This is a genomic window from Chitinophaga sp. RAB17 (assembly GCF_052114225.1).
Taxonomy (GTDB): Bacteria; Bacteroidota; Bacteroidia; order Chitinophagales; family Chitinophagaceae; genus Chitinophaga.
Map to the genome: position 1 here is coordinate 57,672 of NZ_JBFREI010000010.1, position 115,343 is coordinate 173,014.

The following is a 115,343-nucleotide window of genomic DNA, read 5'->3' on the forward strand; positions in this document are numbered from 1 at the left end:
TACGACGGTACCCTATGGGATTCCTGGAGCACCGGCGGAGCACTTACCACCTTGCCCGGTAACATACGTCTGGGAGTTCGGGTAAACGGATCTTCTTTTTATTATAATGGTGAAATGGATGAAGTACGGATATGGAATACTGTACGGACCGCGGCACAGATCAGGGAGAATATGCATCACCCCTTAAAAGGAACGGAAACCGGACTGGTGTATTATGTAAACTTCGATAACCCGGAAACAGAAAGTTATGACGTCGCCGGTAAAACAGCGCTTTCGCAAACCGGGTCATTGCAGAAAGTAAAAGCACGTTATCCATTCGGAACCGGTGCTACATTTGTGGGCACAGAAGCTGCCGGCAGTAATGTTTTCGGTAATGGCGCCGATGTAACGGCTTTCTATAATGCGCAGGATGGTAAACCAGCATCGTTTTCAAAGATTGATCTTACTTCCGCCGTTTTCAATGATTTTTCTGCCTCGGCGTTCCGTGTAGGAAAAGAGTTCTGGATAGGACATCGTTATGCTACCACAGCCGGCCCTGTAAATATGAACCTGATGTTTACAACTACGGCTAATATTACTACAGATGACGTTGCTCATCCCGGCAAAATACTGGTATTTACAAGATTGCCTTATACCGATGGTAAATGGCAATATAGCGGAACCGCCAATGCAGCGGATAGTATAGCCCATACCGTTACGCTTAATAACCAGACGAGCTACCAGCAATACCTGCTGATGAAAGATGAACAACCTTTTATGTATGCTTCAGCAGATTCGCTTACGCTGGCAGATGCAAGGACCGGAGTAACTACCAGGCCGCAACAATTCACTTTGTCGGGTGCTAACCTGCCACCAACAGTGAGTATCACTGCCCCGACAGGTTTTGAAATATCTGTCAACGATACCACTTACGTTAATTCATCCGCTGCGCTTTCTATCGCGACTACAGGAGGAACATTACAGCAGGCAAAAGTATTTGTTCGCTTTGCACCCGTTACGCCTGGCATATACCAGGGTAGCATACTTATCAACGCCGGTGCTGCAACACTGGACAGCATACTATTAAAACAAGAAGCTGTTCCCGTGGAAACTACCGCCGGCAACGCGATGAGCTTTGACGGAAACGGTGACTACCTGGAGATACAAAACCTGAACTGGCAGCCTGCCGAATTTACTATTGAATGGTGGCTGAAACCAAGGTCGTACAAAAATTATAACCAAAGCATAGGCAACGGCTGGGGCTCTTTCCTGGCACATGCCGACAGCGGTGGCGGTCTGAATATAGGCGTGGCTAACAATACCAATTCAAGACTCCTGGTAGCATCCGCATACAGCGATCTGAATACATGGCACCATTATGCCTATACGTTTAAAAATGGCGCAGCCAAAATATACCGCGATGGAAGACTGATAGACAGCAAAGCAGCTTCCTCTTATCCTCCTAACTGGACCACTTTCCGTATCGGCGCAGCATCTGCAGATGCTATTGATGGAGAACTGGATGAATTCAGGATGTGGACCATCGCCAAAACACAGCAACAGATCCGGGAAGGTATGCACCTCACCACCGAGGGCACTGAACCAGGGCTGAAGCTTTGTTTACAGTTCCAGTCCTCACAAAACGGAGTCGTGGATATTTCCCCCAACGGTTATCCCGTGCGGATAGTGAATGCGGTAAGAATCCCTTCTAACGCACCGATTGCCAAAGGGATCAGTGAAACAAAACAGATATTGACGCCAGGCATCACCAGTTTCTCTCAAACAGGTATCAGTATGGACTTTTCTTCCGCCGGCACGCATCCAAACGGAGAAGTGGTAGTCAGTAAACTGAGTGGTATTCCTGCTAATGACCTATTGCCATCTGTACAGGACAGTACCTGGTGGGTAATCAATAATTACGGAAGCAACCCTGTTTTTACCGGATTAACAAAACTCAGCATCACTAGTAATGCAGGCAATACAGATCCGGGTATCTACCGCTTATACCGCCGTGGCTTCAATGCCTTTGGAAACAGCTGGGTATTCAATAACAAAACCGTAGAAACTTCCGGCAGTGACGTTATATTCAATTTCAACGCGACTGATTCACTGACCTCTTTTGGACAACTGGCATTTAATAAAACCAGTGGCATAGAAGTGGCAGATACGCTGCCCGGACAAGCCTATAAATTTGATGGCAGCGATGCAGGCATCACCGTCAATGGTCTTAACTGGAAACCTGAAGTATTTACCATAGAATGGTGGCTCAAGGCCAATACCGCCAGCAGCTGGAACCAGCAGATAGGTAATGGATGGGGAAGCTTCCTGGCGCATGCGAACAATGATAAGAGCATGAGTATAGGAGTCGCTAACAATGCCGCTTCCCGCGTAGAAATACCAGGCGCGTTCAATGAACTGAACACCTGGCACCATTATGCCTTTACTTTCGACAATGGTGTGGTAAAAGTTTACCGGGACGGAGAACTGGCAGGTACTAAAACCGCCTCCTCTTTCCCTGCTCTCTGGTCAGGATTTATTGTAAACAATAGGGGTGGAGATGGCATCAACGGATCGCTGGATGAATTCAGGATCTGGAGCACTGCCCGTACGCAATCGCAGATCCGTGAAAACATGCATCACACCATCGCCGCCGGTACTCCGGGATTAAAAGTATACCTGCAGGGACAAGGACAGCAGCAGGGCGCATTTTTCACAGAAGTATCCGGGAATGCATATATCGTATCGGCCGACAGCAGCCTACAACGCGAAGTGTCTACTGCGCCTGTTGCCAAAGGTGTCAGTCAATCACTGGTGATAGACAGTGCGGGACGGTATTATTTCAACCAGGCAGGATTGACCTTACAATATAAACAGGAGAGTAGTTATCCAAAAGGAGAAGTGGTGGTAAGCAGGCTGAATGCCGTACCATATGCAGCTCCGGCAGGTGATAGTTACCTGGGACAATATTGGATCGTCAGAAATTACGGCGACACAACGGCAACAGCTATCAGCACCATAACGCTGTCCAATGCGGCGGATACTATGCGCAACCTGGAGCTTAACAGTCGTCCATTCAACGCGTCCGGTAGCTGGAAAGGCATTGCAAACGGTGTCACTGCACCAGGTGAAGCAGATGTTACGTTTGGCACTGCTGCCACAGATATCCGTAATAACCAGTTGGTATTTATACAAACCGCCAATACGGCACCAACATTTGCAGCGCCTGCGAATATTACGGTTATCAGAAATGATAGTTGCCATTATAACACAGCGACGACTATTACCGGTGTTCCTTCGGCTGTGCAGGATGATAGGGATTCTCTTCCGGCTATAAGTTATACCGACACAACTGCTGCAGGTTCCTGCATCTCAGAGCTGTTGATTACCCGCACCTGGGTGGCCAGAGACAATGCAGGCAGATCTGTAAGTCACGCCCAATTGATCACCGTAAAAGATACCACTGCACCGCTGATCAGTTGCAAAGCCGATGCATTGCGGCAGGCCAACAGTGGTGGCTGCACTTATACGGCCACCGGAACGGAATTGGATATCACGGCTACTGATAATTGCAGTGCCATCAATTTCAGCTATTCACTCAGCGGCGCCACTACAGTCAGCGGTGTAACTACCCTGGCTGGTGTTGCATTCCATAGCGGTGTAACAAATATTAACTGGACAGCTAAAGATGCCTGCGGCAACTCAAGTACCTGCAGCTTTACATTGACAGTTAACAGTGCGCAGCTGTCTGCAGCCATCCCTGACGCATATGCAGTAAATCCGGGGGGAGAAGCGAACACTATCTACATCGGCTATGGTCCTTCATCGCTTACCCTTGCTACGCAGGTGACTGGCGGCAAAGCACCATATACTTACAGATGGTCAACAGGCAGTACGGCTGCCACTGCACAGGTAAGCCCATCTGTGCCGGGTACATTTACCTATACCGTAACTATTACGGACGCAAATGGCTGCACCACTTATGTAACCAAACAAATTAAGGTGACAGATATCCGTGGTGATCACGGTAGTGTAATGGTATGTCATCAAACCGGCAACGGAGGCTCATTCCAGCTACGCATTAATCCCGCTGCTGTGCCGGCACACCTTGCACACGGCGATAAGCTGGGCACCTGTGCTGCTACCGGAGCTTTCAAATCTACCAGCGAAAACACATTCCAGGTGATGGTAAGCCCTAACCCAAGCAGGCAATACTTTACACTGCAGTTGCCTACCTACGGAGAAGGTATTGCTTATGTAAAGGTGTACGACCTCAATGGTAAACTGGTGGAAGAAACCAGGGGGGCAGATAAAACAATCACCTTCGGAGAGCGGTTGATACCCGGTACTTATATTGTAGAGATAGTACAGGGCAGAAACAGGGAAACAGTACAAGTGATAAAACTATAGGAAAGTATTGAAGAGATAAATGGCCGGAGAAATTTCTCCGGCCATTTTTAACGTTTGGTGGTCATTGCATGTTCTTTGGTAAAAGCCCGATACCTGCCGCCACTAATTTGGCCATGGGTCAACTATTTGATTAATCTCCGGACGTTTCCTGGCATTCTGTTTTATATATGAATTCAATTATTCTTCGGTTTTGTTTAATTGTGCAAACAACGAAAAGTACTCCGTCAGCACCGCTAAGAATTGTTGGGATTGTGTAAGATTTAAAACAACCGACTTCTCGAAATTATCTACGTTCTTAAAATCTTCGGTATAAATTCTCTGGCGTTCTTCCCACTTTCCAGCCGCCTTTAGGTATAAATTTTTTATATAAAAATTTATTGCTTCACCATTATGATCTTCAAGTGAATTATTAGAGGAAATTTTAAATAGAAATGCACGTAGAAGGGAGACGGGTCTTAATTGTGTATCCCATATATGGTTCTTTAAGTGTGACTGAACAAACGCCAATATTTCGGAATGATCAAAGGTTAATCCACGACTATATATGTCTTCCGGAAGATGTAGGTACTTGTGGTCAAATAGCCATTTTGCCAGTAATAAATAGCTTTGCTGTACGGTATTAAACTCATTCTCCGGATTGAAACAGGAATGCGAAAATATCTCTCCTGCCTCAATGATGGCCAGTTCAATGGCTGTTATTTCCATTTTGTCCCGTACAAACCATACCTTTATTTTTGTTATATCATTAAGCGGCTTTTGGAAAAATATTTGATTGGAAATGCTGCTACTTTGATGATCAAAATAGGCAAGGCATTCATCGAGAGAACTTCCCGGATGGACAAAGCCTTCCCAGAATTCCGATGGTTTAGGGTCTGCAGCGGCTTTTTTTCCGTTACCTGATTTAGAGAATACGGATATATTACTAAGATAATTTTCGAATTTATATTGATCGTTCTTAGGGCTTACCGGGGGATAAAATTTATCATTTATGATCTTAAATTTGAAATTATATCGGATGGAATTTTGCTTGTCTTCAAAATCTTTATTTCTCTGATTGGTGGTAATTGTTTTAGGAGGGGTGCCTAAATTATATTGTTCAAACCATTGGGTAATCTTCGGATCGGTACTTTTTATTCCTATTAAGTTTACTACATCCTGTATGATCATTTCTGCAATTTTTTATTAATGCTATATTATTATTTGTAACCGGCCGTTACTAAGACAAGCTTATTTGCATAAGCTTCAAAGTTAAAGAAATAATTAACTGTTTCTTGAATTATGAAGTGATGCGCAACAAGTTTCAACACCAATCAGATCTGCCACAAATTTCCTTATGGTCGGATGCCGTACCGGATGGTCAGCACTTTTCAAAAACCGGGTAGTGTCTGGCGAATACCGGAAAGAATAATAGCGGCAGGTAACTATTTCCCGCATTTTGTCGTTTTTATCCAAACGATAATAACCGCCATTCCATAACTTTACAAAAAGCATAAGATCTATGGCAGACACTCATTCTGATAGCAAGTTAAAACATGGGCAGGTACAGTATATTGAATTCCTGTCAAAGGACCTTAGCCGCGCCAAAAAATTTTATACAAAAAGTTTTGGCTGGAAATTTGTCGACTACGGTCCGGACTATACGGCATTTGAAGGTGATTATGTAGATGGTGGATTCACAATAGGTAAGCCGGTAAAAGGTACTGTCTTAGTTGTCCTCTATTCAAACGATATTGAAGCGACTCAAAAAAAGATCGTTGCGGCAGGAGGGACCATTGTAAAGGATATCTTTGATTTTCCCGGCGGCAGGCGATTTCATTTCGCGGACCCTGATGGTTACGAGCTGGCTGTTTGGTCTTTGTAAACAGAATTCTGGCGTACTGCATAAAACGGAGTACCATTTATTGTGGCCGGTTTCTCCGTTTTATGCGGTAACGGATTGTCCTTTTATAGCAACGGTTGAGATCCACTGTGGCCTACTTCAGGCGCTCATTGATCAGGTCCACCAGCTGCTTAAATTCTTCCGGTGAATAACCAACAGACGAATAAATAACTTTCCCATTCTCATCTATCAGGAAATTTCTGGGAATATTCTGGGCAGCGAACAAGCTGAAAATTTTTCTTCCTTCATCTGGTAAAATAGGAAAATCAAATCCCTTCTTTTCTTTAAATGGTTTTAATTTTTCCCATCCTTCTTCCCTGCCAAAAACAAAAAATGCAAAGCGGGGGTCCTTCTTATGTGGCGCCCATATCTTTTTTTGTACTTCGGGTAGTTCAGCATTACATGGCGGACACCAGGTGGCAAACAGATTCAGTAGTACCAATTTCCCTTTATAGTCCGCGATATTCACCGTTTTACCTTCCGTTAGTTCAAAACTAAATGAAGGGACATTGTCTCCGGTTTTGATATAGGTATCCTTATCTTGTGCATAGCTGCTGTAGGCGCTGAAAAAGGTAAATAAACAAACAAGGAATTGTTTCATGAAGCATATTTTTGAAAGTTAAATTACAATTTTTACGGGAATCCAATTGCCATAAGTGGGTGTCTTGAAAGCTTTATTCATGAAATATAATAGAACAGGCTCAAATTTACCGGTAATGAGGTGTCCAGTATCACAGGGGCACATTTAGAATGTCTCAGCCCTTTTTATTTTTTATGAGCATCAGGTTGGAGAGTAAGTCGAAATCATGCTGGTTGATTTCAAATGAACCCGTCCTGAAAGGATATCCCCAGCTTTTCTTATTTTGAATGAACTCGAGTTGATCTATAAGTGGTAAAATCGAAATATCATGATGAGGGAAGAAGTCCACATCTCTTCTGAATGCTGAAAAATCTGGGGAGAGCTGCACTTCATATATTTCTTTGTCCTTAATTTTTCCGATGGCGGTGAACTCCTGGCATTTATCCAATTCTCCAAAAGTTAGTTTCGCCGAGTAATAAATAATAAAGTCCCCCGGATGCATCCGTTTTAACGGAGATAATTTTCCGTGCCCGGCCTGTGCAATGCCTGCAGCAATCCCGTTTTTTACGTGGTCTTTGGAAGCCACAACAATCCAGTATTTGGGGTGTGAGGTAGTAGTCATAAGATAAAGTAATCATTTTTTTTGATACTTTCAATTGCCGGAAGTGATACATCCGGCGCTATAACATTATTCATAGATGAAATTTGAGACTTACCAGCCATGTGATATTTTAAAGCCTTTTATCAGGTCTTTTGCTATCGCAGAAATCACCCGGGAACATACTTACACCGTGCTGCCAGATACCGGTCTGATTATTTGTTTACAATATAAAGTGCAGTCCTCTTTTCGTGCCAATCATTTGTTCCTTCCTTCCTCCGGACTTACCGGCTTACAGGATAGTTACCGCACTTACAGCGGTGCCGCCAATATGGGGTCGGTGTTAATTCGTTTCAAAGCAGGTGGTGCTGCCGCTTTTTTTAAGCAGCCCATGCATGAAATTTTTGGCGGAAGTATTTTGCTGGATGATTTTATGCGCCAGTCTGAGCTACTCCTGTTAGAAGAGCAATTATGCGAGGTGGCCACTGATATAGAAAAGATCAGCATCATTGAAGCATTTTTAATAGCCAGACTGCAACATGATCCATTAGATGAGCTGGTTACAACTGCCATGAAAATTATTCATAGCAATAGCGGTAATATCAGGATAAAGGAATTGATGCAGCAGTTATATATCAGCCAAAGCGCATTGGAAAAAAGATTTCGCCAGGTGGTAGGCGCATCGCCTAAAAAATATTCAACGATCGTTCGCTTTAAGCATTTCATTGAAAATTACAATCCGCAAGTTCCCTTGTCCGATCAGGGATGGCAAGCAGGATTTTATGACCAGGCTCACTTTATAAAAACATTTAAATCTTTTACAGGCGAAACGCCGGAAACTTTTTTCAGCAAAAGATGAGAAAAACGATTTTTTACAATGGCAGCTCACAGCGATTGCGGACCTTGCAGGACCCAATAAGGGACTTACAAAAGCAGTATATATGAGTACATCCGCCAGTATTTCAATTGAATTCAATCACCTGATTATTTTTGCAAAAGACAAACAGCAGTCTGCTGTTTTTTTAACTACACTATTGGGCCTGCCTGCACCGCAACCGGCAGGATTCTTTCTGGCCGTGGATTTTAAGAACAATGTGACTTTTCAGTACGCTGAACCCGGTGTTGATTTTATCATGCAACACTATGCATTCCTGGTGTCGGAATCCGAATTTGATGAAATATTATCGCGCATTCAGGAAAGAAAACTCGAATATTGGGCAGATCCACGTCAGCAAAGGCCCAATGAATACAACTGTAATCATGGCGGGAGAGGGCTGTATTTTCTGGATCCCTCCGGGCATGGAATGGAGATCATTACACGGCCCTACGGCAGCGGGGAGTAATAAGGAAGATATGATTTCGTTTTTTACAGGTATTCGCAGGTTTTGCTATCTTGTCAGCCATCAAATACTTTATTTTTGGCACCCTTCAGTGATTTAACGGATAAAATGGTCAATCACCGGTATGCACCCATAAAAATTTTATTCCTTCAAATGCCAGGGAGTTTACCCCCGAAATTAATAGGGGAGTGGTATGAATATCATCAGGCAGGGTGTCAGTAAAGGTATAAGTCATCATTCAGAGAAGATGTTGTTAGTTAATAAGCGAAACTTTTATTTATTATAGCGTAAATTAAGCCGTTTAATAATTAATTGTAGCTTCGTTTTTTTTACGGATAATCATGAGATGACCATGTCTGATAGTATTACATATTGTTATCCCGTTCCTTCTGTACTGCATAGTGCCGGGGCCTCGCAGCAGCTGATGCTGGCGGGATACAGTGAAGTGGAGAAAGTGCAGGCCCGCGATTTTTTCCAGGGCACACTGGAACAACCCTATATTACCGCCCGATGCCTGATAACTTTATCGAACGTGGTGAAGTCGAATTTTACCTTAACACCGGCGCAGGCGTCTATGATGAAAGATCCTATTGTAACGGCAGGCGCAGATAAATTACGCTTCGAAGGATTTTCGCACTGTGCGGGTGTATACGCCCGGGTAGATGTATTGCCGGGTGGTCATCAGGGTATATTCCCGGCCAACGGTACGGTAAACGTGGATTTTAATCAGCCCATGATCAATGCGTTGGGTAGTGTTGGCAGAAATGCACACCTGCAGTTATCGGTGGGGGCGCAGGAAATTAACCTGCAAAGCCGGCCGGAGGAAATGATTACAGAGCGTAAAGTGCCCCTGCCCATCAAATGGATCAAAGGATTAACCACGGTGCAGTTATTTCTCGCAGCAGCGGAATGTACCCATCAGTTTAATAAGATGCAGTTGCGACAATTGTTTCAGAGCATCCCCTCTGGCAATGTAAAAGCTGATTATTACCTGGTAAAACAAGGTAATAAACCGGTGTTTACGCCCGCAAAATCGGCGAATGCCATTTGCATAGGAGGTATTCACCGGCTTAAGCTGCTGGAACCTTTGCTGCCATTGGCAGATGAACTAAGAGTGTTTGCCCACCCGGATATGCAGAGTACTACCTGGCAATTGTATTTTGGCAGCGTACGATTCAACTTAACCTTATCACGTGAAGCCTGGAGAGGCTTTTCCGGCGAGGGCGCCGCCCTGGAATCTTTGATCGCAGACGTGCCGGATCACCTGGTGGCGGCCATCGACAAATACGGTTATGTGAACCAGGAGTTTAACGCCACCTTGCTGGCGGTAAAAGAACATATCCCTTTTGAACAGGTGGATCAGCTCACCGGTCGTCTTGCGGCAATGGGCCTGCTGGGCTATGACCTGGATGAAAACAGCTATTTCTACCGCCGCCTGCCTTTTAAACTAAGCAGGATACTGAGCCTGAATCCCCGTATGAAAGATGCTGAACAACTGTTGGCAGATGATAAAGTACTCATCGTTGCTGATGGAGAGGACAGAGTAGAAGCGCGTGTAGCCGGTACCGGTATCACGCATACGGTTATACTGGAAAAAGACAATGCCCGCTGTACCTGCACCTGGTACGCAAAACATCAGGGCCAACGAGGATCCTGTAAACATATCCTGGCAGTAAAAAAGAAAGTATACCAGGACTTTTAATTTCTTAACCCATATATAATCGCTGACGATGACGCATCCGGAAGAGCTGCAACAAATGCTGGAAAAAGAATATGAACAGGAAATAATTCCGTTCCTGCAAAGACTGACACCTGTAGAAAGAAAAGCATTGATACCCACTATAAAACAACAATTCAATTACTATAACGAAATAGTGGAAATCAGGCAAAACGTTTACAGTGCAAGGATGTCGGTACCACAGGGAAATATGCTGGCCATGGCGGCTTTCGTGTGTTATGACCGGGCCGCTGTGCAAAAGACTAACTTTCTGTCCGCTCTGTTCAGAAATAAACTGCTGGAGAAAATTTCCCCCTGGTACATGGCTCCGTGGTTTGATTCGATGATGGCGGAACTGGCAGAGAAAGATGCTTTACCAGGTGACTTTCCCTATGAGACCATCATGGAGCTGGCGGCACAAAAGCTGCTGACACCCACCTGCCCGATGGTCGTGAGCCGGCTTCCATATTCGATTTTTGTCAGTGGAAAGAGAAACCGTTATAATACGGCTATCCTCTTTAAACACAAAGAAACATTGTCTGAACATATCTGGTATCTATTCGAATACCCTTCCAATATTCATTTCAGCGATCGCTGGAATGCCGTGGCGGAAGAAGAACATCCAAACGAAGAACCCAACTGGAGAGGGGTGATAAAAAGATTGACCGGAGATGGCACCATCGACCGGATGCGGGTGATGGAAGAGAGTCTGAAGGCCGCCAGCAGGAACTTTAATAAATTGCTGACAGGATGGTTTATGGATTTGCTGGTAAGCCTGGAGCCGGGAAAAGCGGAGTTGCTGCAATTGCAACCGCTGCTGCTGTTGGCACTTGACTCGCCACAAAGTAAAGTGGTCAGCACTGCCCTGAATTTCCTTAAAACATTATCGGCAGAGGAGACCTTCAGCTACGCCGCATTACTCGATCACCTGCCGCAAATCATTGCCACGGATAAAAAATCAATTCTTTCCACTACTATTCAAATACTGGAAAAAATCTGTAAAAAATATCCGGCAGTACAATCACAGGTATGCTATGAACTATGTCAGGCATTTATTTCAAAAGATGAAGAAGTACAAACGAAAGTAGCTAAGCTACTTCTCCAGTTTGGCGATACCAACGATGGCGCGCTGAAAGAGCAACTGGTACTGTTTAAAGAAAGTATGCTGGTAGGTACCCAAAAGTCGCTGCAATCATTCTTTGAAGGAAACAGTGTAGCCGTTACCGTGTTGGAAGATACACCCGTGCCACGGTTGCCGCTGATAGGGGCACACAATCTCATCCCGGAAATCACAGATCCCGGTGAGCTGGTGTTCCTGGCCAGCCAGGCCTTTGAGAATAACGAGACGTATCATATTGATCAACTGCCGGCCCTGCTGATAACGATGCAGGATCGCATCACTACAGACATCCTGCTGCAAATGGATCCTGCTTTTCAACGGGCCGCCACTATTTTTAAACAGCTGCCATCAAGTGCAGGTCTCCTGGATCAGGCACTCGCCCTGTTCTTCCTAAACTATGGCAAGTGTATGGCGGATGCCCGCCCGGAATATGCCGAACAGCTCAATATTATTAAACATGCAAAACATTGGTGGCGCAATCGCCTGGAGATCCCGGTACTATCCAACTGGAAGGCTTCAAGAGATGAACAGGCGGTTTATATTCCTTACAAAAAGTTGCTGATAACAGCATTGCAGAAGATAACGGATAAGGATACACTGCCTTTATTATTTACGCCTACGCATAGTCCCGCCTGGCTGGATCCCGTGGTGCTGGTACAACGTTTACAGCTATACGAAGCTGCCCGGGAGACACCAGACGAATTCGATCTTCAGGTAGCGATAGCCCGTTGCGCACTGGAGGATACAGATGCGGCTCAAGCGCTGGTGGCCACGATGCCGGAAGGAGAGTATCGGCGTTTACTGTCATTCCTGTTGAATACCTCCGAGGTTCCCCAGGCGCCGTTTACCACCCCATCTGCCTGGATGCAGGCGGGTAACACCAAAGCGCCACTGACAGTATATGAAGCATTCCATGATTTTTCGTATAACCGTTTGCCGGTAGCCTTCAGGAATGGTAACTTCCCATGGAAAGTACATCGCCGGCCATATGAAGCCTATGGTGAATATAACCTGGAAAAGAAAGGATACGACCGCTATTGGTCAGAAGAAACGGTGATGGAAATAACTTTCGAAGAAGCAGGAGATCGCCTGTTAAAGGGCCCTGCACCCTTGCTGCAGGAATATTTGAATGGCGTTGGAAAATATTTGTTTATTGCTATTGCCGATATTAAAAGGCTGCTGTTCCTGACGCCTAACAATCCTTCCGTACTGCTGGCAAGGGTCATGAATACCTGTCAAACTTACTCGAGCTACTACGAAGTACCGGAAACCTCTATGGTAACAGGTGCGCTGCAGGCTATTCAGGAACTGGATATAGTGCCGGATGATATCACCTACCTGTTTATTGCCTGCAGTATGCTGCATGCCGACAAAACCGTCAAGGCTTATGCGGCCGCATATTGGAGCAGCCGGGTACCCGACCGGATCAATAGTGAACGCCTTGGCCAGATGATCAGCCACCTGGAAAGCATACAGTGGGCCCCTTTAAAGCGTTTCTGTGACCTGGTGCATGCCAGTATGATATCAATCAGTCGTCCCCATAATGAGGCCCTGGAAACGATGCTGACAGCCTCCCTGGAGTATTTTGAACCTACACCGGTAAAGGACCTGAAAAAACTGCTGGAGATTTATACGGAGGTATTGGCACTCAACGACAGCCGGATCAGCAGTCCGCACCTGGCGCGACTACTCCCGGAGTGGCAGGCAAACAGCACCCTGAAGAAAGTTGCCGTCAGATTACAGCAACTGTTGACCGTTTCCCAATAATCGTCTCATACATACAGATGCCCGGGCAGTAAATTTTTATTTACCACCCGGGCATCTGCTTTAAAAGAAAAAAATACCCGTTTAACGCAATTCAGTATTAGCCTTGAACAATTCACTATTAGATTTGATCATACATTTTTAATTACTTTTGGTTGAATAACTAACAAGAGCCACTTGTTGATTAACGAACACGATTTCCACTATGAAAAGGGACTGCTGTCACGTATGTCCGCCCACGACCAGTCTGCCTTTCAGGCGCTGTACGAACGCTACCACCATGCTTTGTACCGGCAGGTATTCCAATTACTGCGTTCCGACACAGAAACAAAAGATATTTTACAGGATGTTTTTATCACGCTTTGGGAAAAACGGGTAGAACTTGATGGAGATCGTTCCGTTGGCGGCTGGCTGTTTACAGTAACCTTCAACCGTACTATGAATCACCTGAAGCAAAAACTCCGGGAGAAAAACCGGGTATTGGTTGCCGCGGAAATTCATGGCTCGCCGATTGACCGCAAAGAGATGGAAGCCCAATGGATAGTGCTGGAGAAAGCGGTGGCGCAGCTGTCGCCCCAGAAAAAGAAAGTGTTCCAGCTTTGTAAAATCGAAGGCCGTACCTACGAGGAAACCTCCCGGTTGATGGGTATTTCCCGTTATACCGTAAAAGAATACCTGGGAGAGGTGATGAGTGCTATCCGGAACTATGTACGCCAACATCCTCCATATGACGCATCTATTATTATATGGCTGGTGCTGGAAAATTTTTCCAGATATTTTTTTTAATACCCCCCCTTTTTCTCCTCCCCGTTGTATATATCATTAACAACCAGCAATCACACTTTTGAAAAGCGATGTACAAAAGCTAAAAGAATTACTGGCATCTGATCAACGGTCTGATGAAGAAGAGCAATGGCTGCTGAACTACCTGGAAACAACCGATGCGGCGGAGTTACGTGCGCTGGTAGCAGCACAATATGAAAAAGACCTTTCAACAGGTGTCAGCATTACAGATACTACTTCCCGTCAGCTATGGGATCAGATACGCATGCGGTTAGACGAGAACCCTCATGCGCGGGTGGTCCGCATGAAAAATCGTGGCAGGGTACTTAAGTGGGCTGCGGCAATTATGCTGTTAGTGGCGGGAAGTTTTTATTTATGGTATCCACGTACCCGTAGTTCCATGGCTGCGGTGACAATAACACCGGGCAGCAGCAAAGCAATGCTCACGCTGGCTGATGGAAAAATAGTGACGCTGAACGACACGGGCACACAGGTAATCCGGCAGGGTACTACCAATATCCGCCAGGATAATGGACAACTGCAATACGCAACCACAGGCAATGAGGGAGCAGCTGGTTATAACCTGCTGACAACCCCGCGTGGTGGAGAGTTTCGTGTAACGCTGCCGGACGGCAGTAACGTATGGTTAAACGCCGCCTCTTCTTTAAAATATCCTACCAGCTTTAATGGAAAAAGAATGGTAGAACTAAAAGGACAGGCATACTTTGAAGTAGCAAAAAATGCCCGTCAGCCTTTCATGGTAAAAGTGAACGAGATGGAAGTGCAGGTGCTGGGAACCAGTTTTGATATCATGGCTTATCCGGACGAAGCAGCCGTGAACACTACTTTATTAACCGGCGCCGTGGTCGTAAAACATCAGCACACCGAAAAAAAATTACAACCTGGCCAGCAGACCGTACTAAATACTACTTCCGGCACCATGACCGTACAACCAGCGGACATAGAAAAAGTAATGGGCTGGAAGAATGGATTATTTGATCTGGAAGATACCGACCTGCCCACATTATTGCGTCAGCTCTCCCGCTGGTATGATATTAATATCGTTGACCAGTCAGGAGGCCATGCCACTCAACGTTTTGGAGGGAGAGTAGGGAGAGATATGAGTTTAACCGATGTAGTAAAAATATTGGAACAATATGACGTTCATTGCAGGATAGAAGGAAGAACGCTGACGGTATTGTCAGAAAAGTAGCGCATCACTGCATTTATAACATTCAAAACACATAGTAACATACACCCGGCCCGCCGGAAATTGAACACTATGCCTGTACTGTAAGAAAACCAAATCAGCACCAATTCCGGATTAAAACCACCGGAAGTATATGATGACGAATAAATAAACAAACAATTACTTTTTTATCACCCAATTCCACTAACGTATGAATCTTTATGTTAAAAACAATCCTCCGGAGCTCCCGGAGTCAGACTCCCTTACGCGGTATCGTTGGTGTAAAATCCCTGACAGCATATTTCGTGGTATGAAACTGATGATTTTTCTCCTGCTGGTAGTCTCACTGCAGGTTTCAGCCCAGGGTACCCCCCAAACAATTACGCTCACCACTAAAAATGAGTCCCTTAAATCTGTATTGAAGAAGATTGCAAAACAGGCAGGCATATACGTTGTATACGAAGAAAGTGATGTGCAAAATATTACCCCTGTTAACATCGACGTAAAAGCCGTTAGTTTGAAAGACGCGCTGGATATCTGCTTCAGAAATCAACCGCTGATATATGATATCATGAATAAAACGGTGGTGATAAAAAAGAAAAAAGAAAGCATCGCACTGGTGCGTGAGCGGGATCCCAGGGAACAGAGAGAACCCCGGGAGGTCCGCTCTATCAGGGTGCTGGGCCGGGTACTGGAAGCAAAAGACCCCCCCGCACCATTACTGGGCGCCAATATCACCATCAAAGGTGTGGCGAAGTCAGTGGCCACCGATAAAGACGGCGTTTTCCAGATTTATGTACCCAGGGAAAGCGTACTGGTGATATCGATGGTAGGATATAAAAAGCAGGAATACCTGGTGCGGGAAGAACAGGCCAATCTGATTATCTCCCTGCAGGAAGATTTAAAAATATTGGACCAGGTAGTGGTAACCGGTTTCGGTAGCCAGAAAGTAAAAAATATAGCCAGCTCCGTTAGTACGGTGAACATGGGCAATGTAAAGAATAAACCGGTGGTGCAGCTGTCGCAGGCTTTGCAGGGAGGTGCTACCGGTATACAGGTGTCACAAACCACCGGTCTTGTTGGTAGCGACCAGGCTAATATACGTATCAGGGGAGTAGGCACTTTACTCAATGCAGCTCCTTTGGTGATGGTGGATGGGGTGCCATTTGATATGAATAATTTAGATCCCAATACCATCGAAAGCATCACCGTGTTAAAAGATGCGGCATCTGCTTCTATGTACGGTGCAAGAGGTGGTAACGGGGTGATCATCATCACTACCAAAAGGGGAGTAGCGGGTGTCCCGAACATGGAATATAATGGCTTTTATGGTATACAGCGGCCGCAGTACATGCCCAATTTTGTGGATGCCGCCACGTGGATGCAGTTAAACAATGAGGCGATGCTTAACTCCGGTGGTAACCCTATTTACTCAGATGCCGACATCAAAGCGACAAAGGATGGCAGCGACCCGGTTAAATATCCCAATACCAACTGGCCGGATTTAGTGCTGCGGAAATCTATTCCCATTCAGCAACATTCCCTGCAGGTGTCCGGTGGTAACACCGCTGCACGGTTTGCACTTTCCCTCAACCAAACCAACCAGAAAGGACATGTACGTAATTCAGATTACAGCAGAACCACGCTTCGCGCCAACACAACAGTCGATCTGCTGAAAAACCTGTTCATCTACATGGACATTTTTGCTTCCCGTACCAGCCAGAACCAGCCATACGCGAGTAACCGCCTCACTACAGATATTTACCGGAGAATGTATACCGTTCCACCAAATATTAATTCCAGGTATCCTGATAAAGCAGAGAATCCGGATTATACCTATTACGGCATCTACGGCGAAAGCTGGAACCCGGTAGCCATGCTGGAAAAAGGCGGATCGCTGAATAAAACGAGAGATGAAGCATTGATTAATATCCGTCCGCAATGGAATATTTTACCTGGCTTAAGTTTAAAAGGACAAGCCAGCTACCGCGTAGCTTCCGGTCTCGATAAAGCCGACCAGGAATCCTACATTTTCTTTGACTATTTCACCAACCGAACCGCAGGCGTAAATTATCCTACCGTAAAAACAGCTACGCTGACAGCGAGGGAAAATTATATCTATTTCGGTGGCAACTTCGATTATACCCATGCTTTTGGTAAGCATGATGTAAATGCTATTGCAGGATACACACAGGAGTTGAGAACCTACGAATCCTGGAAAGATGTGGCACTGAGATCTCTCTTCGCCAAAGCTTTCTATACCTATGATAATCGTTACCTGCTGGAAGCTGGTATCAGAAGAGATGGTTCATCCCTCTTTGCCACCGGTAAAAAATGGGGCATCTTTCCCTCTGTAGCTGTTGGCTGGAACATCGACCAGGAAGCCTTTTTCAGGTCCAAAGCTATCAACAGCTGGAAGGTGAGAGGCTCTTATGGCGTGCTGGGAAATAATGCGATTGATCCTTACCTCTATCAAACTACCATTGATGGCGGTAACGGTACAGAAACAGTGATCGGTAATCCAAATGTTACCTGGGAAAAAGTGAATGAGCTGAATATAGGTACAGATATAAGTCTGAGAAACGGATTGAGTATGACGGCTGAATGGTACAACAAAATCACCACCGATATGATCATCACGCCGCAGCCTAACTATACATCCGGTATAGGGATAGGCAGCGGCAATAGCGGTGCACCTGTTAACGTGGGCAGTGCAAGGAACAGGGGTGCAGAAGTAAAACTCACTTATGTAAAAGCTGTTTCAAAAGATTTTGCTTTCAATGTAAGCGTAGGCTATTCCAAAAATAAAAGTGAGGTGTTGAAGCTGGTGGGCAATGACCAACCTATTATTAGCGGGAATACTATTTTGTATGTAGGCGGCGCCCTGAAAGAGTACTATGGTTATGCTACCCAGGGCTTGTTACAGGAGAAAGACATGGCAGATGCAAAAGTAATGAAGATCAGTGGACAGGCAGCAGGAGATATTCATTTCCTGAACAGCAATGGCGATAGTTTGATCAATAACCTGGATAGAGTACCACTGGGAAGTACGGAACCTACGGATGTATTTTTTGGCAACCTCGGTTTCCGTTATAAAGGTTTCGATTTTGAAACACTGTTTTCCGGCGAGTCGGGCGCACCGCTATTCTACACCGGGTTAATGGCTATTCCTTTGAACATTGGCGGCGAAAGTGGTACGCCACAAAAGTCGCAACTGAACTACTGGACGCCGGATAATCCCAATGCAGAACGTCCACGGTTAACGCCAACGCCAGGAACGAACGGCAATTTCTCCGATTTCTTTAAGATGAACGGCAGATTTTTGAGAGTGCGGTATATACAATTAGGTTATGCCTTACCTGCAAACGTTTGCGCCAGGATAAGAGCAAAGAGCCTGCGGTTTTATGTGAATGCACAGAACGTATTCACTTTTTCAAATGTAAAGCTGATAGACCCGGAAAGCGGGGGCGATCAAACAACGGTGCCACTCCTGAAAACCTATACACTGGGTTTAAATCTTAGATTTTAAAACACCTGAAAATGAAAAAAGTAGCTATAAATATCGTCAGCGCATTTTTAATTGCAACAGTCCTGTTCAGCTGTAATAAATCGTTCCTGGAAAGGGATAGTCCTACTGCCACTACAGACGCGAAGTGGTGGCGGCTGGAGTCGGATCTGTATAATTACCTGGAGGTGATTTACAACAACCAGATTTCTCCCGGCGCATTGATCACATCTTCTTCTTACCAGGCAAATTGTCGTATGCATATGTCGGGTACCACAGATGAATCCGTATTCCGCGCAAACTTCGGCAGCTGGAATTCGTTTCCATTGGGTGCCGTCACCGCAACAGATGGTTACCTGGCAGACCTGTATCGTCAGAACTATAAAGATATCAGGAACGCTTCCCGCATCCTGGAGAACTATTCGAAGATTTACATGGAGAACCCGGTGGTAAAAGAACAACGTGCCGCCGAAGCCAGGGCGCTGAGAGCCAGGGCTCACCTGACACTCTTCCAGTTGTTTGGACCAATGCCCATTGTAGATAGCAGTATTTCTCCTGCAGATCCACAAGCCATCCCACGTAATTCGCAGGAAGAAGTGGTGACTTTTATTTCTACAGAACTGGACAAGGCAGCGGAAATTTTACCGGCTACTTATCCCACCAGTGACGCATACAGGATAACGAAAGGCGCCTGCTATGCCATGCAGGTGCAACTTTACCTGACTATCAAAAATTATGAGCAGGTCATTGCCTACGCGCGTAAACTGATTGATCTCAAAGTATATGACCTGCATTATGCCAGTGGGGGAGTAAACAGCTACGCGCAGTTGTTCAGCTATGATGCATTGGAAAACAAGGAAAGGATCCTGTTCAGAAGAACCGGAAACTCAGGCGCCTTCTTCCGGCTGGCGCCTAAAAGCCTATCCGGGCAGGCAGCCAACGGGCCAACAGCTGCCATGGTGAACTCCTATGAAACACTGCAGGGCAAAACGTTACAGGAACTGGGCGATGATAGTTTGCAGCTGTACTGGAAAAACCCACTCTATAAAAATAACCGCGATCCCCGGCTGGCAGCCAGTGTATTATTCCCGGGGCAAACATTTGTAAACAGGTTGTTGGATCCTTTCACCGCCGGATCTGTTGACCAGATTGGCGCGGCGCAGTCAACACAAACAGGTTTCTGGGTGAAAAAGTATCTCGATGCAAGAGACGTTTCCCGGAATAACAGTGGTACCCTGAACTTTATGGTAATCCGCTATGCGGAAATACTGCTGAGTTATGTGGAAGCCCTGGTGGAATCCGGACAATGGCAGCATGCTGACGTACTCATCTACCTGAATAAAATAAGAAACAGGGCAGGGATGCCAAATGTAGATGTCAATGTTTATAATACCCAGGAAAAAATGCGCACTCTTTATAGAAGGGAAAGAAAAGTGGAACTGGCCTTTGAAGGTACCCGGTTATTTGACATCAGGAGATGGAGAATAGGAGACGAGGTGCTGACTGGTCCGGCACAAGGCGCGATTAATCCTACAACAGGTAAGCCGGTGATCGTGGAAACACGGGTGTTCAATGCGGCAAGAGATTACCTGTGGCCCATTCCATTAACGGAGATTAATGGCAATACGGCTATGAAACAGAATCCTAACTGGTAATAATAATACGGCTGTTAATTTAGAATAAGGAAGGCCCTTTCATTCCTGAAAGGGCTGTTATTATTTTAATCATGTGTGGCTACGGTCGTTTTTTCTGCAGACTGACTCTTTTCTTTTTCTTCTTCTTCCACCAGCCATTTGGTGACCTTATATTTTGGCAGTAATTGCTGCAGCTTTTTCGTCAGCCATTTGGAAACGATCTCGAAAACAATAAAACCAATCACAATAGTGATGATCCATTCCAGGTTGCTGTAGGTATGCTTGTCTACTACGGTTTTACGCGCCGTGAGCCCCCATAAATTACGGATGCTGCGGGTGGTGAAGTAATGTGATACCAGGCGGGTAGACATCATGCCTATGACGAATCCTAAAAAGTTGCCCACATAGTTATTGTATACGTATTCCAGGAATTTTCTGATCAGTTTAATTTTCATGTACAGGGATCTTTATATGCTAAGCTAATATCTAAATCGGGAAAATAACAGTGATCACTAAAAATTAACAGCTCCACCTACGGAAAAAAATATTTGGGTGTTATTGTCCAATTCGGAATTACTCAATACTTATTGTAGTGTAAACAGTCATTATTCGTCATAAAACAATGTAACATTATGAATACCCTTGTTTCTTCCGCAGCGGCTTCCCGCACCCGTATTATTGCCTTTTGGTTAACGACTGGCATCATCGCGCTGGAAACCGGCGTAGGGGCCATATGGGACCTCCAGAAAATAGCATTTGTCCGCACGGTGATGGTACAATTGGGTTATCCTGAATATATCCTCCATATCATGGGCATATGGAAGGTATTGGGCGTAGTGGCATTGTTGGCGCCTGGTTTTCCTCGTTTGAAAGAATGGGTATATGCCGGTTTGTTTTTCATTTACACGGGTGCCTTTGCCTCGCACCTGGCAGTGGGCCAGTTTCCGGAGGCAGTAGGGCCTGTAATTTTCGCCGGCATCACATTAGCTTCCTGGGCGCTTCGCCCGACAGAACGCCGGGATTTTGGGCCTTTATTGAAGGATTTCAAAACCTCCTGGCGTACTATTACAGCCTATTGGATAACAACGGCACTGGTGGTGTTTCAACTGGGATCCGGCGGCGTGGCCGACATCCTGCGGCCAGCCTACCTGGTAGAAGGTATGACCAACCTGGGTTACCCGGTTTACTTCTGTATAATATTAGGCATCTGGAAAGTACTGGGAGCCGTGGCCATTATTATTCCCCGCTATCCCCGCTTAAAGGAATGGGCATATGCTGGCGCCTTCTTTGATCTTACAGGTGCGGTTGCTTCTCATTTATGGTCCGGAGAACCAGCTACCAGGGTAATATTTCCGATCCTCTTCACAGGGTTCGCATTGACTTCCTGGGCACTGCGCCCGGTATCCCGCAGGGATCTGGCAGCAATAAAATAATCTATTAGATGTCGGAATATAGAAGGTGATCAGATTATGATTGCCTTCTGTATTTTTTACCCTTATGATTTTTGTAAAGAGGAATAATGAATCGTTTGTAACCGCCCATTTCCAAATACATCAAATACCACCGTCTGCGAATGCTGTCCCTGCAAAGTCAACGTTACTTTGTTGGCCCCTTTCTTTAAAGGAATACGGGTGTAATAGATAGAGTGGGGGAGACTTTGCCAGTTCCTGGTATCCGCTTTTTCTGTTAATATATTCAATAAATTAAGTGCTTCTCCCAGCGATTCATTTTCTTTTTTTACCTGCTGCTCTGCCAATTTTTTGATGGTCAGTCGTGTGAGTGCCAGGCCCATTTCTTTTAAAAATCTTTCCTGCAACGTGCGGAAGGCGAGCTGGTTGATGTCTTCCACTTTTTCCAGGGGTGTAATCAGGCTGCTGTCTCTTTGTATGCTGGCATTGGTGAAATACAGTGGTTGTTCCACATATTTGGGAAAGGCAATGCGGAAGGCGTCAAAATGTCTGCGGAGTTGCTGGCAGGAGTCGCGGGAAAGCAACTGGAAGTCGAAGGGAATAAAGATGGTGTTATCCGGGTCTGTAAATACAAAATTCCCCGGCCCCCGTTCTGTAAGGGTAAAGAAGAAATTGGCTTCCGCTTTAACAGGCGCCAGTCCATTTTCCCAGAATACGAGTACTTCTCCGCCATCACTGCTATTTACAGGTATATAACGACGTCCGAATTGTTGTTCGTAGTATGCCAGCTCCTGGTGAAAACCCAATTGCCACGCGGTGCGCAACAGATCATCCTGTAGTTGTACCGGTAAGGTAATACCATAATAAGTTTTGTCGGGTTTGCCGAGAAACAGATCCGCCGCATTGCGGTAGGAGATAAATGCATTATTGATATCACCACCGCTTTCGTACACTACTCCCTGTATGATCATAGAAAATGCATCGTTGGCGTATTTGTTGGCGTTGTTATTTTTGCGGTCATTGAGCGCATAGCCGCTGAGTGAAATACGTCTTGCTTCTACGGTGGCATCTTCCATCATGTTTAGCTGCAGGTAGTTGATGGACTTGTAATAATGGATCAGGAGTTTTTCAAAATCTTCGCCACGATATACCTGCATGGCAGGATTGGTAACAAGGCCCAGTGTCTGGTCCCAGAACTTATTCCTGCTGCCGCTGTCCAGCAGGGAATCGGCGGCGTTAAAATAGCTGTTGCTTTCCTGGTAATGTCCCTGCAAAAATGTGGTCTTCCCTTTTTCGAGGTAAAACAATAGTTTGTTGCGGCCATATTGCAGGAACCTGTTATCGTCCAGTTGCCGGGAGGCTTCCTCGAATCGCCCTGCTGAAATAGCGCCATAGTAGTGGCCGATGGCATCATTGTAAGTACGGCAGGAGAAAAGGAAGGTCATTACCAATAACAGCGGCAGGAGCCACTTCCATTGATCTGATAGCTTGTTCATTAATAATGATGATGAAGGTAAAAAAGGCGCCGGCCGTATGCAGGACCGGCGCACAGTGGAACTGGTTGTAGGTATTAGTTCTTTACGTATTTCGCGATCTTCTTATTGCCAATCCACACGACCTCATTGCTTTGCAGATCTGTTAGTTCCAGATCAACCTGGTAGTACAATACCATTTGTTTCTTGTGGGAGTCTACAATTGAGTTGATGGACCCCTGCAGAATATAGTCGGCTCCAACTTCCAGTCCCCATTTTTTCATAGTAGATGTGGATGCATTCTTTTGCTGATCCGCCCGTTCACCTCTCAGTTCCTCTCTTTTAGCGCCACCCTGTACCAGCCGTATTTTTTGGGTGGTAACAAAAGAGCGCTCCATATCTTTTACAAAAGTTTCGGCGTCAATATGTTCATGGCTTTTGTTGGCTACCATACCTACTATCACTACGGGTTTCTTGCCCTGGTGCTGCTGCTGGAAATCAGACAACCAATTTTCTCCCAGTACCCGGGTGATCATTTCTTCTGCTGCCAGGCGGGAGTCGGTATTGTTCCAGCGGCCACTGATATCTATCTGTTCTTTTTCGTCTACCCGTGTTACTTTCCGCGGGGCACATCCCTGCAGTAAAATACCAGCCAAAAGAATCCCTGTAAATGCAGTTGCATTAATTTTAAACATCACGTAAATTTTTATAAATTATGTTATCTGAAAAGAATATAGGCGCCTAAAGCGATGGCAGTAACAGCGGCTACATCATTCCATCTGAAGCCGGCGTTATAGGAGTAGTAGGAAGGATAACCATAGCTAAATGGCGTGCTATAACTATACCCGCGTGCATAGTCGTTGTAGGAGTAGTCGCTCCAATAGCCGGTATTACGGGCAATCCGCCGATCCTGTCGCCACTGTCTGCTTTGGTCCTTGCGTTCGCGCTTCGCCTCAAAATATTGGTAAGCTTTATAGGTTTGTTGCACGGTTGTCCCTTCATTCACGGTCAGTGAGTCCTCTTTCAACAGGTAATGTTGCAGACTTTCCCGGTAGCTGGGATTCTGGTCGGGGAGCAGGGTCTGCGCGGATGCGCCAATCGTGATGGTCAGACATAGCATCGTAGCCAGACCCGGTAGCAGTAAGCGTTTGATTAAATCGTTATGCGTCATCATACAATAATTAAGAAGCTCCTTTGAAAGCTGCTTTGTTATATGACGCATGCAATTTACAGATCCCCTATCCGGTGGCAGAATTTTTTTGATCTTATTTATGGAACGATTTAATCATTTCATCCAGATCCTTATCCGGGGTGCTATGCATAATCTTTTCCTGCTGCCTTACTTCTTTTTTAAAGGCGCTGAGCACCGCTTTCAGGGCGTTTTCGCCGTATAGCGATTGTATCATTTCATCAATGCTGCTGTTCTTTTTTGCTATCCGGAGCTGCTCCTGTTTTTGAGTCGTATTTGTTAATATTTTTATAATGCTCTTTTTATCTTCTTCTTTTATATCATGATATAAGAGATAAGAGACTTTATAGAGATAATAACCTATCTGCACCAGCAGGGCTTTGCCCTTATCGGTAAGACTCACCAGTCTTGCACGCTTGTCTGCCGGATCATCCTTTTCAACAATAAGCCCCTTTTTTTTCATACGGTTCAATATGTCGATACCGGTAGACTGTTCCATATTACTCAGGCTGATGGCATCCGTTTTTTTCGCTTCTTTTTTGATACTGATCACATTCAATAAATAAAACCATTCCAGTTCTATGTCCGGAATTTCTTTGATCGCCATCCTGGCATAGGCCGTATGCATACTGCCGGTTTTACCAATCAGTGTAGCTAATACAGCGTCTGCCTGCTGGGTGGGAACGGCATCGGCCGAACTTCCGGCAGGATGTTTTTGGAGATATTTCTCACAGAAATCCGCTACTGTAGGCGATGTGGTCTTCGATGCGTAACTGTCCCATTCGGTGATCAAGGCTACTAATGGCTTCATATTATAAAACGGTTTCGTTCTAATTATTAATCGGGTTCGTTGTTTATTTAACGAAAATATCCTTTCTTTGCAAATATAAACAACGAATCCGTTCAATAAATCATGGATATATGAATCATATCATACTGGAGCAATTATTCAGAGATTGCTGTGTACCAGATCTCACAACGGGATTAACAGCAATAAAACAACTGGAACATCTCATTGAAAAGCACACCACCAGGCGGTTGGACGAAGAAGGGTACAAGCAGGTGTTTGCACAGCGGGAAGCGCTGTTGCCTCTTCAACTGGAGAGCAACGATCTTACGCGCATCACCTATTTCCTCTTTTATTTATTGATGAATTATCCGGACAGGTCGGCCGCTACTGCCAGATGCCTGGTAAAATGCTACGATAAGTCCCTCATGGAAGGGCTCTGCCAGGCCCTGGAAGTATACTGGCAGAAATGTGATGAAACCACCTGTTACCTCACAGACGCAATAACACATAGCTGCTCTTTCGAGGAATTCCCCCCATATGTACTCACCCTGTTTAAACAACTGAAACAAACAGGTTTGCCGGAAACAAAGAAAGTGATGTCTGCCAAGTTCGCCTACTATAAAAAATTTTATGGGTTTATTGAATAACATATGAAACCAGCAATTGCCGTATTAACACTGGGCGTTACCGACCTGGAAAGAGCGGTGCATTTTTATCGTGATGGTTTAGGCTGGCCTACCAATGGTATCACCGGCAGCGAATTCCCATATGCTGCTGTTGCATACTTTGAATTACAGCACGGTTTGAAACTGGCACTGTGGCCAAAGAAAAGTATTTCGTTTGATACTAAAATTCCTGTTAGCGCTTCATCAGCTACAGCGCTGGTGCTGGTGCATTATGTAGATCACCAGGAAGAAATAGGAGTGATACTGGAGAAGGTAAGCGCCGCAGGCGGAACGATTATCAAGCCGGTAACCGATAACTTCTGGAAAGGCTGTGCCGCCTATTTTCAGGATCCGGACGGACATCTTTGGGAAGTGGCCTGGAATCCGGGAACAACATCATAACATCTCAGAAGTAATCGCCTCATTCATGTACAGTGATCATCATCTCTCCGTCGAACCTATGCCTGGAACAGGCTATGTACCTATAGAAGCACTGCAGCAGAGGTGGACTTGATGCGGGGATGACGTTCGGATGTATAACCCCGATGAAATTGCATCAGTAAACGGATAGAGGTCAGGAATGGCCATGGCAGGGCTGCTTCAGTGTCAGGCTGTAGTTGCGGAAAGAGAGGTACTATTGAAAGGAAGCAGGTATAAGGGGTTTATTTATCAAAATATCTCCGGGGGCAAGATGACTTTATTCCAATTGAATGACAGCTGGATATGCGTGTGTATAGGTAAGGTTAGGAAGCAATCTTGTCCGCTTGGGGTAAGTACGTTTTTTAGCATATTGGGGGACTTGTGGCGCTGTTACCGCAATAATATCGGCGGCCATGTATTGTCTGTTGCCCGATGGACCATCTTTGTATAGGGCTTTTACCTGGAAAACCACTACCAGTGAACCCTTCCCGGGTACATCCAATGAAACATTTGTTTCCTGGAAAGTGGTATCGGGCGCTATCATGAGCGTAACCGTTTCGCTACCCACCACCTGACGTGATATAAAATCAATACGCGTTGCGATTACTTTTACTTCCAGTGCAGTAATACCTTTATACCCGGCGATGGTTTGTGCGGGAATATTTAATATCCCGTTTCTAAAAAGCCGGGGAGCCACCGTAAAGAAACGATCTACTCCGGTATGCTGATTGAAGCGGAAGTCTGTTATGGCCTCGTGATGATCGCCGGCAGCAATGAGTAGCTTGTTGAGCCGATTGATGTGGCCGCCGTCACAGTGGATATCCAGGTGGGGGTAAAAAGCATGACGGATAAAAGCACCTTTCCTGCTGGCGATGCCAAAGCGCCGGGATGCGCGACGGGTAGCAGCCGTTTGCTGCACGCTTTGAGGCATGGAGCGCAGGAAGTAGTTGCCATTGCGCTTATACCCAATGAGATTACCGAGTTTTCCCGTAAAGGAAATGATAGACATTTGTTTTGCCATGGGAGATTATTTTGATTACTATAAATATAACATAATTCGGGGAACGTGTTTGCGGGCTAGATGGAAGATTAGCTAAGTGCGTGTAATGGGTATTGTTTAATATTCAACGATAGTTCGGGAGGGATTTGGCAATGGCAAACGTGAGTGTGTATTGGCATTTCGAGAATATTGAAAAAAGATATTCCCCATTTTCAACCTGATTCCAATGTTCCCACTTCTTTTTTCATGGCGCAAAATTAGGCCATAAATTTCAGTCGCAGGAGCTATTTTTGAGGTATAAATGTTAACCCTATGAACAGAATCGACAGATTAATGGGCTTACTCACCGTATTGCAGTCCAGGAAACATGTATCCGCCGAAAAACTGGCCGAAAAATTTGATATCAGCCTGCGTACCGTATACAGGGATATTAAAGCTCTCAATGAGATCGGTGTGCCCGTCACCTTTGAAGTAAACCGTGGTTATTTTATTGCACAGGGATATTTTCTTCCCCCGTTAGTATTCACCGTAGAAGAAGCCAATGCCCTCATTTTATTGCAAACCCTGGCCGGTAGATTTGCCGACAAGTCTGTTTCCAAAAACAGTGTGTCCGCACTCAACAAAATTAAAACTGTTGTGCGCTCACATGACCGGGAAGCGGTGGAAGAAATAGCTGCGCAGACGGACATATTTGTGCCTGCAAATGGACATCCTGAAACCACCTGGCTCACGGCCATCCAGCAGGGCATCGCCAGTAAGTATTGTATTAAAATAGGGTATACCGATAGTAAAGGCAACCATACTGTAAGAGACATAGAACCGGTAGGCCTGATATTCTATACCAATCAATGGCACCTGATCGCCTGGTGCGACCTGCGCCTGGGTTACCGTGATTTTAAAGTACCCATGATCACCTCTCTCTTCAATACTACCATCGCATTTACCAAACAGCATACCTTCAAAATAGAAGATTATATCAAGTTTTTTTAGGTAGCTATAGCAGGGTTGCCATAGGCCACAGGATACTTTGCAAACGGTATCAAAACATATAGAATGAACGTTCCTTTCCCTGGTATGAATAGCCAGGGAAGGGATATGCGTCCGGTGTTTTAATGCAGACTAATCACCCTCGCTATTTTCCAGGTATCACCATCCCGTTGCCATAACGTAACAAATTTACTTGCGTGGGAAGGCGCACCCGGTTCCTGGTTATTATGAAATCGATGATAGCCGATTTCTACTGCGCCGTAATTAGGGATAGGATATACTTCTATACTACCAGGCATCAGCTCCCGCGTAACTTTGCCGCAGATATTTTTCTTGATAGAGGCAATGAGGTCTTTTTTAGAAGTAGTTAAGCCTCCTCTGTCATGATAAAACTCAATAGAGTCGGAGGTCATCGCCGCCATCTTTTCCAAGTTACAGGTATTGTAGGTATCAAAATAAAGACTATCCATCCGAACAATCACATCATACAATGGCTCTCTGGAAGGAACATAAGGTGCAGGCTCATATCTTTTGGAAGGTGGATCAAATTGTGTTTTTACCAGGAAATCCGTTTCCTGCGTCATCTTCCAGTCGCCCGCTGTTTTTTTCCAGGTGCGTGTAAATTTGGATGCTTCTATTAATTGCTCCGGTTGATTTTTCCGTATCATATACAAGCGTTGTACACCTGTTTGTACGGCTTCATCAGCACCCACCGCAAATGCCTGTAAGCTGCCTTTTACAATTTCCCGCCTCATCTTGTTGTCCGGGTTAGCACAAAACTTTTCCAGGTTGGCGGTGAAGCTGGACAGACTTTGATCCACAGTTATGCCATCATATCCATTGTCGTGGAAAAACACGAAATCCTTCGATAAAACAGTGCCGATCGCTTTTACATTACAGGTGTTAAACGCGATATCAAACAGCATACTATCCTTGTAGGCAAGTTGACGAAACAGCGCATCTGCGCCTTTGGCATTTTGTGCAGTTGAAGTCTGTATACCAAACCCGGTAATCAATATTAATATTGTTGTATTTAATAATATGAAACAACTTTTCATGATGGTTGATTTTTAATGTCCTGTGAATAGGATGTTAGTGTTATGCAAAGATATATGTTTTTAATAGTAGTATGCAATGCAATATACTGAAATTTATTTCACTTGATCAAATTGGTCCCGGAAAAAAGTTGGGCCGTCACATTTGTAAAGGGTTGTATCACATTCGGGAGATTTCATCATGGGAGAATGCCATCTTGTTGTAAAACCCGCCCGTATGAAAAAAATTATTTTGATTGGACTCTTATCTCATTTCTTCCTAAGTATCCATGCCCAGCACCTCGTATCCTTCGGACAACGGGATAGCGTTTATTCAACGATATTAAATGAAAACAGACCTTTGTGGATCTATAGTCCGCCGGTAGATACGACCTGGTTTGTAAAACCATCCTATCCGGTGTTGTACGTGCTGGATGGCGACTTCCATTTCGCTACACTGCAAACGATGATACAACAACTGGGGGTGATCAATGGTAATACTGCATTGCCGCAGATGATTATCGTTGGTATTCCCAATACCGGCCGGAATCGTACCAGGGATCTGACACCAACAGCAGATAGCTCCGATGCCAGTGCTGGTGGCGGCGAACAATTCACCGCTTTCCTGGAAAAAGAACTGGTACCCTATATCAATAAAAAGTACCCTGTAGCACCTTATAGCATTATTGTCGGGCATTCCCTCGGGGGGCTGCTGGTCACCAATGCGCTACTGAAACATTCCCATGTATTCAACGCATATGTAGCCATAGAACCCAGCCTCTTCTGGCACAACAGCCAGCTGTTAGGGGAGGCGGACAGTTTGCTGTCACAACATTTTAAAGGCAGAAAATTTTTCCTTGCAGTGTCGCATACCATGAAAGCGGCGCTCGATACACAACAGCTGAAAAATAACCCTGATCGCGGCGCTATCCATACCAGCGCTATCCTGCAGCTGGGAGAGAAACTGAAAAAATATGCCGGGAATGATTTGAAATGGAGTCTGAAATATTATGCAGACGATGACCATATCTCTGTGCCACTCATCGCGGAGTATGATGCGCTGCGTTTCATTTTTAAAGAGAACAGATTTCCTACTTATCTCTACTTTGAAAAAGAGGGTAACACAGATTCCCTGAAACAATTGATCATTCATCATTTTCAGACATTGTCACAGGAAAGAGGTTATCCCGTGCGCCCATCAGAACAGCTATTCAATCAATTCGCATACGGGCATTTGCATGATAAACATTTTGATAAGGCCAAAATGTTTTTTCAGCTGAACATCGATTATTTCCCTGAAAGCTTTAATACTTATGATGGGATGGGAGATTATTGGATGGAACTCCATCATCCAGCACAGGCCATCATCTACTGGAAAAAAGCATTGTCCATCCGGTACACTGCGGAGATAAAAGAAAAGATCGAAAAGGCAGAACAAAAGCCATAAATAAGCTACGTGTAAATACATTTTACAAACAGGCAGGGAGCTCCCTTGCCTGTACTTTTTAGTGTCACGTACAAAAAAAGTTTGCTATTGATAAAAAAAGATAATAGCTTAGTGTGGTATAGGATAGTATAGTACAGAATGCTATTGCTAAAATTCCACGATATGGCAATGCCACGATTACCGGTACAACCAGTTTTTATATCACAACCATTGTACGCACCTGCAGGTGCCATCATTCACTATTTGCTGATTTGTAGCTATGCGGAATATCTATGAACAAATACATGAACTGGAAGGTATTCCCGGTTTATCCAAACATGAACAGTTTGTGCAAGGCATCATCAATTCCATTAATGCCAAAGCACTTAGTCGCGGAGACCAGCTACCATCCGTAAATCAGCTGATCAATAAATTGGGATTTGCCAGGGAAACCATCGCCAAAGGATATAAAGAACTGGTAGCGCGCGGAATTGTACAATCCAAAAACAGGAAAGGCTTTTACGTAAGCAGCGATGACACCGGTCAACAGCTGAAAGTAGCCCTGTTGCTCTACGCCTTCGATACATTCCAGGAGGCTTTCTATAAAACATTCCGGGCCAACCTGGGCATGAACATTCATATCGATGTATTTTTTCACCATAATAATATCGAAATCTTTGAGGCCATCATCGCCAACGTCAAAGGACGGTACGGCATGTATGTAGTAGCGCCTATTCCGCATCCTAAAACATCGGGTATCCTGAACGCGCTCCCTATGGATAAGTTCCTGATGATAGACCGCTATGAGCCGCTATCCGCCAACTGTTCCTGTTCCTATATTGTACAGGAGTTCGGAGAGGCTTCCTACAGCGCTTTTGCAACATTGAGCAAAACTATTGAGACCTTCGATGAAATGATCTTTTATTATCGCCCGGCAACAGATACTCCTATTGAAATATTAAAAGCATTTAAAAAGTTTGTCGGCGACTATAAAATCAAAGGGGTTATTAAAACAGAATATTCCCCCGGTACCATAGAAAAAGGAAAAGTATATTATACGATCAATAATACGGAACTTTGGGCCATCCTGAAAGACTGTGTTGAACAAAAACTGGTGCCAGGCAAGGATGTAGGCATTCTTTCCCATAACGATGATATTGTGAAAGAAATCATTTGCAACGGGATCACCACCTATTCCACTGATTTCAGACTCATGGCAAAAAAAGCAGCTACTTTTGTATTAAACAGGGAAAAGATCCGGGAAGTATTACCAACGGTTTTAATCAGGAGAAAATCATTATAGCAGTTAATGCACGCGTCAACCATTATAAGCTTTGTCATTTTTGTGGTGATTGTAACGGTGTTGTCCTGGTACATCACCAGGAAACACCAGATGAAAACAGCCTCAGATGTATTTCTGGGCAGCCGTAGTTTAAACTGGGTGGTGATAGGAGGGGCGCTGTTCATGACCAATATCAGCGCCAACCAGTTTATTGGTGAAAACGAATCGGTGTTTATGAATAACATGTCGATCATGGCATGGGGCGTCACTTCCGTTTTTGCGATGCTTTTTGTAAGCGAATTTTTCATGCCGGTGTATCTCCGTATAGGCGCCGTTACCACACCTGATTTCCTTGCGGTGCGGTATGATCAGACCACTAAAAAAATTGTATCAGTCGTGTTCCTGGTGAGCTACCTGGTAAACCTGATCCCCGCAGTGTTATACGGTGGCGCCGTTGCTTTTAACGGCATCTTCCACCTGAATGAAATCCTGCACATCAGCTATTGGTCCACCATCTGGATGCTGGCTTGTCTGATTGCTGTGATAGGGTACCTGTACAACGTACTCGGTGGCCTCAAGGTGATCACCATGTCAGACACTGTGCTGGGAGCAGGCATGATTGCCGGTGGTTTACTCTTACCCTACTTCGGATTTAAATACCTGGGCCATGGAGATGTAACAGAAGGACTACGTATTGTACTTGGTACCGATACCAGTCATTTAAATGCTATTGGCGGTAAACACGACTCGGTGCCTTTCTCTACCATTTTCACAGGTATGCTGCTGGTAAATATTTATTACTGGGGTATGGAACAGTTCATTGTACAACAGGCACTCGGGTCGGTAAACCTGGAGCAAAGCCAGAAAGGAATAGCGCTGGCTTGTTTATGTAAACTGTTGTCGCCACTAATGCTGAATATTCCCGGACTAATAGCAGTGCATCTGTATTTTCATCCGGAAAGTACAGCAGAGATTTTCCCAAGACTGGCCGCCGATGTATTGCCTCCGGTGTATACGGGCCTCATTGCCGCCGTAGTTTTTGGAGCGGCACTCAGCACCTTTAATGCAGGGTTAAGCAGCGCCGGTACCCTCTTTACCATGAACCTGTACAAGCCTTATGTGACGGAGAAGAAGGGCGGAGTAACAGATAAAAAACTGCTCAGCACTACCTGGATTTTCCAGGTAATTGTGATACTGATAGGTATTGGTATTGCCCCTTTTATTATGTTGTTCAAAGGAGGGTTTTATAATTATATACAGATGTTATCCGGCTTTTTCAGTATTCCTATCTTCACGATCATGATCGTAGGAATGGCTACCAGGCGTATTCCGGCCATAGCAGCTAAAATCGGCCTCGGATTCTTTTTTGTAGCGAATATATTTTTTCAACTGATCCTGGATACCGGATTACATTATCTGCACCTGCTGGCGATTCTCTTTGTAGTCACTGCCATACTGATGTTGATAATAGGTAAATTTTGGCCGATGGCTGTTCCCTATGCACCTGTCAGAACATCTAACCTGACACTGCAACCATGGAAACATCGTCATTGGTACAGTGCTGTGTTGATTATACTGATGGTGTTGTTGTTCGTACTTTTTTCTCCGTTGGGATTGGCCAGGTAAAAAGAATAGTAAATCATAAATAACGAATTATAATGGTGTTGTCCTTTAAGTATTGCAGATATACCCTGTTTGCCTTGGCCTTGCTTTGTCTTGTAACACGTTTATCCGCGCAACCATCCGCGGATGTAAAGCATATCCCTTTCGGTAAAAATAGCCGGATCAGTTATGATTTGCATTCCGGTAAATACAGCGTATGGGTGAACGGCAAAATAATGATCAAAGATGCTTTCAGCTGGTATGAAGATGCCCAACAGCCGGACACGGCAAAGATCCGCCGTAGCTTGACTATGGCGCCGTTAAAAGATCAGATCGGCACAGGCAAACAATACATGATCACATCTCTCGTAAATGGTATAAAACGACAACAGTTTTTTTACGTATACAATGGAGATAACGGATTTTATACTGCACTCGTATTGCGCGGTACCGGCGCCCGTTCCCGTTCTATGAGCCCTTTGACCACCACAGCTTTGCAGTTCCCGGCAAAAGATACTATACGCGCGGTACAGGTGCCTTTTGATAATGATACCTGGGTGAAATATACCACGGGAGACCTGCCGGCGGCCAGCTTCATCAGCGCCGAAGTAACTGCTGTTTATAATACGGCCAATAATAATGGACTGGTGATAGGCTCTGTGGAGCACAATAACTGGAAAACAGGTATTGCGCTGAAGGGGACTACTGCTCAGCAAACGCAGCTTTCCGTGATCGCCGGCTGGACAGACAGCACCGGTACCCGCGATAACATACGGCATGGTATGGTCACCTCCGGTGATACCTTATGCGCTTCTCCTAAGATCTATATACTACCCGGCAGCGACTGGAGAACAGGCATGGAGCAATATGCGCAGGCCAACCGCAAAGCAGAGCCGCGCTACATTTTTAACTGGACTGCTGCCAAACCTTTTGGCTGGAACAGCTGGGGCAGCATGCAAACGAAATTATCATTCGCCAAAGCAAAAACAGTAGTAGACTTTTTTGCCGATTCCTGCAAAGGATTCCGCAACGCAGATCATACCCTGTACATAGACCTGGACTCTTACTGGGATAACCTCACCACCAATGGTATGACCGGCGATTTCAGTCAGCTGACGGCTTTCAGCGCCTATTGTAAAGCCAGAGGATTTAAACCAGGTATTTACTGGGCGCCATTTGTAGACTGGGGCAAATCCCCCCGTAAAGTAGAAGGCAGCCAATTTAATTATCAGGATACCTGGACAAAAGTAAACGGACAATACCATGAGCTGGATGGCGCCAGGGCCATGGATCCTACCCATCCGGCTACCAGGGAAAGAATCGCTTTCCTCATCAAACGGTTTAAAGATGCCGGCTTCGAAATGATCAAAATAGATTTTATTGGTCATGCTGCCATTGAAGCAGATTCATTTTATGATCCCACTGTTCATACGGGCATGCAGGCGTTCCGGAAAGGAATGGAATACCTGGTAGATCAACTGGATGGGAAGATGCTCGTATATGCAGCTATTTCGCCCAGTATGGCTACTGGCAGATATGTACACACCCGGCGTATTGCCTGCGATGCGTTTAAGAATATAGACGAAACGGCCTACACCATGAATGGTACCAGCTATGGCTGGTGGCAGAACTGGTTGTATGATTTTTCAGATGCTGATCATGTGGTGTTTGAAGGCGCCGCTGATGGTCCCAACAGGGCAAGACTGTTATCAGGCATCGTTACCGGGTCCCTCATTACCGGGGATGATTTTTCAGTGTATGGCCATGCTTCCGAAGCGGCTAAACAATTCCTGCAAAACCAGGGCCTGCTGGAGGTAGCCCGCCAGGGCGGCGTGTTCCGTCCGGTAGATCATCATAGCCGAGATCAGTCTTCCAACATCTTTGTGAAAAGTTCCGGGAGATATACTTATGTAGCAGTGATGAACTATGCACCAACATCCGCCACCTTTTCGCTGAACCTTCAACAGGCAGGCTTATCGACAGAAGCGGCCTATATCACCAAAGAATTATTCTCCGGAAAAATATCAACACAGAATAAAACCATGCAAATAACACTGCCGGCTGCAGATGCAGTGATTTATCAACTCGAACGAAAATAATTAAAAAGCGGGGCTGACCATTGATAATGGAGCAGCCCCGGCCTGTTTTCAGGCTGGATGATAATTCCTGTTTTTCCTTTATCTTTATAAGGATGTTTGATCCCAATAAGCCCTACTATGCCGGGTGATTGTTTTAGTATGGACCGTTGATGTATTTAATCCTTTATAAACCCTGAAGATGAAACGCCACTTTAGTAATTTATCCGCTTTTGTGATTTGTATATTCCTGTTGGCCATGGGTAGTGAAGCCCGTTCCCAGAAAGCATTTTCAAAACTGCCATCTGCTACAGACAGTACTTATGGATATACCAATACGAACCCGATAAGACTCAAAAAAGGGAACGCCGGAAAGAGTATTATGCAGGAAATGAACTACCTGTCGGGGCTTACCACCAGGGATAAGCAACACCTGGTTCTGTTGTATCGCAGCGCTGTAGCCAATCCTGGTTATAAGGAGCCATTGCTCAAAGATTTGTACAACAGTAAAGGAGGGGTGCTGGATAAATATGTCTTTTTAACTGCCAATACAAAAGATACCATTACGCTTTTCATAGATATTTACAGCAAAGGCCCCCTGATGCTGCCGGTGGGACTGATATATGAGTTGCCATAACAGCAGCCCGGGTCCTGATAAAAAAACGGCTGTCTCTTACTTTTAGAGACAGCCGTTGCTTTTATGTGACGTGTTACCTATTCAACAGGCGTCAGATAGGTCGCGGAAGCATATCCTTCTGCGCCGCCATCTGTACGGATCAACCACCACTGATCGCTTTGTTTGCTGATCAGGGAAACAGTTTCGCCATGTGCCGCTTTGCCCACAATAGGCTGGTCGGTACCCGGCCCCTTACGAATGTTGAGGTTGGTAGACTCAGTAGTTACCTTCAGTTTAGCACCTGCTACTGCAGTGGCTACATTGATATTCATTACCACGTCGCCGGTAAGGAAGTTGGGGTCAATCTTTCCGTAAATATCCCATAACTGGTCCTTTACTGCGCCGCTCGGTGCTTCACCATCTATATGCAGTACACCATCTTGTTCATTAACCTGCAGATTGCTGGTGCCCGCAGATTTCGCGGCGTCAATCAGCTCTTTGTATTTATCCTGTAATGCCATGATTGTTGTATTTAGAGGGTCAGCGATTTACTTTACTTTTAAACCGGAAGCATCTACTTTCTTAGGCTTCAGTCCATCCAGTGCAACTTTCAGCTTTTTCCAACGGTCAGCTTTAGACTCACCGGTAATAGTAATCACGCCGTCTTTAACATCAGCAGTGATACCAGGGAAATCTTTAACAATACCATCTACGGCTGTCTTCAGAGCTGCATCGGCAGGTGTAGCAGCAGCTGGTGCAGGAGGAGGTGGTGGTGGCGGCGGTGTTACAGTAATATTGTTGACAACGCTCTTTACACCCTGGCTTACTTTAGCTGCATTTTCTGCCGCATCTTTGTCTGCCTGGCTGGCTACCGCTCCGGTCAGCGTAACTACACCATCTTTAACATCAGCATTAACGCCTGGAGTTGACTGCAATGCAGCAACTACAGTAGCTTGGATGTCTGCATCTTTGGGTTTCCCTTTACAGGAAATCATAAATATTAATCCCATGGAAAGGATTACTGCTGTCAGGTGTTTCAGTTTCATAGTATTACTGAGGTTTTAATGATGAAAAAATACATCTTAAGTTAAGTATCTTTTTTCATCTGGCAATAATGCTTCAGTATGTTGTTTATTTTTTAATAAATACAATCCCACACTTTTTGCTTGGCCACCTGACCTGGTACACCTGTTAATGCAAAGGAGATTCCGGTAACGGGATAGTATGTACGTAACGCCGCTTTTCGTCTCACGAAAAGATTTTTAATTTTTTTTTCAGATCACTTATGGAATTTTTTGCCAGCCTGCATCATGCGGCCGGGGAAGACTTTGTGCAGACAGCTAAAAATAGATATTTTACTTTTAAATAATATGAATACCATTAACATACGAAGTATATATTCACGGTATGATAAAGAGTGGCCGGATTCAGGCTAGCACATATCCGTTATAGTTATACCTTATATTAATAATATAAAAACATATACCTTGAAATATTTCCTGATACTGCTGCTATTCCCTTTTTCTCTTTTAGCACAAAATAATAAGGTAGTAAACCCGGTTTATTCGAATGCGTATCAGCGTTTGATAAATGCTGATACCAATACGGTAACCATACCAAAATCAAATCTGCATCGTACTCTCCATGTAAAAAGTATTTTTACTACGGATACCCGGTTCAGGAAAGTAAGTGGCCATAACAATGAGCTGCTTCTGCGTCCGAGCTATAAGAGAGAGTTATTGATTTCTGGTAGCTACGCTGCCACTTTCGCACTTAAAACAATCAGCCAGCTGCCGTCACTGCAAGCAGATTTTGTACAGGGACGCTCATTGCAGGGAGCCTTGAGCTGGCAGGGAGCAGAAACAAACGAGTTATTTAGTTATGGGCCATCCCGCCACACACTTGAATACGATGGGCTTCCTTATTTGTACGACGGCAATGGTAAACTGGTACCTGCGGGCAGTGGTAACGGACATCACCCGACCGCATATACGAATAATATATTCAGAACAGGAACGCTCTTTTCCCAGTCCTTCAACCTGAAAGCAGTCCTGCTTGAGAATCAGATCAATGCACGGGAGTTCAATATTAACCTGGGGCAAACCAGTGAAAGAACGTTTATTCACTACAACAACAATCATACAAAAAACCTGGATGCCTCCCTGGGCGCCAGAATAAAGTGGCTGCACCTCGTAGGTAAATACAGTTACTCACAGGATCAGTTTTCAAATACCAACAGAAACGGATTCCTGAATAAGGTTTACCAGCAATCGGTGCTGACACCGATAAGCTTCGATAACGGACAAGGATACACGCTGGGGAATGGCCAGCGTAGCTATAGCAAACAGGCAGATAATCCTGATTTTCTCCTCAGAGATAATGATAACAATTTCAACGCCACCAGGCAACAGGTGAGCCTGCTCATGGAACGGAATATATATAAACGGGTGAAATATGTAATCACACAGTCGTTCGATAATAAAAGAGAAAACAGCCATGAAGGCTATAAGCCTGGTACCGCAGACTTCCCGGATGGAAAACCGCTGTACCGGAGTAAGGAGGACAAATTATACCAGTTAAAAGGAGAAGTAACAGGGGATGTTTCCTACAGGAAGCGGTTATGGTCAGGGGCTTTTACCGCCAATTATATTTTCACAGAGGCGCATTCCGGCATCGTGTATCAACCGGCATACGGTAATTATTTATACCAGCGCTCCGCACATGAGATCGGCGTTAATTACCGGAATATATTGAATAGCAGGAGATGGTCTGCCGAATTCATGCTGGGAAATAAGAGCTATGTTTCCAACACAGCAGCGGCGAATAATTACTTCCAGCCCGCGATAGATATTGCCGCAACATATCTTTCCCCAACAGGATGGTCGCTGAAATTCAGATCATCGTATGTGCAGGCAAATACGGAATTGCCGGTCAATAATTCACTTGCTTATGTGAACCTCCTGCGCTATTCCACCACCGAAGCAGGACATTATTTTCCCACGCAGGAAGTAAGCAGCTTTGACCACCTGTCCCCGGTGCGTCACAGAGATTGGAGCAGCAGCATCAGCGGCAGCTATAAATCTCTGCTGAATTTTTCTGCCCGCGCATTCATAAGAAAAATAGAACAGGATCTGTTTCCCGTTTACGAAAATCAGGAGCTGGTATTAAAAAATATCGGCGACTACCGGACCAATGGAATAGACCTGGAGCTGCAATTACTGGATATAGCTAACAGCAACTCAGACATCACCACGATGCATGTCCTGGGATTTTTTGCCTATAAAAACAAAGTCACCGAGGCCTACGGCGGTGCTAACGGTATCCCCCTGGCAGGTTTCAGAGATGTACATACCACGCTCGTAAAAGGGCAGCCACTGGGAGTGATCACCGGCAGTACCTGGGAAAGAGATGTCGCCGGCAACAAAGTGATAGGCCCGGACGGATTTCCGCTGGTAGCAAAAGATCCCACTATCATTGGTAATCCCAACCCCGATTTTGTGATGAAGCTGACGAATATGGTCCGCTGGAAAAGACTCACACTCGAAGCAGCCCTGGAATGGAAGAATGGTGGTGAACGATGGAACGGTACACAAGCCGTACTCGATTACTACGGACGATCACAGACATCTGCCGAAGGCAGAACCATCACAAATTATATTTTCCCCGGCGTACAAATGAATGGCGCCCCGAACAATACACCCGTAGATTTTTACAACCCCAAACTCCCCATAGAAAACAACCGGTGGGTGAGATACGGTTATAGTGGCGTTGCAGCAGACTACATCGAGCGGGCCGACTGGCTACGCCTGAATACCCTGAAACTAAGCTATCAGCAGCCTTTTAGACATATTATTCAAAAGTTGACCCTGAGTGCCTATATCAATAATGTGATGCTGTGGACGCCATATAACGGCGTGGATCCGGAACAGTTGTTATTCGATCAGGCAAATAGTACGGGCCTGGATTTCTTTAATCTTCCCGCTACTAAAACTTATGGCTTTAACGTAACCCTTCAATTCTGATACCCATGAAAAATATTATTGCTCACATATGCATATACCTGTTGATGGCAGCTACCTGTTGGGGACAGTCATTTGATTATAGTAAGTACAAGGAGAAAATCTATATCCACACCAGCCATGTTTTCTTTCAACCCGGACAGGACGCATTCTTTAAAGTATACGTGGTAAACGCGAAGGATCAGAGACCTGCCACATTAAGTAAAGTGGTTTTTGTAGAAGTACTGGACCCTTCCGGGAACATGATCAAAAAATTAAATTATAAAATAACAGATGGATTTGCCGAAGGCTCTTTTACTTTTGAAGACAAAGCTCCCGGTGGTATTTATAAACTCAAAGCTTATACTACGTGGATGCGCAATGAAAGCGACAGCACTTTTTTTGTAAAGGAACTGACGCTGCAAAAAGTAATCGCTCCCCGCATATTAATGAAACTGGATTTCCCCAAAAAAGGCTATGGTCCCGGCGATGAAGTGATCGCTGATTATTCTGTCCGCAATTTGTCTGATCAACCCATTGCCAATTATAAAGTAAATTATAAGGTATCGCTGGGTGGCAACGTAATGAGCACCGGGGTGGCCACCACCAACAGCGATGGTAAAGTACAATTGAAGTTCAAATTACCGGATGACCTGAACACGACGGATGGTCTGCTGAATGTAACGATAGACTATGATGCCTACAAAGAAGCCATTTCCCGGAGCATTCCTATTGTGCTGAATAAAATAGATCTGCAATTGTTACCAGAAGGAGGTTCCCTGGTAGCAGGACTTACTAGCAACATTGCTTTCAGGGCGATCAACGAACACGGTAAACCCGTAGATGTAAAAGGAGAAGTATGGGATGACACCGGGAATAAACAGGCCGACTTTGAAAGTTACTATGCAGGTATGGGACAGTTTCCCTTTACACCACATGCCGGGAAAAAGTACACCGTAAAAATTACTTCACCACTGCATATCACCAAACAATATGCTTTCCCGGCCTTCACAACAGAAGGTGTGGTCATGAATTTTATGAAGAGAGATGGGAAACTTTTCCTGAATCTGTCTGCCACCGGCAACCAGCGGGTTACTTTAACCGGGCAGACAAAAGGCATCACTTATGCTGTCAGTGACCTTATCCTGAAGAAGGGCACAAATACCGTTGAAATAGATCAGTCGGGATTTCCTGCTGGTATTGCCAGGTTTACCCTGACAACCGGAAATGGATTGCCTGTGGCAGAAAGACTGGTATTCCTGAATAAGAACAACACCCTGCAGGTTAAAATCACAACAGACAAATCACAGTACCTGCCAAGGGAAAAAGTGGTGCTGACCCTCCAAACAACAGATGCCAAAGGAACGCCAATGGCTTCCAATCTGTCGCTGGCGGTCATGGACGATAAGCTCTGGTCGTATGCGGATGACAAACAGGATCATATACTATCCTGGTTGCTCATGAGTTCCGAATTGAGTGGAAAGATTGAAGAGCCCTTGTTTTATTTTAAGAGAGAAGAACCTAAATCAGATCCTGCACTCGACCTGGTAATGCTGACACATGGCTACCGGTATTTTAGTTACCTCCCGGAGTTAAACGAGGGGAAATCCCTGAAGTACCTGCCGGATGATGGTTACGTGATGAGTGGCACTGTCTTTAATGCACAGAATAAATCGGTAAAATCCACTGTATTCCTGATCAACATGGCGGAAAAAAGTAAAGCCATCCAAATGAATACAGCTGATGATGGACAGTTTTTCTTTGCCGGGCTGGATGAACGGGCCAATTATTACCTGATAGCCAAGTCAGTTAAAGGGAAAGAAAAAGTGAATATCCGGGTGGAGCAGAACAGCATCGATTATAATGTTATCCGGACTAAAAAATTATTGGAAGAAGGGATCAGCTTTAAGGAGTTTGCAGGCATCCAGCCCGCTGCACAAAAACAGGAATATGCCAATGCGGAAAAAGAAATAAAAAAGGAAGCGGATGCGTGGATAAAGGATCTGGGGGACGACAAGAGACTGAATGAAGTGGTAGTTGTTGGCTACAACGCACAACGAAAGGCGAATTTGACTGGCTCGGTTGTTTCGATTGTTGCCAACGAAATTAATGTTGTGCAGAATGTCGATCAGGCCCTGGAAGGCAGGGTAGCAGGGATACAGGTAGTGCCACAAGCTAATCCGGGAGCGGCCAAAGAAATCAGGATAAGAGGTAATAACTCACTAACCGGCAATAATCAACCGTTGTTTATTATAGACGGGGTAGCGTTTGAAGGGATGCTGCAAGACTTAAATCCCAATGATATCACTGCCATAGAGGTCTATAAAGATGCATTGGCATCAGCGCTTTACGGAAGTCGTGCTGCCAACGGCGTGATCCTGATCACTACCAAAAATGCCGGAAGAGCAGCGATCAGGTTGAGGTTGAATAAAGAGGATTATTACAACACCAAATATGTTCCGGGTACTGGAAATGCTTATACAGTGGCCAGGGTGTTTTATGCGCCCCAATACGCTACTACTGTAACAAAAGAGCGGAGTGATTTCCGGGAAACGATTTACTGGAACCCGGTTGTGCAAACAGATAGTAGCGGCGCTGCTACACTGGAGTTCTACAACTCCGATGCTGCCACTACTTTCCGGGCAATAGCTGAAGGAATTGCCTGGAATGGTCAGCCCGGCAGAACAGAAGCCACCTGGTCTGCACGGAATGCATTGCAGATAGATGCGAAGATCCCTCCCTACCTGACAGTGGGCGATCACGCGCTGGTACCGCTGGTGCTTAAAAACAACAGTGCTGCCAGCGTGGAACTGGATATCACCATTGCATTGCCGGAGAAAATGAAGAAGGGAGAATATGAAGAGAGGATCGTACTGGATGCCAACACTTCCAAACAGGTACTGATTCCACTGGAAGCCACCGCCGCTTGCCGGGGTGATATCAAATTTATGGTGAGTGGTAAAACCGGTACAGAAACATTATCTCTTCCGATAATAGCCGCAGAGAAAGGTTTCCCGGTGTTTAAAACCTTCTCCGGTGATAAATCAGTCAGACTTCCCTTTGAGCTGGGCCAGCCAATAGCTGGTAGTGTCAAATCAGACCTGAGGGTATTCGTTACATTGGAAGGGCAACTGCTTGATGGAATAGCATCGATGTTGAGAGAGCCTTACGGCTGTTTTGAACAAACGTCTTCCAGCACTTATCCTAACATCTTTATCCTCAAATATCTACGGGAATCAGGGAAATCCAATCCTGATGTGGTGGCCAAAGCCATGAACTATATTGAAACAGGGTACAAAAGGTTGATCAGCTTTGAAACCACCGAGAATGGTTTCGAATGGTTTGGCCATGCACCGGCACATGAAGCGTTAACGGCTTACGGCTTACTGGAGTTTACGGATATGCAGACTTTCATTAACGTAGATAAGGATATGCTGGCCCGAACCAAAAAATTCCTGTTGAGTCGCAGAGACGGCAAAGGAGGCTTTAAACTGGCTTCCGGCGGTTATGATAAGTTTGCATCCGTACCCAACAGTGTAGCTAATCTCTATATCGTATATGCGTTAACGCAAGCGGGTATTGGCAAAGAAATACAACCGGAATATGAAGCCGGTGTACAAAAGGCGTTAGCAGCTAATGATGCTTACCAGTTGGGATTAATGGCACTCGCTGCCAGCAATATGAAAAATACCGCCGACTACAACCGGCTGATGCAGGCGTTGAAACAGAGCTTTGAAAAAAATAATTTCACGGCAGCCACCACTGTGGTGAATTCCAGAGATGCTTCCCTGCGCGTAGAGTCGTTATCGTTATACGCACTGGCGCTGGCCAGGGAGCAAGCGCCTGATCTTGCTACCATAGGAGTAGTCATCTCTAAAGTATTGTCAGAAAAATCATACTACGGTTACGGCTCTACGCAGGCAACCGTGATGGCACTGAATGCCATCGTAGAATTCGTAAAGATAAAAGGACGCACGGAAAATGCCGGCACCCTTGATTTTGAACTGAATACGCAGAAAGTGGCGCTGGGCAGCGATTTTAGCAATTTGTTGAAAGCAGGTGCCAATACTTTTGCGGTGCATTACAGCAATGAAAAATCCGGTATTCCTTATCACATGGAGGTTTCCTATTACACAATGCAACCACCTAACAGTCCCAGGGCCGACTTACATATCAATACTACACTGGCGGATACCCGCACTAAAATCGGGGAAACTGTCAGGATGAAAATTGACGTGAAAAATGAAAAAGGCATGCTGCAACCTATGTCTATTGCCAAAATAGGCATACCTGCCGGTCTTTCTCTGCAGCCTTGGCAGCTCAAGGAACTGAAAGAGAAAAAAGAAGTAGCCTATTATGAGATCTTTGATAATTACCTGGTGCTTTATTGGATGGGATTCAGCCCGGATGAAACCAAAACCATCAACCTGGACCTGAAAGCAGATGTTCCTGGCACTTATAAAGCCAAAGCCAGCAACTGTTACCTGTATTACACGCCAGAACACAAACACTGGAACGAAGGCACTGAAATAGAGATCCTGCCATAGTTTCATTATTCCTACACCTATTCCTTCCGCAGCGTTATCCCGAAAGGGAGCGCTGCGGAGTCATGTAATAACCTGCCGGAACCATTGCCWGGTGCGTATTTTCATGGGTTATCCGCCGCTGTCAGCTGAAAATCATCTTTCCTTGTTTGGAATTACATTTTGCCAATTTCCCAACTTCACTTAATTTGGTATTTAGATAGTTGTCTAAATATATTTTATATGAACAACCTGTTCAAAGCACTCAATGATAAAACCCGACGGGACATCCTTGAGCTGCTCAAAAAGGAAGACCTGACCGCTGGTCAGATCGCAGCGCATTTCAGGTTTTCAAAGCCCACCATCTCTCATCATCTCGACCTGCTGAAACAAGCGGAGTTATTAACCAGCGTGAAAAAAGGACAATTCGTCTTTTATTCTCTCAACACAACGGTGATGGATGAACTACTGAAATGGATGCTTCAGTTTACCGCCGATACCTTACCACTTACGAAAAAAACTACGCCGCGGTATGAAGGAAAATAAATGGTGGAAAGAAGTACCATTGATAGTCATTATGACTTGCCCTTTCCTGGTATATTATTACCTGAAACCGTTATTGCCGGAACTGGTGCCCTCTCATTATACAATAGATGGCAGCGGGCAATGGGTGGTAGATGGACGTATGGCTCCGGGAGGGTTCGTGACTACCATGTTCTTTGCCTGTTTGGTGGTCTATCTCGCATTGAGTTTTCCTTTGTTGGCAAAGAAATGGCAGACAGGTCTCCGGCAGCAATCCGTTTTACTGGCGCCCATAATATATTCACTGAAGGCAGGACTGATCCTGTTGTTCAGCGCTATCCCGGTGTATGAAATGCTGGTGGCTGGCGGTAAATTAACCGGTGGAAGTGCTGCTATGTGGAGTTATATTGGTGGCATTGCTTTGCTGGTGTTGCTTAATTTGTTTATTTACAGGTTATATTCGGTGATGTACCGTCATAGCGAAGAAAAGCCGCTGGCACGTAAATCCTACGTAATCATCTGGGCCAGCACACATGTAGTTGTGTCGATTGGTCCGCTATGTGCTTTGCTGGTAGCAGGACGAATAAGTGCCGACAAAATGATTCCGCAGTTTATCCTGGTATTCCTCGCTATTTGCGGCAACCTGCTGTATAATGTACGCCCCAATCCTTACCTGGGCATCCGTACCCCCTGGACGCTGAAAAATGAAACGGTATGGCGTAAAACGCATCGGATGGGAGGGATCATGCTATTTGTATTTGGGGTCGCCGGCTTTTTCGCTACACTCATTGCCAATGAACACCAGTCGCATTATATCCTGTTGTCAGTGCTGTTGATAACAGCCCTGGTGCCTACCGCTTATTCGTATATTATATATAGAAAATTGATTCATCAACCCTGAACATATGAAACGCTTCTTCTTTTTCGTCCTGTCGTTCTGCCTCATTCAACACGCTGCTGCACAACAGCAAAATGTGGTAGTCAAAAGCTTCTTTGAGCAAATGAGCAAAGCTAACTGGACCAACGCAATGCAATACATGGCACCGGCCATGAAAGAAAAACTGAATGCAGACATGCTGAAAGGCGTATGGTCGCAGGTGGAGCAGGCCAATGGAAAGTGGGAGGCGCTGACCTCGCAAAAAACAGTGCGGGAGGGAGAACATTATATCGTTACCGCAGAGAATAACTTTGAACGTGCTACCCTGACATTCCGCGTAGCATTGGATAATGACAACCGGATAGTAGGATTTTTCATCACCGGGTCTAAGCCCAAACAAATGGTGCTGAATGCAAATGAAATAACAGATACTGTCAACACTATTGACGGTGGTGTGTTATACGGCACACTTACACAGCCGGAAGGACGGCAGCATGGCCCGGTAGTACTGATTATCGCTGGTTCGGGCCCTACAGATCGTGATGGAAACAACCTGTTTCTTCCGGCAGCGGAAAGCTTTTCCTATCAGCAGCTGGCCCAGGGACTGGCAGCCAACGGTATCGCTTCTTTGCGGTATGATAAACGCGGTACCGGGCAAAGCACGGCATTCCAAAAACCACTGACGATCCTGACAATAGATGATTATACGGCAGATGCGGAGGCCTGTATAGCCCACCTGCAACGAAGCGGGAAGTTCTCCAGCATATCCGTTATAGGGCATAGTGAAGGCGGCATCATTGGGCTTATACTCGCGCAGCATAGCCACCTGAAATGCCTGATCCCCTTATCTACCCCAGGAGAAACGACTGATAAAGTGCTGCTGGAACAACTGAAACCAAGGTTGTCAGACTCATTGTATCAGCAATCTGTCAGCATTTTAAATGACCTGCGGCAGAATAAAACACCCGCCAAAGTGCCAGCGGACTTACATCTTCTGTTTAATACCGGCAACTTTAACTATTGGAAAAGTACCTTCCGATTTGATCCCTGCGCCTTAATGCCAACGATAACAATGCCCGTATTGATTGTTGGAGGGGCTGCCGATGTACAGGTGTCACCCGCCCAGGTAACCATGCTGCAGGACTGTAAACCCGGTACTAACCTGGTGCTGATAGAAGGCATGACACACGCATTAAAAAACACCAATGGTATTTCTCCGGATAAAAAGACTCCCTTACCTTTGTCGCCTGAATTAATTCCGGCACTGGTATCTTTTATCCGCCAATAATTATTTTTCAGGCACGTAAGGGTTTATGACCACTCAGGTGTATTAGTAGTATATATAACAGCAAAAGTGGCCATTGGAGAACGATAAACACGATGATAAACTGGCTTTACAGGTTGAACAATACTTTCATAACCATTATGAAGGGTTGCATCGTTACGCCTTTACTATCCTGAAAGACAATGATAACGCCAAAGATGCTGTGCAGGCAGTGTTCCTGAAATTATGGGAGAAGAGAGACACATTAGACGAAGAGCAATCTGTAAAATCGTACCTGTATACAGCAGTATATCATTATTGCCTGAACATTAAAAGACATGACAAGGTCAAAGCCAGGTATGAATCGGAAAATGACAGCGCAGTTTACGACACAGGGAATAAACTCATCAGTAAAGAAATTAACCAACAAATCATGGATCATATTGCCGCCCTCTCACCTCAATGCCAGCTTATTTTTACCAAGAGCCGGTTTGATGGAATGAAGTATGCAGACATTGCAGTGGAAATGGGACTGTCCATTAAAACAGTAGAAGCACAAATGGGCAAAGCATTAAAGATCTTGCGTGCAAAATTATTTGATATTATGATCAGCATTATTATATTATTTTTCATATGAAAAATAGAAGTTAGAACTTTAAATGATGAATAATCCCGGTCACATACAAGAAGAGGATGAATTACTGGCAAAATATCTTTCCGGGGAAGCTACTCCGGAAGAAGCCATGGCTGTGGATAATTGGGTAAAAGCTGCCAGTGAAAACCGTGCTTTATTTGTGCAGGCAATGGCAGTATGGGAGCAAACAGCTGCTGGCAATACCTGGCAACTACCGGATAAACTGAAACTATTAGCCGCAATCAGAAGGGACAGAAAACCCGCCAAAACAGCTACCGTGAAAAAGCTCCGCTGGAGCATCGCCGCGGCCATCCTATTGCTGTTAGGTGCTGCAGGTGCCTACTGGTGGCTGCAGCCAGCACATGTCGCCGTCCCAGACTCGTTCGTAATACGACAGGCCGGTAAACAAATGCTAAGAGATACCCTGCCAGATCAATCGGTAGTGGAAATCGCCGCTGGCGCATCTGTAAAATATAAAAAAGACTTTCAGGGTAATTCCCGAAGTATTCACTTAACCGGAAGCGCTGCCTTTGATGTAACATCTGATCCCGTGAAGCCGTTTATCGTAAGCGTGGGGGCTATACAGATAAAAGTATTGGGCACTGTTTTCCACGTAGCAGAAGATGCTGCCCAAATAATGGTAGTGGTGAAATCAGGTGCAGTTAGCATGTACAGAGGAGACAGCGGTATTACATTAAGAGCCGGAGACACCGGTACCTATAATAACACCAGTCGCCATTTTGGTCTGATAGTGGCGGATAGCACTCACCAGCAAACAAGATCTTTTAATTTTACCAACGCCACTCTGAAAGAGATCGCTACTCAAATGGAAAAAGCATACGGCATCAAAGTTATTTTTAAAAATAAGAAGCTGGAAACCTGTACCATGAGTAGCTCTTTCGATAATAAATCTATTGAATTCATTTTTGAGGTTATATCAATCACGTTGAATGTCCAGTATAGGATTGAAAAAGATACCGTGTATATCAGTGGTATTGGATGTAATTAAGTATGTAGCAGCGCTGTTAGTCCCAATTATAGCAGCTTCTGTTTGCAGCGCACAGCAGAACCGGATTAATTTGCAGCAAAAAATAATATTGCCTGCGAAGCAAATCCGTCTGGACTCCCTGCTCAGTATCGTCAGCCGTCAAACCGGCGCAAGGTTTTCACTGAACACCAGTAAGTTCCCTCCTTCACGTATCATTCATGTTCCCAAAGGACCTATGCCGGTAGCGCAATTGCTCACCGCCATCAAAGAAGATACCGGTATCTTTTACACGGTGCTGGGAGGACATATCATTTTTATTGATAACCCGCCCCGCAAGTCTAATCCGCCATCCGTTAAAAAACAATCGGCAAAAAAAGAACCTGTCAGAAAGAGTACCAGTGAAAAGTCACTCGCGAAACAAGCGCTGAGAACGGGGCGCGCATTATGGGATCTGCAGTCAATACCCACCATTTATTTTGTGACTGATACATTGGTCACTTCAGGTAAGGTTATCGAACCAGATTCTGCCTGGCTTCTTGCCGGAGCAGGTAGCCTGCGTGACACCATCAGGAAACAGGATTCCATAAAAGCAGGCCTGGTATATGGCATTCAACGCGACTCCATCAAAGAAGAAGATACGCTGCGTATTGCCTTTGCATCCGGTAACCATTATAACGCTATTAAAACAACAGACTCACAAATAATCCATTATTCTACCCCCGCAGATGATACACACAATCGATTGTTGCGCTTCAGCAGCTGGCAGTTGGATCCATCATTGCATTGGGGCTGGGGTAGCGGCACGGGAGATACACTGCGCAATAAAATAATCACTATCGCCCGGAAAGATTCAACGAATATAGCGGAACAACAGCCAACGAATGATGCAATAAATCAAACTCCAAAAGTCGCGACAGACAATAAAGTAAAGAATGGAGAAATAGTTGCTGCAACTGCATCTCTCCATGATATAACAATAGAGCAGTCAACAAACACCGCCAAAACTTCACTTGTAAAATCGATCCTTCAAAATACATTTTCTAACCGCTATCAAAAGCCCGATGGACAAGGCGTAAGAAGGAGTGGAGAACAGGGGCCGTTTTCTTTTTTACTGAATCTGGGTGTTACCGGAGATGAGAGTTATTACGTTAATCCCACTATACAGATAGGACTTCCTTTTCTTTATGGCATTGCTTCTGCCGGCACCAATTTTAATCTGGTGGGCTTTAGAGTCGGGGCTGGTATTGCTGCGCGTATATCCGAAGACTGGCGAATACACTTGCAGATGACCACCGGTAAACAGCTGCAGGATTTCAGCTACGGCAACCCCGTGGATACCATCGGCGAACATATATCGGGAGCGGTGAACATGCGTTTAATGAAATTTTCCCTGGTAGCCGAAAGAAAGCTGGGTGAACACTTCCGTTTGCAGGCCGGCCTGGTATTCAATAGCCAACGGCTGCAATATAGAGCGGACAGTAACACCGTTTATACACCGCAGATGGTGTATCAGAGGTTAAATATAATTCATGCGCCTTATACCATCAGTGATACTTATAATGGTTATCTCAATACCAAAACATGGATAGGTTTTCAGTTGGGGATCTTTTATAACATAAATTTTAAGAGAAGAAAGTAAGGGTTTTTTATTTACTACGTGTAATAATAATGTACCTGCTGACATTGTTAGAAGATAGCAGTACATAAGAATTTTATTAAAAGGGACCTGCAACTGTTTATACTACGCTGAAAATGCTGCTTCTCAGCGGTATGTATTAGCATACAAAATAATTCCTCTTTAGGCTATTCGACATAAATGGCTCATACTGATAAAAATCAGTATGAGCGGGAGTTTGCCTGTCCTGATTATTTCGTAACAACGATCCAATAATATATCCCTTAGAACACTAACGCCGGCATTAGCATTTTTATAACATAAATTTTAACAATAGGCTATAAGGGTTTTTTATTTACTGCGTGTAGTAGTAATGCATCGGTATAATGGAGATGTCCGTTGTACTTTTTTTTCATTTCAAGATGGTTTTACAAATGATCGCATTATTAAAAACGGCAGAGAGAACGAACAATTCATCTTACATTAATAATTACGTTTTTCAGCGGCATGTATTCGCCTATAAAGCCATTCCTCTGGAAAGTCTGCAGCACAAACGAGTGCTCGAACTGGGCTGTGGGGAAGGATATGGGATGGAAATGCTGGCGCCTCATACGGCACACTACCGCTCTGTAGATAAAAAGAAACCGATCAATAAATTGCCGGGCAACGCTTCGTTTCAGCAATGCAATCTCCCGACCTTAACGGGGATTGCAGATAATAGTTATGATACGGTGATTTGTTTCCAGGTAATTGAACATATCAAAGAGGACAGTGCTTTACTACATGAAATCAGACGTGTGCTGAAACCCGGTGGCCGCCTGTTTTTAACCACGCCTAACCGGCTGACATCTCTCAGCAGAAATCCGTTTCATATAAGAGAATACCTGCCCAGGGAGATGTTTGCTTTAATGAATTCACATTTTCCTACTGCAAAAGTGGAAGGGGTTTATGGCAATGAGGTGGTGATGGCCTATTACGAGGAAAACAAACGTAGTGTAAATAATATTGCACGATTCGATGTTTTTCGGCTGCAATACAGACTGCCGGCCTTTTTACTAAGGATCCCCTACACGCTACTCAATAATATGAATCGCTTACTACTGCTTAAAAAGATGGAAGATGTAACAGCAGGTATCACCTACGATGATTTTTACCAGCATAGCTTACGCGATGACTGTCTCGATTATTTTGTAACAGCTGTCAAATAGCACTTTTAATTATACTGTTTAACTATTCCTATTAACTATATCTATCATTTCGCCATGGATATGCCGTATTGGAATAACCCCTTTCTTCCCAGAAGCCCAATTTGTTGGTAGTAAGGAATTCTATGCGGTGTATCCATTTGGCGCCTTTCCAGGCGTATAACTCAGGGGTAATCATTCTTACCGGACCACCATGCTCCATCGGCAGCGGAGCGCCTTCTATAGTATGTACCAGTAGTACATCGGGCTTCAATGCTTCTTCCAGGGAAACGTTGGTGGTATAGTCATCATATCCATAGCAAAGGATATGCGTGGCGGTATCCGCCGGCTGCACCAATGCTGCCAGATCCAGCAATCGTACGCCTTTCCAGTTCATATTCAGTTTAGACCAGGACGTTACACAATGAAAGTCGGAGGTATCTTCCGTTTGCGGGAGAGCCATGAACTCCTCCCAGGTTAATTCCACGGGATGTGCTACCGCACCATTCACTATCAGCCGCCAGTCTGCTGTTTCCACCTCTGGTTGTATGCCCAGATCCAGCACCGGCCATTTATGTGTAATGGTTTGTCCCACTGGAATTTCCGGCATGCCATGCCGGTTAGGATTTCCCGAACCCTTCGGCTTGCTGTCGGCCATGGAGGGTGTCTGCTGCATCTTCGCCTCAAAGCGGGCTTTTAGCTTCATCCTCGCTTCTACTACGCGTTTCAGTTTATCGGCGTCTTCCATAAAACAGTCTTTATATAAAGATACAGCTTTAGCCGCAGGCGCGAAATGCTTTGAATATTGCGGTTTAATTTGTACTTTGTTTAAACAATATGTTACTTTGTACGAACAAATGAATTTTCGCTCGTTCCACCTATTTAAATAACAGCGTTATGGCCTTCTTTCAGACTTTATTCCACGAACTGATTTCTTTCCTGGGCATTTCACAACTAATAGAAGTGTGTAAAACCGGTAACTATAAAGTCTTACTGACTTTAAACGGTATTTTCTCCGTGATTTCTCCCCTGATCCCTTTCCTGTTACTATTGGAAATTTGCAGGGCTATCTTTTATAAACGCTTTAAGATAGAAGACTACAAAATGCCCTTCTTCATCTTTGTGGTGAACCGTTTTATCTCGCGCTTTATCTCTATTGCGATGGTGGCGTTTTGTATCGGTGTGCTGGAAAAGTATGCACTGTTCAATACTTCGCTGAAATGGTACTGGTTTATTTACGGTTATGTGATCTGGGAGTTTTCGCATTTCGTCTATCATTATTTCGGACACAAAGTACGCCTGTTCTGGTGCTTGCACTCTACACACCATGCTCCGCAAACCATGAACCTTTCTGTGACCTATGCGCATTTCTTTTTGGAAGCACCCTATGCAGATGTGATCCGTACCAGCATCTGTATTTTAATGGGTGTAAATCCGCCGCTGCTGTTCATCATCATGTTTATTGATGGCACCTGGGGTTCGTTTATTCATGTGGGTGAGAACCTGATTAAAGACGGGCGGCTGGGCTTTTTGAATGCCATTATTCTGACACCTTCACATCACCGGGTGCATCACGCAAAGAACCCGTTATACATGGATACCAACTTCTGTAATCTGCTCAATATCTGGGATAAAGTATTTGGTACCTTCCAGCACGAAAAGCGGGAAATGCAGATTGAGTACGGTATTTCGAGGGAGATAAATCCCAATAATTTCCTGGATGTATATTTTGGGGAGTTGTACTGTTTATGGAAAGATCTCCGGAAAGCACCGGGTATAAAGAATAAGCTCCTGTACATCGTTATGCCGCCGGGATGGAGTCATACCGGTGATCATAAAACGGCTAAAGTGGTGAAACAGGCATACCTGCAGCAGGCGTCCGATCAGGTCATCTGATCAAACAGGTAATACAGCGGCGACTCTTCGAGTACCACGCGGCTGGGTCCATTTTCATCTTTTTTCCATTTAATCAGGCGGATAAATCCTTCTGCTATTTCAATGCCGGTGATGTCGCCATCACTAAAACAGCAACAGCCGGTGTTGAAGTAGGAGGGATGGGCCATGGTTTTTACAAATTGTTTGCCAGCATATTCTGCTTGTCTTGCTGATAAAGCTTTTTGTAAGATGCTTACCTGTGTGGCGTCTCCTTTGCTTTGTGCTTTTTCCAGTTGCTTCGTGAGACGGTCTATATGATCCAGCGAAGCAAATACAGGTTTATGCGTATGACCGGAGATGAGGAAGGTATGCTGATATTGCATGCTCCACTCATACATGATAATGTTGTGGCGGTCGGCCAGGTCGAAAGAGTCGGAGAGGGTATCGGTATGAACCTTAAAGAATCGCTGCACCGGTGTCCAGATAGCGGCTACAAACCATTTGCTGAAAACATTGCCATCGCTGCGCATGTCTCCCTGGTGGCCATGTGTCAGGAAAAGGCGAAAGTCATTGTCCTGGTACCGGGTCTGTAAAATAATGCCTTCATATACTTTCAGCTTCTTGCCAAACAGGGGCTTCAGGAATTGCTGCCGGGGTACATTATAATGCCACTGCAGATCATGATTGCCAAATACCCGGAAATAGCGTTTCTGTTGCAGAAAACGGGCTTCTTCGAGCAGGGACGTGCGGTTTTCCGCGATCACCTTTGCAGGCGGGCATTCCCATAGCTCTTCACAGTCGCCCAGGTTAATGAAGGTAAAGCCCTGATCGTAATAGTAGCCAAGGGCGCTGAGGTAGTTCTGCTCTGCGGCCATGAAATCATCAGCTCCATCTTTACCTCCTTTATGCTGATCCGAGAAGATAATAAAACGGGCATTTTCCTGGTCAAAGGGAATCACCAGGCCTTTCTGTCGGTTGCCTTGCAGAATTTCCTGCTGCAACCGCGATAAAGAGGCAAAAACCTGTTGTCTGTCTGGATTGGAAGAGAATCTGTTGGAGAGCCAGATAATAGGGCGTTGGAAGAGTTTTTTCAGCGGATTTGGCACGGCATGTTCTTTTAGGTGTTGTGGGGCATCTCATCCTTACCACGCACAAAAATGAGCGGTTATCCATAACCGCTCAGATTCTATTTATTTCAAAAAGGGCAGACCTACTGCAGACTACTGTTGCTCTTGTTGTTGCTGCGGCGGTGGTGGCGGCGCCTGTTGCGCTTGCACCTGCACTTTAACTTCTTTCTTTACATTTACAGCACTTGGACCTTTCTGTCCACGCTCTACTTCAAAAGTAACCTTGTCTTTTTCCTTAATCAGTTCTGTTAACTGGTTAATGTGTACAAACACGCTGTCCTGCGTTTGCTGATCAATGATGAATCCGTAACCTTTGGATTCATTGAAGAACTTCACCACACCTCTGCGTATCAGCTCTACCGGTTCAGAAGGTTCATGCCTGGTGGCACCTAACTGAATGTCTTCCACATTGATTTCTTTTCTTTTTCTTGGATCGGGTGGAGTAGAGGAGATGTTGCCGTTTTCATCAATGTACGCCATCATGTCTTCCAGACTCTTTCCTTTTCCACTGTTTGCTTTGCGTTCTTCCTTTCTTTCTGCCTTGTCCTGGCGTTGTTTCGCTTTTTTCTTTTCTTTTTCTTTTTTACCAACTGTTTCCTGGGATCTAGCCATATTTTGATTATATATTTTGATATGCTGCAAAGATCGGCTTTTTTTGCGTAAGCAGCCGGAAATATAACCGTCTGCAGGCGTTATGCACAGCCAGTTTCCGCCAGGATGTACTGCAGGAGCTATTCTATCTTTTTTGCACATTCCTGAAATGGACGACCTCACTTGCTATAAATGTGCTAAATACAGTTAACTTGTTACATATAAGATTAACAATATCTTTTATCAGATTTACATAGATTAGCAAATCGATTTTATAAACCGCAACAAAAAATCAGACCACCAAAAGTCTGTTCAAACATCTAAATGCTTATGATGAAAAGAACTGCCCTGATCTTTCTCGCCGCTATGGCAGGGAAACAGGCAATGGCACAGGTAGACGCAGGCCTGTTCCGCTATCCTGACGTGTCCCGGTCACAAATTGCATTTTCCTATGCAAATGATATCTGGATCGTGCCAAAAACAGGTGGTACCGCCATCAAACTGATTTCTCCTCCCGGCGTGGAATCATTCCCTAAATTTTCGCCGGATGGCAGCAAACTCGCCTTCAGCGGTAACTACGACGGCAACACAGATGTATATGTATTACCTGTAGCCGGTGGTGTACCATTGCGATTAACACAATACGGCGGCGCCGATCGCGTGGTAGACTGGACCCCGGATGGGAAACAGGTACTCTTCGCTTCAGGCAGAGAAAGCACCAAAGAACGCTTTAACCAGTTTTACACCATTCCGGAAACAGGTGGCAGTACTACCAAACTACCACTGGCCTACGCAGAATTCGGATCCTACTCACCCGATGCCAGCAAAATAGCCGTCACCACCCGCTCCCAGAGCTTCCGCAACTGGAAACGCTACCGCGGCGGTATGAAAGCAGACATCCACGTATTTGACTTTGCAAAACAACTCTCTGAAAATATTTCCGCGAAAAGCGAAGCCGGTGATGAATTCCCAATGTGGTACAACAACTACATCTACTTCCTCTCTGACCGCGGCGCCGAGAAACGTATGAACCTCTGGCGCTACGATACCAACACCAAAGCATACGATCAAATCACTACGTACAAAGACTATGATGTGCATTTCCCTTCCATGGGTCCAGGCGATATTGTGTACGAAGCCAACGGCAAATTGTATGTGATGTCATTGGAAACACAACAATCTGCGGAAGTGAAAATCACCATCACTACTGATCTCGCCGCGCTAAAACCCAGACTCGTTCGTACGGTAAAGTATATACAATCCACGGCTATCAGTCCCGATGGACAACGGGCATTGATCAGCGCTCGCGGGGATGTGTTTTCTGTACCCGCCATCAATGGATACGTAAAAGACCTTACCCGCACCAGCGGTGTAGCAGAACGTTACCCGGCATGGTCTCCCGATGGCAAAAACATTGCCTGGTGGAGCGATAAATCTGGCGACTATGAATTGTGGATGGCCCCTGCCGGTAAAGAAAACGAAGCCAGGCAAATCACCCACTATGGCCCCGGCTTCCGCTACACCCCCTACTGGTCACCGGATAGTAAGCAGCTGGCCTTTATCGATCAGGCCATGAAAATATGGGTACTCGATGTTACTACCGGAAAAACCACCGCAGTAGATCAGGCCCTCCACTATTCACCAAATGTATTTGAGGGCTTCCGCTTCAGCTGGACACCCGACAGCAGATGGCTGACCTATAGCCGTGACCTGGACAACCTGCACGAAGCTGTATTTTTGTTTGATACAAAAAACAACCAGCGTCATCAGGTCACCAGCGGCTTCTACGACTGCAGCAGACCAGTATTTGATGGGGAAGGCAAGTATCTCTATATACTCACCAATCAATCTTTCAAACCTACCTACAGCAGTATCGACAACACTTTTATCTACGCTAACGCCACTATGATAGGGGTGATTGGCCTGGAGAAAGCAACGCCCTCTTTACTCACAACCCGCAATGATGCAGTAGATGTAAAAGAAGATAAAAAAGAAGCAACACCAGCTGCCAAAGAGAAAGGGAAGAAGGAAAAAGAGAAGAAAGACAAAAAAGAAACACCGGCAGCAGAGAAAAAAGCAACTAACATTGACCTGGACAACATGGAAGCCAGGCTCGTATTACTGCCAATACCCGGTGGTAACTATTCCCGCCTCGGCGCTACCAAAGGGAAGATCCTGTTTCTCAGCAGCACGCCGCCGGATGATGAAGAAAGCAGTGGTGAGTCTACCCTGCAGTACTATGATATAGCTACCCAACAGGTAAAAACGATCATCAAAAATCCGGGCTCTTACGAGATTTCCGCCGACTGCAACAAAATCCTGATTAACAGCGGTCCCTATGGTATCATTGAACCGGCAGAGAATCAGAAAATAGACACGGCCATGCGCGTGGAGGAAATGGAAATGACCGTTGACCCGAAAGAAGAATGGAAACAATTATTTATGGATACCTGGCGCATGGAAAGAGACTTTTTCTATGATCCACATATGCATGGGGTAGACTGGAATGCAGTGAAAGAGAAATACCTGCACCTGCTGGAAGGCGCCCGCACCCGCGATGAAGTGAGCTTCGTGATCAATGAAATGCTGGGTGAAATGAATGCTTCCCATACTTATAACTTTGGCGGTGATGTGGAAGAAAGTAAAACAGAAAGTGTTGGCTATCTCGGTGTAGACTGGCAGGCAGATGGTCAATATTATAAAATCAAACGGATCATCCGTGGCGCTCCCTGGAACGCGGAAGCCCGTAACCCACTGGATGAGCCAGGCGTGAATATTAAAGAAGGTGACTATATTCTTGCAGTGAATGGAGTGCCGCTGACTACCGCACAGGAGCCTTACAGTGCGTTCCAGTCGCTCGCCGGCAAGGTAGTAGAGCTGACTTACAACAGCCGCCCTTCCCTGGAAGGCGCTAAAACTGCGATTGTAAAAACAATAGGGAAAGATTACCGGCTACGTCACCTGGCATGGATAGAGAGCAATCGCAAACGCATTGCAGATGCCACCAATAACCAGATAGGCTATATCTACGTGCCCAGTACTGGTATTGATGGCCAGGATGAATTGATCCGCCAGTTCAATGCACAATGGGATAAAGCCGCGCTTATTATTGATGAACGCTTCAATAACGGCGGACAAATCCCCGATCGCTTCATCGAAATGCTGAACCGCAAGCCGCTGGCGTATTGGGCTACCCGTGATGGTAAGCCTTCACCATGGCCGGGATATGCCAACTTTGGTCCTAAAGTGATGCTCATCAACGGATGGAGTGGCTCCGGCGGAGATGCATTTCCTGACTACTTCCGTAAAGCAGCACTGGGCCCCATCATCGGAACCCGCACCTGGGGCGGGTTAATTGGTATCAGTTCCACACCCGGACTCATCGATGGCGGCGTTATTACCGTGCCCTCATTCCGTATGTTTGAAAGAGATGGTACCTGGTTCCGCGAAGGACATGGCGTAGACCCTGATATCGCAGTAGATGAAAACCTGGGCGATATGGCTAAAGGAATAGATCCGCAGATAGAACGTGCTATTACTGAAATTAAAAACCTGTTGCAGACAAAGTCTTATAAGGCCCCTGCACAGCCACCTTACGAGGTAAGATAAAATGCCGTATCATCGTGATAGCTGGTAATTACTACCGGCTGTCACGATGATCTGCTATTTGTTGCAGTATATGGTTGACCCAGTGAATATCATTTTCAGCAACAATGATGGTGTTGAAATGATGACGATCCCCCTCGATAGCTACGCCTGCTGAATCATCTATATGCACATCAATATTGAACGCCGGCGGATATTTGGAAATAAGCGCGGCCTTTTGCCGTAATGTTTTATCATGCAGGGTTTTATTGATGATCTTCTCCGGGTAAATACCGTAAGAAAAAAACAAGCGCCTGACATAAGCCGGAGACCTGTAAGAAGTCGTATACACAAATATCCTGTGTTCCCTGGCCTTTAGCGCCTTCATCAATTCAATTGTACCTGCTCTGATTTTTTCACGACTGAAAAGTTTTTGCCATATTCCCCTTTGCTCTGTAGGAAATTGTTTTATACCAGGTATAAGGGTGTCGTCCAGGTCAAAGGAGATAATCATGAGATGTTATGCTGACAGTTGTTGTAATACCTGCATCGCCTTTTCGGCGTCTTTGCTGGCTACAAAGATATGATCATGGTAATAGGCGGCGACTACATTGCAACTAATATTTTGCGCCGATAGTGCTGATGAAAATGCTGCCGTTAAACCTACTGCATTGAGAGAGGAATGCACGGTTAGCGTAATCCAGGCAGCTACAAAGGAATAGGGCAGCTGTAACTGGTCGGCCAGTTGTCGTGGAATGATGATGGCAACAGCTTCCTGTTCACGGAAAAAACAAATAATGTCCGCCGGATTGATGCCAGCAATATCTGTTACCGTACAGAAAGCATACTCTCCTGCATTCAATACAGGAGTCATTGTTTTAAGCAGGGTGTTGAGATTTGTAATACCTGTTGTCATAAGTGCTAAGATAGTAAGTAAAGGGAAATATCTGCCCCACACCAGTAAACTGATATAAGGCAGACAAGCTTTTTGTGAATCTGTTAACGTCTTGGCTGAAAATTCCATCTCAGTCCGCCGCTGAAGAAATAGTTGGTGGCAAGACGTGCGTTGGGTTTGTCGCTGAACATTTCAGATAATTTCTTCTCTGTGAAGTTGGTTTGGTTCAGCAGGATAGAACCACCTGTTGCTACAAAATCTATATGCTTGCTCAGGTGCCAGGTGTTCTCCAATCCAATACTCATCTCGGTATGCCCCATCAGTCTTTTTTTGTCGGCACCTCTTTCTACATCATAAGCAGCGCCATTCATACGGAAGGCCAGTCCCAGGTCTGTATATCTATTTAGGCTGGTAGACACACTTATTTTTTCAGGGAAGTTGATATCAATTCTGTATTTATTTTGCGTCTGCCATTTGACCATGAATGCAGGTAATATCATAGGCGTACCGAAACTATTGGTGAGCATAGCCCCCAAACCATATGAAAACCTGGGGTTCACCTGCTTTACAAACAATACCCCGCCATTGATAAAAATATCGTTCTGGTCAATTTTTTCCATATCGGTGAAAAGCCCTACAGATAATATACCTACCATACCCCAACGCTTGTTGATGTTACGGTAATGCTGCAGTGCCAACTGTGCGCCCAGTAATTCTTCCGGGAATATTTTATTATCATAATCTTTATTGGTGAGTTTAGTGTAACTGCCGCCAGCCGCGAGAGACCAGTTTCTAACCTTACCGGTAGCAGTATCTACGCGGTTGCTCAACATAAACATCGCACCAAAATTGTAGCGCACCTGGGTGGTAGTGGATTTTGTTTTCACACTATCTTCTCCTCTGATATAGTGAGATGGAGGTAAATAATCTATACTGAGGCCTATTCCGGGGCCATTCGGTGTAGCGGCGCCTAATTGTGCCCACAGGCGTTGCGCTGGAGTGAGGGCGAATAATACGAGTAACAAACAGGTGTAACCTTTCTTGTGATTCGGATGTTGCAGGTGTGTTGGCTTACAGCTCATAATGTCGTTCTTACTTAAAGTGATTTTTTATTGCTTTAGAGTACGACAGCATGAGTACCTTATACCCCTACGGGGAGAGGAAAATTTTTTTTAGCTTTTAGCCGTTAGCTTTTAGCTTTTAGCAAAAATGCAGCGAAGGGAAACATAGTTATTATGTTCTTCGCTGCATTTTTGCTAAAAGCTAAAAGCTAATTTTCTATATTTTCCGGAAGACAACAATGCCATTATGTCCCCCGAATCCGAATGTATTGCTCATGGCTACGGATACTTTTTTTTCTATCGCAGTAGTCAATATAATCTGTAATCCTGCAGGTATTGCCGGATCGAGTTGCTGCGTATTAATAGTAGGAGGGATGATACCCTGTTCTATACTTTTAACGCTCGCAATAGCTTCTATGGCTCCTGCAGCGCCTAACAGGTGGCCTGTCATCGACTTGGTGGCACTGATGTGCAAATGATCGGGTGTAGCGCCAAATAGCTTACCGATAGCAGCAATTTCACTCAGGTCACCTACAGGAGTAGATGTGGCATGTGCATTCAGATAGTCCACGTCTTCTTTATTCAGTCCAGCATCTTCCAGGGCGAGCTGCATAGCGCGGAAAGCGCCCAGTCCTTCCGGATGTGTGGCGGTCATATGATAAGCATCAGCAGTCATGGCCGCACCGGCTACTTCTGCATAGATATGTGCGCCTCTTGCTTTGGCATGTTCGTATTCTTCGAGGATAAGGGCGCCGGCGCCTTCTCCCATCACAAACCCATCCCGGTCCACATCAAACGGGCGGGATGCCGTGGCAGGATCTTCATTACGGACAGACATGGCTTTCATGGCGCAGAAACCGCCTACGGAAGCCGGCGTAACAGGAGCTTCGGACCCGCCTGTTACCATTACTTTCGCCTTACCTATACGGATATACGTTAACGCATCCATAATAGCAGTGTTGGAAGTGGCGCAGGCAGATACAGTGGTATAGTTAATACCCATCAACCCGTATTTAATGGAGATCATGCCGGAAGCCATATTGGTGATGAGCTTAGGCACAAAATAAGGGCTGAAGCGAGGGTTGAAGTCGCCTGTAACATACTCTGTTACCTGTTCTTCGAAGGTTTGCATGCCACCCTGCCCGGAGCCCCAGATGACGCCTGTATCAAACGGGTCCATGCTGCTAAAGTCCAGCCCGGAATCCCTGATGGCCTGGTCGGCAGCCACCAGTGCATATTGTGTAAATGGGTCCGTTTTGCGTACCTCAGCTTTATCCAGTAATGTGGTGGCATCAAAGCCTTTCAGCTCATGGGCGAAGCGCGTACGGAAACGGCTGGCGTCAAAATGGGCAATAGTGGCAGCGCCGCTTTTCCCGTTTATAAGACTATTCCAGAAATCCGTTACGGTGTTACCGATAGGAGATACCGTCCCCATTCCTGTAATGACAACTCTTTTCATAGTATGTTATTTTTGACACAGATCTTCCAGCAACTGATCCGCAATACTGCGGAAGGCTGCAGGTCCCATTACCCTGGATAATAGCAGGGAAGACTGTAAATTGGACATGATGATAAGGGCCCGCGCCTGGGCAGGTCCTTTAAAATGAATATATTTATTTTTGCGGCCCTGCTCCAGGCAGTTGGTCAGCCAGGATACAATGCCATCGGCCATTTCCTGCACCTTCGCCTGCATAGCAGGTGAAAATGTTTCAAAGTCTGTAGCCAGTGAGCCCATCAGGCAGATATTGCCCTGGTTGTTGTGTTTGCGAAATACATCTACCAGTTTTGCCAGCTGCTCATTTTCAGGTAGTTGTTTCCATTTAACGGTAAAGGCACTAAATTTTTCAATCTCCTGGTCAATCACTTCTACGCCCAGGTCCGATTTAGCCGGGAAGTGATAATGTACCGCTGCATTTTTAATATCCAATGGCGCCGCAATATCCTTATAACTAAAGGCGTTGAAGCCTTTTGTCCGCACCAGGCGGTCAGCCATGGATAATATTTTATCTTTCGTTTCTGACATATATGTGCCTTTAGGCGACACAAATATACTTACTTAGTAGTAAGTAAGCAAATGGCGTAAGGAAAACAACTAGTTGCGGTAACCCAGTTTTTCTTCTATAAGTTGCAGGATCCGTGTGAACTGTTGCCGGTTTTCCAGTAAGAGTGGAAGATAGCATTCCTGCCAGGTAGTGTGGAGCAATATGCTGTCACCAAATAATTTAGACCGTACCAGCTCCACAGATTTTATATCGCTGTAGGCAATAAACCGGTATTTCTTTCTGAAATAGATGTCAATGACAGGGTTGTTGCCACTGCCGCGGCTCCAGCCTGATTTAGCCCATACCATATCCTTAAAAATAAGCCCGTTGCTACCTATTTCCAGTTGTATGATTTTTTGCCTGAAAATGAGGATACACAGAAAGAGTAAGCCTAAACCCAACAACAGGAGGCAAACGGATAGTATAAGGATAAATAGATCCGAATGACCGCAGACCAGGTCAATGATCATATTGATGGATATCCACAGCAGCATACATCCCATGAAAAATAAGGCGCCTGCGAGTAAGTATTGTCTGAAGGGGGAAATATAAATCCGGGTACCATTGCCAGATAAAGTAGGTGCTATCGTTCCCTGGTCTCCGGGTGCTTCCGGGGTACTTTTTGGTGGTGGCTGCTGGCTACCGGTTTTGGTGGTAATCAGAGCAGCCAGCAGTTGTATATCTTTTCCGGAGAAGTTGTCCAGCCGGAGGTGTACGGATGCCCCGGTCTTCATATTCAGATCCAGCCGGTAAAATTTGTACCCGTTGATAACAGCATCTGTCAGGGTACAATGATGGATATCTCTGTAATAATAAAGAGTTTCCCTGTTTACTAAATTCTTCGCTACCAGGCTGTCGGCATAAGTGTCTATATAACTGATGCTATCCGCTTTATAATGGGAGTCATATACATACCAACCCATTGCAGCCAGCAGGAGGGCGATAAAATAGTAAACAGGGATTTCATAGTTTAGATTTGGGACAAGGTACCAGTATAACAGGTAGGTTAAGGCAGCAAAAATGAAGAACAGGAATATCAACTTATAATGGCGGAAGGAGAAACGCTGTTCTTTCATTTAGTCTGCTTTTGAGCTGGCCACGATATATGGCACAATGGAATCCTTGTAAAATTTCTCTGCTTCTTTGGCGGCTCCGGGCAGCGTTTCGAAATAAATCTTATTGTCTGCCTTGTTTTCGAAGCCTACAAAGGTGTACGGACCATAATCCTTGAAATTCAGGTTAAATGAAAAGTGGGCATAGGTTTCATTGGTTTGTATAATATAAAAGCGGCTTTTGCTGAACTTTACTTTTAYCTGGTGTATGCCTTTCGGAATGTTGATGACCCCGGTGGGAAACACGGTTTTAACTTCCAGGCTGTCAATACTGGTAATCTCTATATTATTACCAGTATAAAGTGATACACTGCTGTCGCCATGTACCAGATGTTTCAGTGAACGGATATTACTGCGTCCTTTGATTTCTGTACGTGCAAAGAAAAATACGCCCAGTAGCAGGAGCAGGATATAAATAATATTCTTTAGTATTTTCATTGGTCAACGGTTAAAATCTACGGCTAAACTAATGACTTCGCCTGTTGCTGACCGTTCTTAATGCATATTCGTGGGTACCTATTGTATATTCGTCTTATCTAGTAGGATCTGCGTAATAAAAGCAATGGCCGGCTCATAGTTTCCCATGAATGACCGGCCATTGCCTTTGTATCGTGTTGAATAGATTATTCTGCTTTTAAGCTCTTTACGGGATTCATGAGCGCGGCTCTGATAGACTGGAAGCTGATCGTCAGCAAGGCTATCATCATCGCTGCCAGGCCCGCCAGTGCAAATACCCAGTAATGAATCGTTACCCGGTAAGGGTATTTCTCCAGCCATTGGTCCATGGTATACCAGGCCACCGGGAAGGCAATGAGTGCTGCAATACCCACCAGTTTCAGGAAATCGGCAGACAGTAACCGGGTAATACCGGTAACACTGGCGCCCAGTACTTTTCGGATCCCAATTTCTTTTGTTCTGCGTTCAGCCGTATACGCTGCCAGGCCAAATAAGCCAAGACAACTGATGATGATGGCCAGGGTGGCAAACAAACGTGAAAGTTGCTGCATCAATGTTTCATTTACAAACATGTCATTGAACTGATCGTCTGTAAACCGGTAGGTAAAGGGATAGGCAGGGTTATATCGCTTCATCACTTCACCTATTTTAAGGAGGCTGGCTTCTTTGTTGGTGCCGGCATTCATTCGTACATACATGAGGGTAGCTTCCTCTGGCATGCAGTAAAATACTACCGGATCAGGAGTACCATACATATTGCCGTATACATAATCTTTTATGACGCCCACAATTCTGGAATGAACAATGCTGTCGCCATGAGGAGTCAATAAAGTTTTTCCAACAGCGCTTCCTTTCCCCATTACCTTTTCCAATGATTGGGTAATCAGTACATCCATACCATTGGCTGCTGCTACCGGCTTGAAATCGCTACCGGACACTATTTCCATACCGGAAGTACTCACAAACTCCGGACTGATGAGTCGTTGGGAGATCAAAATTTTATCCGTTTCCGGTTTGCCTTCCCAGCTAAGCGCGTTTGTATTATTACCGCCATCAATGGTGGCATGATCGGCCAGTGCCACGTTCTGGACGGTACCAGTGGCCAGCAAGGCATTTTTTATAGAGGGGAAATGCTGCACCATATCTCCTTTTACTTCCATGGAAATCAGGTTATCCTTATTGAATCCCAGGTTCCTGCTTTTTACATGTTGTATCTGCTGGTAAATGATCGCGGTACAAATGATTAATATGATGGACACGCTGAATTGCGCCACTACCAACCCCTTACGAATAAAAGTGGCACTACCGGCCTTTATTTTGATGCCTTTCAATACAAAAACCGGATTAAAGGAAGAGAGATATAACGAAGGATAACTACCCGCTACCACGCCGCAAACCACGGTGATCAACAATAGCGATCCTATGTGCATCGGATTGTTAAGGCCCACAACGAGGTTTTTATCTACCAAAGCATTAAAACCCGGTAATACCACACATAATATTAACAGGGCTATTCCTGCTGCCAGCAAAGACATAAACAATGCTTCACTGATGAACTGTATGATCAGTTTACTCTTTCCGGCGCCCATTACTTTTCGGATACCCACTTCTTTGGCCCGCTTTTCACTCCGCGCAGTAGCCAGGTTCATGAAGTTAATGCAGGCAATAAAAAGAATGATCCAGGCAATCAATGAAAACAGGTGCACATATTCAATCCGTCCTCCGCTTTGCTGTCCGTTTTGAAACCGCGCCCGTAAACGCCAGTCGTTCATCGTAAATAAAAAAGCGTGATTGATAGCCGCTGGTTCATATCGCTGTATATAATTCTGTAATTGATGATTAATCTTCCCCAGATCCGTATTAGGAGCCAGTTCTACATAGGTGCTTACGGCGTTGGTGTTCCATCGTTTTAAGTAACTATTGGCATTAAGAGCTACTTCAAAAGGAGCTACCCAGTCAAACCGGATACTCGAATTCTCGGGTATATCTTTTATCACACCAGATACCACATAAGGTTGTTTATTATCCACTATCACTGTTTTACCAATCACATTTTTGGTGTCACCAAAGAATTTCCGGGCAGTTTTTTCAGTGAGAACAATAGAATATAACTGCGGAAAGGCAGTGGCAGCATTACCGGCTACAAATGGCAGCGTGAAAATATCAAACAGACTGGAATCTGCGTACATACCTCCGGCATACAATGCTTTATCACCAATCGTAAACAAGACAGTCGTCAAATCTTCTGTTGTGCGGCAGGTTTGCCGGATACCAGGTATATCTGCTTTTATAGCCGGCGCCATCGGACCGGGAGTAGACGAAAAGGTGCGGATGCCATCGTAATTCCAGTTCTCCATCACCTGGTAAATCTGATCTTTCTTTACATGACTATTGTCGAAGGTCACTTCGTCTTCTATCCATAAATAAATAACCCCTGCACAAGCCAAACCTATTGCTAACCCAAAAATATTGAGGAAGCTGTATGTCTTGTTTTTCCAGAGCGTTCTTATTGTGATTTTAAAGTAATTTTTAAACATCATGATATGTTCACCTTTTACAATAATAGTGAGGTTGCATAAAAGACCAAGATAATGCCATGGTACTAATTATTGATAATTAACTATTTAGAGAATGGTGCCTGTCCGCTTTTAATGAAACGGTGTCCGGTTTTGAACAATATTACTAAGATGCTACTTTAAACTGATAAATAATTATTTCTTTTGCACGCATGTTACCCATGTTTCGTTAATTATTGTAGTACCTGATTGTTGATGTGTTACCCTGTTTTTAAATTTAATTTAATTATGAAGAAGATCCTCTTTTTATCCCTGTTAGTATTGACCTTTACCAACAGATTATCAGCTCAGCTGGATTCCTTAAAGTATGTCCTTAACCGTACCGGGCCCACACAAGCAGCTAATTTTAATGTAGCCGGATTCGGTGCATTTGTACATGATGGATCCAATAATTTTTCGGGTACTTTATTATTGCAAAATGCAACCGCTCCAAACGGCGGTGTAAATATGCAGTTGACCGGCGACGCTACTCCCGGCTTCGCTACCTGGATGCGTGATGCCACCGGATTCAAAGAAAGAATGCGGCTCCTTTGGAATGGTAATCTGGGATTAGGTACTACGGTGCCCTCTGCGAGGTTACATGTCAACGGAGATTCGCTTGTCTTTTTTAAAGTTACGCAATCAAACATTGCAGCTACAGATGCATATCTGCACATTAGAAATGCCACAAGTAATCTTGCTTATTATATTCCAAATATAATAGGGCGCACTTCCATGCCGGGCCGTGCATACGGACTCTATATTACCGGCGAGGCGGAAGATGTTCTCCCGGTAAGCGATAATTCCATCGCTGCGGTTATACTGGATGGCAGAACCAAAACCGCCACCAGGCTGCAAACCAATAACGTACTGGCTATTAACAGCGCCGGCGCAAATCTCATTATGGTAAAGGCGGATGGAAGTTTAGGAATTGGTACTTCGGATACCAAAGGGTACAAACTGGCAGTCAACGGTAGCGGCGTATTTACCAAGGTAGTTGTGAAGGCATATAATAACTGGCCAGACTTTGTATTTAAACCAGACTATCAGTTACCATCACTCACAGCAGTGGCACAATATGTAACGAAACATGAGCACCTGCCAGGTATTCCATCTGCCGGTGAGGTAGAGAAAGAGGGGATTGATGTAGGGGAGATGAACAAGAAATTATTGCAGAAAATTGAAGAGCACATGTTGTACATGATAGAAATGAACAATCAGATCATGACGTTGAAAAAAGAAGTACAGGAGCTGAAAGAAAAGACAGTCACAAAATAAGCATCTCCCTCCGGTCCTCCTGTGCAGCGTTAAAAGTAAAGGAGGACTGGAGGTTTTATTATCGGATATTTCCCGGACTGGAGTCAGAAATCCTGTTCAGAAAATGAGCTTTTGATGATATCCCTTCTCACCATACGGCTCCAGCTCCATCATCACCAGTTTTTCCATGGTCTTCACTTCCTGTTTCATATCCACTGCCGGATCATTATTTTCCTTTATTATGGCTACTATCTCATAAGCAAACTCCGCTTCCCCCTGTTGCAGCCAGTCCCGCTGCAGTTGTTCATTAAAATGATTACCCGTTTGTAACTGCACCCGCAGGGAGTTCCAGGCCCTGTCCAGGTCCATACTGCTACCAATAAATATTTTGTTGTTACGTGTATTGCGCAACTGATAAACGCCTTTTCGGAAAGTCATTTCTCTATATGCCTGCTTCAGTTCTTTTTTCGATGTCATGTGTTTAATTTTTTAATTGTCCGTCTATTAAATTGCCCGCCTGTTTCAGAAAAGCCGTGTAGCTTTCGGGATGCCGCCTGTTCAGATATAAGGTGAGTAAGCCGGTGACACCATACAGCAACGCGGCCTTTTTTAACCCGGCTTCCCTGGCTGTCAGCATGCGTTTGTCGATACAGTAGGTCCAGTCGGCAGCGCACAGATCTTCGAGTAACGATGTGACCAGCGCCGTGGTGGCTCCTTTGTTATCTATATCCGATAGCTTCTCCACAAAAAATAATTCGAAGATGCCCGGGTACTGAATGAAGTATTCCATATAGGCCAGCATAACAGCCTTTAACCGCTTGTTGCCCGGCGTTATGGCCGCAGTACGATTCACCACATGCTCCCGGCACTCTTCCCGGAAATCCTCCACACAGAGGAATACCAGGTCCTTCACATCTTTGAAATAATTATACAGGGTAGCAAAAGAATAGCCGGCCCTGTCCGCAATATTGCGCACACTCACACTCTTCAGCCCTTCACTTTTCAGGATGTCTTTGGTGGCGGCAATAAAGTATCCTTTCACCCTTTGTTCCTGTATTTCCTTTTTATTCATAATAGTGCAAATATATTGAACATTGTTCAAAATATAAAATAGTGTTCAATAAGATGGTTTTGCAACCTTGGAAGCGAATCATTGTTATGTGAATGCCTGTTTGATACGGTGCGCCAAATTGTTGGACTATGACACATAAAAAAAAGTGGAAGGTGGTACTGCTGATCCTGGTTGGCGGCTTTATCGGCATACAATTTATCCGCCCACAGATAGATCATCCGTCGGTAACAGCAGATATTGATGCGCCACCCGCCGTAAAAGCAGTGTTGCGAAAGGCTTGCTACGACTGCCATTCCAATGAAACCCAACTGGCCTGGTTTGATAAGATAACACCCGCCAACTGGCTGGTCGCCAGCCATATCAGGGAGGGGAGACAACTATTGAATTTTTCTCAATGGGATAGTATACCCAAAGACCAGCAAAAAGCAAAACTCTTCGAATGCTTAAATCAGATGGCCTTTGACAGAATGCCCATTCCACAATATACCATGCTGCACCCGGAAGCAAAGCTCAGCCCTGCCGATATCACCGTGCTGCAGGACTATCTATCCGGGCAGTTCGTGGCCGGGCTACCGGACAGTACCAAAGCAATTGCTGCCAATAAACAATTCAATGCCTGGCTGGGAGCACCTTTAACGCCATCGGTCAAGCCCGCGCCCAATGGCATCGGCTTTTTCCCGGAATATAAAAACTGGCAGGCTATCAGCACCACACAACGACTCGATAATGGCACCATGCGGGTGATTATGGGAAATGAGGTGGCCATAAAAGCCATCCGGGAACAACAAATCAATCCGTGGCCAGACGGTACGATCTTCGCCAAAATAGCGTGGGATGAACAAATAGATACCCAGGGAAATATCATTCCGGGTGAGTTTAAGCAAGTGGAGTTTATGATCAAAGACAAACATACATACGCAGATACCGATGGTTGGGGATGGGCCAGGTGGAAGGGGATGCAATTACAGCCTTATGGAAAAAATGCAATGTTCACCATGGAATGCACAGGCTGCCATAAACCTATGCGTGACAACGATTTTGTGTTTACCAAACCTATTCATCTTTCAACAAAATAGCCATGAAGTATCGCCTGTTTTTAATCGTCAGCATGGTATTGCTTAGCTGCGGCGGCAAGCATCGGACAATGGATTACAACACCGATGCCGCATTGCCGGATACCTTGTTGCTTCAACCGCAGGAATGGAAAGTTATTACCAGTGGGATCAATAAAACCACCCATACCATGTCCACACTCTATGGTAATGAGCTGGCGGTGAAAGCCGCCAGGAGCGGGCAGGGGAACTATCCAGCCGGTGCATTGCTGTCGTTGGTTACCTGGAAACAACAACCGGATGATCACTGGTTCGGTGCCATTATTCCCGGCGCAGTGGAGTCTGTAGAACAGGTGTCATATACTGCGGGTAGCATCTCCCCGGTATATACAAAATATACTGGTAACAGGCTGGCGAAAAGGATAGAGAGCCCGGAAGACAGCCATAACAGGGTGAACTGGATCATACAACAGCGCGCATCTGTCATGCCGTAAAGTATGTAATCTGCATCACGTTGTCCGCTTTGCCTTCTTCAATGCTATTTTATATTTGTCCGGAGTACCTGAAATATTCAGATTCATGAAACGTATTTTTTTGTCCTTATCCCGGACTTCAATAGCGTCTACCTGGTCAACATTCACCTCTTCCTGTTTTCTGCCAAATAACGCCTGGAAACCTACCTGGGTCACCATCTTCATGGGAATACGCAGGTAGTAGTTCATACTCATATCCAGCGACTGGCTGCCAGATACTTCTATGTAACCCAGGGAAGAATTGATATTCATATTCGGTATTTGCAATACGCCGTTTTTAAGCGTCAGCTTATTACGGAGCGTATCAAACCGTACCATGCGGAGGTTCTTGTCTTTGAAATAACCGGCCATAGCCTGCATAGGGCCAAAGTCCAGCAACGTACCATTATGGATTTCTATGTCCATCTGCGATTCCGTTTCACTCAGTACCGGCGTAAGATCCGGATGCATCCGCACGTAACTCTTGATATGTCCGCTCAAAGTGCCTTTCAGGTTGTTGTTCAACACAAAGTCCTGCCCGAAGTTATCAAACTTGATGAGTAGCCTGGAGATGTCTACATTGTCCAGGTAAATCCCGTTTTTGAAATACAGTTTTTTCGGATCGCTGGCATTGAACATGCCACGCATGGCTACATGGCCACCGGCAATGTTCATAGCAATGGTGTCGACCTTTATTTTCTGATCTTCCCGCATGTGTACATTGGCGAGCACGTTTTTGAGCCACAGCTTTTTGTACTTCACTTTTTTTACATCTACCTGTGCTTCAAATTCAGAAAAAGGAATATTGAAAATATTAAAGCCTGCCGCATGCAGGGAGTCGTTTTCCTTTACAGTAGTGCGTTTTGTGGGTGCGGTTGTCGCTACCGGATGATCCATGAAGTCATAATTCATCAGCTCATCTATATCCAGCAGATTGGATTTAAACCTGAAATAGTTACTGCGTTTTTGTTTGTTTTTACCCGGGCCTACAGCGTAACGCATGTTCAGGTCAAAGTCCGTACGACCAACCTTTCCGGCCAGCGTATCAATAACAATAAAACGATTATTACCATAACGTATCCTGCCCGTAACTTTTTCAATATTAATAGGATGCTCTTTCAGTGTGCCGGAAATATTGGCGATGCGGGCATCTATTTTTTTGAAAACAGTATCATATTTAATATTCATTTTAGACCGCAGCCAAACGTTGTTGGCTTGCTCATACCAATAGCCCTGCGGGATGAACTTGCGGCCACGCTGGCTAATCAGGTCATTCACTGCCAGCCGGTCCGACTTGAAGTCGAACGCAATTTCCGTATTCCCCTTTTTGATTTTATCAAACCAGATCAGGTAGTTATTCAACCTGCCTTTGAATGCAAAACTGCTGCTGTCTATATTTCCGCTGAAATTAGGTACCCGTAAGCTGGTATCATTAATGATAACTGCCGCATTAAAATCATGCAAGGCATGTGGATACTGCTGGAATTTAGCATACAGCTTTTCCACTTTGAAAGTGCCGCGGGGCAAAGGGTTGGGATGCAGTAATTCTTTCACTGATGTTTCCAGTGCCAGGCCTATATTGAATCCGGTAACCACTTCTTTTGATAATATAGGATGCGTAGAATCAAATTTATATAGTTCTCCCAGTTGCAACTGCTTACTGGATGCACTGAAATTAACTGCTACCGGCTTATTCTGCTGATGAAACAACGCAGGTACATCACTGACAGATCCCTGCGCCAATATATCGGAGCTGCCTATACGAAATGCAATGGAATCCAGTTGTAAACGCCCTTGTTCTATCTGTGCATGCACATTCATATTCCGTACCGGCAGGTGATAGCCGGGGATACGGAATTCCAGGTTTTTTACGGTTAGTTCACTCTGCACGCCATCTTTCAGTTTCGCCAGGTTTTCTTCCGGAATGCGCAGGTCCACCAATTCCCGGAAATTCATATTCAGTTTTATTTCACCGCTGATCTGCTCCAGGTCTTTGATGCCCAGGAATTCTCCCACAAACCGCAGGTTCAGCTCAGAGTAAAGCTGCATGATGATCTGCGGGTCGGTAAAGTTTTTCATGACAAAGTTACCTTTGAACACGCCAGTACCAGGTCTTGCATTGAAATTCAATACATGTAGTTCGGAGGTCTGCAGATTATGTGCGGCGCCGTTGGTGTAATACCCCTTAAAGCCCATTGAGTCTACCTTGCGGTCTATCTTCTTATTCTGAAACCATACATTTTCGCAACCAAAATTAAACGTCATGAGCGGCACGATGCCTTTGCCAATTTCACCTTTAATGATACCATCAAAGAATATGCGGCCATCATGTTTGTATTTGTCCATCATATCGGCCACGTTTTTAGGTACCATGGCCAGCAACAGGTTCATATCGGGTTTGTCGCCTTTGACTTTAAGATCTACGTAGTGCTCACTGGCGGTTCCTTCAAGTTGCAACGAGGCTTCTTCCAGCCGGATAGTGCCGGGAGGAAGGGTGAGTTGTTTTTTCCCTTTATCATAAACACCACTCAGTTTAAAACTCAGTTGTTTATGCCGGAAGAGGGAAGTATCGGTTTTGCCGGTAACATCTATCAGCAGCTTACTGTCCAGGTCAATGGCAATGCGAGCCGAGTCCATTGCGAAAGCTGTTTTTATTTTATCAATATGAGAAGAGACTTTCCAACCGGAAACATTATCGTGGTAGGTGATATCAATATTTTTCAGGATAATTTTCTTCAGGTTCAGGTTCAGGGTTTCAGATGTATCGGCAGGAGTGGGGCTGCCACTGCCCGTAAATTCATGTGCTTTGATCAGGTCCACTTCGCCATTGGCATAACGGGCCATATGTACGCGCCCATTAGCCAATACAATGATGCGGGCATTATAATGCTGCTGTAAAACATCCGGTAAACTGAAACCAACGTACAATCTTTCTACCTGGTACAAAGGAGGACCACTCATTTTTTTGTTGGCAAAAAAACGAACATCATGTAACGCGATAGATATATATGGAAAATTGCTGAACGGTGAAATGCTGCTGCTTTTAATCACCAGCTCTCCGGCAAACTGTTTGTTCAGTTCTTTCACGGCCATCTGGGTGAGCCGTTCCTGTTGACTATACAGGATACCGCCTGCTATAGTCACTAATAACAAAAACACACCTGTAATGATCAATAATAGTCTGATGATTTTTTTTCCCCTCTTCATGTAAATTGCCTTTCTGCGCGATAAAAGTATGAAAAAAATATACTGAAAATTTATCATCTCTAAAACGCCACGCGTTTTTTATTATTTTTAACGATTCATATTAATTGTAATTACATGAAAAGAATAATAGCGTTGTTACTATTGGCGGGAAGTACACAAATCAGCACAGCCCAGCAGAAAAAGTTGGATAAACTATCCGGCAACCCTGTATTCCCGGGTTGGTACGCTGATCCGGAAGGCGTGGTATTTGGTAAAACATACTGGATTTATCCCACCTGGTCTGCTGCTTATGAGAAGCAGGTATTCTTTGATGCCTTCTCTTCTCACGACCTGGTTACCTGGACAAAGCATCCGCAAATCCTGGACACGGCTGCCGTCAAATGGGCCAAACGTGCTATGTGGGCGCCTGCCATCATAGAAAAGGACCAGCGTTATTACCTATTCTTTGGGGCGAATGATATTCAAAGCAACCAGGAAACCGGCGGTATTGGTGTGGCCGTAGCAGACAATCCTGCCGGCCCTTTTAAAGATTACCTCGGCAAACCCCTGGTCGATAAAATCATTAACAAAGCTCAGCCTATTGACCAATACGTTTTCCAGGACAGTGACGGGAAGTATTATCTTATCTACGGCGGCTGGGGACATTGTAATATTGCCCGGTTAAAGGATGATTTCACGGGCTTCCTGCCTTTTGAGGACGGCACCACCTTCCGGGAGATTACGCCGGAAAAATATGTGGAAGGCCCTACCATGTTCAAGAAGGATGGTAAGTACTACTTTATGTGGTCGGAAGGTGGCTGGACAGGCCCCGATTACAGTGTAGCCTACGCAATCGCAGATTCCCCGATGGGACCGTTTAAACGGATCGGCAAAATACTGGAGCAGGATCCGGCTATCGCCACCGGCGCCGGCCACCATTCGGTGATTAGCATCCCAAACGAAAATCGCTGGTATATTGTATACCATCGCCGTCCACTCACGGAGAAGGCCGCCAATTCGCGCGAAACCTGTATTGACAGAATGTATTTTGATAAAGATGGGCACATAAAACCCGTGAAAATTACACGCGAAGGCGTCACCAAAGCCGTGATCCGCTAGACAATTTCCGTATCGCGTAAAAAAAATTCCGGATTGGATCACCGGGCCGGTCTTGCCTGCACCAATTTTGCACCACTAAAAAAGCAAAACATGAGCAAGCAGACTGGCTTTGTATTTTTGATAATGGCCCTCCTCTTTACTTCAGTGCGGGTAAAGGCAGAAGATGAAAATGGTGGTACTATCAGAGGTAAAGTATTGACTACAGATGGTAAAGCCGCTACAGATGTGGTAATTCTCCTGAAAGAAACCAACGAATCGGCCATATCTGAAACAGATGGTTCTTTTATATTTGACCACGTAAAGCCGGGTAGTTATCACCTGATCGTTACCCTGATGGGATATGCTCCGGTAGAAGAACAGGTGGTGGTAAATGCCGGCAAAATCACCAATATCCGCCTGCAACTGGCGGTATCCAGCAAAGCGCTCAAAGAAGTAGTGGTAACAGGCACCCATAATAAACTCATCAAAACATCCAGCTACGATGTGGCCAAGATGCCACTGAAAAACCTCGAGAATCCGCAGGTATACAGCACTATCACAAAAGATCTGTTGCAGCAGCAGGTAATATTTTCGGTAGATGATGCACTGAAAAATGCGCCCGGATTAACGCGCATGTGGGACGCTACCGGCCGTGGTGGTGATGGTGGCGGCTATTATAACCTCCGTGGTTTCATTGTACAGAGTAAACTGCGCAATGGCCTGGCAGGAAATGTAACAGCTAAAATTGATGCCTATAACCTCGAACAGGTAGAAGTGATCAAAGGCCCATCAGCTACCTTATTTGGTAACAGCCTCACTTCTTATGGCGGGTTAATTAACCGCGTCACCAAAAAGCCTTACGATCATTTTGGTGGAGACGTCACCTATGCCATGGGGAGCTATGGCTTTAACCGTGTGAGCGCAGATGTAAACACGCCGCTGGACAAGGAAAAAGATGTATTGCTGAGGATCAATACCGCCTATAATTATGAAGGCAGCTGGCAGGACTATGGCTTCAATAAAAACTTTGCTTTCGCTCCCAGCTTATCTTACAGGGTCAACGATCGCTTGTCGTTTCTCTTCGATGCGGAGTTTTCTACCGGACAAAATACAGGTCTGAATGTATTTTTCTTCCCTTATCAGCAAACCGTTGCATCATTGGGAACTAATCGCGCCGATGAGCTGAAAATAGATTATAACCGTGCCTATGCCAGGAATGACCTGTACCAGACCTCCCGTAATACCAATATTTTCGGGCAGATGAAGTACAAAATATCTGAGCAGTGGAACATGAGTACTAATATCAGCTCCACCAATAGCTTCTCAAATGGTCCTTCGCCTTATTTTTATCTCTTATCGGATGCTGCCGCTACTGGCGTAATCGGCGCGACAGGCAGTAACTACATTTCCCGCAACGACCAGTTTACCGATAACAGTAAAGATAATATCCTGGAGATACAGCATAATTTCAACGGCGACTTCAAAATCGGTAGCCTGAGAAACCGGTTTGTAGGTGGACTGGATTATTTCTATCATAATTCCAATCAGTTCTTTGGTGGTGGAACTTACGATACCATCCCTTCTCACGGCGAAATTCCAACTTACGCCAACTTCAACCGACGTAACCTGGACACCCTGTATGCTAATCATGCTCTTGGGTTTACTTTTCCATCCCGTGCCCTTTCCAGTACCTACAGTGCTTACGTTTCTGATCTGCTGAACCTGACGGATAACCTGATGGTAATGGCCGCTCTGCGCGTGGATTATTTTGATAATAAAGGCAGCTATAATGATGTGAAAGGTATCTACGAAGGAGGCTATAATCAAACGGCTTTCTCTCCTAAACTGGGTATCGTGTATGAGCCATTGAAAGACAGGATCTCTCTGTTTGCCAACTACCAGAACGGATTTGCCAATCAGACGGGTACTACGGCAGCAGGTAAAGCCTTTAAACCGGAACAGGCCAATCAGCTCGAAGGTGGTGTGAAACTGCAGTTATTTAATGGTCGTATCAATGGTACCTTCAGTTATTACAACATCAAAGTAAAAGATGTGCTTCGTCCGGATGCTGCCAATCCAAATTTTTCTGTGCAGGATGGAACACAGGTGAGCAAAGGATTTGAGGCAGAAGTAATTGCTAACCCTTTCCAGGGATTCAATGTGGTGGCTGGTTTTGCTTACAACGATTCTAAATATGAAGCCGCTGCCAAAGACGTGGAAGGCATGCGGCCTGCAACCGCCGGCGCACCTTCTGTAGCGAACCTCTGGCTCAGCTATCGCATTTCTGCAGGTGTAGCCGATGGATTAGGGTTTGGATTTGGCGGCAACTATGCCAGTGATAATAAAATTCAGAATGACAGAACTGTAGGTACTTTCTTCCTGCCATCTTACACAGTTTTAAATGCCAGTATCTTTTACGATCAGCCACGTTTCAGGGTAGCATTGAAAATGGATAATATCACAGATAAGCACTACTGGATCGGCTATACGACAGTGAATCCTCAGAAACCAAGAAGCGTTACCGGTACGGTATCTTTCAAGTTCTAAGACCATTGTAATCCGTATCAGGCAGGTGTTTAGGGAATAAAAAAGGGGGCGAAGCCCCCTTGATAGTTTATCAGTCTGGATTACCATGCTCAGAACTATCAACCTGGCTAACGATTAAAAATTTTTCTCAGACATGATTGACATCTGCCTCAGGTGCCGAGTTCCAGCTGGTTCCGGATAAGCTCAAAGTATTTATTTCTGCTTTGAACCAGCTCGGTATGTGTACCATGTTCTATTATTTCTCCTTTTTCCAGCACAATGATCTGATCGGCATTCTTAACGGTACTTAACCGGTGTGCAACGATGACTACTGTTTTGTTTTTCATGAAACTATCAAGGTTGTTAATAATGGCCTTTTCATTCCTGGCATCAAGAGAGCTGGTGGCTTCATCTAAATAGAGGAAGTCCGGGTTTTTATAAACTGCTCTTGCAATCAATATTCTTTGCTTTTGTCCACCACTCAGATCCGCTCCGGAATTACCTATTTTAGTATTGAATTTCATTGGCAGGCTATTAATGAAATCATCAAGGCAGGCAATTCTCAGCGCTTCCCAGAGACGCTGGATATCAGGGGTGTCGTCTGATAATGCAATATTTTCCAGTATAGTGCCGCTAAAAATATATCCATCCTGCATAACTATGCCACAACGGTTTCTCCAGTGATCAGTATTCACGTTTCTCATGTCAGTTTTATCAATTGAAATGCGCCCGTTTTGTAGCGAATAGAACCCAAGTAACAATTTAAGGAGGGTTGTTTTCCCGCTCCCGCTGCTACCTACAATGGCCGTAATTTGCCCTTTGGGGATGTGTAGGGAGATATTTTTAAGCACATATGGCTGATAACTCCCATCATATTTAAAACTCACATCCTCTAAGAATATTCCATCGTGTATCACATCCGGAGGAGGGATTTTATCCGCATTATTTTCATCTTCTTTCCTATGGATTTCGTCAATACGTTCTACTGAAATGATTGCTTCCTGCGCTATCCGCATAAAGTCTGCGAGTGACTCTATGGGCGCGGAAAGCATGCCGGTAATATAGCCTATGCCCATCATTTCCCCTATGGTAATGTCGCCGCGTATCACCCAAACAGCGCATAAGGCGTTGATGATAATATTTTTAAGCTGGGTAATTGCACTTACGCCCATCGTTTGATAAAGATTAAGGCGAAGTGATTGCAACTTTAACTGGTAAAGCTCCAATTGTATCTTTCTCCAGGTACTGACCTTATTGTGTTGGGCATTATTGATTTTCACCTCGCGCATACCAGTAATCAGCTCCATTTGGGCATTTCGGTTTTCTGAAGCCAGCCTGAAATTGTAATAATCAATATTCTTTCTTTGCGCCTGGAATAAAAATATCCAGGTGATGGAGAACGCGCTCATAAAGAAGAACACCGGGAAGACCGGCGCATTATAATGAAGTAGTCTGACAGACAGTATGGTTATCAGTACGATGGAGAACAATGTCTGAATGATACGTTGAGTGAGGAATAACTCTATCCGTTGCTGATCATCAATCCGTTGAAGGATGTCGGCATTCATTCTGTTGTCGAAAAAGCGTACCGGCAGTCTTATAAGCTTATAGAGAAACTGTGAAACTACTTCCATGCTCACCTGAGTGCTGAAACGGACTCCTATCAGGCCACGCAGCCAGTCAAATAAAATCTGTCCCATCAGGATTCCCCCCTGGAAAAGCAATACCGCCCAGACTACATTGATATTTTTGGGGTTTATACCTTTATCAACGAGTTGCTGCATTGTAATGGGCAACAAATAAGCCAGGGAAGTACTCAAAAGAAGAAAAACGATGAGCAGTAGCAGTTTCCCTCGGTGCTCCCGAAGATGGTGCGCCGTAAATGTTAGCCCTTTTTTTAAACCTTCCCATTTTTGTACCGGAGGGAAAGGCGCAGTAAGAAATTCTTCTGTCGGTATTAATAGCAAGGCAACGCCTTTTTCATTGTTGCCTTGCCACATACGCAAAAATTCACGGGCCGGCATTTTTATTCTACCGTAACCGGGATCTGAAATATAGAAATAACCTTTTTCTGATATTTTATATAACACCACAAAATGATCCTGTTTCCAGTGCAAAATACATGGCAGTATTTTGTTCCTGGTCAGGCTTTCCACTGTCATCTGGTATACCGTTGCATTAAAATGCAGTACCCGGGCTGCAGTGATCAGGTCGCCCATTGTAATTCCGGCTCGCGTTACAGCACAGATGTCGCGCAGGTGGGCAAGACTACAATCTTTTCCGTAGTACTTCAGGATGATCTTCAGACAGGTTGGGCCGCAATCTGAAAATTCCAACTGTGTGAAGTGAGGAAATCTTTTCATAATCATGCATTAGTTTAAGCGGTTGGAGCCGTAATAGCAGTAGTGCTTACGCCCAATTTTTTCTCCAGGGTGTTACAGAACATTTCATAGTTGTTATGCTTTGTAATATCGTATTCATACTGTAACAGTAAATCCAGAAAACAACGGATGACCAGCTTTTGTACGTTTTTGGCAGCTTGTCTGAATGAGTCAAAACATTCGTTAAGCATCCCGATAAATTCAACAGGGCTTCCATGATAATAGGTATGTAATAGCACCACCATATCAAAGCCATCCTTGTTAATAGCCGGCGCTGCTATTTTTTTGTAAATGGAAGCACATAACTGGCGCATAAATGCGTCCTGCTCGCTGCTGCTAAAAACACCGGGACGCTGCAGCTCCATCAGCAGCTGACGGAAGATATGCCAGAGCATTGTACGCTGATCGTCCGGTTGCAGGGCGAGTAAAGCGGCCGTTATATATTCCTTTCCTGGTTTCCAGGCTCCTGTGAAGGTGAAGCAGAACAGGTTTTCTGCTTCTATACGTGCAGCTTCCAGGTCTTTTTTCCGGAATTGCACCCGCAACCTGTTAAGCCATTGTTCCTGTATAGAGGATACTATCAGAGGAAATAGCTTAGCCTGTTCTTCACAATGCTGTATGGCTGTGTCTAGCTCCTGAAGAGCTGCATCCAGGTTGCCCTGTACATGTTGCCGGTAGGCCGACATCGCCCAGAAGATTAGTTCCATCCCAGCTTTTATGCGACTATCAAAATTCCGGTCAAGTGCAACAATTTTTTCAAACAGCATCTCAGATGTATGCAGTTCCCTTTTCTTCAGATGTTGCAGGCACGTTTCATAACAATAGAAATGATAGAACATCTTCCTGATTTCATCATTACTCAGTTCTTCGCTGTAGGCTTCTTCCAGCTTATTATAAATATGATAGGTGGCACTTTTGCCGGAAGGCGCATCTATGGCTTCTATTGAACCAAACTGATACAGGAAGTTGTCAATCGCATTATTCATTTCGTAGTTGTTCATATATCGTTGTATGGAGGTGAGGAATAATTGAAATAATAAATGTATCCATCCGTTTACTGGGTTAGCATTTTTCTCAAAAACAACCGCTCATCGATATTGAATTTAAATGATGGGCATGCAGGAGTACCAAAATTCCACTCTTTAGGGCAGGAGCCGCCACAAACAGGAAGAAAAGTACATTTCTTGCACCAGGTGTCGTTGGTTGGGATTTCATCGTACCAATGTCTCATAATAGCATTGCTGGTGTCTACTTTTTCGATCTGCCGAAGATTTCCTGACACGTAGGGCGTATTAAAATAGGAGGTAGTATAGGGTACATCCCAGCAGGTTGAAATGTTGCCATGCGCATCGAACACTTCTGCGGATTCATCCACCACCATACAGGTATAGGTACTGCGTTGAGGTATCAGGTTACCTGGATTGAGTGCTTCATATTCCTGCAGCTTCATAAAAACTTCTATCTCGAACTGTGCAAAGTCTTCCTTACTGATACCATGCACTTTGCTGGCTCCGTTATCTCCCCAGTCATGTACCGCTGAGATATAAAAACCAACTTTACCCAGTATGCCGGCTGCTTTCATCTGCTCCAGCAGTTCAAATACATTTTCTTTATTCTCTGCATCAACATTGCAACGGATATTAATGCGCGCGCCGGATGTGGCAAAGAAATCAGACAACGCGATGGCCACCACATTATTGAAGATGATCTCAAAAGAGGCAGTACCATTTTTCAGCATCCTGCGTTTATCGTGAAAATCAGCGGTGCCATCTATGGTAATCTGGTAGTCCATGATTTTATATTGCGTTACCAGTTTTTCGAAGAGGTCCTGCTTCAGTGCCAGCGCGTTGGTGATAATTTCTGCTTCATATCGCAGGTTATGTACCGCTGCCAGTTGCATGAGCTTTTGCGAGTTGTATTCAATGCTGCTCAGCCCTGTGATGGGTTCTCCGCCATACCAGGTAATATAGAGGGTACTGATGTCCTTTCCTTTGGAAATAATTTTTTCTTCAATCCTGCTGATCATAAGATCAGCCACCGTTTCATTCATCACATGTTTGGTATGGCTTTGCCCGCAGTAATGACAGCCTAACTGGCAATTGGCGGAAGGTTGGATGGTATAGCTAAGTGTTTTACGATCCTTCACTTCCGTTTTATTATATTCAAGAATACTCTTCAACTCATCTTCTCCCTCAGGAACCAACACTTCGTTGCGAATCAGTTTTTTCTGCAGATCTATGGAAAGCTGCTCATATTCGCCTGATTGAAGCAATGCCACATGAGTGTTTGGCAACTCAATGGCAACACCTGTTCTTGTAACATATACGAGTGAGTGATCAGGCATTATATCAGCATCCTGGCTCACGTATACATACCTGGATAATTTAAATTTCATAATAAATATTTTATGTGAAAAACAGATCATTAAAGAACAATACTGCCTTACGGGGCGGTATTGCCTGGAGATGACGTAATCATTCCTGGTACAGATGACTAATAAATCTTACAGCCATTATCAGTACAGTCACAACTACTCTTATAAGTCCCGCAGGTATTGCCAGCGCAGGTGCCATCAGATTCTACCTGATCGATGCATGGGCCGGCAGCGTTACCACCCTGCAGGTGAAACGTACTTTCTTCATTGATGATCAGAAAATCATCCTGGTTTTCTTTTTGTTGTTGCAGCGCAATATTCTGCCGGAGCATCAGCGCTTTAAGTTTTGAATTTTTCATAAATTGAGTTTAAGGAAAAATAACAGGCATAGCGATTTACATCTGTATGCCATTCAGATGCACCGGATGTTGCAATCAACCGGTTTTTATATATCCGGAATATATTTCTTTGTTACCAGGTAATAACTTTGCTATGCTTTGCAGGCAGGTATTTTGCAACAATGCCTGAGGGTTAATTCATATGCCTGTCTATCGTTGGGTTAACGCCGGAATGCTATTGAACTCTATTGGCTTCTTCTCCGTTACTGGTACTTTTTCTTTTTACAGCTTTTATTTTGTTGCTTCCTATCTTTTGGGTTATTGTAATCCTTATAAATCGTGTATCGCTGAATCCAGTCATATCGGATACAGAGAAATCATTTATGCTATAAAAGTGTTTTAATCGTTGTGTATTAAATATATCTCCTGCATATAAGGAAAGCTGTGTATTCCAGGCGGGTATCTTTCGTAAAAGGCCGATACCAACCTCTCCGAATCCTGTAATTTCACTGTTGGCGCTCACTATCTTACTCAGGTAGCTTCCGTTAAATGAAACATCAATTTTACTGTTAAAGATATTGCTGAATTGCTGTGACAGGTTACACATATACAGGAAATTCCTGGTATTGCTCATGACCTGCGGTACATCAACGCTTTGTTTAAAGAGGGAAAAAGAATTGGTTAACGTGATTTTCCATTTGTTTTTCATCAACGACTTATTGATGATACTTGTCAGGCCCCATTCATCAGAATTGCCGTAGTTAAATCTGTCCAATAAAGTGGTGTCGGGCGGAATTACAATAGCTATTTGTTCAAAAAGATGATTCTCCCTGGTATAGCGTGCTATGAAAATATAATCCTTATTGAGCGTATAAGTGATTTCTGCAATCATACTGTTGGACGGTCTTAGCTCCGGATTCCCTTTCACCAGGTATTTATCACTGATGATATTTATGAAAGGGTTCAGTTGCGAGTAGGATGGGCGCCGGATATCACTTCTCACAGCAAACGAGAGCACATTTTTATCATTGATGGTATAATTGAGATAGGCTGTGGGGAAGAAATTAAAGTATTGGCGGGAGCCGGTTTGTTTTGATGTTATTTGTGCTGTTTCCAATGATGTCTCTTCTATTCTTCCTCCAGCCTTTACTTCTACATGTTCATTAAATTTCCTGTACAAAGAAACATAAGCAGCTGCTATACTTTCTTTGTACCTGAACTTATTGGATCGGTTTGTATTGATGATCCATTCTCCGGTTACATAATTATCTGAGAGCAGGTCGTTATTTGTTTGCGTCCGTGAAAAACGTACGCCAGTTTCCAATTTTATATTACCTGCAAGCGTCTTCGTGTAGTCCGCCTTGACAGCATAGTTACGGATATGCTGTGAAGTAGCGTTACGATACCCGCTATGAACGCTATCAGGATTGCTCCTGTTAAAGGACAGAAATCGTGCAAGTTGATCGTTCTGATAATCGAAGTAGTCAGCACTGATCATTAGTTCCTGTTTCCTTTTGGGATCAGTAAACTGGTAGTTAAGGTTGAAGGATAAGTAATTAGTATTTCTCCTTTCCGGGTTCTCATTATAATACTGTTCTTCCTTCTGACCACTATCAATGTAATTAATAATATTATATCCACTGTTATAATCATTTGCATGGGCAGTTCTGTATTCTGCTACTGCACCTATAACGGACTTAGGGCTGATGGTATAGTCTGCAGATGTTGAGAAGCCAGTATAATTTTCAGGTTTCTTTATTGTCTGGTTATGGATTAGTTCTTTTTGTTTACCGGTATACGTAATGTCATTGTCGCTATAATAATACCCTCTGCGGGAGCCACTGTTTACCGTCAACTGCTGGCCATACTTTTTACTACGGTAGTTCAGCGCTATGTTTCCGCTTTGTGAATTATAGGTGGCCTGGTTATCTGTAACACCAACGGATCCATTCAACCCTTCTGCTTCATTTTTTTTGAGCACAATATTTATGACCCCTCCCGGGTTTCCTGCTTCGTATTTACTGGGCGGCATGGTAAATACTTCGATCTGTTGAATATTGTCAGAGGGTATACTGCTCAGGTATTGTTGCAGGTCTTTTCCGCTTAAAACACTTTTCCGGTTATTTATATAAACAGAAACGCCTTGTGTCCCCAAAAGGGATAAGGTGCCCGATTCCTGTGCATTCACCATGGGGGTTTGTGTTAAAACACCCCAAATGTTGTTTCCCGCAACGAGGCTGGTGTTTTGAACATTAAAAACAAACCGGTCAATCTCTTTTTTAAAAACGGGCCGGCTTGACGTGACGGTTATTTCTTTTAATGTCCTGCTGGGATCCGAAAGATTTACGGTAATGAAAGTATCCCGCTGCAAAGGGATGATCAGCTTGCCGGCAAGTTGATAATTTACGCTGTTTATTTTCAGTTGATAGCGCTGTTGCGTGAGATTATTAAAAGTAAACTTTCCCAGTTTATCAGTGACGGTATTGTACTGACTGGCACTATCTGTAGACACAAGTTGAACAGGTATATCGGATAACAGATGATGCGAACTATCTGACATCACTCCTTGAAGCGTATATTGCGCTAATGCTGGTGTACACCAGACTGATAAAAGAAAAAATAAACAGATAGTTCGTACAGTTATGGTATAACAGGGTTTATTCGTCATATCATCTGTTTTCAAAGGGACATGACTATTGTATGGTATTTAATGTCAGTTTTCCTGTCCCGGGTAAGGATAGGAGTAAGGATATATGTAATCACCTTAAATCGTAGAATGGCTAACAATGAGAAATACATAAAATAGGGTTGGATAATTGGGTCGGGTTCATTCCAAAATGAAATTAATTATTTCCATTGGAATTATTCACCAAATCTAATTTAAGTTAATAAATAAGTAGAATTACGCTACGTAAATAATGCGTAGATATACTTATTTATATTTTTACTATATATAAAATATACGTTATCTATTTAGATAGGCTGAAAGAGGTGCAAGCGATGAACAGGCAGGGTTGCTCAAGCTGCCATTTTCGCACCATTCGGTATCTCATACGGCGTGGTGCGTATTTTTTTACGGTAGTTCACAAAGATCACGGTAGCAATGGCTCCTGCCAAACCAGCTACGAAAACAGTTAACCGGGGACCAATAAAGTGAGCGAGCAATCCGGTAAGCAAACTACCCACCGGGATAATACCCTGGAACGCCATGATATAATAACTGATAGCCCTGGCCCGCATTGACGGGATAGCATGTGTTTGAATGTAGGTGTTGATAGACGCTGTTTGTGCCATCATACCCACGCCGGAAAGCATCATGAATAATAAGGCAAGCGGCAACCAGCCGGAAAAGGCCAGCAGCAACACACTCAACGAAAATACCAGGCTGGCGGTAATGAGGATCTTCACCAGGTCTTTATGGGGCTTTAGTTTGGCCATGTAGATGGCGGACACAATAGATCCCAGTCCGGCGGCACTTTCAAACCAACTGAATGTTTTAGCATCTCCATTGAAAATATCTTTTGCAAATACCGGCATCAGGGTGTTAAAAGGAATAACGAATAAACTACTGGCACTTAGCATCAGCAGGAGGGAGGCCAGGTCCTTATCTCCCGAAATATAATGAAAACCTTCCTTCAGCTCCGCCCAAATACTCCTGTCGGATTTAATGACGGGAGGCAACACAATTTTCATCATCCACAACGAAATCAATACAGGAATGTAACTCAGAAAGTTGCTGACAAAACAGATGTCCTCACCAAAAGTACTCAGTATGATCCCTGCCAGCGCCGGACCCGCAATACGTGCAAAGTTTGCCATGGTAGAATTCAGGGCGATGGCATTGGGGAGGTCTTCTCTTTTCTCCACCATCTCTACCATCAGCGACTGACGGCAGGTGACATCAAACGCATTGATCACGCCCTGTACAAGCGAAAGAAAAATGATCCCCGGGATATTGTAGTTACGCAACAGGATCATCAATGCCAATGCACCTGCCTGCAGCATCGAAATGACCTGCGTGATCATCAGTATGCGGTAACGGTTATGACGGTCTATATAACTACCCGCATATGGCGACAGCAGCAGGGAAGGAATAAGACTTACAAAGCTCACTACTCCCAGCAACACGGCCGAATTAGTGAGGCGGTATACGAGCCAGCATACTGCTGTTTTCTGCATCCAGGTACCTATAAGTGAAATTGATTGTCCGTAGAAGAAGAGCCGGAAATTCCGGGAATTTAAAGCACGAAAAACATCCATCTGATTAACATATTTGAGGCAGTAGGCCATTTATAATCTGGTGCAAATTTCGGGAAGATTGATATATTTGTTAAATAGATTGTTTTAATGATATTCATTGGTAAAAACGATTGATGTATGGAGCTACGCCAACTGATGTATTTCGTAAAGGCCGCAGAAACAGCGCACTTCACAGCCGCTGCCGCCGCGCTGTATATTACGCAGTCGACTTTATCGCAGCAGATCAAGCAACTGGAAAATGAGCTGGGCATGCTGTTGTTCGACCGGATTGGTAAACATGTACACCTCACGGAAGCCGGCGGCGTATTTCTGTTGCATGCCAGGCAAATACTGCTGGACGTAGAGAAAGGGCGACAAGCTATTCAGGACCTGCAAAATATGCTGAGCGGGGATTTACGTATAGGCGTTACGTATGCTTTTACTTCTTTCCTGTTGCCCGCACTAACTACCTTCCCGGTAAAATATCCCGGCATCAAAATATATATTGAATATGGCACCACGGAGTTGCTGGAAAGTAAGTTGCGGGCCTCGGAGCTCGACCTGGTACTCGCTTTTCACCAGGAAGCCTTTTATAAAGATCTGGAGACAAAGGAACTGTTTCGCTCCAAAATTGTAGTTGCCGTATCGAAAAAGCACAAGCTGGCAGGAATGAAAAAGATCAACCTGCAAAGTCTGACGGGCATGGACCTGATCTTCGCCTCCCGGGGCTTCAGCGCCCGCGACTCCGTGGATGAAGTGCTGGAGCGAAATAAGATTCAGCCGGCTGTAAGAATTGAAATGAATGATGTACACTCTATATTGTCGCTGGTAGAAAAGGGACATTGGGCCACGTTACTGAACGAGCGGGCATTGCTGGGCTGGAAAAACCTGGTGGGCATTCCTCTTGAGGGCAGGGAGTTACAACGCCGTGCTTATATTATCTGGCAAAAAGAAACCTATCATAAAAAAGCTGCAGATCTGTTTATCCGGGAATTATTAAAAGGATTACCTGTAGAAGGGAAGTAGCCGCAAATATTTTCCGGCAGGCATGACCGGAACGACAGATTTCAAATGGCACTCAGCAGCGGCATACTGCCGCCGCCGGGTGACCACAAGTAGGGGTTATTGTGCTTTTCGCAAATCCGCGATGTTACATTTATAATATTGTTCGAATTCCTCTGTCAGTTCTTCCCAACTGTTATGTTTGGTGAAGGTGGAAATATACGTGAGGGTATGATTCGTTTCAGTGATCATTTTAAACGCCAGCGCCATGTTTTCCTGTTGTATCAGTGCATTCACCGGAATATGGTATTCCTGTTCGAAGGGTCTGCCCAGAAATTCAGGCACTACCCCGAATTTGCTGCAGAGGTTTTCTACACTGCCTGCTTCTGCGGGATGCTGAATAATATAATGGGCAATTTCCCGGAGTTGCTGCTGGTGACTTTCTTTCAGCATAACCGGAGCTATGGGAGCCAGGTAGCGCAGGTAAGTACTGTAGAAGTCAATGGCACTGCGCCGGAAAAAAAGATCAGCAGCTTTGCCTATCAGCTTACAGTTCAGTATCCGGTTCATCACCTGGTAGTTCACCTCATTCAACCGGAATGGGAGCCTGTTGGAAGGGTTTAAAGCTTCTTTTACGCCTACTTTGTTAATGATGCCAAAGAGGGGAAATTCTTCTTTCAAAGCTGTCAGGTGGTGAATGTTGAGATTTACATGGAAGTTCATGATGAATTCCCTTTCCGTCACCATCGTGCCATCGTCCGAGGCCGGGTTAAAAGCATCACCTGCTTTTTTGCTGAGCCGCATTTTCATGGAAACGGGCGTATTGTTGTCGGCAAAACCGGATACGGTGGCTGGTAGCAGGTATTTGGATGGAGGCACCGTTGTTAGTTCCACACCTTCTTTCAGATGTATGAGGTGGTAATAGATACTAAGCTCGTCCATCTGCAGTTGCTGGTCTATAATAATGCCGTTATCATCAATATCTGTATAACATTTGGCATAAGGGATCAGCTGGGACTGGAGGTAGCTGGGAATGCACTCGTAGGTGGTGTAGACACGATCATTCCGATCAATCAGGAGGTACTTGTTTTCTGGTTGCTTCATGGTTACTTGCCTTTGTGTTGCCTATTATTTGAAATGCAGTGTGCTGTCTGCGGTAAAATAATAATCAGTTCCGGTAGTGGCTTTTATCCCTTCAAGGAGAAAACCGATGGGCGTTTTCTTGTCCAATAAGCCGGTAAAGGGTCTGCTGGCGATTTCCGGATTGTCCAGGGATGCGTGGACGCCGTACCAGCGGAAAATAACGTTACATATTTCATCCATTCGTGTGTCTGAGAAACAATAAAGTCCCTTCTGCCAGCCCAGTTCAACGGTGGCATTAAACGGTTGTGTATCAATGGTGGCGTTTTTCTTATGGAAGATGGCCTGTTGTCCGGGTTTCATCATAACGGTCTTCCTGCCGGCTTTCATTCGCACTTTACCATCTACCAGGGAAACTTTTACCACGCTGCTATCGTAGCTGTTCACATTAAAGGTAGTACCCAATACTTCTACAGTACTATTGGGAAGGTGCACCAGGAAAGGCTTACCTGCCTGTTTCGCTATTTTAAGATAGGCTTCCCCGTTAAGCGTAATTTCCCTGTTGTTGCCTTTAAAGCTAAAAGGGAAGTCCATCCGGGTGGAAGCATTGAGCGTTACTACGGAGCCATCCGGGAGGGCTACTTCATAGCTCTTACCCTGCGGCACGATCAGTGAATTCATACCAGCAGGTAATTCTTCACCGGTATTGAGAAAGAGCGTATTATCCTTGTTGATAATTTGTTTGCCGCCAACGTTAATATTGCCGGTAGATTTTGTAAGATTGACGGTAGGCTGACCGGCTATTTCCAATAGTACATCAGGAATGACCACCGCTGCCTGGGCCTGTTTACGGGGGAAGATAATGTTCCATTTCCAGGCTGTCAGGGCTACGAGTGCCAGTACTGCCGCTGCTGCCGACCATGTCACGAGTACGCGGCGCAGGGATTTCTTCGGTTTAAAATCGATCACCTCCAGCCAGGGGGCCGGGGGAGGAGGTATGGGGATCATAGAAAGTTGTTCCCATTTCTCCCGTACTGCAGCATCTTCTTCGATTAGATCCTCCAACAATTGATCATCCGCTGCGGAAATTATTCCCGCAAGCTTTTCAGTCATTAGCCTGTATATTTCGTCTGCGCTGTTCATGTACACTATTAACCGTTTATTTAATTGGCCGGGGTATTAAAAAAGGATTTTTTTTAAAGATGCCCGTAAAGTTTTCAGCGCGGTGGCGACTTGTTTTTTCACAGTTTCTTCACTGGTGTCCATGAAGGCCGCAATTTCTTTGCGTGTTTTGTGCTCCTGGTAAGCCAGCCTGAAGGCGATTGATTGGCGCTCTGGCAGCTGGCTGATGGCGGTTTCCAGCTGTTCCTTCAGTTCGTTGTTCTCTAACCTGCTTTGTGGATATGTGTAGGTTTCAGGCAGAATGATATCTTTTAATCTTTTGCTTCGCGTGGCATCCTTAGCTATTTTATTCAGACAGCGGTTACGGATGCTGACAAATAAGAAATTTTTCAGAGAATTGGTTGTACTTAGGTCTATCCGCGCACTCAGGTCTTTTTGCCAGAAATCAATAAAAAGATCCTGTACCAGCTCCTGGGCCTCCGTTTCGTTTTTCAGTATAGACACAGCAGTTACGTACAGCCACTGACGGTAGGCACTGTAAAAATACTGGAAAGCCGGAAGACTGCCCGTCTTCAGTTGTGCAAGCAATTCAATATCGTTGATAGATGCACTCATGCTGGGATTTAGTTGATAATGGCAAACCCGGTATCTGGTTGCTGATGTTTCAAGGATGTTATTACGCGGTTATTTAATGGTAACTGTCAGTCAAATTCACATAAAGCACTGAAAATGACCTTCTGAAAGACAGTTTGTTTTTTCGATACACTTACATGCACATGTTTATATTCGATGCAATTGGTGGTACGGATTTTTATTTACCAACGAAGTTTGTTAATGAATTGTTATTCCGTTAACAAATGCTTCTAAAATCCTGACCGCTGCCTTGCAGCAAAAAATCAGTTGCCCGAATCCTGCCGGGCAATGTTTGGGTAATGCCGCCAAAAGCCGGGTATCCAAGCACCGCATCAAGTCCACGTCTGCTACAGTGCTTTATAGGTATATATCGGGAGCTAAGCACCCCCGTATCAAGTCCACCTTTCCTACAGTGTTTTTATAGGTACATATCGGGAGCTAAGCCCCCCGCATCAAGTCCACCTCTGCTACAGTGCTTTTATAGGTATATATCGGGAGCTAAGCACCCCCGTATCAAGTCCACCTCTGCTACAGTGCTTTATAGGTATATATCGGGAGCTAAGCACCCCCGCATCAAGTCCACCTCTGCTACAGCGCTTTTATAGGTACATATCGGGAGCTAAGCACCCCCGCATCAAGTCCACCTCTGCTACAGTGCTTTATAGGTATATATCGGGAGCTAAGCATCCCCGCATCAAGTCCACCTCTGCTACAGTGCTTTTATAGGTACATAGCGGGCGCTAAGCATGGGATCGACAGCGTTTACATAATGAAAAGCTAACTATCATGTGCCGGATGCCCTGAGTTGCCCGGCAGAGAGCGCAGGGTATATGTAACAGGAGATGTTACACAAATAGCTGAAAGCAAAAAGCCATTGTGTAGTAGTATAAAGCGTAAATCATTCGCTTATATCCCGTACACAATGGCTTTTTGCTTTTTGCTTTCAGCTATTTCTTTTTGGCGCCGCGCTTTTTAGGCTTGCCATATTTCAACATCATTTTTTCTTTATGCGTCACCTTCTTGTTGGTTTTCCTGTTTTTGGCCAGCTTTTCATGGAAGGCCGGGCCTACATCTTCCCGCTTAGGTGCTTTCACCAGTACATTACGCATATGTATCTTCGGTTTTTCATCTTCTGTCAATACATCAGAAATAGTTAAATCCTCTGGTAAAGGTTGTTCAGGAATCACATAATTCATCAGGCTTTCTATCCGCGACAGGTTTTCTGTTTCTGCATCTTTGGTAAAGAGAATAGAAATACCTTTTTTATCAGCTCTACCGGTTCTGCCTATACGATGGATATAGTTTTCGGGTACTTCCGGCGTGTCAAAGTTAATGACATGGGTTACCTCGGCAATATCAAGTCCACGGGCAATGATATCGGTAGCAATCAGGAAACGGTATTCATTCGCCTGGAATTTGCGAACAGTATTGAAACGATGATTCTGTTCTTTATTGGAGTGAATGATACCTACTTTGCCGGGAAATTCTTTCTCCAGCTGCTCATGCAGATCATCGGCCAACTGCTTGGTTGCTGCGAAGATGAGGGTTTTGGTCATCGTCTGATCATCCGTAATCAGCAATTCGAGCAGGTTTACCTTGGTATAGAAGTTAGGCACCTTGTACACAATCTGATCAATATTCTCCAGGGGAGTACCGGTAGGTGCCGCTTCAATCCGTAGTGGATTGTCAAAATGCGTTTGAATCATTTTCTCTACATCTTCCGTAATGGTAGCGGAAAACATCAGGTTTTGCCTTTTCGGAGGCAACAGGTCCATGATGTTTCTTAACTGTGTACGGAAGCCCAGGTTCAGCATTTCATCTACTTCATCGATGATGAGGCGCTTTACAGATTTTACTTTCAGTGCACCACTGAGGATAATATCGTACAGGCGTCCGGGTGTAGCCACCAGTATATCCAGTTTATCCTGCACAGCTTCCATCTGGGGATTCATATTTACCCCGCCATACACACCCAATACAGATACATTCATGTACGTGGTAAGTTTCTTCACCGCTTCCACCACCTGTACTACCAGTTCCCTGGTAGGTACAATAATCAGCACAGAGGGGTATTTCTCTTTCGAAAACTTAAACTGACGAAGGGTCGGTAACAGGTAAGCAAATGTTTTACCGGTACCGGTTTGCGCAATTCCGCACACATCCTGGCCGGACATGATCACAGAAAATGCACGCTGCTGTATAGTCGTAGGTCTTTTATAACCTAATTCATCTAACGCATTTAATAAAGGAGTATTGAGGTTTAAATCACCAAAAGTCATGATACTGCTATAATATGAACGGCAAAGATAGCTTTTTTTAGCTTTTGGCTTTTAGCCTTTAGCTTTTAGCTTGCCATATGCTGATCTCCGCTGCATTTGCTAAAAGCTAAAACCTAAAGGCTAAAAGCTTATTTTAGCATAAAAAAATCTATGAAAAACCTCCACATACCAGCCATTTGTGTACATGCCTATGGAGGCCCGGAACAATTGCAGCTGGAAGAGGTGCCGGTACCAGTGCCGGCAAAAGACCAGGTATTGATTAAGGTGGTAGCCAGTGGGGTAAATCCCATCGACTGGAAATTAAGAGAAGGATTAATGCAGCATCCGCTGCCCTATATACCCGGTGTGGAAGCATCCGGAGTAGTTACTGCTGTTGGTGAAGGTGTATTTGGTAAGAAAATAGGAGATGAAGTTTATGGTGCCGTGGATGGTTCCTACGCTGCCTATGCTATTTCCCCGGCAGAACTGTTGTTTCGTAAACCTACACACCTTTCCTTTGAGGAGGCAGCGGCGATGGGCGGTGCTAAGACAGCCTGGGGCGCATTGTTTGATGTGGCGCGGCTGGCAAAGGGACAACGGATCCTGATTCATGCCGGCGCAGGTGGAGTGGGACATTTCGCAGTACAACTGGCCTATAACGCCGGCGCTTATGTAATCGCAACCGCCAGCGCGGAGAATATAGCTTTTGTGACGGCATTGGGTGCCGACGAAGTGATCGACTATAAGGCCGCGCCTTTTGAAACACTGGTGCACTCCGTAGATATTGTATTTGATACAGTAGGAGGAGATACCACCGAACGCTCCATGGGGGTGCTGAAACCCGGAGGACTTTTGCTCTGTATTGTTCAGATGCCTGATCCTGAAAAGGTGACGGCTGCCGGCATCCGCGCCGTATGGGGTGGCACTAAAACACTCGCTGCCATGAAAGAAGTGCATAAAATGCTGGAAAGGGACCTGATCAAACCTTATGTCCGCCGCGTGTTCCAGCCATTATCCCAGGCCGCTGCAGCCCAGGAGTTCAGCAAAAATGGCGGCCCTGGAAGAGGAAAAATTGTATTGAAAATTTCGGAAGAATAGAAAAATAGCGGGTACCGGCGTACGTGCTATTTCCCCAATATCTTTTTTCTGTGTTGAATGCCCCATTTCTGTAAGGCAATGATAACGCTGTCCAACGTAGCGGCGTAGGGCGTCAGCGTATATTCTACTGATACGGGTTGTGTATCGTATACAGTACGCTTTACCAACTTATGTGTTTCCAGGTCTTTCAGCTCTTTTGACAATACTTTAGAGGTGATTTTAGGAATGCTGCGCTCAATATCCCGGAAACGTTTATGTCCCCTGGACACCGCAATGATAATAGGTAACTTCCACTTACCACTGATCACATCCAGTGCATCCCTTACCGGCATAATCACTTTATGACAGTCGCTGTGGCTGCTCCCTTCCATTTCTTTACCACAATTGACCGTTAATTCTTCTGTTTTCATCTGCATATAGGTTGGTTACCTCTTGTAAAGCACTTACTTAAAGGAAACTGGTTACTTTTTGATAGCAAATATATTAACTTTGCAGCTGGATCTTAAATAAAATATAATGAAAGTAGAAATATGGTCTGATATCATGTGTCCGTTTTGCTACATAGGCAAACGGCGGTTTGAAGCAGCACTGGAACAGTTTCCGGGAAAAGATAACGTTACGGTAGAGTGGAAGAGCTTTCAACTGAATCCTGCGCTGCAATCCCAGCCAGGCAAGGATGTATACGATTATGTGGCAGAAATAAAAGGACAATCCCGTGAATGGTCTTTGACGGTACACGAACAAATGACCAGCACCGCTAAAGACGCTGGTCTCACCTATAACTTCGATAAAGCTGTCATCGCTAATTCCTTTGACGCACACCGCCTGATTCAACTGGCGAAAAAGCACCAGTTGGGCGATGCGGCAGAAGAACGACTGTTTTACGCCTACTTCACCGAAGGTAAAGACATGAGCAATCACGAAACCCTGCTGGAACTCGGTACTGAAATAGGATTGGATAAAGCAGAAATAGCTGCGGTATTGAAATCCGGTGACCTGGCAGCGGCTGTAAATAATGATGTGAATGAAGCACAGCAGCTGGGCATCAGAGGGGTACCGTTTTTTGTACTGGATCGTAAGTATGGCGTATCCGGCGCGCAACCGGTAGATGCATTTACGCAGGCATTGGAGCAGGCGTATGGAGAATGGAAGAAAACACAATCTGTAACAGAGCTGGAAACCTTATCAGGACAAGTTTGCACACCGGATGGTGATTGTAAATAAATTTCTTTGAGGAAAAGGTTGGCTGAAAGCCAACCTTTTTTGTTAACCTTATCCAGTCAGATAAATTTCCTTTTACAAGGATCAGGAATTTGTTAATCTTATCTCTACCGTGCTGGCGCTGCCGGATATCGGAACAGGCGACAATATTACGGGTACATTGGAACCCATAGAGGGATAATAAAACTGCATGGGCGTTTTATAAGCCAGCACCCCATCTACATATGCACTTACATAGTAGTGATACCCATAAGGCACATCGCTGAAATAAAGGTTTACTGTAATTGATTCATTAGGCGGATTAAACGCCAGTTTGTAGGGGGATGTATAATATCCCCCAAAGGCATTGACCCCTGTTGCATCATTGCCACTTCCGGCAAAAGAAATGGTGTGGAACTGAATAGCGGGACTTCCGCTTCCGGATGGCGGTGTCAGTTGCCCGTTTTTAATCAGCGTACACACATAGCTCTGGGAGCGGGCGGTGAAGGCAACGGTCATTAGGGCAACGAGTAATGTCAATGAATACAGGATTCTCCTGGTTAAATGCATAACATGAAATTTAGGGAAGGTTTTAAAATGGGTATACTAAACAGACTGAATTAAGGTTGTAATAAAGTAGGGATATTTTTTAATAAAATATTTATTTTTTGGTTGAATGGCAAGCATGAAAAAAGGTGAACAGATGCTATCTGCCCACCTTAAATAATCTAGTGTATAGTATGCTTATAATGATTTTAAAATTGTCAAAAAGACATGCGCTTGTTCTTTGGTTTTAATAACCCGGCCCAATGAACTCACCCCTCCTGATTTCAAGGTAACTTTAACCTTACGATCCTCACATTGCTTTGCTTTGAGAAGAAGGGCATCTACTTTTTTTTGGGTTTCTTTGTCCATAATTATGAAGTTATGCAAAAAAAAGAAATAGTGGAAATATATCCCGCCTTTTAGATCAGCTTGAATATGAAATAGTTGTATAGTTTTTCATATGTGATTATGACTTCCTTTTGAATAGACTTAGGCAATGTAAATATGTCATCAACATCTATTGGATATGAGCTGTCTTCATCCTTTTCCTTCCGTAAAATCCTTGCATAATAGTTTACGCCAAAGATTTTAAAGTATTGTGTCAGGAAGCTATAATTGTTTTGTATGCAACGATAATACATGTATGCCCGTGCATTGTTTGAACCATCAATTCCTAAAAAGCAGGAACGTTTTCTTTCTAGGAATGTCATGGCAGCCAGTACAATAGTTGAAAAAAACTTTGAATGATTTAGGTGGTTTAGTTTAACATTATCGTCAATCTCTCCTTTATTATTTATTGGACCGAATGAGAGATTGTGTACATCAGGAATTAGTGGATGAACAGTGTCAGATATGTGTATGCCAATTCTTTCTTTTTTACCATTTTTTAAGCAAGTATTAAAACTGGACAAACTGAAGTCTGCTTTTAAAATTTCTGTTTCATAGCAGTCGTCAAAGTTTATTTTTAGATTAAAAGCCACTGTTTTTGTCAAATTTCTTCACAAGAAACTCCTTTTAAATTCCTCATTCGTTAACCAAACTCAAACACACTCAAACAGATTCAATTTTTCTCTCTTACCTTTATGCCATAATTATCGATCTTATGGCGCTTCTGAAAAGAATAAACCCTTTTTCCAGACAAAATGACGACACCGGATTTGGCGTGAATGCAAATGGTTACGGCGGTCGTTTTATCAATCGTGACGGGAGTTTTAATATACGTCGTGAAGGACGTTCCTTTATGCACCGTTTCAATATTTATCATGCATTGCTGAATGTGCCGGCATGGCAGTTTGGCGTGGTCATCCTGCTTTTTTATTTTTCTATCAACCTGTTGTATTCCGGCATATACTGGTGGTTAGGGGCTGCACAATTCCAGGGTATTATAGGCCAAACAACCTGGGAAAGATTTAAAGAGATTTACTTCTTCAGCACAGAAACCTTTACTACAGTAGGGTACGGACGGGTAAACCCCGTAGGAGATGGTGTGAACCTGGTAGCGGCGATTGAGGCCATGACGGGCTTCCTCTCATTTGCAGTGGCTACAGGTCTTATCTATGGCCGGTTTTCGAAGCCACGGGCCCACCTGCTGTTTAGTGATGAAGCACTCATCGCTCCTTACCAGGATAAAACAGCCCTCATGTTTCGCTTTGCTTCCTACAAAGAACATCACACGCTTACCAATGTGGAAGTGCTGGTAACACTGGGTTTGCAGGTACAGGAGAATGGCAATGCAGTGTATAAATTTTATACGCTGCCTTTGGAGAGAAGGATGGTAGAAACATTATCAATGAACTGGACAGTGGTGCATCCCATTGATGAAAACAGCCCCCTGCTTGGATTTTCTGCACAGGATCTGGAAACAGCAGATGTGGAACTATATGTAACCGTAAAAGGATTTAATGATGTATACGCTAATACCGTGATACAGCGTACCTCTTATACCTACCAGGAAATTTTGCATAACCGCAAATTTGTACCGATGTACCGGGAAAGTGAGAATGGGAAAACAACTATACTGGAGTTACATCATCTGAGCAAAACGAAGGCCGTAGAAGTAGCTGTGGAAGCATAAATAACAACTGCTGCTATGCTGTTGACGGCATAGCAGCAGTGCCTGAAATTATGCTTTACGGGAAATGAGTAACAATCCCAGGTAGGTAAATAATCCGTTAATAATCAGTAATTCCAATCCTATCTGGAAACTGCCGAAGAGGGCAGACTGATTAAGATCAACCACCAGGCAGAGCAGGGGAGCGGCCACACATACTACCGGTACCAGCATATCGTTTACCCGGCGTTTCGTTAAAATACCAAAGGCAAATAACCCCAGCAACGGACCATAAGTGTAGGTGGCTACTTTAAGAATCACACCTATCATACTCTGGTTATTGACCCACTCAAATATCATCACAAACAGCAGGAAAATAAATGCCATCATCAGGTGTATACGCTGACGGTATTTTTTCTTCTGTTCTTCTGTCCAGTCAGTTCTCGTTTGCATGTTTAGGATATCAATGCAAAGAGAGGAGGTCAGCGCAGTCATAGCACCATCGGCACTGGGGAACAGTGCGGAGATCAGTGCAATGATGAAGATAACGGAGATCACCGGCGGCATATGATGCAATGCCAGTTCCGGGAATAATTTATCTCCCGTAACAGTTACCTGCTGCTGGGCACCATATAAGTGAAGCAAACCGCCCAGGAAAAGAAACAGCCCAATTACGATCACCATAATAAAGGCCAGCGATACCATATTTTTTTTCGAATCTTTTAATGTTTTTACAGAGATGTTTTTCTGCATCATCTCCTGATCCAAACCGGTCATGGTAATGGTGATGAAGGCACCCGCCACAATCTGCTTAAGGAAAAAAAGTTTGCTGTCCGGATCTGTATTGAAGATGGTAGTCAGTCCTCTTTCGTGCATGGCAGTGAAACTTTCTCCGAGGTTCAGGTGCATGGTATGCAGCATAAATCCTACGCAAATCACCAGTCCTGCCAGCATACAGGTAGTTTGTAAAGTATCAGTGTATACAATGGTTTTAACACCACCTTCATAGGTATACAGCAATATCATAAACAGGATGATCAGCGTGGTAAGCCAGAAGGGAACACCGAAGCTGGAAAGAATAGCATCCTGTAATATTCTTACTACCAGGTATAACCTGGCGGTAGCACCCAGGGTGCGGGAAAGAATAAAGAAGGAAGCACCTGTTTTGTAGGAACGGTTGCCAAAACGACTATCGAGGTAATTATAGATAGAGGTGAGCTTTAGCCGGTAATACAATGGTATCAATACATAGGCGATGGTGATGTACCCTATGAAATATCCGAGGGTGATCTGCATGTAAGAAAAGGCATCTTTTCCTACGGCTCCCGGTACGCTTACAAATGTAACCCCGCTGAGAGAAGTGCCTATCATGCCAAAGGCAACCAGCATCCAGTTACTGTTGCGGTTACCGATAAAAAAGGAGTCATTGTTGGAATTACGACCCGTGTACCATGCCACTACTAAGAGAATGACAAAGTAGGCAACGACGAATGAGAATAATAAACCTGGCGACATAAATCAAATTTGATCAAGATACTACTTTCCTGCAAAGAGGCAAAGATAATGATCTTCCCGTCTTCCGGCAGGAAGGGAATGCCTCCTTCATTTATTGACATGGATCAATTTTCAGGGAAGCGGATAAAGTCATCTTTGCGGCATCAAAAAATATGATATGTCTGTTTTAACAATGAATGCTCCGCCGGTGGCGGATTCGCCTCAACCCCGTCAATGGTTTGTGAAGGCGGCAGTGATAGGAATATCACTGATCCTGTTTATGGTCAACCTGGATACAAGTATTGTCATCGTTGGATTACCGGTATTAATGAAACAGCTGCAGGCTTCTTTTGCGGCGGCACAATGGGTAGTGCTTAGTTACATGCTGCTGCTTACTGCACTGATTGCCGGTGCCGGCCGTTTGGGAGATATCTTTGGTAAAAGGAAATTATACCTGTTTGGTATCGGCCTGTTTACCCTCGCTTCCCTTGGCTGCGGCCTGGCCCCCGGCATCGGTACGCTGATCGTTTTCCGGGGCTTGCAGGGCGTTGGCGCTGCTTTCTGTTTATCACTCAGCTTTGCTATTGCAGGTGACCTGGTCCCTAAAGCACAATTGGGCAAAACAATGGGGTGGCTGACGATGATGGTACCCCTGGGCATTGCTTCCGGCCCTACCTGTGGCGGCATCCTGGTATCTACGCTGGGCTGGCAGTCTATGTTTCTCGTGAATATACCGCTGGGTATACTGGCCTATGCACTGGTGCGCCGGTACGTACCCGTGGTGGCCAAAGCGGGAGCGCAGCAAACCGACTGGACCGGGATGCTGATCCTGGCAGGAGTACTGGTTTGCTATTGCATGGGCATGACCATGATGGAAGATCAGGGGCTGTTAAGCCGGCCGGTACTGATTTTGTTGGCGGGTTTTGCTGGTGGCATCGTACTCTTTGTGCGCTATGAAAAAAGAGTCAGCCAGCCATTTATGAACATGCAATTGTTTCGCAATCCCATGTTGAGTGCGAGTCTTATTGCTGCATGGCTGGTGTATACCGTCATCATGGCAACTGTGGTACTATTACCATTTTACCTTACAAATGAAGGGCATTATACTCCATTACAAACAGGACTGCTGATGTCGTTTGGTCCACTGGTAACTGCGCTGCTAAGCGTGTTTGCAGGTAAGGCAGCCGATAAATTTCATGCCCGCAAAGTAATGCTGGCAGGGGTATTCATCATGGTGGCTGGTTGCCTGGCGATGAGCAGTCTTACGCCTGAACAGGGTATCTTTGGCTTTTTATGGCGCATCGGGCTGATTCAGGTAGGACTTACTTTTTTCCAAACGCCCAACAATACAGCCGTGATGGAGCTGGCAACACCTGAACAGCGGGGATTGATGAGTGGGTTGCTATCGTTGTCACGCACTACCGGTCATATAACGGGAACGGCTGTACTGGGAGCAGTATTTGCGTTGCTCATCCGGCAGGGAACCATTACGCACGCTATCTCCGTGGTATTCCTGGTGGCAACTATCCTGGTGGCGATCGCTGCATTATTAATATATTTGGTGTTGAGAAAGCAGGCACACCGTAATAACATGTAAGTATGTACGAACAGCTCAGCACCTACATCCTCAGCAAAGTAAATGTAACAGATGCGCAACTCAGCATCGTACTGTCTCATTTTAAACCGCTGAAAACGGTCCGCAATCAACTGTTGCTGGCAGAAGGCGAGGTGGCTAAAAATATTTTTTTTGTTGGAAGCGGTTGTGTAAGGGTTTATTTTTTAGATGAAAACGGACAGGAAGCTACCCGCTATCTCGCGTTTGAGAATAATTTCGTCAGCGGATTAATGAGCTTTATTGGTCAACAGCCTTCTCATGAATTCATCCAGGCAGTGCTGCCGGGTCAACTGTTGGCCATCTCCCGCAATGACTTTTATTACCTGCTGGATACCATACCGGGCTGGGAGAAATTTTATCGTCACTACCTGGAAAATGCGTACGTGGTAAACACCGGCAGATTGATGAGCTTTATCACCCAGAGCGCCGGAGAAAGGTACCAGCAACTACTGCACAAAAGTCCGCATATTGTACAAAGGCTCCCCAATAAGTTAGTGGCCTCTTACCTGAATATTTCCCAGGAAACCCTCAGTCGCCTGAAATCAAAACGGCCGTAGCTATTTCCGGTGATACCGGATGAAGGGTATTTCTATAACGGGATGGGCTGGTACGCCACTCTGATTGCAGCATGTTTTGCAAGCCACGATTTACCTCGTAACAGACCCTCAACGGAATAAAAGCACACCGGAAAGGGCAAATAATGGCCATTAAAAAATACTTGACAAAGGCAAATAATAAATTTGCTTTTGTCAAGTATTTATTTACTTTTGTCTGGAAAACAATCACCTATGGCCAACGAATCTCCCGTAGTCAGCGACATCCGAAGCTTTAACCGCTTTTACACCGGTATGATTGGATTACTCAATCAACATATCCTGGAGAGTAACTTGTCTCTCTCTGAAGTAAGGGTCATTTATGAAATCGGGCAGCTCAATAAATGCACCGCAGGGGAGTTAATTAATATTTTAAAGATCGATGGTGGTTACCTCAGCCGCATGCTGAAAAAGTTCGAAAAGAACGGTTGGCTGAACCGACAGCAGTCTACCGCCGACGGCCGTACGTTTTTTCTGCACCTCAGCGCTGCCGGTAAAAAACTATTGGCAGGACTGGAAGAAAAGTCTACCGGAGAAATTCAGCACCTGATAGCTCCTTTGGCTGAAAAGCAACAGCTACAGGTATCCGGCGCAATGAAAATGATACAACAGGTATTGTCTGCCGGGGAAGGAGCAGCCGTTTCGGATATCCATATCCGTTATAACCTCCAGCCAGGAGATGTGGGCTACCTCATTTACCTGCACGGACACCTGTATGCGAAAGAATCCGGTTACAACCTCGAGTTTGAAGCATATGTATGTAAAACGTTTTACGAATTTTTACCTACCTATAATCCGGCCAAGGATCGCATCTTCCTGGCGATAGCAGATAATCAGATCGTGGGATCGGTAGCTATCCTGGGTTCTTCCAGACACCTGGCCCAGCTTCGCTGGTTCCTGATACACCCGGACTACCGGGGCAGGGGACTCGGTAAAAAATTATTACAGGAAGCCATTGTCTTCTGCCGGGAGAAAGATTATCAGAAAGTATACCTGATGACAACCAGTATGCAGGAAACGGCGATTGCACTTTATAAAAATGCAGGCTTTCGCAAAACAGGTGAAAAATACCTGCAGCTATGGGGCCAACAACTGTATGAACAGCGCTATGATATGGATTTGTTTTAAGCGTATTTGTGTAACAATACAATTTGCCCCAGGTGATAGGCATCATGTTCTGCCAGTCCCTGCAGATAATAAATAGCGATGTGTTCTGTGCCGGGAAAAGTATCGAACAATTCCTTCTCCGGAAATTTACGGATCGTGGCGGCTATCTGCCCGAAAGAATGCGCCAGCCGGTGTATGGTGGCCTGCCAGTTTTCTTCTCCATGATTTTCAGGCATATAAAAATCCGGCAGATCTCCGTCCTGCTCAGGGGCTTCGTTATGCATAAAACGTTGCGCACGCTGATGCCAGAATATGATATGATTGACAATCTCCCAGATATTATTTGATTCCCCAAACGTCTTTACAGCCTGTCGTGCATCAATGCGGGATAAATGAGGGGAAAAAGTAACGTCAATCCAGGGTTGTCCATTGTAAAGGTTTTCCAGTGAGGTGGCCAAATGTTCCGTTAACGACATACGATCGGATTTTATTTTTTAAAAGATATCCTTGTCTCTTTTAAACGGGTACTTACATAACCGGTGTACGGCTGTATAAATAAGAATATAACCCCTTTAATCATAATAATCATCTAAATATGGGTAAGACAAAGGCCGGTAGCCTTGTCGTAATTCGAATTTACTGAATTCTTTCCCTTATTTTTAAAGAATATAAAAAAACCATCGTTATGGATCAGCAGCAACTGGAGAACAACAAAAATGAAGATGCTATGCGGATGGCAATCAGCACCATGAAACAACGCCTCGGAGTAATAGAACAGGGCGGAGGAAAGAAAAGCCTGGAGAAAGTACGGCAGCGCGGCAAGCTGACTGCCCGCGAACGTATTCATTATTTAATAGACAGGGATTCTGCGTTTACGGAGATAGGTGCTTTTGCCGCTTATGATATGTACGCAGAATATGGAGGATGCCCTGCAGCAGGCACCGTTGGCGGAATAGGCTATGTAAGCGGCAGGCAGTGCATGATTGTCGCAAATGACATGACCGTGAAAGCAGGCGCCTGGTTCCCGATGACCGGAAAGAAGAATCTTCGCTTGCAGGAAATTGCTATGGAAAACAGGCTGCCAGTGATCTACCTGGTAGATAGCGCCGGTGTATTTCTGCCTATGCAGGACGAAATATTTCCGGATAAAGAACACTTCGGACGCATCTTCCGCAACAATGCACGGATGAGTGCCATGGGGATTACACAGATTGCAGCGGTCATGGGCAGCTGTGTTGCCGGAGGAGCGTATCTGCCTATTATGAGCGATGAAGTACTGATGGTAGAAGGCAACGGTTCCATTTTCCTCGCAGGCCCCTACCTGGTAAAAGCTGCGATAGGCGAAGACGTAGATGCGGAAACGTTGGGCGGCGCCGTTACACATACAGAAATTTCAGGTATAGCGGACTATAAATTTAAAACAGATGAAGAGTGCCTTGACCAGGTGAAGCGTATTGTAAGTAAGCTGGGACATCAGCCTACAGCAGGATTTGATCGGATTGAACCTCAGCTGCCACTCAAATCAGGAGAAGACCTCGACAGCGTATTGCCGGTAGACAGCTCCCGTCCTTACGATATGCTGGAAGTGATTGAACGCCTGGTAGACGGATCTGCTTTTGATCAGTATAAACAGGATTATGGCAAAACCATCTTATGCGGATATGCCCGCATTGATGGCTGGGCGGTGGGCATTGTGGCCAATCAACGTAAAATAGTAAAAAGCCGCAAAGGTGAAATGCAGATGGGCGGCGTTATCTATAACGACAGTGCTGATAAAGCTGCCCGCTTTATTATGAACTGCAACCAGAAAAAAATTCCGCTGGTATTTTTGCAGGACGTTACCGGATTCATGGTCGGCAGCAGAAGTGAACACGCCGGAATTATTAAAGACGGCGCCAAATTAGTGAATGCAGTGGCCAACTCTGTGGTACCCAAAATAACTATCATCATCGGTAATTCATATGGCGCCGGCAACTACGCCATGTGTGGTAAGGCCTATGATCCCCGTTTTATATATGCATGGCCTTCTGCCAAAATAGCGGTGATGGGAGGAGAGCAGGCAGCTAAAACATTACTGCAGATACAGGTCGCTTCTCTTAAAGCCAAAGGTGAGGTGATTACACCCGAGGAAGAAGCCCGCCTGCTGAAAGAAATTACAGATAAGTATTACGCACAAACCACTCCTTATTATGCCGCATCCCGCCTGTGGGTTGATGATATCATCGATCCGGCAGACACCCGGGTGCGCATTGCGGAAGGTATCAAAGCTGCCAACAACGCACCGGTAGAACAGGCATTTAATGTTGGTGTATTCCAGGTGTAGAAAGCGGAAAGCTTAAAGCAGAAAGCCAAAAGCTATTGAAGCGGATACTTTAAGCGTTATTCGCTATTATCTTCGCTTCAATAGCTTTTGGCTTTCTGCTTTCCGCTTTATGCCAATATAATCTATCTTAGCGCTTCTTTAAAAATGAACATGGCTGAACTGGTAGTATATACAGATGGTGCATCCCGCGGCAATCCTGGCCCGGGAGGATATGGTGTTGTGCTGATATGGGGAAGTATCAGGAAAGAATTATCGCAGGGATATCGTAAAACCACTAACAACAGGATGGAACTCCTGGCAGTGATTGTAGCACTGGAAGCCCTGAAGAAAGAGGGCGTGGCAGTCACTATATTTACAGACAGCAAATACGTAGTTGACAGTATTGAAAAAGGCTGGCTATGGGGCTGGGTAAAAATTAATTTCAAAGACAAAAAGAATAAGGATCTCTGGTTACGTTTCATTCCCTTGTATAAAAAACATAAAATAAAAATGCAGTGGGTGAAAGGGCATGCCAGCAATCCGTTCAATAACCGCTGCGATGAATTGGCTACACAGGCTGCTGACAGCGGCGACTGGCTGATTGATGAGGGATTTGAAAGTGGATTGATGTAGAATAAGCTCCTTCCTTCCGAACCAAGAGGTGATCATAATTGTAATATAAGCGCAAACTTAATATTTCATTATGCTCACCTGGTTTATCGACACACTGCAGAAATATCCTGAAATAGCGGTGATGCTTACCCTGCTTATTGGCTACCTGATAGGGAAAGCACACATCAAAGGCTTTACATTGGGTACGGTAACCGGTGTATTACTGGTGGGTATTGCCATTGGCAGTTTTCATATTAGTATTCCCTCCGAAACAAAATCTATCTTCTTCCTGTTCTTCCTGTTTTGTACGGGTTATGGTATAGGCCCGCAGTTTTTTCAGGGCCTGAAAAAAGATGGATTACCTATTGCACTATTCTCCTTTATTGTATGTTGCAGCAGCTTACTCTTTTGCTGGGGTATTGCTTCCTTGTTACACTTCGAAACCGGCACCACCGCTGGCTTGATGTCAGGTGCCAATACCTGCTCCGCTATTATAGGGGTTGCTTCCAATACCATCAATGAACTGGATCTGAATGATGACCAAAAGACAACCCTGGTGAACCAGATCCCAATTGCCTACGCAGTCACTTATATTTTTGGTACGGCCGGCACCAGCTGGTTTCTTTCTGTGATTGGTCCCTGGTTTATGTCTGGTAGCAGGGCAAAGTTAATTGAAGAAACCAAAGAGCTGGAAGCGAAGGTATCGGAAGCCAGTGCAGAAGGAGAGGAGAATATCACCAACGCCTATGATCAGGTGGCATTCCGGGCCTACCTCGTCAATGGAGAGCTGGCAGGAGAGGGCAGAACAGTAGGTGAGATTGAAGATATGCTGCATGACAAGAAAAGAGTGTTATACATTTTGCGGGTAAGACGAAATGGGAAATTGTTTGAAACCAGTAATGGATTTATCATTAAACCCGGAGATATTATTGCCATTGGTGGTCAACGATCTGCAGCAATTGCTTCGGAATCCTTACTGGGTAAAGAGGTGGCTGATGCGGAATTACTGACTTTTCCCGTGCAGTCGGCTTCAGTGATTATCACCAATAAGGCGGCTAATAATAAACCACTGAAGGAATTTAGCCGGCATCCTGAATTTCATGGCATCAGCGTACGCAAAATAACCCGCTCAGGTATCGAAATGCCTTTGTCTGCACACACCATTGTACAAAAAGGAGATGTTGTAGAAATGGTAGGCATTCAACAGGAACTGGACAAAGCGGTGGCGGTGTTAGGCTATAAGGAACGAAGCGGAGTGGAAACTGATATCGTTTATCTCGCAGCCGGTATCGTAGCGGGTACATTGTTCGGCAGTCTCAGTGTACGACTGGGGAATGTACCGGTAGAACTCAGTACCAGTGGCGGTGCACTGATTGCTGGTCTGGTATTTGGCTGGGCACGAGGTATCCATCCCCGTTTTGGGTATATCCCTGCCGCCTCCCAATGGGTACTCACCAAACTGGGCTTACATGTATTCATTGCCATTGTTGGACTAAGTGCCAGTGAAGGTTTTTTAAAAGGATTGAAAGAAGAAGGCGTAACGCTTTTCCTGGCGGGTGTGGTACTAAGCCTGTTGCCAATGGTAGTGGCATTGTTTCTCTCTAAATATGTATTCAAATTCCATCCGGCTATAGGTCTTGGTGCCTGTGCGGGCGCACACGATGAATCTGCACCCTTGCTGGCGGTGCAGGACGCACTGAATAGTAAAGTGCCTGCGCTCGGATATACAGTGGCATATGCGGTGGCTAATATTACCCTCACTACTTCAGGTGTTATTATTGTCCTTTTAATGCACAAGGGGGGCTAACCGTTCATCATATTTTTTTCATAGAAATTTCAGTCTTGTCTTGTACATTAATTTTAATGTGTTATTTTTATTTCAACTTTTTTAACAATTCTTTTGTTTTTATCTCTTAAAGATGATAGCTTTGCGGCCCACTAGTCTATAGGAATTATAGGATAATGAATTTGGAACTGTTTTTAAAGAAAAAGCTTATGGAGAAATATACCCAACCATTTACTGTTCGCAACTATTGTTGTTACATTAATTAAAAACCAAAGGAAAATTTTTTATCTGCTTAGCCTAAGCGCCATGCAAGCAGGTTACAACGATCATTAACTGTCCCGGAACTCCGACTGTACCGGTATTAAATCAACAATGGAATTCAACGCTGTAAAGCCTGTTTAAATACAGGTGTAGCATTTTTATTGCCAGGAAAAACCAATCACTGCTCAATTCAACATTTTACTTATGTTACATCGACTACTCCTCTTACTGCTATTATTCAGTTCAACAGCAGTATGGGCACAAACACGAACCGTTACCGGACGTGTTTATTCTGCAAAAGACAATACACCTTTGCCAGGTGCTTCTGTGGTAGTGAAAGGTACCACCAATGGTACCGTTAGTGATGCAGATGGAAATTTTAAACTGCAGATCAACGATCCTGCAGCCACTACTTTGCAAATCCGATTTATCGGTATGGAACAACAGGAAGTGCTGATCAGCAATACTCCGCTGAATATTGCACTTCGTTCTTCCGGAAAGGATTTGGGTGAAGTAGAAATAATAGTGGCTTATGGTACTGCTAAGAAGGGCTCTTATACGGGCTCTGTTGCGCAGATCAAAGGCACCGAACTGGAAAACAGACAAGTATCCAGCGTCACCAAAGCATTACAGGGGCTGGCAGCGGGTGTGCAAAGCACTTCCAGCAGCGGGCAGCCTGGTTCTGATGCCACTATCCGCATTCGCGGAATTGGCTCTATCAACGCTTCTGCAGATCCGCTATATGTGGTGGATGGAGTACCTTATGGTGGTAGTCTCAGTGCCATCAATCCATCCGACATAGAGTCTATCAGCGTGTTAAAGGATGCGGCCTCCAGTGCATTGTACGGTTCCCGTGCGGCAAATGGAGTGATTATCATCACTACCAAAAAAGGCCGGGGTCAGGGTACTACAATAGATGCACGTGTTAGCCAGGGCTTCTCCAAGAGAGCTGTAAAGGACTATGAAAAAGTAAGCACCGATCAATACGTTCAAATGTATTGGGAAGCACTCCGTAATGCCGGTTTAACCAATGGTCAGTCTCCCGCAACAGCCGCCACACAGGCGAGCAGCAATCTTATCAGAAGAATTGGTATTAACCCTTACGGAACCGCATTTCCGCAACCGGTAGGAACAGACGGTAAACTGGTGGCAGGCGCTAAAACATTGTGGGATGATAACTGGAGTGATGCGATGCAACGCACCGGACACCGTACACAAGCCGATCTGAACATCAGTGGCGCTACCGAAAAAAGCAGGTACTATATTTCCGGCGGTTATCTCAATGATCAGGGTGTTTACCTGGCCTCCGGTTTTAAAAGATATAATGTACGCAGCAATGTAGAATTAGACGCGAAGAAATGGCTGAAAGTTGGATTGAACGTCAGTGGCGCACATTCCGACCAACAGGCACCTCCTTCAGAAGACAGCCGCACAGATAACTACGTGAATTACGGTCGCCTTATGGCCAGCTTTTATCCTATTTATCAGCGGGATAGAACTACCGGTGCCTATATATTGGACGCTAAAGGGAACAAAATATTTGATTACGGTAGTTACCGCCCCAGCGCAGCAAATACCAACAGTAACCTGGTAGGAACATCCGCAATAGATAAGCATAACTTCACCAGAGATGATGTGTCCGCACGTGTATTTGGAGAGGCGACTATCTGGAAAGGGCTGAAGTTTAAAACCAGCTACAACGCAGATTATACCGCCCAAAATCAACATGAATATACGAACCCGGTGTATGGTTTTGATGCAGAAGTAGGAGGTACCGTAGAAAAAGTGTCTACCCGTACTTTCAGCTGGACTTTCAATAACATCCTTACTTACGAGCAAACATTCAATGAAAAGCATCACCTGAACCTGTTGGCAGGACAGGAAACCTATAAATATACCAACACCTTCATGGATGGTACGCGTTCAGGTTTCTCCCTGCTGGGCCTTGATGAATTGTCTGATGCCTCGCTGATCAAAGATCTGCAGGGATACTCAGATACATATAACCTTTACAGTTACCTGGGCCGTGCGGAATATGATTACCTGGGAAAATACTTTTTATCAGGGTCCGTTCGTTCCGACAGATCTTCCCGTTTTGCACCAGATCACGCCTGGGGTACTTTCTGGTCTGTAGGCGCTTCCTGGAAACTTACAGAAGAAGAGTTCCTGAAAAACAGCAGCTGGCTTAATCTGCTGACGCTTCGTGCCAGCTACGGTGCACAGGGAAATGATAATCTCGGTTCTTACTACAACTATCTTCCATTGCTGGAAGTAAACAGTAACCTGGGAGAAGGTGGTACTTATCGCAGGGTGCTTTACAACAAAAACCTGAAATGGGAAACCAATCTGAATCTGAATGTGGGTGTGGATTATTCCATGTTCGACAACCGGTTTGGTGGTACCCTGGAGTTCTTCCAGCGCAAATCCAAAGACCTGTTATATTTGAAGCCATTGCCACCTTCTTTGGGCTATGGATCGATCGCACAGAATATCGGTGCACTGAAAAATACAGGTTATGAAGTGACCCTGCATGGTGTTCCGGTAAAGACAAAGGATTTTAGCTGGGTAGTGGATTTAAATGCGACCCATTATAAAAACAAGGTGACGGAATTACCGCAAAAAGAAATTATCAGCGGTACTAAAAAACTGATGGTAGGAAGATCTATTTATGATTTCTGGCTCCGCGATTGGGCCGGTATCGATGAGAAGACAGGTTTACCGTTATGGTACGTTACCAATGCAGATGGCACCAAGGGTACAACTGGCACCTATAGTTCCGCAACGCTGTATTATACAGGTTCCTCCCTGCCGGATGTGTATGGTGGTTTCACCAATACCTTCAACTACAAAGGATTTTCGTTGTCGTTCATGGTTGCTTATAGTTTGGGTGGAAAGGTACTCGACCAGGATTACCTGTACCTGTTAGGCACCGGAACCTCCGCAGGACGGTCTTTCGGTACAGAAATGCTAAACCGCTGGACTCCGGAAAATACGAAGACAGATGTACCGAAGCTGACTACCATTCAAACCAACTGGACATCCGTTTCCAGTCGCTTTTTGTATGATGCCAGCTACGCCCGTTTGAAAACGTTGAACCTGAGCTATAACCTCCCTAAGTCACTGATGGAAAGAGCACATCTTAACAATGTACTCGTTTATGTACAGGGAGAAAATCTTTTCACCTTATATAATCATAAGGGACTGGATCCTGAGCAATCCGTTGGAGGTACTACTTACTATCGCTATCCGGCTATCAAATCTTTATCTGCCGGTATTAACCTGAGCTTCTAAAAATCAAGACCATGAAAAAGAACTTTTTTATATTCATCATCGCTGTTCTTGTGCTGGGATCCTGCAGTAAGGACTTCCTGGAACCCAAGCCGACCAATGCTGTGCCGGACGATGAGGTGTTCAATACCGTAGATAATGTGGAAACTGTGATGAATGGTACCTGGTCATATATGTTTGAAGAGTTTTTTTCATATGCTGTTCCCGGTTACAAATCCATTCACCTGACCAGCGATGCCATGGGTAGTGATATTGCCGTAACACAATCATATGGTTTGAGGGACTCTTATGGTTTCACCGAAATGGTAGATAATACCAAAAACCGTGTAACCGCTTTTTGGACCATCCTCTATAAGGTGATTGATAACTGTAATAATATCATCGCGAAAATAGATAATGCTACCGGAGATGACGCTAAAAAACAGCGCATCAAGGGCCAGGCATATGCCCTGCGCGCCCACTGCTACCTGACACTTGCTTCTTATTATCAGTTTAACAGAACCGGTACTGAAAAAGCAGTGCCCATTTACCTGGAGCCTACTACTGCTACGTCTGTAGGAAAGCCTAAATCCACCATCGGAGATGTTTATAAACAGGTGATTGCTGACCTGGAGAAGGCGTTGCCATTGCTGAAGGATTATCAGCGTAATCCCAGCCAGAAATGGAAGATTGATGGGAATGTAGCCAATGGTTTACTGGCCAGAGCATATCTCTATAACCATCAGTGGACACAGGCTATTACCGCTTCAGTAGCAGCCCGCAGTGGTTATTCCCTGATGTCTGGTGACGATTATAATAAAGGGTTCAGTGACCTGAATAACGTAGAATGGATCTGGGGACACGGTCAGACTCCCAATCAGAGTAATGCCAGCTATAATTTCCATTTCCTGGATGTGTCTACGCCTGCTTCTTACTACCAGAGCTTCATGTGTGATCCTTACTTCCAAAATTTCTTTGACAGTGCAGACGTACGTTTCCGCTTATTTGACTGGGATACATTACCTGATCAGGAAGGTTACCTGCGCTACAAGAAGTTCCGTTTCCGTGATGCTACTGCACTCGTAGGTGACTTGGTGCTGATGCGTTCCGCAGAAATGTACCTGATAGAAGCAGAAGCATATACCCGTAATGGTAATAACGGTAAAGGTGCCGAAGCACTGAATGTATTGCGTGCTGCACGTAATGCCACTACCTACAAAGGCGGAGGTAATTTGCTGGATACTATCCTGGTAGAAAGAAGAAAAGAACTGTGGGGAGAAGGGTTTGCACTATCTGATATTATTCGTACAGGCGGCACCGTAGTAAGGAAGCCGTTTCTTTCCTATACAGGGGAAGACAGTATTATTAATGTACGTCGGGCAGACGGTACTTTTTTACAGGTAGCCGGGCAAGGACATCTTACCCTGAAACAACCGGACGGCAAAGCTTTTACGCCGTATAGCAATTATTACCTGTTTGCCATTCCTATTTCGGAAGTGCAGAATAATCCCAATCTCAATAACTAAAATCAAATGCCGGGATTGGACCACCGGCGATTACATAAAAAATGGGCGGTATCATATTTTGATACCGCCCATTTTTTATGATGTTGTTCCTGCATTTTAATAAATCCAGGGCAGTATCCTGCTGGTATGTTTCATATAGTCTGTATACTCTTCGCCAAATTGCTCGGTCAGCATTTTTTCTTCTATATTCATCCGGTAAATAAAAACTGCCAGCACCGGAATAAACACAATCACCAATCCCAACCAGTTATTAATAGATAACCCAAATCCGAGGAAAGACAATAGTGAACCAGCGTAGGAGGGATGCCGTAATAAACTGTACAATCCGTCTTTTTTAATATGATGATCCTTGCGGATGGTTACCACCACAGTAAATAATCGTCCCAACTGTGCAATAGATATAAAGCGAAGCAGCATACCCAGCAGTATAACGGATAAGCCTATACGATTCATGAGCGGTCCCTGCATAATATAATATTGTGTTTTAATAGACACCAGCACCGCGATATTTATGAACACAATGATTACGATCCAGATAAATGCCAGGCTGCCTCTGTCCTGCTTTTTTTTGTCGGCCTTATCGCCGCCACGGAGAATACGATGTAGTAATATTTCAGAAAGAAACCAGACCAGGTAAATAATGGACGATAACGAATTCATGATGTGACAGATATTAGAATAGTATATGCGTAATATATGCCATATTTTCTGATCTTCAAAAAGGTACGTAATTTGTATCCGCAATTAAAATGTGTGCTATGGAAAATCTGCAAGCAATATTACAATCTTCCACCCCTGTATTAATAGATTGTTTTGCTACCTGGTGTGGCCCCTGCCAGATGGTACCACCCATTCTGAAAGAGGTAAAAGACAAGCTGGGAGATCAATTGAGGATTATTAAAATAGATATAGATAAGAACCAGCAGCTGTCGGCACAATGGCAGATCAGTAGCGTACCTACCTTACTGCTTTTTCGTGATGGGAAACTGATCTGGCGTCAGAGCGGAGTAGTGCCGGCGCATCAGCTTTTGCCGATACTGAAACAGCAGCTTTTATAGCCTTTATAGCTTTTAGCCATTAGCTTTTAGCAAATGCAGCGAACATCGGCATATGATTTTCAACATAACATTTGCTAAAAGCTAAAAGCTAATGGCTAAAAGCTGTAATGGCTAAAAGCTAAATTCTATTGTAGAAGGTCTGCAGATCCCTGGCCAATACGTCATAAATGGGTCGGGTAAATTCCATAAAGAGATCAGAAGGAGGGGGTGGTGGCATATCCTGTCCACCCATGAGTCGTTTATCATCATCACTCAATGCTCTTTCATCACCACGGAAGGTACCAAACTGATTCAGCCAGGTATAGCTTCCCGGAATGCGGTCTGTTCGCAGCAACTGCCCGTTAGTGGTATTGGTAATGCGATAGTCCAGCAGTCCTTTCGATACAACCGTCTTTTTAGTTATATACAGGGTAGCTGTTACCGTTTTATAGATATTGCTTTCTTTCCCGGTGGTATCTTTGGTAGTACCTACGATGATCTCTTTCGAAACATCGCGCTGGATGCGATCTACGTAAGTTTGTCCCACTACAAAATCAAAAAAGCGCAATTCAATATATTCATCAGGACGGAGATTTTCATTGCGGGCCACACGCTCATCGTAAAACTGCACAAACTGGTTAATATTGCGTTGTTGCAGGTTTCTGACGAGATAATCCCGGAACTGGTCTGCGGAGAACTGGTAATAAGGAGAGCGCACCTCAATTTCGCTGACTACTACATTGATAACGCCCAGTTGATAGGCTTCATCTCTTCTTTGTTTGGTGTCACGGTAGTTGGGGATGAGTTTAAGGGCTGCGCTAAATTCTTCATATGCCTGACGTGCGCTGGCTTTATCCCCCTTATTCAGTAGTGACATACCCCGGTCGTATCGCGTTTCTGCTGCGTTTTCCTGGGCTCCTGTAATGGCATCGCTATAGTCCCTGGGTTGCACCAGTTTAAGGGCAGCAGGGGATTTATGAATGTTGTTATAAAGGCTTTGTAACGCCCTGTATTCGTTACGTACAGATTCCCACTTCAGGTCGTTATTGGAACGCAGGTAGGCATTCACCCGTTCTTCCCGCTGTAATTGAGCCTGTTTATAAGCATCTGGCAGCATCCGGGTAGCAGTAGCATCCTGGGGTTTACGTTGCAGCTTCTTTACGAAGGCATTAACAGCTTCGTCGTACCTGCCTTTATTATATAATTTTTCACCTGATTTGCAGGAAAGGAAGAAGGTGTAAAGGAAAATGGCGGCTACACTGAGTAGCTGCCTCCATAATAACTTTTTCAAGGGGATTAATTTTATAAGGATATGTTTGCCAGCTACAGCCCCGTTCCTGCCTATTTGTATTG

The 115,343-nt window shown here is 44.8% G+C and carries 93 protein-coding genes (2 of these 93 cut by a window edge); 48 read left to right on the top strand and 45 right to left on the bottom strand.

Going from position 1 to position 115,343, the window contains the following annotated elements; all coding sequences use genetic code 11:
* Nucleotides 1-4,386, top strand: the 3' portion of a protein-coding gene (locus AB4Z08_RS26990) for a LamG-like jellyroll fold domain-containing protein (protein WP_441576898.1). 3,060 nt of this gene lie to the left of the window's left edge; only the last 4,386 of its 7,446 coding nucleotides appear in the window; its start codon lies off the left edge, out of view; the stop codon is at nucleotides 4,384-4,386.
* 177 nt (nucleotides 4,387-4,563) lie between these two features.
* Here the strand turns inward: AB4Z08_RS26990 and AB4Z08_RS26995 are convergent, their stop codons facing one another.
* The gene (locus AB4Z08_RS26995; protein ID WP_441576899.1) at nucleotides 4,564-5,553 is read right to left on the bottom strand and encodes a hypothetical protein; all 990 of its coding nucleotides are present in this window, start codon (nucleotides 5,551-5,553) and stop codon (nucleotides 4,564-4,566) included.
* Nucleotides 5,554-5,884: 331 nt separating this feature from the next.
* Here AB4Z08_RS26995 and AB4Z08_RS27000 point away from each other — a divergent pair, with 331 nt between their 5' ends.
* On the top strand, nucleotides 5,885-6,247 hold the full coding sequence (locus tag AB4Z08_RS27000) for a VOC family protein (protein ID WP_441576900.1): 363 nt from the start codon (nucleotides 5,885-5,887) through the stop codon (nucleotides 6,245-6,247).
* A 112-nt stretch (nucleotides 6,248-6,359) separates the two neighbouring features.
* Here AB4Z08_RS27000 and AB4Z08_RS27005 read toward each other — a convergent pair whose 3' ends face one another.
* Entirely contained in the window at nucleotides 6,360-6,866 is a 507-nt protein-coding gene (locus tag AB4Z08_RS27005) for a TlpA family protein disulfide reductase (RefSeq protein ID WP_441576901.1), read from the bottom strand.
* A gap of 154 nt (nucleotides 6,867-7,020) precedes the next feature.
* Nucleotides 7,021-7,467 carry an EVE domain-containing protein gene (locus tag AB4Z08_RS27010; RefSeq protein WP_441576902.1) on the bottom strand — a complete coding sequence of 149 codons (447 nt, stop codon included), beginning with the start codon at nucleotides 7,465-7,467 and terminating at the stop codon, nucleotides 7,021-7,023.
* 76 nt (nucleotides 7,468-7,543) lie between these two features.
* On the opposite strand from AB4Z08_RS27010, the gene AB4Z08_RS27015 reads away from it, so the two are divergent.
* The 8 genes from AB4Z08_RS27015 to AB4Z08_RS27050 all read left to right on the top strand — a co-directional run bounded on the left by AB4Z08_RS27015 (nucleotide 7,544) and on the right by AB4Z08_RS27050 (nucleotide 20,516).
* Nucleotides 7,544-8,302 carry a helix-turn-helix domain-containing protein gene (locus AB4Z08_RS27015; protein ID WP_441576903.1) on the top strand — a complete coding sequence of 253 codons (759 nt, stop codon included), beginning with the start codon at nucleotides 7,544-7,546 and terminating at the stop codon, nucleotides 8,300-8,302.
* 82 nt (nucleotides 8,303-8,384) lie between these two features.
* A complete protein-coding gene (locus AB4Z08_RS27020) occupies nucleotides 8,385-8,786 on the top strand; it encodes a VOC family protein (RefSeq protein WP_441576904.1) in 402 nt (133 codons plus the stop codon).
* 349 nt (nucleotides 8,787-9,135) lie between these two features.
* A complete protein-coding gene (locus tag AB4Z08_RS27025) occupies nucleotides 9,136-10,485 on the top strand; it encodes an SWIM zinc finger family protein (protein WP_441576905.1) in 1,350 nt (449 codons plus the stop codon).
* A gap of 28 nt (nucleotides 10,486-10,513) precedes the next feature.
* On the top strand, nucleotides 10,514-13,387 hold the full coding sequence (locus tag AB4Z08_RS27030) for a DUF6493 family protein (protein WP_441576906.1): 2,874 nt from the start codon (nucleotides 10,514-10,516) through the stop codon (nucleotides 13,385-13,387).
* A 174-nt stretch (nucleotides 13,388-13,561) separates the two neighbouring features.
* Nucleotides 13,562-14,170, top strand: a complete 609-nt coding sequence (locus AB4Z08_RS27035; RefSeq protein ID WP_441576907.1) for an RNA polymerase sigma factor — start codon at nucleotides 13,562-13,564, stop codon at nucleotides 14,168-14,170.
* 58 nt (nucleotides 14,171-14,228) lie between these two features.
* Nucleotides 14,229-15,380, top strand: coding sequence for a FecR family protein (locus tag AB4Z08_RS27040; protein ID WP_441576908.1), 1,152 nt, complete (start codon nucleotides 14,229-14,231; stop codon nucleotides 15,378-15,380).
* 286 nt (nucleotides 15,381-15,666) lie between these two features.
* On the top strand, nucleotides 15,667-18,885 hold the full coding sequence (locus AB4Z08_RS27045; protein WP_441576909.1) for a TonB-dependent receptor: 3,219 nt from the start codon (nucleotides 15,667-15,669) through the stop codon (nucleotides 18,883-18,885).
* Between the two features lie 11 nt (nucleotides 18,886-18,896).
* The gene (locus tag AB4Z08_RS27050) at nucleotides 18,897-20,516 is read left to right on the top strand and encodes a RagB/SusD family nutrient uptake outer membrane protein (RefSeq protein ID WP_441576910.1); all 1,620 of its coding nucleotides are present in this window, start codon (nucleotides 18,897-18,899) and stop codon (nucleotides 20,514-20,516) included.
* A 65-nt stretch (nucleotides 20,517-20,581) separates the two neighbouring features.
* Here the strand turns inward: AB4Z08_RS27050 and AB4Z08_RS27055 are convergent, their stop codons facing one another.
* Nucleotides 20,582-20,950 carry a hypothetical protein gene (locus tag AB4Z08_RS27055; protein WP_441576911.1) on the bottom strand — a complete coding sequence of 123 codons (369 nt, stop codon included), beginning with the start codon at nucleotides 20,948-20,950 and terminating at the stop codon, nucleotides 20,582-20,584.
* A 177-nt stretch (nucleotides 20,951-21,127) separates the two neighbouring features.
* Here AB4Z08_RS27055 and AB4Z08_RS27060 point away from each other — a divergent pair, with 177 nt between their 5' ends.
* A complete protein-coding gene (locus AB4Z08_RS27060; RefSeq protein WP_441576912.1) occupies nucleotides 21,128-21,928 on the top strand; it encodes a DoxX family protein in 801 nt (266 codons plus the stop codon).
* A gap of 62 nt (nucleotides 21,929-21,990) precedes the next feature.
* Here the strand turns inward: AB4Z08_RS27060 and AB4Z08_RS27065 are convergent, their stop codons facing one another.
* From AB4Z08_RS27065 to AB4Z08_RS27080, 4 genes are all read right to left on the bottom strand, one after another.
* On the bottom strand, nucleotides 21,991-23,400 hold the full coding sequence (locus tag AB4Z08_RS27065; RefSeq protein ID WP_441576913.1) for a COG3014 family protein: 1,410 nt from the start codon (nucleotides 23,398-23,400) through the stop codon (nucleotides 21,991-21,993).
* A gap of 74 nt (nucleotides 23,401-23,474) precedes the next feature.
* Nucleotides 23,475-24,071: a penicillin-binding protein activator LpoB gene (locus AB4Z08_RS27070; RefSeq protein ID WP_441576914.1), complete on the bottom strand. Its 597-nt coding sequence runs from the start codon at nucleotides 24,069-24,071 to the stop codon at nucleotides 23,475-23,477.
* 23 nt (nucleotides 24,072-24,094) lie between these two features.
* Complete coding sequence (locus tag AB4Z08_RS27075) at nucleotides 24,095-24,547, bottom strand: hypothetical protein (protein WP_441576915.1); 453 nt, start codon at nucleotides 24,545-24,547, stop codon at nucleotides 24,095-24,097.
* A gap of 94 nt (nucleotides 24,548-24,641) precedes the next feature.
* Nucleotides 24,642-25,376 carry a MarR family winged helix-turn-helix transcriptional regulator gene (locus AB4Z08_RS27080; RefSeq protein WP_441576916.1) on the bottom strand — a complete coding sequence of 245 codons (735 nt, stop codon included), beginning with the start codon at nucleotides 25,374-25,376 and terminating at the stop codon, nucleotides 24,642-24,644.
* Between the two features lie 110 nt (nucleotides 25,377-25,486).
* On the opposite strand from AB4Z08_RS27080, the gene AB4Z08_RS27085 reads away from it, so the two are divergent.
* Both AB4Z08_RS27085 and AB4Z08_RS27090 read left to right on the top strand, forming a co-directional pair.
* On the top strand, nucleotides 25,487-26,002 hold the full coding sequence (locus tag AB4Z08_RS27085; RefSeq protein WP_441576917.1) for a hypothetical protein: 516 nt from the start codon (nucleotides 25,487-25,489) through the stop codon (nucleotides 26,000-26,002).
* Nucleotides 26,003-26,005: 3 nt separating this feature from the next.
* The gene (locus AB4Z08_RS27090; protein ID WP_441576918.1) at nucleotides 26,006-26,422 is read left to right on the top strand and encodes a VOC family protein; all 417 of its coding nucleotides are present in this window, start codon (nucleotides 26,006-26,008) and stop codon (nucleotides 26,420-26,422) included.
* Nucleotides 26,423-26,717: 295 nt separating this feature from the next.
* On the opposite strand, the gene AB4Z08_RS27095 is transcribed toward AB4Z08_RS27090, so the two are convergent.
* Nucleotides 26,718-27,461: a hypothetical protein gene (locus AB4Z08_RS27095; protein ID WP_441576919.1), complete on the bottom strand. Its 744-nt coding sequence runs from the start codon at nucleotides 27,459-27,461 to the stop codon at nucleotides 26,718-26,720.
* A gap of 291 nt (nucleotides 27,462-27,752) precedes the next feature.
* Here AB4Z08_RS27095 and AB4Z08_RS27100 point away from each other — a divergent pair, with 291 nt between their 5' ends.
* Complete coding sequence (locus AB4Z08_RS27100; RefSeq protein WP_441576920.1) at nucleotides 27,753-28,430, top strand: helix-turn-helix transcriptional regulator; 678 nt, start codon at nucleotides 27,753-27,755, stop codon at nucleotides 28,428-28,430.
* Nucleotides 28,431-28,549: 119 nt separating this feature from the next.
* Here AB4Z08_RS27100 and AB4Z08_RS27105 read toward each other — a convergent pair whose 3' ends face one another.
* On the bottom strand, nucleotides 28,550-29,485 hold the full coding sequence (locus tag AB4Z08_RS27105) for a nuclear transport factor 2 family protein (protein WP_441576921.1): 936 nt from the start codon (nucleotides 29,483-29,485) through the stop codon (nucleotides 28,550-28,552).
* Nucleotides 29,486-29,699: 214 nt separating this feature from the next.
* On the opposite strand from AB4Z08_RS27105, the gene AB4Z08_RS27110 reads away from it, so the two are divergent.
* The 5 genes from AB4Z08_RS27110 to AB4Z08_RS27130 all read left to right on the top strand — a co-directional run bounded on the left by AB4Z08_RS27110 (nucleotide 29,700) and on the right by AB4Z08_RS27130 (nucleotide 36,483).
* Nucleotides 29,700-30,908, top strand: coding sequence for an alpha/beta hydrolase (locus tag AB4Z08_RS27110; RefSeq protein WP_441576922.1), 1,209 nt, complete (start codon nucleotides 29,700-29,702; stop codon nucleotides 30,906-30,908).
* 259 nt (nucleotides 30,909-31,167) lie between these two features.
* Complete coding sequence (locus AB4Z08_RS27115; protein ID WP_441576923.1) at nucleotides 31,168-32,190, top strand: GntR family transcriptional regulator; 1,023 nt, start codon at nucleotides 31,168-31,170, stop codon at nucleotides 32,188-32,190.
* Nucleotides 32,191-32,196: 6 nt separating this feature from the next.
* Entirely contained in the window at nucleotides 32,197-33,795 is a 1,599-nt protein-coding gene (locus AB4Z08_RS27120) for a solute:sodium symporter family transporter (protein WP_441576924.1), read from the top strand.
* A 32-nt stretch (nucleotides 33,796-33,827) separates the two neighbouring features.
* The gene (locus AB4Z08_RS27125; protein ID WP_441576925.1) at nucleotides 33,828-35,870 is read left to right on the top strand and encodes a hypothetical protein; all 2,043 of its coding nucleotides are present in this window, start codon (nucleotides 33,828-33,830) and stop codon (nucleotides 35,868-35,870) included.
* Between the two features lie 178 nt (nucleotides 35,871-36,048).
* On the top strand, nucleotides 36,049-36,483 hold the full coding sequence (locus tag AB4Z08_RS27130; protein WP_441576926.1) for a hypothetical protein: 435 nt from the start codon (nucleotides 36,049-36,051) through the stop codon (nucleotides 36,481-36,483).
* A 77-nt stretch (nucleotides 36,484-36,560) separates the two neighbouring features.
* Here AB4Z08_RS27130 and AB4Z08_RS27135 read toward each other — a convergent pair whose 3' ends face one another.
* A complete protein-coding gene (locus tag AB4Z08_RS27135) occupies nucleotides 36,561-36,983 on the bottom strand; it encodes an SH3 domain-containing protein (protein ID WP_441576927.1) in 423 nt (140 codons plus the stop codon).
* A 27-nt stretch (nucleotides 36,984-37,010) separates the two neighbouring features.
* Nucleotides 37,011-37,508 carry a BON domain-containing protein gene (locus AB4Z08_RS27140; protein WP_441576928.1) on the bottom strand — a complete coding sequence of 166 codons (498 nt, stop codon included), beginning with the start codon at nucleotides 37,506-37,508 and terminating at the stop codon, nucleotides 37,011-37,013.
* Nucleotides 37,509-37,949: 441 nt separating this feature from the next.
* On the opposite strand from AB4Z08_RS27140, the gene AB4Z08_RS27145 reads away from it, so the two are divergent.
* The 9 genes from AB4Z08_RS27145 (at nucleotide 37,950) to AB4Z08_RS27185 (ending at nucleotide 52,091) form a co-directional block, all read left to right on the top strand.
* Nucleotides 37,950-40,484: a hypothetical protein gene (locus AB4Z08_RS27145; protein WP_441576929.1), complete on the top strand. Its 2,535-nt coding sequence runs from the start codon at nucleotides 37,950-37,952 to the stop codon at nucleotides 40,482-40,484.
* Between the two features lie 5 nt (nucleotides 40,485-40,489).
* Nucleotides 40,490-45,007 carry a TonB-dependent receptor plug domain-containing protein gene (locus tag AB4Z08_RS27150; protein ID WP_441576930.1) on the top strand — a complete coding sequence of 1,506 codons (4,518 nt, stop codon included), beginning with the start codon at nucleotides 40,490-40,492 and terminating at the stop codon, nucleotides 45,005-45,007.
* Between the two features lie 219 nt (nucleotides 45,008-45,226).
* Nucleotides 45,227-45,529, top strand: coding sequence for an autorepressor SdpR family transcription factor (locus AB4Z08_RS27155; protein WP_441576931.1), 303 nt, complete (start codon nucleotides 45,227-45,229; stop codon nucleotides 45,527-45,529).
* Nucleotides 45,516-46,406 (top strand): SdpI family protein, encoded by an 891-nt coding sequence (locus AB4Z08_RS27160; protein WP_441576932.1) that lies wholly within the window; start codon nucleotides 45,516-45,518, stop codon nucleotides 46,404-46,406. The genes AB4Z08_RS27155 and AB4Z08_RS27160 overlap by 14 nt, the downstream gene beginning before the upstream one ends.
* Nucleotides 46,407-46,410: 4 nt before the next feature.
* Complete coding sequence (locus AB4Z08_RS27165; protein WP_441576933.1) at nucleotides 46,411-47,670, top strand: alpha/beta fold hydrolase; 1,260 nt, start codon at nucleotides 46,411-46,413, stop codon at nucleotides 47,668-47,670.
* A 73-nt stretch (nucleotides 47,671-47,743) separates the two neighbouring features.
* A complete protein-coding gene (locus AB4Z08_RS27170; RefSeq protein WP_441576934.1) occupies nucleotides 47,744-48,283 on the top strand; it encodes an RNA polymerase sigma-70 factor in 540 nt (179 codons plus the stop codon).
* Between the two features lie 22 nt (nucleotides 48,284-48,305).
* A complete protein-coding gene (locus tag AB4Z08_RS27175; RefSeq protein ID WP_441576935.1) occupies nucleotides 48,306-49,289 on the top strand; it encodes a FecR family protein in 984 nt (327 codons plus the stop codon).
* Between the two features lie 88 nt (nucleotides 49,290-49,377).
* Entirely contained in the window at nucleotides 49,378-50,907 is a 1,530-nt protein-coding gene (locus AB4Z08_RS27180) for a hypothetical protein (RefSeq protein ID WP_441576936.1), read from the top strand.
* A 410-nt stretch (nucleotides 50,908-51,317) separates the two neighbouring features.
* Entirely contained in the window at nucleotides 51,318-52,091 is a 774-nt protein-coding gene (locus AB4Z08_RS27185) for a class I SAM-dependent methyltransferase (RefSeq protein WP_441576937.1), read from the top strand.
* 31 nt (nucleotides 52,092-52,122) lie between these two features.
* Here the strand turns inward: AB4Z08_RS27185 and AB4Z08_RS27190 are convergent, their stop codons facing one another.
* Nucleotides 52,123-52,815 carry a sulfite oxidase-like oxidoreductase gene (locus AB4Z08_RS27190; RefSeq protein WP_441576938.1) on the bottom strand — a complete coding sequence of 231 codons (693 nt, stop codon included), beginning with the start codon at nucleotides 52,813-52,815 and terminating at the stop codon, nucleotides 52,123-52,125.
* Between the two features lie 149 nt (nucleotides 52,816-52,964).
* Between AB4Z08_RS27190 and AB4Z08_RS27195 the strand changes: the two genes are divergently transcribed.
* Nucleotides 52,965-53,963: a sterol desaturase family protein gene (locus AB4Z08_RS27195; protein ID WP_441576939.1), complete on the top strand. Its 999-nt coding sequence runs from the start codon at nucleotides 52,965-52,967 to the stop codon at nucleotides 53,961-53,963.
* Here AB4Z08_RS27195 and AB4Z08_RS27200 read toward each other — a convergent pair.
* Both AB4Z08_RS27200 and AB4Z08_RS27205 read right to left on the bottom strand, forming a co-directional pair.
* Nucleotides 53,951-55,048 carry a metallophosphoesterase gene (locus AB4Z08_RS27200; RefSeq protein ID WP_441576940.1) on the bottom strand — a complete coding sequence of 366 codons (1,098 nt, stop codon included), beginning with the start codon at nucleotides 55,046-55,048 and terminating at the stop codon, nucleotides 53,951-53,953. The genes AB4Z08_RS27195 and AB4Z08_RS27200 overlap by 13 nt on opposite strands.
* A gap of 114 nt (nucleotides 55,049-55,162) precedes the next feature.
* Nucleotides 55,163-55,681: a cold-shock protein gene (locus tag AB4Z08_RS27205; protein WP_441576941.1), complete on the bottom strand. Its 519-nt coding sequence runs from the start codon at nucleotides 55,679-55,681 to the stop codon at nucleotides 55,163-55,165.
* 309 nt (nucleotides 55,682-55,990) lie between these two features.
* Here AB4Z08_RS27205 and AB4Z08_RS27210 point away from each other — a divergent pair, with 309 nt between their 5' ends.
* Nucleotides 55,991-59,269, top strand: coding sequence for a S41 family peptidase (locus AB4Z08_RS27210; protein ID WP_441576942.1), 3,279 nt, complete (start codon nucleotides 55,991-55,993; stop codon nucleotides 59,267-59,269).
* 31 nt (nucleotides 59,270-59,300) lie between these two features.
* On the opposite strand, the gene AB4Z08_RS27215 is transcribed toward AB4Z08_RS27210, so the two are convergent.
* The 8 genes from AB4Z08_RS27215 to AB4Z08_RS27250 all read right to left on the bottom strand — a co-directional run bounded on the left by AB4Z08_RS27215 (nucleotide 59,301) and on the right by AB4Z08_RS27250 (nucleotide 67,351).
* Nucleotides 59,301-59,759, bottom strand: coding sequence for a hypothetical protein (locus AB4Z08_RS27215; RefSeq protein WP_441576943.1), 459 nt, complete (start codon nucleotides 59,757-59,759; stop codon nucleotides 59,301-59,303).
* Nucleotides 59,760-59,765: 6 nt separating this feature from the next.
* Nucleotides 59,766-60,161: an ACT domain-containing protein gene (locus AB4Z08_RS27220; protein WP_441576944.1), complete on the bottom strand. Its 396-nt coding sequence runs from the start codon at nucleotides 60,159-60,161 to the stop codon at nucleotides 59,766-59,768.
* Nucleotides 60,162-60,244: 83 nt separating this feature from the next.
* Nucleotides 60,245-61,222, bottom strand: coding sequence for a DUF6268 family outer membrane beta-barrel protein (locus tag AB4Z08_RS27225; RefSeq protein WP_441576945.1), 978 nt, complete (start codon nucleotides 61,220-61,222; stop codon nucleotides 60,245-60,247).
* Nucleotides 61,223-61,418: 196 nt separating this feature from the next.
* Nucleotides 61,419-62,660, bottom strand: coding sequence for a beta-ketoacyl-ACP synthase II (fabF, locus tag AB4Z08_RS27230; protein WP_441576946.1), 1,242 nt, complete (start codon nucleotides 62,658-62,660; stop codon nucleotides 61,419-61,421).
* 6 nt (nucleotides 62,661-62,666) lie between these two features.
* Nucleotides 62,667-63,224, bottom strand: coding sequence for a TetR/AcrR family transcriptional regulator (locus AB4Z08_RS27235; protein ID WP_441576947.1), 558 nt, complete (start codon nucleotides 63,222-63,224; stop codon nucleotides 62,667-62,669).
* 69 nt (nucleotides 63,225-63,293) lie between these two features.
* Entirely contained in the window at nucleotides 63,294-64,319 is a 1,026-nt protein-coding gene (locus AB4Z08_RS27240; RefSeq protein WP_441576948.1) for a hypothetical protein, read from the bottom strand.
* Nucleotides 64,320-64,793, bottom strand: coding sequence for a hypothetical protein (locus AB4Z08_RS27245; protein ID WP_441576949.1), 474 nt, complete (start codon nucleotides 64,791-64,793; stop codon nucleotides 64,320-64,322).
* A gap of 185 nt (nucleotides 64,794-64,978) precedes the next feature.
* Complete coding sequence (locus tag AB4Z08_RS27250) at nucleotides 64,979-67,351, bottom strand: ABC transporter permease (protein WP_441576950.1); 2,373 nt, start codon at nucleotides 67,349-67,351, stop codon at nucleotides 64,979-64,981.
* A gap of 264 nt (nucleotides 67,352-67,615) precedes the next feature.
* On the opposite strand from AB4Z08_RS27250, the gene AB4Z08_RS27255 reads away from it, so the two are divergent.
* Nucleotides 67,616-68,644, top strand: a complete 1,029-nt coding sequence (locus tag AB4Z08_RS27255; RefSeq protein WP_441576951.1) for a hypothetical protein — start codon at nucleotides 67,616-67,618, stop codon at nucleotides 68,642-68,644.
* A 96-nt stretch (nucleotides 68,645-68,740) separates the two neighbouring features.
* Here the strand turns inward: AB4Z08_RS27255 and AB4Z08_RS27260 are convergent, their stop codons facing one another.
* Together AB4Z08_RS27260 and AB4Z08_RS27265 are read right to left on the bottom strand one after the other, a co-directional pair.
* Nucleotides 68,741-69,100 carry a GIY-YIG nuclease family protein gene (locus AB4Z08_RS27260; RefSeq protein ID WP_441576952.1) on the bottom strand — a complete coding sequence of 120 codons (360 nt, stop codon included), beginning with the start codon at nucleotides 69,098-69,100 and terminating at the stop codon, nucleotides 68,741-68,743.
* A 4-nt stretch (nucleotides 69,101-69,104) separates the two neighbouring features.
* Complete coding sequence (locus AB4Z08_RS27265) at nucleotides 69,105-69,695, bottom strand: TetR/AcrR family transcriptional regulator (protein WP_441576953.1); 591 nt, start codon at nucleotides 69,693-69,695, stop codon at nucleotides 69,105-69,107.
* Between the two features lie 128 nt (nucleotides 69,696-69,823).
* Here AB4Z08_RS27265 and AB4Z08_RS27270 point away from each other — a divergent pair, with 128 nt between their 5' ends.
* Both AB4Z08_RS27270 and AB4Z08_RS27275 read left to right on the top strand, forming a co-directional pair.
* The gene (locus tag AB4Z08_RS27270) at nucleotides 69,824-70,771 is read left to right on the top strand and encodes a heme-binding domain-containing protein (protein WP_441576954.1); all 948 of its coding nucleotides are present in this window, start codon (nucleotides 69,824-69,826) and stop codon (nucleotides 70,769-70,771) included.
* Between the two features lie 2 nt (nucleotides 70,772-70,773).
* A complete protein-coding gene (locus tag AB4Z08_RS27275; protein WP_441576955.1) occupies nucleotides 70,774-71,241 on the top strand; it encodes a cytochrome P460 family protein in 468 nt (155 codons plus the stop codon).
* 15 nt (nucleotides 71,242-71,256) lie between these two features.
* Here the strand turns inward: AB4Z08_RS27275 and AB4Z08_RS27280 are convergent, their stop codons facing one another.
* Nucleotides 71,257-74,466, bottom strand: coding sequence for a hypothetical protein (locus AB4Z08_RS27280; RefSeq protein ID WP_441576956.1), 3,210 nt, complete (start codon nucleotides 74,464-74,466; stop codon nucleotides 71,257-71,259).
* 114 nt (nucleotides 74,467-74,580) lie between these two features.
* On the opposite strand from AB4Z08_RS27280, the gene AB4Z08_RS27285 reads away from it, so the two are divergent.
* Together AB4Z08_RS27285 and AB4Z08_RS27290 are read left to right on the top strand one after the other, a co-directional pair.
* Nucleotides 74,581-75,564: a glycoside hydrolase family 43 protein gene (locus tag AB4Z08_RS27285; protein ID WP_441576957.1), complete on the top strand. Its 984-nt coding sequence runs from the start codon at nucleotides 74,581-74,583 to the stop codon at nucleotides 75,562-75,564.
* Nucleotides 75,565-75,654: 90 nt separating this feature from the next.
* Entirely contained in the window at nucleotides 75,655-78,090 is a 2,436-nt protein-coding gene (locus tag AB4Z08_RS27290; protein WP_441576958.1) for a TonB-dependent siderophore receptor, read from the top strand.
* A gap of 149 nt (nucleotides 78,091-78,239) precedes the next feature.
* Here AB4Z08_RS27290 and AB4Z08_RS27295 read toward each other — a convergent pair whose 3' ends face one another.
* The 6 genes from AB4Z08_RS27295 to AB4Z08_RS27320 form a co-directional block, all read right to left on the bottom strand.
* A complete protein-coding gene (locus AB4Z08_RS27295) occupies nucleotides 78,240-80,432 on the bottom strand; it encodes a peptidase domain-containing ABC transporter (protein ID WP_441576959.1) in 2,193 nt (730 codons plus the stop codon).
* A gap of 14 nt (nucleotides 80,433-80,446) precedes the next feature.
* Nucleotides 80,447-81,451 (bottom strand): hypothetical protein, encoded by a 1,005-nt coding sequence (locus AB4Z08_RS27300; protein ID WP_441576960.1) that lies wholly within the window; start codon nucleotides 81,449-81,451, stop codon nucleotides 80,447-80,449.
* A gap of 53 nt (nucleotides 81,452-81,504) precedes the next feature.
* The gene (locus tag AB4Z08_RS27305) at nucleotides 81,505-82,845 is read right to left on the bottom strand and encodes a radical SAM protein (RefSeq protein ID WP_441576961.1); all 1,341 of its coding nucleotides are present in this window, start codon (nucleotides 82,843-82,845) and stop codon (nucleotides 81,505-81,507) included.
* Nucleotides 82,846-82,943: 98 nt separating this feature from the next.
* The gene (locus AB4Z08_RS27310) at nucleotides 82,944-83,183 is read right to left on the bottom strand and encodes a hypothetical protein (protein WP_441576962.1); all 240 of its coding nucleotides are present in this window, start codon (nucleotides 83,181-83,183) and stop codon (nucleotides 82,944-82,946) included.
* 214 nt (nucleotides 83,184-83,397) lie between these two features.
* The gene (locus AB4Z08_RS27315; protein WP_441576963.1) at nucleotides 83,398-85,830 is read right to left on the bottom strand and encodes an outer membrane beta-barrel protein; all 2,433 of its coding nucleotides are present in this window, start codon (nucleotides 85,828-85,830) and stop codon (nucleotides 83,398-83,400) included.
* A gap of 350 nt (nucleotides 85,831-86,180) precedes the next feature.
* A complete protein-coding gene (locus tag AB4Z08_RS27320; RefSeq protein ID WP_441576964.1) occupies nucleotides 86,181-87,422 on the bottom strand; it encodes an MFS transporter in 1,242 nt (413 codons plus the stop codon).
* A 117-nt stretch (nucleotides 87,423-87,539) separates the two neighbouring features.
* Here AB4Z08_RS27320 and AB4Z08_RS27325 point away from each other — a divergent pair, with 117 nt between their 5' ends.
* Nucleotides 87,540-88,427: a LysR substrate-binding domain-containing protein gene (locus tag AB4Z08_RS27325; RefSeq protein WP_441576965.1), complete on the top strand. Its 888-nt coding sequence runs from the start codon at nucleotides 87,540-87,542 to the stop codon at nucleotides 88,425-88,427.
* Nucleotides 88,428-88,523: 96 nt separating this feature from the next.
* Here AB4Z08_RS27325 and AB4Z08_RS27330 read toward each other — a convergent pair whose 3' ends face one another.
* From AB4Z08_RS27330 to AB4Z08_RS27345, 4 genes are all read right to left on the bottom strand, one after another.
* Nucleotides 88,524-89,507, bottom strand: a complete 984-nt coding sequence (locus tag AB4Z08_RS27330; protein WP_441576966.1) for a hypothetical protein — start codon at nucleotides 89,505-89,507, stop codon at nucleotides 88,524-88,526.
* 24 nt (nucleotides 89,508-89,531) lie between these two features.
* On the bottom strand, nucleotides 89,532-90,596 hold the full coding sequence (locus AB4Z08_RS27335; protein ID WP_441576967.1) for a FecR family protein: 1,065 nt from the start codon (nucleotides 90,594-90,596) through the stop codon (nucleotides 89,532-89,534).
* Nucleotides 90,597-90,662: 66 nt separating this feature from the next.
* Nucleotides 90,663-91,220: an RNA polymerase sigma factor gene (locus AB4Z08_RS27340; RefSeq protein WP_441576968.1), complete on the bottom strand. Its 558-nt coding sequence runs from the start codon at nucleotides 91,218-91,220 to the stop codon at nucleotides 90,663-90,665.
* Nucleotides 91,221-92,185: 965 nt separating this feature from the next.
* Complete coding sequence (locus AB4Z08_RS27345; RefSeq protein ID WP_441576969.1) at nucleotides 92,186-93,517, bottom strand: DEAD/DEAH box helicase; 1,332 nt, start codon at nucleotides 93,515-93,517, stop codon at nucleotides 92,186-92,188.
* A gap of 150 nt (nucleotides 93,518-93,667) precedes the next feature.
* Between AB4Z08_RS27345 and AB4Z08_RS27350 the strand changes: the two genes are divergently transcribed.
* On the top strand, nucleotides 93,668-94,594 hold the full coding sequence (locus tag AB4Z08_RS27350) for an NADP-dependent oxidoreductase (RefSeq protein WP_441576970.1): 927 nt from the start codon (nucleotides 93,668-93,670) through the stop codon (nucleotides 94,592-94,594).
* 26 nt (nucleotides 94,595-94,620) lie between these two features.
* Here the strand turns inward: AB4Z08_RS27350 and AB4Z08_RS27355 are convergent, their stop codons facing one another.
* On the bottom strand, nucleotides 94,621-95,004 hold the full coding sequence (locus AB4Z08_RS27355; protein ID WP_441576971.1) for a winged helix-turn-helix transcriptional regulator: 384 nt from the start codon (nucleotides 95,002-95,004) through the stop codon (nucleotides 94,621-94,623).
* Nucleotides 95,005-95,110: 106 nt separating this feature from the next.
* Between AB4Z08_RS27355 and AB4Z08_RS27360 the strand changes: the two genes are divergently transcribed.
* The gene (locus tag AB4Z08_RS27360; protein ID WP_441576972.1) at nucleotides 95,111-95,818 is read left to right on the top strand and encodes a DsbA family oxidoreductase; all 708 of its coding nucleotides are present in this window, start codon (nucleotides 95,111-95,113) and stop codon (nucleotides 95,816-95,818) included.
* Between the two features lie 81 nt (nucleotides 95,819-95,899).
* On the opposite strand, the gene AB4Z08_RS27365 is transcribed toward AB4Z08_RS27360, so the two are convergent.
* The 3 genes from AB4Z08_RS27365 to AB4Z08_RS27375 form a co-directional block, all read right to left on the bottom strand.
* Nucleotides 95,900-96,364 (bottom strand): hypothetical protein, encoded by a 465-nt coding sequence (locus AB4Z08_RS27365; RefSeq protein ID WP_441576973.1) that lies wholly within the window; start codon nucleotides 96,362-96,364, stop codon nucleotides 95,900-95,902.
* A gap of 174 nt (nucleotides 96,365-96,538) precedes the next feature.
* Nucleotides 96,539-96,709 (bottom strand): hypothetical protein, encoded by a 171-nt coding sequence (locus tag AB4Z08_RS27370; protein WP_441576974.1) that lies wholly within the window; start codon nucleotides 96,707-96,709, stop codon nucleotides 96,539-96,541.
* A 50-nt stretch (nucleotides 96,710-96,759) separates the two neighbouring features.
* The gene (locus AB4Z08_RS27375) at nucleotides 96,760-97,320 is read right to left on the bottom strand and encodes a DUF6934 family protein (protein WP_441576975.1); all 561 of its coding nucleotides are present in this window, start codon (nucleotides 97,318-97,320) and stop codon (nucleotides 96,760-96,762) included.
* 122 nt (nucleotides 97,321-97,442) lie between these two features.
* Here AB4Z08_RS27375 and AB4Z08_RS27380 point away from each other — a divergent pair, with 122 nt between their 5' ends.
* Complete coding sequence (locus tag AB4Z08_RS27380) at nucleotides 97,443-98,414, top strand: ion channel (RefSeq protein WP_441576976.1); 972 nt, start codon at nucleotides 97,443-97,445, stop codon at nucleotides 98,412-98,414.
* 48 nt (nucleotides 98,415-98,462) lie between these two features.
* Here AB4Z08_RS27380 and AB4Z08_RS27385 read toward each other — a convergent pair whose 3' ends face one another.
* Complete coding sequence (locus AB4Z08_RS27385) at nucleotides 98,463-99,905, bottom strand: sodium:solute symporter (RefSeq protein WP_441576977.1); 1,443 nt, start codon at nucleotides 99,903-99,905, stop codon at nucleotides 98,463-98,465.
* A gap of 157 nt (nucleotides 99,906-100,062) precedes the next feature.
* On the opposite strand from AB4Z08_RS27385, the gene AB4Z08_RS27390 reads away from it, so the two are divergent.
* From AB4Z08_RS27390 to AB4Z08_RS27400, 3 genes are all read left to right on the top strand, one after another.
* A complete protein-coding gene (locus tag AB4Z08_RS27390) occupies nucleotides 100,063-101,481 on the top strand; it encodes an MFS transporter (protein WP_441576978.1) in 1,419 nt (472 codons plus the stop codon).
* Between the two features lie 2 nt (nucleotides 101,482-101,483).
* Complete coding sequence (locus AB4Z08_RS27395; RefSeq protein ID WP_441576979.1) at nucleotides 101,484-102,056, top strand: Crp/Fnr family transcriptional regulator; 573 nt, start codon at nucleotides 101,484-101,486, stop codon at nucleotides 102,054-102,056.
* Nucleotides 102,057-102,287: 231 nt separating this feature from the next.
* On the top strand, nucleotides 102,288-103,220 hold the full coding sequence (locus tag AB4Z08_RS27400) for a bifunctional helix-turn-helix transcriptional regulator/GNAT family N-acetyltransferase (RefSeq protein ID WP_441576980.1): 933 nt from the start codon (nucleotides 102,288-102,290) through the stop codon (nucleotides 103,218-103,220).
* Here the strand turns inward: AB4Z08_RS27400 and AB4Z08_RS27405 are convergent.
* Nucleotides 103,217-103,675: a DinB family protein gene (locus AB4Z08_RS27405; RefSeq protein ID WP_441576981.1), complete on the bottom strand. Its 459-nt coding sequence runs from the start codon at nucleotides 103,673-103,675 to the stop codon at nucleotides 103,217-103,219. The two genes, AB4Z08_RS27400 and AB4Z08_RS27405, sit on opposite strands and share 4 nt — an antisense overlap.
* 209 nt (nucleotides 103,676-103,884) lie before the next feature.
* Here AB4Z08_RS27405 and AB4Z08_RS27410 point away from each other — a divergent pair, with 209 nt between their 5' ends.
* The 5 genes from AB4Z08_RS27410 to AB4Z08_RS27430 all read left to right on the top strand — a co-directional run bounded on the left by AB4Z08_RS27410 (nucleotide 103,885) and on the right by AB4Z08_RS27430 (nucleotide 112,953).
* On the top strand, nucleotides 103,885-105,522 hold the full coding sequence (locus tag AB4Z08_RS27410) for an acyl-CoA carboxylase subunit beta (RefSeq protein WP_441576982.1): 1,638 nt from the start codon (nucleotides 103,885-103,887) through the stop codon (nucleotides 105,520-105,522).
* A 150-nt stretch (nucleotides 105,523-105,672) separates the two neighbouring features.
* A complete protein-coding gene (gene rnhA, locus AB4Z08_RS27415; RefSeq protein ID WP_441576983.1) occupies nucleotides 105,673-106,134 on the top strand; it encodes a ribonuclease HI in 462 nt (153 codons plus the stop codon).
* Nucleotides 106,135-106,204: 70 nt separating this feature from the next.
* On the top strand, nucleotides 106,205-107,920 hold the full coding sequence (gene aspT, locus AB4Z08_RS27420; RefSeq protein ID WP_441576984.1) for an aspartate-alanine antiporter: 1,716 nt from the start codon (nucleotides 106,205-106,207) through the stop codon (nucleotides 107,918-107,920).
* 444 nt (nucleotides 107,921-108,364) lie between these two features.
* Nucleotides 108,365-111,451, top strand: a complete 3,087-nt coding sequence (locus tag AB4Z08_RS27425; protein WP_441576985.1) for a SusC/RagA family TonB-linked outer membrane protein — start codon at nucleotides 108,365-108,367, stop codon at nucleotides 111,449-111,451.
* Nucleotides 111,452-111,462: 11 nt separating this feature from the next.
* Nucleotides 111,463-112,953 (top strand): RagB/SusD family nutrient uptake outer membrane protein, encoded by a 1,491-nt coding sequence (locus tag AB4Z08_RS27430; protein WP_441576986.1) that lies wholly within the window; start codon nucleotides 111,463-111,465, stop codon nucleotides 112,951-112,953.
* Nucleotides 112,954-113,049: 96 nt separating this feature from the next.
* On the opposite strand, the gene AB4Z08_RS27435 is transcribed toward AB4Z08_RS27430, so the two are convergent.
* A complete protein-coding gene (locus tag AB4Z08_RS27435; protein ID WP_441576987.1) occupies nucleotides 113,050-113,613 on the bottom strand; it encodes a methyltransferase family protein in 564 nt (187 codons plus the stop codon).
* A 98-nt stretch (nucleotides 113,614-113,711) separates the two neighbouring features.
* Here AB4Z08_RS27435 and trxA point away from each other — a divergent pair, with 98 nt between their 5' ends.
* Nucleotides 113,712-114,011, top strand: a complete 300-nt coding sequence (gene trxA / locus AB4Z08_RS27440) for a thioredoxin (protein ID WP_441576988.1) — start codon at nucleotides 113,712-113,714, stop codon at nucleotides 114,009-114,011.
* A gap of 118 nt (nucleotides 114,012-114,129) precedes the next feature.
* Here trxA and AB4Z08_RS27445 read toward each other — a convergent pair whose 3' ends face one another.
* Together AB4Z08_RS27445 and smpB are read right to left on the bottom strand one after the other, a co-directional pair.
* On the bottom strand, nucleotides 114,130-115,281 hold the full coding sequence (locus tag AB4Z08_RS27445) for a hypothetical protein (RefSeq protein WP_441576989.1): 1,152 nt from the start codon (nucleotides 115,279-115,281) through the stop codon (nucleotides 114,130-114,132).
* A 50-nt stretch (nucleotides 115,282-115,331) separates the two neighbouring features.
* On the bottom strand, nucleotides 115,332-115,343 hold the 3' end of the coding sequence (gene smpB, locus AB4Z08_RS27450) for an SsrA-binding protein SmpB (protein WP_331966655.1). Its footprint extends 426 nt past the window's final position; 12 of the gene's 438 nt are visible here — the last part of the coding sequence; the start codon falls outside the window, past its right edge — the gene reads right to left on this strand; the stop codon is at nucleotides 115,332-115,334.

Bases quoted from the DNA above. Each gene is read 5' to 3' on its own strand.
- AB4Z08_RS26995 (WP_441576899.1), bottom strand. From the start codon at position 5,553: ATGATCATACAGGATGTAGTAAACTTAATAGGAATAAAAAGTACCGAT.
- AB4Z08_RS27000 (WP_441576900.1), top strand. From the start codon at position 5,885: ATGGCAGACACTCATTCTGATAGCAAGTTAAAACATGGGCAGGTACAG.
- AB4Z08_RS27005 (WP_441576901.1), bottom strand. From the start codon at position 6,866: ATGAAACAATTCCTTGTTTGTTTATTTACCTTTTTCAGCGCCTACAGC.
- AB4Z08_RS27010 (WP_441576902.1), bottom strand. From the start codon at position 7,467: ATGACTACTACCTCACACCCCAAATACTGGATTGTTGTGGCTTCCAAA.
- AB4Z08_RS27015 (WP_441576903.1), top strand. From the start codon at position 7,544: ATGAAATTTGAGACTTACCAGCCATGTGATATTTTAAAGCCTTTTATC.
- AB4Z08_RS27020 (WP_441576904.1), top strand. From the start codon at position 8,385: ATGAGTACATCCGCCAGTATTTCAATTGAATTCAATCACCTGATTATT.
- AB4Z08_RS27025 (WP_441576905.1), top strand. From the start codon at position 9,136: ATGTCTGATAGTATTACATATTGTTATCCCGTTCCTTCTGTACTGCAT.
- AB4Z08_RS27030 (WP_441576906.1), top strand. From the start codon at position 10,514: ATGACGCATCCGGAAGAGCTGCAACAAATGCTGGAAAAAGAATATGAA.
- AB4Z08_RS27045 (WP_441576909.1), top strand. From the start codon at position 15,667: ATGAAACTGATGATTTTTCTCCTGCTGGTAGTCTCACTGCAGGTTTCA.
- AB4Z08_RS27050 (WP_441576910.1), top strand. From the start codon at position 18,897: ATGAAAAAAGTAGCTATAAATATCGTCAGCGCATTTTTAATTGCAACA.
- AB4Z08_RS27055 (WP_441576911.1), bottom strand. From the start codon at position 20,950: ATGAAAATTAAACTGATCAGAAAATTCCTGGAATACGTATACAATAAC.
- AB4Z08_RS27060 (WP_441576912.1), top strand. From the start codon at position 21,128: ATGAATACCCTTGTTTCTTCCGCAGCGGCTTCCCGCACCCGTATTATT.
- AB4Z08_RS27065 (WP_441576913.1), bottom strand. From the start codon at position 23,400: ATGAACAAGCTATCAGATCAATGGAAGTGGCTCCTGCCGCTGTTATTG.
- AB4Z08_RS27070 (WP_441576914.1), bottom strand. From the start codon at position 24,071: ATGTTTAAAATTAATGCAACTGCATTTACAGGGATTCTTTTGGCTGGT.
- AB4Z08_RS27075 (WP_441576915.1), bottom strand. From the start codon at position 24,547: ATGACGCATAACGATTTAATCAAACGCTTACTGCTACCGGGTCTGGCT.
- AB4Z08_RS27080 (WP_441576916.1), bottom strand. From the start codon at position 25,376: ATGAAGCCATTAGTAGCCTTGATCACCGAATGGGACAGTTACGCATCG.
- AB4Z08_RS27085 (WP_441576917.1), top strand. From the start codon at position 25,487: ATGAATCATATCATACTGGAGCAATTATTCAGAGATTGCTGTGTACCA.
- AB4Z08_RS27090 (WP_441576918.1), top strand. From the start codon at position 26,006: ATGAAACCAGCAATTGCCGTATTAACACTGGGCGTTACCGACCTGGAA.
- AB4Z08_RS27095 (WP_441576919.1), bottom strand. From the start codon at position 27,461: ATGGCAAAACAAATGTCTATCATTTCCTTTACGGGAAAACTCGGTAAT.
- AB4Z08_RS27100 (WP_441576920.1), top strand. From the start codon at position 27,753: ATGAACAGAATCGACAGATTAATGGGCTTACTCACCGTATTGCAGTCC.
- AB4Z08_RS27105 (WP_441576921.1), bottom strand. From the start codon at position 29,485: ATGAAAAGTTGTTTCATATTATTAAATACAACAATATTAATATTGATT.
- AB4Z08_RS27110 (WP_441576922.1), top strand. From the start codon at position 29,700: ATGAAAAAAATTATTTTGATTGGACTCTTATCTCATTTCTTCCTAAGT.
- AB4Z08_RS27115 (WP_441576923.1), top strand. From the start codon at position 31,168: ATGCGGAATATCTATGAACAAATACATGAACTGGAAGGTATTCCCGGT.
- AB4Z08_RS27120 (WP_441576924.1), top strand. From the start codon at position 32,197: ATGCACGCGTCAACCATTATAAGCTTTGTCATTTTTGTGGTGATTGTA.
- AB4Z08_RS27125 (WP_441576925.1), top strand. From the start codon at position 33,828: ATGGTGTTGTCCTTTAAGTATTGCAGATATACCCTGTTTGCCTTGGCC.
- AB4Z08_RS27130 (WP_441576926.1), top strand. From the start codon at position 36,049: ATGAAACGCCACTTTAGTAATTTATCCGCTTTTGTGATTTGTATATTC.
- AB4Z08_RS27135 (WP_441576927.1), bottom strand. From the start codon at position 36,983: ATGGCATTACAGGATAAATACAAAGAGCTGATTGACGCCGCGAAATCT.
- AB4Z08_RS27140 (WP_441576928.1), bottom strand. From the start codon at position 37,508: ATGAAACTGAAACACCTGACAGCAGTAATCCTTTCCATGGGATTAATA.
- AB4Z08_RS27150 (WP_441576930.1), top strand. From the start codon at position 40,490: ATGAAAAATATTATTGCTCACATATGCATATACCTGTTGATGGCAGCT.
- AB4Z08_RS27155 (WP_441576931.1), top strand. From the start codon at position 45,227: ATGAACAACCTGTTCAAAGCACTCAATGATAAAACCCGACGGGACATC.
- AB4Z08_RS27160 (WP_441576932.1), top strand. From the start codon at position 45,516: ATGAAGGAAAATAAATGGTGGAAAGAAGTACCATTGATAGTCATTATG.
- AB4Z08_RS27165 (WP_441576933.1), top strand. From the start codon at position 46,411: ATGAAACGCTTCTTCTTTTTCGTCCTGTCGTTCTGCCTCATTCAACAC.
- AB4Z08_RS27175 (WP_441576935.1), top strand. From the start codon at position 48,306: ATGATGAATAATCCCGGTCACATACAAGAAGAGGATGAATTACTGGCA.
- AB4Z08_RS27185 (WP_441576937.1), top strand. From the start codon at position 51,318: ATGATCGCATTATTAAAAACGGCAGAGAGAACGAACAATTCATCTTAC.
- AB4Z08_RS27190 (WP_441576938.1), bottom strand. From the start codon at position 52,815: ATGGAAGACGCCGATAAACTGAAACGCGTAGTAGAAGCGAGGATGAAG.
- AB4Z08_RS27195 (WP_441576939.1), top strand. From the start codon at position 52,965: ATGGCCTTCTTTCAGACTTTATTCCACGAACTGATTTCTTTCCTGGGC.
- AB4Z08_RS27205 (WP_441576941.1), bottom strand. From the start codon at position 55,681: ATGGCTAGATCCCAGGAAACAGTTGGTAAAAAAGAAAAAGAAAAGAAA.
- AB4Z08_RS27210 (WP_441576942.1), top strand. From the start codon at position 55,991: ATGATGAAAAGAACTGCCCTGATCTTTCTCGCCGCTATGGCAGGGAAA.
- AB4Z08_RS27215 (WP_441576943.1), bottom strand. From the start codon at position 59,759: ATGATTATCTCCTTTGACCTGGACGACACCCTTATACCTGGTATAAAA.
- AB4Z08_RS27220 (WP_441576944.1), bottom strand. From the start codon at position 60,161: ATGACAACAGGTATTACAAATCTCAACACCCTGCTTAAAACAATGACT.
- AB4Z08_RS27225 (WP_441576945.1), bottom strand. From the start codon at position 61,222: ATGAGCTGTAAGCCAACACACCTGCAACATCCGAATCACAAGAAAGGT.
- fabF (WP_441576946.1), bottom strand. From the start codon at position 62,660: ATGAAAAGAGTTGTCATTACAGGAATGGGGACGGTATCTCCTATCGGT.
- AB4Z08_RS27235 (WP_441576947.1), bottom strand. From the start codon at position 63,224: ATGTCAGAAACGAAAGATAAAATATTATCCATGGCTGACCGCCTGGTG.
- AB4Z08_RS27240 (WP_441576948.1), bottom strand. From the start codon at position 64,319: ATGAAAGAACAGCGTTTCTCCTTCCGCCATTATAAGTTGATATTCCTG.
- AB4Z08_RS27250 (WP_441576950.1), bottom strand. From the start codon at position 67,351: ATGATGTTTAAAAATTACTTTAAAATCACAATAAGAACGCTCTGGAAA.
- AB4Z08_RS27255 (WP_441576951.1), top strand. From the start codon at position 67,616: ATGAAGAAGATCCTCTTTTTATCCCTGTTAGTATTGACCTTTACCAAC.
- AB4Z08_RS27260 (WP_441576952.1), bottom strand. From the start codon at position 69,100: ATGACATCGAAAAAAGAACTGAAGCAGGCATATAGAGAAATGACTTTC.
- AB4Z08_RS27265 (WP_441576953.1), bottom strand. From the start codon at position 69,695: ATGAATAAAAAGGAAATACAGGAACAAAGGGTGAAAGGATACTTTATT.
- AB4Z08_RS27270 (WP_441576954.1), top strand. From the start codon at position 69,824: ATGACACATAAAAAAAAGTGGAAGGTGGTACTGCTGATCCTGGTTGGC.
- AB4Z08_RS27275 (WP_441576955.1), top strand. From the start codon at position 70,774: ATGAAGTATCGCCTGTTTTTAATCGTCAGCATGGTATTGCTTAGCTGC.
- AB4Z08_RS27280 (WP_441576956.1), bottom strand. From the start codon at position 74,466: ATGAAGAGGGGAAAAAAAATCATCAGACTATTATTGATCATTACAGGT.
- AB4Z08_RS27285 (WP_441576957.1), top strand. From the start codon at position 74,581: ATGAAAAGAATAATAGCGTTGTTACTATTGGCGGGAAGTACACAAATC.
- AB4Z08_RS27290 (WP_441576958.1), top strand. From the start codon at position 75,655: ATGAGCAAGCAGACTGGCTTTGTATTTTTGATAATGGCCCTCCTCTTT.
- AB4Z08_RS27295 (WP_441576959.1), bottom strand. From the start codon at position 80,432: ATGAAAAGATTTCCTCACTTCACACAGTTGGAATTTTCAGATTGCGGC.
- AB4Z08_RS27300 (WP_441576960.1), bottom strand. From the start codon at position 81,451: ATGAACAACTACGAAATGAATAATGCGATTGACAACTTCCTGTATCAG.
- AB4Z08_RS27305 (WP_441576961.1), bottom strand. From the start codon at position 82,845: ATGAAATTTAAATTATCCAGGTATGTATACGTGAGCCAGGATGCTGAT.
- AB4Z08_RS27310 (WP_441576962.1), bottom strand. From the start codon at position 83,183: ATGAAAAATTCAAAACTTAAAGCGCTGATGCTCCGGCAGAATATTGCG.
- AB4Z08_RS27315 (WP_441576963.1), bottom strand. From the start codon at position 85,830: ATGACGAATAAACCCTGTTATACCATAACTGTACGAACTATCTGTTTA.
- AB4Z08_RS27320 (WP_441576964.1), bottom strand. From the start codon at position 87,422: ATGGATGTTTTTCGTGCTTTAAATTCCCGGAATTTCCGGCTCTTCTTC.
- AB4Z08_RS27325 (WP_441576965.1), top strand. From the start codon at position 87,540: ATGGAGCTACGCCAACTGATGTATTTCGTAAAGGCCGCAGAAACAGCG.
- AB4Z08_RS27330 (WP_441576966.1), bottom strand. From the start codon at position 89,507: ATGAAGCAACCAGAAAACAAGTACCTCCTGATTGATCGGAATGATCGT.
- AB4Z08_RS27335 (WP_441576967.1), bottom strand. From the start codon at position 90,596: ATGACTGAAAAGCTTGCGGGAATAATTTCCGCAGCGGATGATCAATTG.
- AB4Z08_RS27340 (WP_441576968.1), bottom strand. From the start codon at position 91,220: ATGAGTGCATCTATCAACGATATTGAATTGCTTGCACAACTGAAGACG.
- AB4Z08_RS27345 (WP_441576969.1), bottom strand. From the start codon at position 93,517: ATGACTTTTGGTGATTTAAACCTCAATACTCCTTTATTAAATGCGTTA.
- AB4Z08_RS27350 (WP_441576970.1), top strand. From the start codon at position 93,668: ATGAAAAACCTCCACATACCAGCCATTTGTGTACATGCCTATGGAGGC.
- AB4Z08_RS27355 (WP_441576971.1), bottom strand. From the start codon at position 95,004: ATGAAAACAGAAGAATTAACGGTCAATTGTGGTAAAGAAATGGAAGGG.
- AB4Z08_RS27360 (WP_441576972.1), top strand. From the start codon at position 95,111: ATGAAAGTAGAAATATGGTCTGATATCATGTGTCCGTTTTGCTACATA.
- AB4Z08_RS27365 (WP_441576973.1), bottom strand. From the start codon at position 96,364: ATGCATTTAACCAGGAGAATCCTGTATTCATTGACATTACTCGTTGCC.
- AB4Z08_RS27370 (WP_441576974.1), bottom strand. From the start codon at position 96,709: ATGGACAAAGAAACCCAAAAAAAAGTAGATGCCCTTCTTCTCAAAGCA.
- AB4Z08_RS27380 (WP_441576976.1), top strand. From the start codon at position 97,443: ATGGCGCTTCTGAAAAGAATAAACCCTTTTTCCAGACAAAATGACGAC.
- AB4Z08_RS27385 (WP_441576977.1), bottom strand. From the start codon at position 99,905: ATGTCGCCAGGTTTATTATTCTCATTCGTCGTTGCCTACTTTGTCATT.
- AB4Z08_RS27390 (WP_441576978.1), top strand. From the start codon at position 100,063: ATGTCTGTTTTAACAATGAATGCTCCGCCGGTGGCGGATTCGCCTCAA.
- AB4Z08_RS27395 (WP_441576979.1), top strand. From the start codon at position 101,484: ATGTACGAACAGCTCAGCACCTACATCCTCAGCAAAGTAAATGTAACA.
- AB4Z08_RS27400 (WP_441576980.1), top strand. From the start codon at position 102,288: ATGGCCAACGAATCTCCCGTAGTCAGCGACATCCGAAGCTTTAACCGC.
- AB4Z08_RS27405 (WP_441576981.1), bottom strand. From the start codon at position 103,675: ATGTCGTTAACGGAACATTTGGCCACCTCACTGGAAAACCTTTACAAT.
- AB4Z08_RS27410 (WP_441576982.1), top strand. From the start codon at position 103,885: ATGGATCAGCAGCAACTGGAGAACAACAAAAATGAAGATGCTATGCGG.
- rnhA (WP_441576983.1), top strand. From the start codon at position 105,673: ATGGCTGAACTGGTAGTATATACAGATGGTGCATCCCGCGGCAATCCT.
- aspT (WP_441576984.1), top strand. From the start codon at position 106,205: ATGCTCACCTGGTTTATCGACACACTGCAGAAATATCCTGAAATAGCG.
- AB4Z08_RS27425 (WP_441576985.1), top strand. From the start codon at position 108,365: ATGTTACATCGACTACTCCTCTTACTGCTATTATTCAGTTCAACAGCA.
- AB4Z08_RS27430 (WP_441576986.1), top strand. From the start codon at position 111,463: ATGAAAAAGAACTTTTTTATATTCATCATCGCTGTTCTTGTGCTGGGA.
- AB4Z08_RS27435 (WP_441576987.1), bottom strand. From the start codon at position 113,613: ATGAATTCGTTATCGTCCATTATTTACCTGGTCTGGTTTCTTTCTGAA.
- trxA (WP_441576988.1), top strand. From the start codon at position 113,712: ATGGAAAATCTGCAAGCAATATTACAATCTTCCACCCCTGTATTAATA.